The organism is Aquimarina sp. AU474, from assembly GCF_900312815.1.
In the GTDB taxonomy this organism is placed as follows: Bacteria; Bacteroidota; Bacteroidia; order Flavobacteriales; family Flavobacteriaceae; genus Aquimarina.
Window position 1 is genome coordinate 1,614,803 of the sequence record NZ_OMPE01000009.1, and the last position, 115,343, is coordinate 1,730,145.

Below are 115,343 nucleotides of genomic sequence, written 5' to 3' on the forward strand. Positions count from 1 at the left end.
ACTATTTCAAAACAATTACTTGATGCCAATAGAAATTAAAGAATTACATATTAAAATTAATGTTGATGAAGGCGGTAAAGGCCAGCAATCTGTGGCAACTTTTGGTAAAGAACAAAAATCTGCTTTAATAGCATCTTGTGTAGAACAAGTAATGGAAATTCTAGAAATGCGTAAAGAACGTTAAAGATTCAAAAATGAGTGAAGGTAAATTACAGAAACTAGTAATACGGTGTTTTAAAGATGAACGATTTCAAGATGAATTAGTAGATCTAAAATATACTGCATTATTAAACCCTGAAACATATTCGTTTTCTTTTAAAGCTGATTATCAGGAAGAGCAAGCACAAGGAACGAGCTCTGATGATCCTAAGTTTGTAAGATCTCTGCCCGAAGACCTGAGTTTGGATTTTCTTTTTGATCGTACAGGGGTAATTGTACATTATGGAGATGATCCATTGTCTAGCGGGGGAGATATGGTGTATAAGGATCAAGGTAACGGAATTATAGATGATGTAGATGCTTTTAAGAAAGCAGTCTATGATTACAATGGCGATAAACATAAACCTAATTATCTTATTGTTACTTGGGGAGCGCTTTCTTTTAGGTGTTTTCTTACCTCTATGGATGTGGAGTATAAACTCTTTAAACCAGATGGCACACCACTTAGAGCTAATATAAAAGCCACTTTTAAACGGTTTATCGAAGCTGAAGAAAGGGTTGCACAAGAAAACAATCAATCCCCTGACCTTACTCATTATCGTAGAGTAAAGGCCGGAGATACGCTTCCTTTGATGACCTATCGTATATATGGAGATCCCAAATATTATCTCGAAGTAGCACGGGTAAATAATATTAGCAATTTTAGAAAACTGAAGGAAGGACAAGAGCTTTTTTTTCCTCCATTACAAAAACAATCCTAGATGAATAATAGTGGTGTTATACAAACTTCGCAGAGTTCGGATCTGGTTACGTTCAAAATTCTCATTGCCGGACAGGAATTGTCTAAGAAATATCAGGTAAAAAGTATTTCGGTAGATAAAGAAATAAATAGAATATCTACGGCGAGATTGATTATAGTTGATGGAGATGCATCAACAAGAGATTTTAAACTTAGTAATGAGGATCTATTAATCCCTGGTCAAGAAATCGAAATCACTGCAGGATATCACTCTGATGAAGCTACTATTTTTAAAGGTGTTGTTATTAAACATAACCTTAGGATTAGGCCAAAAAGTAATCAATTAACAATAGAGTGTAAAGATGAAGCTGTAAAACTTACTATAGGAAGGAAAAGTAAATATTTTTATGATAGTACCGATAGCGACATTTTTGAAGAGATTATTGGAGATTATGGATTAGGTAATGATGTTGAAGCTACAACATATACGCATGCAGAATTAGTACAATATAATGCATCAGATTGGGATTTTATAGTGTCTAGAGCGCAAGCAAATGGTAAAATATGTTTTGTAGATGACGGCACGATTAATATTAAAGAACCTGATCTTGGACAGGAAGAGATAGAAACCGTTGTTTTTGGAGGAAATCTTTTGGATTTTGATGCCGAAATTGATGCTAGACATCAAATTAACAAAGTATCCTCTTATTCATGGAATTATGCTGATCAAGAATTATTAGAGATAGAAGCTAATGATCCTTCGGTTTCTCTAAATGGTAATTTGTCTTCGGGAGATTTGGCCGAAACGATTGGGTTAGAAAACTTAGAACTTCGACATGGAGGTGCCGTTACCGATTCTGAATTGCAAAATTGGGCAGATGCCAAATGGTTGTTTCAGCAGTTGGCTAAAATACGTGGTAGAGTAAAATTTCAAGGCATCCCAGACGTAAAACCAAATACAATATTAAACTTAGAAGGAGTTGGAGAACGGTTTAATGGTAAAGTTTATGTAAGTGGTGTGCGCCATAATATTACCGAGGGTAATTGGACTGTTGATGCCCAATTTGGATTAGATCCAGAGTGGTTTTCAGAAACATACGATATTGATATGATGCCTGCATCAGGGCTATTACCGGCTATTCATGGATTGCAAATAGGAATAGTATCCCAATTGCAAGATGACCCAGATGGCGAGGAACGTATTTTGGTGCAAATTCCAATTATTGATAATCAGGAACAAGGTATTTGGTGTAGAGTGGCATCCTTGGATGCTGGCGATAATCGAGGTGCTTTTTTTAGACCCGAAATAGAAGATGAGGTCATTGTAGGGTTTATAAATAAAGACCCAAATGATGCAGTAGTTTTAGGGATGTTGCATAGTAGTGCAAAACCAGCACCTATAACAGCAAGTGATGATAATCATGAAAAAGGCTTTGTAACTCGTAGCGAAATGAAAGTGCTTTTTGATGATGATAAAAAAACTATAAATATCACAACTCCAGCGGGTAAACGCATTGCTTTAGATGAAGATGAAGGAACTATAATCGTTGAGGATGAAAACTCAAATGTTATTACTATAGATAGTGCCGGAATTTTAATGGAAAGTGCTGGCGATATAGAAATTAAAGCTGCCGGAGATGTAAATATAGAAGGAACTAATGTTAACCTAACGGCTAGTGCAGCTTTTAAAGCCGAAGGCTCTTCTGGAGCAGAAGTCTCTTCGGGTGCTACAGCAGTATTAAAAGGATCATTAGTGCAAATAAACTAGGCGTAAGGCTATAGTTTAAAAAATATAAACAATAATAAAATAGATATAGTATGCCACCTGCAGCAAGAGTAAATGATATGCATGTATGCCCAATGGTAAATCCAGGTCCTGTGCCTCATGTAGGAGGTCCTATTTTACCAGCAGGAGAACCCACAGTATTGATTGGAGGTATGCCAGCAGCTCGAGTTGGAGATATGGCTACCTGTAGTGGTCCTCCAGATACCATAGCAGCTGGGTCAGCAACTGTATTAATTGGAGGGATGCCCGCTGCAAGAATGGGTGATTCTACTGCACATGGAGGGTCTATAGTGGCAGGTGAACCAACTGTAATGATAGGATAATATGGAAAATAAAAAATCATTTCTTGGAGTAGGATGGAGTTTCCCACCCGAATTCAATAAACAAGCCGCGGCTGTAAAGATGATTTCGGACGAAGAAGATATAAAAAGTAGCCTCGAAATATTGCTATCCACTCGTTTGGGCGAAAGAGTAATGGTTCCCCAATATGGTTGTAATCTAGATGAGTTACTTTTTGAAAACTTGAATAGAACTCTTGTAACTTATGTAATTGAGCTTATCAAGACGGCAATTTTGTATCACGAACCAAGAATAGATGTAGATCGTATTGATATTTCTGAAAGTGATGTATTACAAGGAGAGCTTTTTATCAAAGTAGAGTATACTGTTAGAGCCACGAATTCGAGAAATAATGTGGTTTTCCCATTTTATTTAGAAGAAGGAACTGATATTTAATTATTAAAACGCGACAATGTCAGAAAACTGTGATTATATAGATAGTATTCTAAGAAGAAACGGAAGAGATCAACAACAACGTTTCAATAAAATATTGAATCCCGATAGCCTTAAGCTTCATGATCTTGATATTGAAGATTGGATGCTTTTTGCTTATAATTTTGCCAAAAACGTTAACTATTTTGATAATAATAGCGATGATGTTCCCGTAGGGAATTGGCAAGACTTATTTCGTTATTTCAATTTTAATGAAGAAACCATTCCTCTAAGAGGAGAATCAGATTATGAGAAAATAAAAAATGAGATTACCCAAACTCTTGCAGAACAAGAAAAAGATAGTGGAGTAACTCCGCATTTTACCTTATTCATTTGTTTTTTAAGGTTGTTGTCTTTTTCGCAAACACGTTTTAATGGATTAACAAAGCGACATCTTGACTTCTATTATAAAGAAATATTAAAAGTCGAAAAGCTTCCAGCTCATCAAGATAAGGTTCATCTTCTTTTTGAAATTGCAAAAAAGAGCGCAAGTGAAAGAATAGAAGAAGGTACCGAGCTTGATGGTGGTAAAGATAAAAATGGAAGTAAGCGCGTTTTTAAAACATCAGAAGAATTAGTAGCTAATAAAACGAGTATTGCATTACTAAAAAATATATATAATCATCAAGAAGATGGTGTAAATGGGATTAAAAGAGAATTAAAAGCTGCAAATATGGCAAACTCTTTTGATGGAAATGGAGAAGATTTTCCCGAGGGTCAGGCAGATTGGTGGCCTTTTGGGTATCCCTCTTCTGTTGACCCATACCCACCACTTCCTAATGCTAAAACAGGTTTTAGTTTAACCTCTCCTTTATTAGAACTTAAAGAAGGAGAAAGAACTATTGATATTCTTATTAGTTATCAAGTGCCTGCAAATCCTGGACCTGATGATCCCCAGCCTATAATTCCATTTCCTGCACAAAGTTTTCCTTTTGAAACTTTACAAGACAATATTACCATCTTTTGTAGTGGAGAATCAGGATGGTTAGGTCCTTATGAACTTGAAAATAGTTCGGTACTGAATCCAGGTAGTATGTTACTTTCGTTTAAAATAGCCCGAGACGAACCTTCGGTGGTTAATTATAACAAAGAAATTCATCTTGAAGATTTTGATACCAAACATCCTGTTGTTCGTTTTTTGATAGATCAATCCTCAGAAGATGGGTATGATATTAATAGGAGATTAGCTATTAATACTCTTAATTCTATAAAAGTAGATGTTAATGTAACTGATATAGTTTCTCTCGAATTAGAGAACGATACGGGAGTGCTTAATGTCAAAAAACCGTTTTATCCTTTTACCACAGATCCTATAAAAAGATCTAATTTTATAATGAACTACCCAGAGGTTTTTAGAAAACCCTGGGAGACTATAGATATTGATATTATTTGGAGAGATACACCTGATTTTGATAATGGTTTTCAAGATCAATATGCCTATTATGATCGATCCGATGTGAATGATACTTATTTCAAGTTTACACCTGCTATACTTAATAGAGAAATTTGGAATGATAAGGTTAAAGATTCGTCTATCGAATTGTTTAACTCAATAGACACCGATACCAAAATTTATAAAACATCATTCACATATGATAATCCTGCAGTAAGTAGCAATCCTACTCGATTTGAATTAGGTAAAAATGGGCCACTTAGGTTTTCTCTTGATCAATCATTTTTGCAAGAGTTGTATCCAACCAAATACGCGTTAGCAATTTCTAAAGAGATCTTGGCAGATCCTCCTACAACACCTCCTGACCCACCAGTTGAACCTCAAATTCCTAAAGAACCCTATATACCTTTAATTGAAACAATCACTATGGGGTACAGTGCTTCAGATACTACCACTCTGAAATTGATTGATGGTGCGGATAATGAAACTCAGCAAAAAAAATATGAAAATAACCTTATTAAACTGTTTCATGAATCTCCATTTGGACAATATGAGGAACATGAATATCTAAAGAGTAAGGTATTAGAAAAAAATAATGAAAAGCTCGAAGATAATGGTAGTTTTCTAATTAATCATTTGGTGCCGCAGCATTGCAGAGGAGGATCATTATTTATAGGTCTTGAAAATGCTGAAATAGGCCAACAAGTATCACTCTTGATTCAAGTTTTAGAAGGAAGCGAAAATCCGTTGACCATTTCTTTTGAAGGTAAAGAACGTGTAGAATGGTCAATTTTGTGTGATAATCACTGGAAAGATCTACAAAATGATATCTTAAAAAATAGTACCGATAATTTGCTAACATCGGGAATTGTAAAATTTGGAATTCCTAAGCAAGTAACGGATCAAAATACAAGACTCCCAAGAGGATATGTTTGGCTACGAGCTAGGATTCATAAAAATTATGATGCTGTAAGTAAAGCAAAAACAATTCATACCCAAGCTGTTTTAGCAGAGTTTGAAGATAGGAATAATGAATTGTCTCATTTAGAAACCGGATTACCTAATGGTAGTATTAGTAAACTGATAACTAGAGTGCCTCAGATAAAAAGCATAACGCAACCTTATAATTCTTTTGATGGGCAACCTCAGGAATCTGATGATGCATATTACAGAAGGATCAGTGAGCGTCTTAGGCATAAAAATAGAGCAATTACGCTTTGGGATTATGAAAATTTGGTATTGCAAGAATTTCCAGAAATATATCAGGTAAAATGTCTTAATCACACTAACGTTTCTTCCTTTTTATCACCAGGAAATGTAACGTTGGTTGTAATTCCAGATACAATCAATAAAAACGTATTTGATATTTTTCAACCTAGGGTAAGTAGGGCGACTTTAAATAAAGTAAAAACCTTCGTGAATCGGTTAAATTCAATGCATGTAGAAACTGAAGTTATTAATCCTACTTACGAGGAGGTAGAGATTTCTTTGGCAGTAAAGTTTTATGATCAATATGACGAGAATTTCTATACCAAACAATTAAGTGAAGACATTACCCAATTTTTATCGCCCTGGGCTTTTGATACTTCGCGAAGTATAGATTTTGGGGTAACATTACATCGAAGTGTACTAATTGATTACCTCGAAAAACTGTTTTATGTAGATTACCTGCAGGATGTAGTCATGAAAAAAAATGATGAAAATTTCCTTACCAGCATCGAACCCTCAAACCCGGCCTCTATATTAGTTTCGGCAAGAGAACATATAGTGAGTACTGATATAGAAAAGTGTGGAAACCAAGAAGAAAAAGAAATAGACACATGTCAAGCATAGATACAAATATTACCATTCCAAAAAATGTTGCCTCTCAAGACGACCTGGATTTCTATTTCTTACGAAAAAAAGGAATAGAATATATTTCACAGTTAGGAGGTAGGTTATGGACAGATTATAACTCTCATGATCCTGGGATCACTATTCTAGAAATGTTGTCGTATGCAATATCAGATTTGGGAATGCGCATTAATATGCCCATTGAAAATTTGTTGGCAGCAGATGAAAATGATAAAGGAATAGAAACTCAATTTTTTAAGCCTGCGGATATTTTCCCATCAAAACCAGTAACAGCCTTAGATTATAGAAAGATATTTATTGATATTCCTGGGATTAAGAATTGTTGGTTAAGTAAGTTCGAGAAAATAATGTATCTAGATTGTAAAAAAGATAAACTTACTTATAACAAAGAAGATATTGATATTATTGGATCAGGAAGCATAGCAGAGTCCGATTTTATTAAAGAATTTAATCTAAAAGGTCTTAATAATATTACTTTAGAATATGATGAAGATTTTCTTAAGATAGGTACAGAAAAGCTTTCGAAACAAAAGAAAGCAGAGCGTATACAAAATAAAAAAGAAGAACTAATAGAACAGGTACGGGTTAAGTATCACCAAAATCGTAATCTATGTGAAGATCTCATCGATTTGGGAGAAGTCGAATTACACCCGATATCAATTTGTGCGAGTATAGAGGTAGAAAATGAAGCTGATGAAGAGTTAATACATGCCAAAGTTTTAATTGCAATAGAAAATTATTTTTCGCCCACAATTAATTTCTACTCCATCCAGGAAATGTTGGATAAAGGGTATACTACAGATCAGGTTTTTGAAGGACCTATACTTAATAGAGGGTTTATAGATACTGAAGAGCTAGAAAACGCCAATTTACGGGAAGAGGTACGCCTGTCTGATATTATAAAGTTAATTATGAATATCGAAGGGGTAAAGTTTGTCAAAGAAATTTCGGTTGGGAATTGCGATGATGATATAGCAGAATCAAATGATTGGTTAATTTGTATTGATAAAGGTAAAAAACCAGTGCTCTGCGATAAAAGTATTATCAATTATAATAAAGGTTTTTTACCTCTTAATTTGAATCAAAAACAGGTAGAAGAATATCTCGATGACTTAAAGCCTGAAGCTACATTAGTATTAGATCAAGAGTTGCCACTCCCAGAAGGTCAATATTTTGATAATGCTTCATATACTACCATCCAAAATGATTTCCCGGATACTTATGGTATAGGAATAGATGGACTATCGGCCAGAGCAACGACCAGCAGAAAATCACAAGCAAAACAATTAAAAGCATACCTATTATTCTTTGATAAGATATTGGCTAGTTATTTTCAACATTTGGGCAAAGTCAAAGAACTATTATCTGTTAGTGGTCAATCCGAAAACACCTATTTCACACAGGCAATTAAAGATGTAGCTGGATTCGAAGATTTGGTTAATAATTATAACACCAATAATGACGAAGAATTAACTAATGCATTATTTAAAGAAATAGATAACAATACTGTACGCCGAAATCAAATTCTTGATCATTTATTGAGTCGTTTTGCAGAACGTTTTGGAGAGTATACTTTTTTGATGAAAACGCTTTATGGAGATGCAACAGGAGAAGTTGTACTTCGAAATAAAGAGGCATTTTTAAAGGATTATAAAGTTATTAGTCGGGAGCGAGGTAACGCCTTTGATTATTATAAACAACCATTTAGCAATTTATGGAATACCAATAATGTTTCTGGAACGCAAAAAAGACTAGCTCGTTTATTAGGAATCAAAGATTATAATCGCAGAAATATATCTAACTCGTTTATAAACATCAAAACAGATGTAGATGAAAATGATTGTAAGGTTTTTAGATGGGAAATTTTAGATACCAAAGGAGAGCCAATTCTTAGGTCTACGGAGAATTATGGTTCCAAAACAGCCGCTATAAATGAGCTTCATTTTTCAGTTTTACAATTAATAGAGACAAGTAAATATGATCTCGAAGAAGCATTTACTAAAACGATTAAAGACGATACCGATGTTGATAATATCAAACTCAATAAATCAAGCCTTAAAGGGGTATACTCTTTTAGCGTAATTAATCCTGATTTTCCTGTTTCAAGTACCAAAAGAATAACGGCAATACATTCTCGGTTTTATGACACACAAGAAGAACTAAAAGATGGGATTTTTGAAACTTTAGCGTTTGTCGAAAATGATTTTACAGAAGAAGGTTTGTTTCTTGTCGAACATATTTTATTAAGACCAGATGTAAAACAGATTGATGTCGATGAGAAAAGTTTTATTCCGGTATGTGCAGATACCTGCGAAAACTGTGAACCTGTTGATCCTTATTCTTATAGAGTAAGTATTATTTTACCAGGATATACCTATCGATTTGCCGATACAGATTTTAGAAATTACATGGAAAATGTCATCAAACAAGAGATCCCTGCTCATGTAATAGCAAGAATATGTTGGGTAGGTCATAGAAGAGGAGAAGTCCCCGATGAGGAAAATGGACTTTTTAGATTTGAAAATGCATATAAAGAATTTTTGGAAGCAAAAACATCTAATACAGGAGAAGAAGAAATGACATATATAGACGAAGATACAGGAGAAGAAACATCAAAATTAGAACAGTTTGTAGATAAATTGTTTAGTCTGCAAACGCTATACCCAGCAGGCAGGTTAATAGATTGTGATAATGATGATGATATCGAAGGTCAGGTTATACTAGGTAAAACAACTCTAGGATCATTATAACTTATGAATACTCATAAAATAAGAAAGTAGATAATAACATGTTTTCACCAAAAACATCAAATACCGCAACCAAGGGCAATAACACGCCTTCTGTTTTTAAACCAAAAAATGGAAGCGATATGTTTATACAGCCTAAAGTAAAGGTGGGTCAACCTGGTGATAAATATGAAGTAGAAGCTGATCATGCTGCAGATCAAGTAGTCAATAAACAACAGAATACAACACAATCTAATATTACACCTACTCCGGTTGCTGTGCAAACTATGACCGAAGAGGATACTATACAGGAAAAGCCTATTGCAGAGCGTATTCAACCTTTAACAGGTTTGTCTGATGGCTCGTCTGTACAAAGAATGGAAGAAGAACCATTACAACTCCAGGAGGATGAAGATGTTCAATTGATGGCCGATGAGGAGGTACAAACCATGCCGGCAGAAGAAGACATCCAAATGATGGCAGAGGATGAAGAGGTGCAGGCGAGAGAAAATTCAGGAAATCCAAGTATAAATTCGACCGCAAATATTGGTAGTTCCCTTAGAAATTCTAGAGGACAGGGCTCTCCATTACCAAATGGGGTACGCACACAAATGGAGTCTGGGTTTGGAGCAGATTTTAGTGGAGTTAGAATTCATACGGGCAGTCAATCGGTTGGGATGAATCAAGCACTGGGTGCACAAGCTTTTACGAATGGGAATGATATTCATTTCAATCAAAATCGATTTAACCCTACCACCAATGAAGGGCAAACGCTGTTAGCTCATGAATTAACACATACAATTCAACAAGGAGCATCTGGACCTGCTACTCAAGAAAGTGCAGAAACTTCGGCTGGAGGAGCAACGTCATCGCAATCAACAGAATCAGAAACATCATCAGAAACTCCTGTTAATGAGGTCGCCGCAGAAGTTGTAGAAACCCCAATATTGGGAGAAGAAGTGATTATTGAAGGCCAAGGCCAAGGAGAGGTTAATGCCGAAGAAGTACAACCTACAACACCAAGAAGTCCAGAAGAAGATCCTAATTTCAAACAACTAGAGCAAAGAGTAGATAATACAGCTAGTGACCAGCAAGATCATGAGCCGGCTACAACTTCGGCAGGAAGTGCGCAAGCAGCAGCAGCTTCTCCATCAAACGAACGTCAAAGTGGAGCCCAAGCTGCGCAAGTAGATACAATGGAACAGCAAGAAGCTGGAGAATTTAGTGCTGAAGCGTTCAAAACACAGCTGATGCAACGTATCGAAAGTATGCAATTGCCTGCCAATGAAGAAGAAGCTGCGGATTTCGAAAATAATAATAATATAGACGAAGTTCGAGATGCCGCAACACAGGATGTGCAAAGTGAACAAGAAGCTGCCTCAGGTAATATATCGGCAACTACAGCTCAAGAACCAAATACTGAAGCCATACCAGAGCGTGAGGTGACACCATTACCAGAAGCACCTATTGGTAGTGCGCCAGGTAGTGTACGTGCACAAAGTGCAATGCCTCCAGCTAGAGGAGATAGTGAAGTGAGTCAACCTTTACATGATAACATGTCTGAGGTTGATCAGCAGATGACTGATAACGAAATTACCGATGAGCAATTAGCCAATTCTAATGAACCAGAGTTTATAGGGGCTTTAGACTCTACAAATCAGGCTAGAGAAAATACCGTTCAGGCACCTGGTGAGTTTAGAGCAGGAGAGCAAAGCGAATTGCAAAATGCACAAAGTACCGCTGCTGGTAATAGCCAGCAATCCCTAGAAGGGATGCATCAGGATCGTGCTGGAGTCTTAAATCAAGTCACTACAGAACAAACACAAACTGGTACTACTGATACTGCAGAACGAGAACGTATTGCCGGAGAAATAAATACAATTTACGAGAATACCAAAACCGATGTCGAAACTATTCTTAGCGATCTCGATACTCGAGTTAGCGATATTTTCACTGCAGGTGCAGAACGCGCAAAACAAGCATTTGAGAATCATGTAAAAAGAGAAATGGATGCTTATTTAGATGAGCGTTATGGTGGCTTTGGAGGTTTCTTAAACCGTGTTGGAGATGTGTTTACAGGGTTGCCAGATGAAGTAAATGAATTTTTTGTTCGAGGGAGAGAGATTTTTATAGAGCGAATGGACGCTGTAATTACTGATATTGCTAATGTAGTAGCTACAGAACTCACCGCTGCCAAAAATCGTATTACCCAAGGTAAACAAGAAGTACAAGATTATGTTACTTCACTCCCACAAAATTTACAAGAAATAGGCCAGGAAGCTGCAGAAGGAATTCAATCTCAATTTGATGAACTAGAGCAATCTGTAGATGACAAGCAAGATGAATTGATTGATAGCTTAGCAAATCAATATAATGAAAGCTTACAGACTGTAGATGCTAGAATTGAAGAAATGCAAGCTGCAAATCGAGGCTTGATAGATATGGCATTAGATGCTGTTGCTGGTGTAATCCAGACCATCATCAATATTAAAAATATGTTGATGGAACTTTTAAGTTCTGCCATTAGTGTTATAGGTACTATTATACAAGATCCAATAGGTTTCTTAGGGTTATTAATAGAGGGAGTAGGTCAAGGGCTTAATAATTTTGTGAGTAATATCCTTTCACATATGCAAGAGGGGCTTATTGCTTGGTTAACAGGGTCATTAGGCAGTGTAGGTATCACCATACCAGATAACCTATTTAGTTTATCGGGGATTTTTGATTTAGTAGCACAAATACTAGGAATCTCTTGGGATTTTGTGCGCAGTATAGCAGTTCGTGTATTAGGTGAACCAGTAGTACGAGTGGTAGAAACTGCGTTCGAGATCTTTACGATATTACGTACAGATGGTATTGCAGGACTTTGGGAGTATATCAAAGAGCAATTTAATAACCTGAAAGAAATGGTCATGGATGCTATCCGTGATATGATCATTACCAAAGTTGTCGAGGCAGGAATTAAATGGATATTAGGGTTGTTAAATCCGGCAGGAGCCTTTATCAAAGCAGCAATGCTTATTATTGATATTGTTAAGTTCTTTATACAACGAGGCAGTCAAATTATGGAAATGGTACGTGCCTTTATCGATGGAGTAAAAGCAGTAGCATCAGGTAATGTAAGTGCAATTGCCAGCGCTATAGAAATGGCTTTAAAGAAATCTATACCAGTATTGATTGGTTTCTTATCATCCTTGTTAGGGATTACCGGTATTACTCAAAAAGTACAAGAGATTATTCAAAAAATCCGAAAGAAAATCGAGGATGCTGTTGTTGGCTTGTTAAATCGTATTAAGAGTGCTGCCAAACGATTGTTTAGAAGATTAACTGGGCGTGGAGGTGAAGATGAAAGTAGTTCAGAAACAAGTGAGGGTGAAGGCGATGGTCAAATAGGAAAAAATGTTGCCTTTAATGATGGAACTGAAGGACATAGACTTTGGGTTCAAGATGATGGAGAAGCTGAACTTATGGTTGCTAGTGGAAACCCAAAACCAGTATCGGAAAAACTTACAGAATGGAAGAATAAAGTGGATACAGTTGCAGCTGAGAAAGGATGGACTCAGGCTAGGAAGACAGAAATCAATGGATGGATTACTCAGGCTGAAGGTATTAACAATCAAGCAAATCAACAAATTGATGTGTTTGAAAGAGAAGAACAAGCGAATTCATCTAATTCTGATACACAAGGAGAATCTGTAGCTCAGCAAAATGCTGATGATCAGATAGAAGGAAAACAAGATGAGTTAAAACCGTTATTAAAAAACTTGTTTAGTGCTTTTGGAGAAGAGAACTCACTAACTGTAGAAGTAGCAGAGAATGATAAGATTAAAGCTAAATATACAAGTGATAGAAAGTTTCACGCTATTGTTAAAAAAGTTGAAGATGCTCACGATAGTCCTGATGATAATAAAATTGAACATCAATTTAACTGGGAAAAATTAAAGCAACGTGATCAAACTAATTCATTTACTCAATTTAATACGAAATGGGAATCAGGAGAGATTGAACATGCTACTTCCACCACAGAACATAGCGATTATAAACCTCAAAATGTAGTTCCTTCAGTAGATGGTGATTTCTTCGTCTTGAAATATGATTATGGTCCGGAAGGGTTAGGGCGTGATGAATTGGTAGAAGTTGAAGTAAGAATGAAAATCGAAGATGTAGAAGAAAAAAAGGTAAATCATCAAGTTTTTGGAGGAGGACTAGCTATAAAACCTTCAGGTAGTAGAGGTAGAACAGATAGTGCAGGTAGACTTTTACGTGATGGGGCCAATCCAGATAATGTTTCCTTAAATTCGGCTCATATTATTGCCGATTGGTTTAATGGTAGTGGTTATAGGCAAGGTTTAAATTTGATTTTGACAAGTGAGCACTATAATAAAAAAATAATGGGAGATGAAGAGAAGGCAATCACAAGAGAGTTAAGGGAAGTCCAGAGGAATTCGGGAGATCTTTTGGTAACTTTTGATCTCCGTGTTACTGCTATCTATCAAGCTACAGGTGATGATAAAGTAGTAGAGACTTTGGGAGCTCTTAGATCAGACCTAACACCAGAACAATTACGAGCCGTGCATTTAGATTTGCAAGGAGATCAAGATCCAAGAAGGTGTGAAAGTGTGACCTATGTTGTTGAAAAGGTTAAAATTGGAGGAGTGGTAGATGAGTCAATTTTTATCGAACCAAGAGAAATAGGAGAGGACAAACATTTATAATAATTTATATGAAAAATATAATTAATCTTTTAGAAGATTTTTTTGAGAGAGAGGTAAATGCTTTAATGGCTCGGCGAAAAGCCGATATGGCAAATTATAATGAAAAATTAAAGTTAATGAACGAGTTAACTATTGAATTGTTAAAGAATTCATTTGGTATGATACCTGCCAAGAAACTTTACGATGAAAGTTTTTATGAACGAGCTCAAAAGGCTCCACCTGTTCTGAAGCGACATTTGTTTCGAATCGATGAATATAAAACATCTAAAGGAGACATTGTATATACGTGTATGGCTTCGGGTTCAAATCCCAAAATAGCTAGTTTATTTAGTTTATTCATTGTTGGTTATATTGATAATGAGCCGAAAATATTTACAAAATTCACTCTTTCTGATAATGGTATGGGAGGAGATATGAAATGGTTTTCTGGAGGAGGTGATGAAAGGTTTGAACATAAAGTAGATGATGAGTTTGTTTTAAATGAGACTGCTTTAGGTGAAAAAACAGAAACATTGCGATTACAAGAACCAGTAGAAACTGATATAGATGGCTTAAAAGAATACAATAAAGATTAATCTCTGTTTTATAATCCAAAAGAGGGTAACAACAAGACATACAATAACAAAACACATAAGGTTATGACAACGACATTAGAGGCAATAACCACCAATTTTAGAAGGTTTACTCAAAATCAGGTCCTTACCGAGGGGCATCTTAATCAAATCGTTGATTACTTTGATGATCAAATACGATTATCCAGAACCTGTCTTAGTGGGGTTGGGATCGTATGTGGTTTTGAGGTAAGCTGCGATGAGACCACCAAAGAAATTACCATCACCCAAGGAGTTGGAGTAACAACCGATGGAGATCTAATGCATCTTTTTGAATCTGATGCTGAAGGAGCTTTAACAATAGATTTAGAATCTATTACTTATGGTGGATATCAAGGTTATGATAATACCCAAGGCAATTATAGACCTTTCTTTTATAGAGGTAGTTCTCAAATTACTTTAAGAGAACTTACAGTTCAATCTAGAGGAGATGGAATAAGACCCCTTAGTAGTTTATCTACCCTTAAAGATATGGTGGTGCTATTGTATCGCGAAACGTATATTGAAGAGGCAGATCTTTGTACTACTCTGGGTTGTGATAATCAGGGAGAGAGTAGGGTTGTTAATCACAGAGTATTGTTAGTTAGCAAAACAGATGCAAGATATATTATTAGCCAAGATCAAACGATACAAAAAACTAATTACGGTAAGCTATATTATGATCTTCCCGAGGTTACCATGAATAAAGTTGTAGGTACACCAGATATTTTTGACACCTATATTGATTTAAAACAGAGCTTTTATGAAGTAATAAAAACGACCAGCACATTACAAGATTTACGAGAAGGATACAGTAAACTTTTAACAGCTTTAGAAGCGCAAGAATTATTGGCTGTAGTAAATGGAAAATTTGCAGAGCTATTCAATTTTGGAGAAGTTAATATTCCTGACGATTTTCAATACCTATATGACTTATTAAAGGATCTTGTAGGTACTTATAATGAAATCAAAGAGTTATTGCTTACCATAGAAGTATCAGATTGCTGCGCAGGGTATGAAGATTTTCCTAAACATTTGATGTTAGGCGAAGTCGAAAAGGCAGGAGAATGTTATGAGTGTAGACATGGTTTTTATAAATCTCCAATACTAGCAGATCTTGTATCCACCACCTGTGATAGTTGTGCTCCCAAAGAGTTAGATTATGATATTAGCGTTGATGATGATCCTGTTTGTGATGATAGCGTAGGCAACACAGATGGTAATCATATTGTTTTTGTTATAGATGAGTCTGGTTCTTTTAGATCGCAAATAGATTTTGTGAAAGATTCCTTAAATGGTTATCTGGATTCGGTATCCGCTACCAACACAAATATTTCGATTATTGGGATGTCTACTAATGTTGATAATACCAGAAGTGATCACGTGATTTATAAGCGTGCGAATGATCCGGTACACAGAAATTGGATTGATAGTATTTATGGAACTGCTGCTTCTCAAGGAAATGGAGGATCTGATTTTTGGGGAAGTGGTTATCAAGTAGTTTTAGAGTCAATCTTGAATACCGATATTCCTGATCCTACAATTGTTATTGTTCTTGGTGATGAAGGACCTGGGCCTTATAATGCCGCGGGACATAGTGTGACTATCGATAGAGCGGGAGCAATAAAAAGAGATACCAAGTTGTTTTTATATATTGTTGATTCCAACAGAGATACTGTATTATCCGGTATAGCTTCAGATGCGGTTTCGGCAGATTCGGTTGCCAGTATTGATGGAGAAACGGATCTGGATACTTCAGATTATTTTGTCACTGCAGATTTTAGAGATTTAGAGATAAAAATTAAAAATCTAAATGAATCATTAATCAATTCGAATATTCTTTGTCCCGAAACTACTGCAGATGAGGTAGTGGTAGGAGCATCTAATACAGAACTTACTATTTGTTATAGTGCAGGTAAAAGTGAACAACGACTTTTTACTTTGATTAGAAGAGCAGTGCAACAATTAGCGAATTATAACCCAGATTATGGCTTTATTAAAGTTACGCCATCTATGAGTTTGGGAGCTTTAAGTAAAAAGGCAATTCCGTTTTATTACAACGTAGGTGAAAAATTGATAGAATATTGGGATTTTGATAAGACTATACTTGGAAGACATAGAACCAATTTGAGTTATCACGATGGCCTGTTAGCGATAAAAAAACCTTTAGAATTTTGTATTGATAGTGATTTTTATAGAGTAGAAGGTCATTTGGGAAGAGATTATAAAGAGGTAGTAGGTAGAATTAACACCATCAAAAAATCAAATAGTTTAGGTTTTAATGTAGTAGCATTACCTATTGATAATGATGATGTAATAGGTGAGGATTATAAATCTTTTTATTTAAATCGCAATTTTGGGTTAGAGCACAAGGCAGGAGTGCCTCCTGGGGGGACCTTAGTCCTGTTTTACCTACAAAATAGACAATCCGATGGAGGAAGTGTTTTTGTGGGAGAAGGAGATTTTGATGGTGTTAGAGAAGTACCTTCAAAAAGACGCGCAGCTGCTGCTAGTGCTAAATCTTTTGAGATAGATCCCAGAGTAGCTAATCCTGTAGTAGCAGATTTTTGTTTACCATACCTCTGCTGTGATGAAAACGAAATAGAAGTGAGTCTTCCTGACGAAATTATTTGTTTTGACGAAAAGACACCTCCGGTTCCTTTTGATGTAGTGCCTAGAACAGCTGTGGTTAGAGCAGATGTTCCTGATGGATTAGATGGTGGAGTGATACAAAATTCTGATGGCACATATTCATTTGATGCAAGAAGAGTGAGTCCACAATTACATGGGATAAGTATTCGATTTATTGTAAACAATCAGAATTCTAATTTTGGAGTTAAGGTATATCCAAAACCAGAATTATCGATAACACATTCTGTGAAATATAGTAATAATAAAACTATGGCTACAGTAACATATACGGTTGTAGGAAGCGATATCGGTACCATTACAGATTTTAGATGGGATTTTGGAGATGGTTCTCCTATTGCTAGTACAAGACCAAATAGTTTTGGGCAAGTCATCAAAGTGTATAATCTACCTGTAAATGATGATAATATGGTTTCTCCGATGCTTACTATAACGAGAGATTTTTGCTCGACAAATGTGCCTATTAGTGATATAATTTTTGATGATGTACCTTATTACTATGGATATACAAGCGCAAGAAGATTTAATGGTGATGATGATGATATTTTATCAATGTCAATAGGAGATTTATTATAGAAATTTGGAAAAAATCAAACTAATATATAGCCTTAATACGTATCCAATTACTCATAATAGATGGAATATGGGTAATAAATTAAAGGATACCATTTATATGACAGCTGCTAGCATTTTATATAGCTGCCAGTGGTATGAAGAGGTCGAATTATATGTGGATGACATAGGGTATGCCTATTTAGAAACATTGCCCTGTAAAGTTACCTTAGTTGATTTTGATCAAAACTCAGAATTATGGATGAAACCAAAATTATCGGTTATCGAAAATCAGAATACACCTTTTATTCATATAGATAACGATGTTTTTTTAAAGAAATCAATTGCTATGGAGTTTGATAAGGTTTTAGTCGAACGCAAAGATATAGCCTACCATAATTATAAAGATTTAATAACTTTTTTTGATCAGTATTGCAATGGTATGATGTTTTGGAATCCAAAATTAAGGTATGCTTGGTCTTGCGGAGTCATTGGATTTAAAGATTTAGAATTAAGAGATGATTTTGTGAATGGTTATAAAGTGCTTGAAGATGTTTTTGAAAAAAATAAAAATGATTATGAGTGTTTTAAAAACAGTTGTAATGGAAAAGGGTGGTATTTAGAACCAGGTTTACTTTTAGAACAGTATAATCTCACTAGTCTTCTTTCAAAAAAAGATATAATTCCAGCAGTTTTAATTCCTGGAGAATCACATCAAAAACAATCATCCTATGCAAATGAGATTGGGTACACTCATCTTTTTGGAGCTTCAAAGTATCACCCCAAAAACATAAATAAAATAGAAGAATTGTTAAATGAAAAGTTTAATGCTCACTATAAAATAATTAAAGAAAAAGTAAACTTAAACCAAACCGTGATGGTATAGATTTTAAAACAAAGTATAAAATTATATAAACAAGTAAGACAGTATCACTAATATGAATAAAATTGTGTACAGTTTCTGGACTGCACCTTTAAAAAAAAGGTGGAGAGAATATAGAGAAGGTTTGGATCTAGAAGAAATAATACAATCTTCTATCAACTGCTTGTATTTATCTGCGTTGTATTCAAAAAAATGGGGCTTCGAAGTAGAAATTGTAACCGATTTAGATAGTGTAAAACATTTTGAAGAATTAGATGTAGATAACTTGTCTACAGAGCTTACTTTTTTGAGTTATGAAGGGAGTTCTTGGATACAAGGTAAAATGTTTGCGATCTCCAAACAAACAAAACCTTTCGTGCATATTGATTGGGATGTAATGCTAAGGAAAGAGACTGTAGTCGATATTATTAAATCATGTAAAGCAGATTTAATCGTACAAAGTTTGGATGATATTTCGTTTGATCAAAAAGGAACTATTGGTAATGAAATACTATGGGAACATATAGAAAATTTTAAGTGGATTGCAGATAATAGCCCTTTTTATATTGAAGAATTAAATAGAACACACTATAAGGTATATAATACAGCAATTATTGGATTTAATAATTTGATATTGAGAGATGCATATATCAATGATTTTTTAAAGTGCTTGCAAATTAATCGCGGTACTAACAAAAAAAGGTTTTTTGATATTGATGTGTCTAGAATGATAGATCAATACCTAATGTATTGTGTTGCAAAATCTCACAAAGCAAAGGTGCAGGTATTACTACCCAAAGAGCAAAATATACAAGAAGAGGCAAAAAAGATGGGGTATACTCACCTCACTTTTTTGAGTAAATACACCAAACCCGTTCAACAACAAATTGTTCGCAATATCCATAAAGAATTTCCTAAGTACAGTCATTTAGTTGTTCCAAAATTATTAACAGAAAACAAAATTAAGATTAGTTTATGCACAGTAGTGATGAATAGATTTGATCATTTGATTACTACTTTAAAACATAACCTAGAAATTGTAAGGAATTTTGAAGGTGCCGTAGATATCAATATCATCGATTACAACTCTACAGATGGATTAGAAGATTTCTTATTTGGTCAGGATTGGTTTATCGAAGCGATCCAAGATGGATTAATTATATATTATAAAAATTATACTGCAGAGTATTATCATCGTTCTCTTCCCAAAAATGTAGTCCACTATTTAGCATTAGGAGAGTATCTAATTAATATAGATGCAGATAATTTTGTGAGCGGTAGTTATCTAAACTATTGCCTTTCATTAATAAAACGCGAAAAGGATTTTTTCTTGCGTCCTTCGATTTTATGTACAGGAGGATCTTTTGGTCGTATTATGGTCAATAGAGAAGATTTTAAAAAAATTGGGGGCTATAATCTTAAGATAGAGAACTATGGATATGAAGATACAGAGTTTACATTGAGGCTACGTAAAATGGGTCTAAAACAATTAAAAGCTCCAGGACATTTATGTAGTGATGTGATAGAACACGATGATGCATTAAGGACGGTTAATGAAAAAAAACGCATAGATACAAATTCAGAAGATTATTCACATGATGAATCTGATCACCAAAACAAGAAAATTAATTTTGAGCTATATCCTAATAAGAATAAAGTAATCAATATCGAATTGTTTAAACTAAATCATAATAAAAAGAAAATAAAAATTCATGACGCCGGTACAATTGCTTTGGACTAAACCATTTGATCATAACAATGACAAATTTGAATCATGCATCTATATGTTTTTAAGTGCACTGATGATCAAAAAAGTCTATGGTGAGGTTCATATTATGACAGATTATTACGGAAAAGAGTTGATTCGTCAATTAGAGCTGCCGTATGATGTAATATATTCAGAATTAGGACAAATGGATGAGGTAACCACTTTTGTAGATGCAAAAATATTAGGATACAAGATGCTAGCTGATTTATTACCAAATTATCTATATCTCGATTACGATATTTTTATTACCAAACCAATCAAAGAAAGGGATATTATCGTGCAATGCGACGAAGGTTTAAACTCTCATCCCTATTGTCTATATCATTATTTTAAGGATAAAGGAGTGAAGTTTTACTATGAGTACGCCGATGAAGATTTAAGGTTTTTAAATATGGGATTATTTAGGTGCACCGATAGAAATATAATTTATGATTATTATGATGCATATTTCTCTACCATATATCAAAATCAACATTTAGACTTTGATGAATATACAATGGCACAACTCACTATGTTTTTAGAACAAACCTATGTTCTAAAAACAGTTCAAAAACACAATAAGACAGATCAGATATACGAATATTACCCCAGAACCAAATCTACCTATAATGATTATATGTACACCAATAGTGATCATAGATTGGATAAGATCATCAAAAAGTATGTAGGGAATACGTCAAGTCTTGATCATGGTTTTTATGTAGCTCCTTCTGATATTAATAATATCGATAAAACAGGATACACTCATTTGATGCATTACAAAAGAATGAAAGAAATATCACTTGATGTTATGGAATATGCTTTTAAAAATTACCCAAAGGAGTTTGCTAATTTAATGACAAATATGAAATATATCTGCTAGATGAGTAGTGCTAAAAAACATATAATAAATAAGATGTATCTCGAGGTTAATACAAACTCTAGAGATAAAGCTTATGAGATTAAAGATAATCTCGATGTGTTTTTGAAAGAAAAAGTGTTTCCGAAATTAGAAAGTCATTTTGAAGCTTTAGAGAAAGAATATCAATTTGAAATTATTCGGATTGAAAAACTTGATCTCGACCTCAAGTTTGATCATCAATTTTCTAATGTAGAATTACAAGATGAGATTATTAAAAGTATTGATCAGGAGGTTCGTAAAAAAATCAAGCAACAAGCAACAAGCGATAAAGGATCAGATGTTTTTTTGAGTTCGGAGAAAAGTAAATTGAGAACATTTTTGTATTTCCTAAAAAAAGGAACTGCGCCTTGGTGGGATACTAAAACTACTAATTTTTTGCATGAGATAGATCAAATCGAAGAAATTATTAATGTTTCTGGATTCGAAAATGCCATTATTGAGAATTTGAAAAATCATGTAAGCAAACAACGATTGATCAAACAATTTCCAGATCAAGTAGTTAGATCAGTACTAATGCGAATGTATACATCTGCGACGTACAAGATTAATTCAGAGATATTATTTGGGGATGAATTGATTACATATTTAGAAAATGGAAGTGTTCAAAATCGCGAAAGGATATGGAGTGCGATAGTACAATATATTTATACTAAAAATGACTTGGAGTTTTATCAAATCTTAAAAAATATCCAATTAGAACATACAGAAGAATTAAAAAATAAAAAAGAATCGATAAGCAAAGAAGACACATGGCTTTCAAAAACGATTGATATAATTGGTTTAGAGTTAAATGTTTTAGAAGAATTTAATTTGGAAGAAAGAAGTTCAGACACCGATATTTCTCAAATTAAATTAATAGAAAATGATATAGATCAAACACCTGATCAGGAAAACATACATAAGGAACAAGTACAAGAGTTAGAAGCCGATTTTTTAACCAAAAATCTTAAAGAAAATAGCCAAGACGATCAAAATATAAAAACCCAAACAGATAATGCTGATCATGACGAAATTGATGACCTAGTAGAGGAATCTTATTATATTTCAAATGCCGGATTAATCCTATTACACCCCTATTTAAAGTATTTTTTCGAACATTGTAATTTACTCGATGATAAGAGTAAAAACATAAAGAATCAGGAATTAGCAACACATTTGCTTCATTATGTTGCAACTCAGGGGCACCAACAACCAGAGCATCTCATGATTTTTGAAAAGTTCTTATGTAATATTCCAATACATAAACCAATAGCTAGAGATGTTACGTTACTAGAAGAGTATAAGAATCATGCAGAAAATCTTTTAGAAGCAACACTTCAAAATTGGGGAGCATTAAAAAATGCTTCTCCCGATCTATTGCGTAATGAATTTATTCAACGTCCGGGAAAGCTAATCTTAAAAGGAGATAACCCAAAGATTATTATTGAAAGAAAAACGCAAGATATTCTATTAGATAGATTACCATGGAATATCAGCGTTATAAAATTACCATGGAAAGATAAACTGATTTTTGCGGATTGGTAAGTTTATTCATTAAGAACATAGAGATAAAAAAATATAATAAAATATACACAAATCATGATCACCAAACTAGCAAAAATATCGCCAGGTTTTAGAAGGTTTTCAAAGAGTCAATTCTTAACAGAAAGCCATCTTAATCAAATTGTTGATCATTTTGATGATCAAATACGCTTATCAAGAATCAATTTGAGTGGTGTAGGAATTGTATGTGGTTTTGATATAAAATCAACAGCAAGAACAATTACTATTACTCAAGGACTAGGGATTACTACCGACGGAGATTTATTGCATCTATATCGAGATAGAGGAGAGAATAAAATTATTGATTTTCCAGAGATTACATATACTCATTTTCGAGTTTATGATAATGAAAAGGCTAATTATACACCGTTTTTTTATCAGGGAGATGATCAAATTGAGTTATATGAATTGCTTCCTAGAAGAGAAGACAGTGAAACTTTTCCGCTTACTCAATTATCTGCTGGTGATGGTCCAGATTTACAGGATATGGTAGTGTTAATCTATCTAGAACATTTTGAGCGCAATATTAATAGATGTAGTAGTCTAAGTTGTGATGGAGAAGGTATAGATGTTGTTGCCAATTTCAAAATTTTAGTCACTACCAAAGCTAATGCTGCGGTCATTAATAGTCATGATAAAACTATAAGTAGGCCAAACTTTAAAACGATATACTATCAATTACCAGAGGTGTTTTTACCCAAAGTAATTCCAGGAACAGATGATTTCAAAACATTATTTACACTATGGGAACGTCTTAGTGCTCCTTTTGGGAATAAAAAAATAATAGAAGATGTAAAAGAAGGCTTTGTAAAAATACTAGATACAGTAAAAGCTCCAGAGCTTAAGCTAAGGTTTGAAAACAGAATCAATGAGCTTTTTGATTTTGATACTGATAATGCACTTCAAGATATACAATATCGGTACGATTTATTAAAAGATGTTGTAGATACTTATAATGAGATTAAAAGAGTATTACTTCAGTTATCATCTACAGTTTGTACTGCTAATCTCGGGGATTTCCCTAAACATTTAATGTTAGGAGAAGTGTTTAAAGAAAAAGCATGTTATGATTGTAGGCATAGTTTTTATAAATCTTTGGCACATACTTCTAAAAGTGGAGATCGCTGTAATAATTGTAATAATGATGATAGTGCTACAGAGCTTAGCGTATGCTATGATATTCATAACCTCGAACAAAAGATGTATAGTCTTTTGTTGCGGGTAATTGCACAACTTGAAAACTATAATTTTGAATATAAATTAATTAAGATTACCCCATCACTTATTCGTGGAACTTTAGGTAATAAAGCTATACCGTTTTATAATAAAGTAGATAAAACATTATTAAAACTTTGGAATTTTGATAAATCCGTGAGACATCGAGAAGGGACAAATATAAGTTATCATACTAATCTATTAGATAACAAAATTCCGTTAGACTTATGCATTGATAAAAATTTTTATCGAATTGAAGGACACCAAGGAAAAAATTATAAAGCTGTTATTGAAAAACTTAAAGAGATAAAGAGTAAAAAGGCTTTAAGTTTTAATATTGTGGCCTTGGGAGTTACGAGTCGAGAAATTATTACAGGAGAAAATTATACTTCGTATTATCTAAATAGAAGACAAGGAATTGAACATAAAGCTGGAGTATCACCAAGAGGAACTTTTATTTTGGTTTTTCTAGAAGACGCTCCTAGAATAATTGGGGAAGGTGAGTCTTTTAGAAGAGAGGTTAGGGTATCTGAATTTGCAGAAGGTGTTTTTCAGCCGGTGATAGCAGATTTTATGGTGCCTTATTTATGTTGTGACGAAAGTGTTTTAACGTTAGAATTACCTATGGATACTTTATGTTTTGGAAGAGATACAGAACCTATTCCGTTTAAAACTAATCCTAGGGATGGATTTGTTACAGCCGATATCCCTGCTGGATTAAGCGGTGGTGTAGTACGGGATGATAATGGGGATTCTTTTTTCGATCCCAATCAGGTGAGCCCAGAATTAATAGGTGCTCCAATAAAGTTCGAAGTAAATAATCAAGATTCTGAAGTTACCATAACGATTCATAGAAAACCAGAACCAATAATTACAACTTCGGTAGTATATGATAATCCTTTTAAAACAGAAGTAACAGTTACTTATACGGTATCTGGACCACATATTGATGAAATTACAAGATACGAATGGGATTTTGGTGACGGTACAATTATTGAAATGGAGCCAGATGCTGCTGGGGTAATAGTTAGGCAATATGATAATCTTCCTGAAACTGCACCTAATACCATCAACCCTGTACTTAGAGTAAACACCGATTTTTGTGAGAATACGATTATTATAGACCCAATTACTTTTGAAGATCCGATAGTCATTGAGTTAGAGTTGGATAGAAATGAAATTTGTGTAAATCCAGAAGATTGTGATATTCCTGTTCATATAGCACTGCTCATTGATGAATCAGGGTCGATAAGTGGTAATGAAATTACTGAAATAAAAAATGGTCTTACGGTATTTGTAAATGATCAAGAAAATTCAGGAAACCTGATCACACTTTGTAATATGAATGTTAATGACAATCTTTTACCTACTAGAATTATTCCTGAGACTGCTATTACACCAACAACCAAATCGCAATTCACCAATTGGATTAGTGAATATAAAACAGATAATAGTACTCTTATAAGTGCAGATTACTGGTCAAGTGCTATAGGGTATCTTACCAATGATATTTCATCTCCAAATCCACTTACAGTAGATTTGGATATAGTGATTATTATAACCGATGGGTTGCAAACTCAAAACTTTACTCAACTTAAGGATAGGGTAGCCAGATTAAGCAATCAAACTCATATTTTTTATTATGCACTTAGTGATGGTTCCTATGCAAGTTCCTCTTCCAGTAGAGATTTAGCAGTAGCGTTACCGGATCTATTGGGTAGGCCGCCGGTTTTAAGTAATCCCGATTTTTCAGATATAGACACTGCCGATTATTCTTCTTTTACAAACTTTGGTCAATTGGGTCAGTTTTTGAGTAATCTTAAGACAGTTTTAGACAATGCTATAGGCTGTGTCGAAAAAATTAATGCCATAACATTACAACCACCAGGAGGACAAATCACCACTTTAGGTACTGCTTCTTTTAATGGTTTACAAATTCAGGGCACGGTGATTACTATAAACCCGCAAGAGTTCGATGCTTATGGTCAGGTTATTACATTTGCGGTAGATGGATTTGATACAGGAACCACTTTAGTTGTGGGTAGGGCACCAGAGTTTGCCATAACCGTAGACCCTGATAAGATCGAATATAATGATGATAAGACAAAAGCTATAGTAACTTTTGATGTTACAGGAGAATACATCCCAGAACCTTTTGCGTTAAAATGGGACTTTGGTGATGGTAGTCCAGTTTTTGAAGGCACCGAATTAATACAAAAACATGAATATACAGATATAGCAGCTCTGGGTGATAGAATTGCTATTGTAAATTTAACGGTCGAAGATCCAGCGTGTGGACCGGTGACCGAAACGGCCAGGGTTGTTTTTGAAGAGATTGAAGAAGAAGTATCTTTAACCATTGCGCCAAGAGTTTGTTTGGATGATAGTGGAGAAATGGATGGGGATCTCCCTGTTCCTTTTGTAGTGACTCCGGCTGGAGGAAAAGTTGCAGCGGTAAGAAGAGCTAATGGGATGCGAATAGGTACTAACCAATTAACATTATCTTCTGGTTTTACTAGATTTGACGAACCGATTGAGTTTACAGTTAATGATAAGCCAGTTCCGGATACACTCACTGTTGTTAAAAAACCAATCTTTTCGGCTAGATTTAACCGATTTGCAGAAGAGGGCATGATCATTACTGAGGGACCAATCATTGATGGTCCCCAACCCAATGCTTTCCCAATAATATTTTCGTTTTTTGCAGAAAACTTAAGTAGTATAGATGATAAAGATTATAAATTTATATGGGATTTTGGAGATGGAAGCTCTTTTGAAGCTAGAGAAGTAGCACATCGCTATAGAGTAAAGAATGTAAGAATCAAAGTTACAGTAACATTAACCATAGAGGGTGGTTTATGCGATATAGAACCAATGATTATAGAAATAGATCAAGTATTTTTGGGTTAGAAATGATTTTGCAATAAACAAAGTTTTAATATATGAAAACGATACGTTATAGATCTCGTGGTGAAGATGTTCATCATTTAGAACAAATTCTGGCTAAACTAGGATATACTGTATTTGTATCAAATTTCTTCGGAAAAGATACTCATAAAGCGGTTAAAGATTTTCAACTTAAAAATAATTTGATTGTTGATGGTATTGTTGGATTAAAAACATGGTCGGTGCTTATTGAAGCCGAAAAGAATCTTGTTGCTTTTAATGATAAATTTCTTTCAGAAAAAGATGTAAAGGACTTCGCCAATAAGTTTGGATTAGAGTTAGCTATGGTTAAAGCTGTTAATGAAATAGAAAGCAGCGGAAAAGGGTTTTTGTTACACGGAAGACCAAGAATTCTATTTGAAGGTCATATTTTCTGGAAACAGTTAGAGAAACGAGGTATAAAACCATCACAATTTGTTTCGGGAAAAACCAAAGACATATTGTATAAAAAATGGACCAAGACTCATTATAAAGGAGGGTCGGGAGAATATGATCGTTTAGAGAAAGCTGCAGGAATATCAGATAAACCAGAGTTTCACGAAGCAGCGTTTAGTTCTGCTTCTTGGGGGTCATTTCAGATTATGGGATTTCATTACGAACATCTAGGATATGCATCGATAGATCATTTTGTTTCAGAAATGTATGAGCATGAAAGAGAACACCTTAAAGCTTTCGGGAAGTTTATTTCAAAAACTTCTTTTAAAGGTAAAAAGCTAATTGATTGGATTAAAGAAAAAAATTGGGCAAAGTTTGCCGAAGGATATAATGGCCCCGGATATAAAAAGAATAAATACGATATCAAATTGAAAAATGCATATGTCAAATATAGCAATGACTGATGAAGCACATAAAACAGAAATAGAAGTACTATTTCAATATTTAGAAGCATATATAAAATACCGTCTTAGTATAGAGCTAAGAAAAGATATATTAGAATTACCTAAGTTGTATTTACCATCGAATAAATCTCCCTTGGCACAATTTATTGTCACAAATAAATTATCTGAGGTTGAGGTTATATTGGTTTTACTTGCTCTTGCTCCTCATATTAATCCTTCATTATTACAGCAGATAGTTTCATCTTATTTTCCTGGAGGGAATGAGTTTGTTGCCTTTGGAGGAATAAAGGGAAAATTTCACAGAGGAATTATTCCAACAGGAGAAACCGCATTATATATTTTGGCAGGAAGCAATCTTGATGAAAGAACTGTGCTTATGGATTATATCCATTCGGGATCAGGATTGTTTAAAGAACGAATACTGTATATAGATAATGTACCTAGTGGAGAACCCAAAATGAGTGGTAAATTATTTATTGATGAGGAGTTTTCTTCGTTTTTAACAACTGGTAGAATATTAAAACCAACACTTAGTCAAAATTTCCCAGCAAGTCTTATTAGTACAGATCTCGAGTGGGATGATCTCGTTCTTCAAGAAAAAACACTTCAGCAAATTCAAGAAATTGAAGTATGGTTAAAACACAATCATATTTTAATGGATGAGTGGAAGATGAAAAGTAAAATAAAGCCAGGATATAGGGTCATGTTTTATGGTGCTCCAGGTACAGGAAAAACACTTACAGCTAGTTTGTTAGGTAAATATACAGGCAGAGATGTGTATCGGGTTGATTTATCTATGGTGATATCTAAATATATTGGAGAAACAGAGAAAAACCTTTCATCTTTATTTGATAAGGCAATTAATAAAGATTGGATTCTTTTTTTCGATGAAGCTGATGCTATATTTGGTAAAAGAACCAATGTAAGAGATGCACATGATAAATACGCAAATCAAGAAGTTTCATATTTATTACAACGTATTGAAGCTCATCCAGGATTGGTTATTCTAGCCTCTAATTTTAAAACGAATATTGATGCTGCATTTACCCGTAGGTTTCAATCGATTATCGAATTTAAACTACCGGGCGCTCCAGAACGATTAAAACTTTGGCAGAACATATTGCCAAAAAATGTTGATTTAGAGAGTGACATTTCTCTTGATGAGATATCTAGGAAATATGCTATTACAGGGGCAAACATCGTTAATATTACGCAATATGCTTGTTTAAAAACAATAGCTAGTAAAAATGAAAAGATTAAATTAAATTATCTCCTTGAAGGATTAAAAAAAGAATATACCAAGGAAGGTAAAACAATTACAATTAGTAAGTAGAAATTTACTTTTATATTTTTGCGGTTATGGTAGATAACTTCGAAAATGAGTTTTTTGGTATAGGTATTCAGAATGGTAAAACTCCAGAAAACTTAGGCGTACTATGGCGTTCTGCACAAAATATGGGAGCGAGTTTTATTTTTACTATTGGAAATCGCTATGCAAAACAAGCTAGTGATACCCATAATGCAGTAAAAGCAATGCCATATTTTCATTATGATACCTTTGAGGATTTTTATCGTCATTTACCAAAAGGAGCTATGCTTGTCGGTGTTGAACTTACGGAGGGTGCCGAGTATTTAGAAAGATTCAAACATCCCAAACGATGTGTGTATTTATTGGGGGCAGAAGATCATGGTTTATCTAATAAAGCAATCGAAAAATCGCAATTCTTAGTAAAGTTTAAGTCAGAGCTTAGTATTAATGTAGCTGTTGCAGGGAGTATTATTATGTATGATCGCGGGATTAACAAACCAAGATTTATTAGAGCTTCAAAATAGTATCAACCTCTTAAATATGTTGTTTTCTCAGAAAAAAGGAATACGGTAATTCGATTTTTGTCATTACTTTTATGACAACTACTAAAAAATTATGTTCGAAACTCTAGAAGGCCTTGTAGCTAAGTTTAGTTCTTGGGTATGGGATTGGCCATTACTGATACTTCTTATAGGAGGAGGATTATTCTTTTTGATCTATTCACGTTTTGCTCCTTTCTTTTATTTTAAACATGGTGTAGATGTCCTTAGAGGAAAGTATGATGATGAAAATGCTCCTGGTCAATTAAGTCATTTTCAAGCTTTATCATCTGCTATTGCAGCAACTGTTGGTATGGGTAATGTTAGTGGGGTTGCGGTAGCTATTGCCACTGGCGGTCCTGGTGCTGTGTTTTGGATGTGGATAAGTGCTATTATCGGCATGGCCACAAAGTTTTATACATGCTCGCTTGCTGTAATGTATAGATCCGAAGGAGAAGATAATACATCTGTTGGTGGGCCTATGTACGTAATCACAAATGGTTTGGGTAAGAAATGGAAACCGTTAGCCATTTTTTTTGCTTTAGCAGGTTTAGTAGGAACACTGCCTGCATTTACAGCAAATCAACTTACGCAAACACTTGTAGATGTAATGCGTTGGGAAGAGAGTGATAAAGTCTATATAGGTATCGCATTGGCAGTATTAGCATCCTTAGTGATATTAGGAGGAATTAAAAGAATTGGTTTGGTAGCCAGTAAATTGGTGCCATTTATGGTCGTTTTATATTTTATTACGGTAATTACGATTTTAATACTGCAAATAGATAAGGTGCCTTATATGTTTGGATTGATTTTTTCTGATGCTTTTTCTGGTAATGCTATTGCGGGAGGTGCTTTGGGATATCTTATTAAAACAGGAATAAAAAGAGGTGCTTTTTCTAATGAAGCAGGAGTAGGTACAGCACCAATGATGCATGGTACTGCAAAAACTAAAGAGCCTATTAGAGAAGGATTGGTCGCTATGATAGGTCCTGCAATAGATACATTATTAGTGTGTACATTAACAGCTTTGGCGATACTTTCGACAGGAGTATGGAAAGACACAGAAAGTAATGGGATTTCTCTTACACTGCAGGCATTTAATTCGGTTCTGCCTTATGGTTTGGGAGATATTATCGTAATTGTTATGGTATTGGTATTTGCATTATCTACGTTATTTTCATATTCTTACTACGGAACCACATGTCTTGGGTTTTTAACCAAGCCCAAATACGGTAAATATTATAATTATATTTATATCGCTTCTATAATTATTGCAGCTATTGTAAAAATAGATTTTGCAATTAATTTGATTGACAGTGCTTTTGCTTTGATGGCAATTCCTACGGTAATATCTGGATTATTACTAGCTCCAAAAGTAAATAAAAGGGCAAAGGAATATTTTAATCAATACAAAACATAATTCGAATGCCTATGCAGGACAAGTTGTTATTCTCGAATAATAAACTCACTCCTTCTATTTTCTTGATGCTCTTTTTCGGTACAAGGTACATCATCTTTACATTTGTTAATCAACCTTCGTTCGCCGTAGGCTTTACCTCTAATTCTACGCCAATAAATACCGCCTTCTTGTACAATGTATTTGATGGTAGTACGCATTCTTTTAACACTTAATCTTTTATTGTACCAATAACTAGATCTACTATCGGTATGGGAGCGAACCTCGATTTTGAGATCGGGATATTTGTTCATTGCAGAAATTATTTTTTGTAACTCTACTTCAGCATTAGGAGTGATTGTAGAATCATCTAGTCCAAAGTAAATAGGTTCCATTTGAAGGATTTTTGAAAGATCATCCCCAATATTTACCGCAACTTCAGTTAATAATAATTCACTTTGCTTTTCTGGAGTAATTGGAATAGATACATCATGAATAAATTCAAAAATATCATCGGTATTAAGAGTAATGTCTCTAGGGATGAATTTATCTTTAGATACCTTAATAGTATATTGTGTATCACATTCAATATCAAAGCTATATTGTCCTAAACTATTTGAAGATGTTTGTTCGAGTGTATTTCCGTCTACATCTACCAAAGAAATATTTGCTCCAGGTAAACTTTCATTAGTTTCTTTATTACTAATAATACCCTGCACATATTGTTTGCAAGATGTTATCAATTCTTCAGTTTGTCGAAAACTATAAATATCATCATTCCCTTTTCCTCCTTTTCTGTTACTTGCAAAGTATCCCGTTTTCGTATCTTCATTGAGCACAAAAGTAAAATCATCCTTAGAGCTATTAACGGGTTTGCCAACATTAAAAGCGCCAGAAAAACCTGTTTCAGAAGGTACCGCTACAAAAATGTCTAATCCCCCCAAACCAACATGGCCATCACTTGCAAAATATAATCTTCCACTATTACTTATGTAGGGAAAAGTCTCTCTTCCTTCGGTGTTTATTTTGGCTCCAAGGTTCTTTGGTTTGCCAAATTGGCCATTACCTAGTACATCTACCACAAAAAGATCTGATTGCCCAAATGATCCAGGCATATCGCTTGCAAAATAAAGTTTCTTCCCGTCCTCGCTTATTGAAGGGTGAGATACCGAGTAATTGTCGCTTGAAAAGGGTAACTCTTTAATATCTGTCCATTTTCCTTCTCTAAAACTTGCGCTGTACAATTTTAGCAGTACTACTCCTTTTTTGCTAGTACCTAATTTGTTATTTGTATAATTATTCCGCGAAAAGTAAACTGTTTTTCCATCTTTGCTAAAACTTGTTGAAGATTCATGAAACTTAGTGTTGATTTTTCCTTTTAGTTTTTCTGGCGGCTCTAGAGAGATTTGATCTTCTTGTATTGTTGAAGAAAAAAGATCCAAAAAAGGCATTCTTGTCCAACCATGAATCTTAGAACCTTTTGATTCTTTACTTCTTGATGAGGCAAAAACAATTTGATTATTATGATTAAAACTTGGAGCATACTCAGAATTTCTGGAATTAATACTCAAATTAAAAACATCATATTTACCTGATTGCATTTCTATAAAATCTAAGTAATTTCTTTTGTTTATAAAAGATGCAGCTCTTTTATCATTTCCGGTGATTTCATAAAATTGATCCATAATGTTGTCTGCCTCTTTATAGCGCTCAACACTTTTCAAACTCTGGGCATATCTAAATAAATATTCGGGATCTAAACTATCAGAGTAGGTATTCACTAATTTCTCATACCACTCTACAGATTCTTCCAATTCTCCAGTAAAATAAAAAGAGTCTGCCAGTTTTTCGAGCAGATTTTGCGATGTATATCCTTTTTGTGCCACATCCAGATAAATAGCTCTGGCATCTATATATGCAAATGCCTCAAAGCTCTTATTTGCTTTAGTTAAACGTTTGGTGTTGTCTTGCGCATAGAGCGCAGGAGATATAAGTAGTAAAATGCTCAATAGCACAATACTCTTTCTTATACAGCCTAATAAAGGAAAGAATAAGTAATTTTTCAAATTGTCCCAGTATTTCGTAATACAACTTGTTTTCATGGGGTTTTTGAAAACATACTGGAATTAAATTTATAAAAAAATAAAACAAAAATTTACATATTAGTAATTATTTGCTAACCATTTTTTGAATAAAACTGTTAACAAATCATAGATATTCAATAATCTTAGTCAAGAACTACTTTCTTCTTTAATATTAATCTACCTTTGCAAAAAATAGATAGTATGACTCATAAAGCAGGTTTTGTAAATATTATAGGTAACCCTAATGTTGGGAAATCTACATTAATGAATGCTTTTATCGGAGAAAAATTATCCATTATTACTTCTAAAGCTCAAACGACGAGACATAGAATTTTGGGAATTGTAAATGGAGATGATTTTCAAGTTATTTTATCAGACACTCCCGGAATCATAAAACCTGCCTACGAACTTCAGGAATCTATGATGGGTTTTGTTAAATCGGCTTTCGAGGATGCTGATGTACTTATTTACATGGTAGAAATAGGAGAGAAAGAATTAAAAGACGAAGCTTTTTTTAATAAAATTACTAGTGCCAAAATCCCAATTTTATTATTGATCAATAAAATAGATCAATCTAATCAAGAACAACTCGAAGAACAAGTTCAATTTTGGGCCAAAAAAGTACCTAATGCCGAGTTGTACCCTATTTCGGCTTTAGAAAATTTTAATATAAGAGAAGTTTTTGATCGTTTGGTTGAACTATTACCCACATCACCTCCTTTTTATCCAAAGGATCAATTAACCGATAAGCCAGAACGTTTTTTTGTGAATGAAGCTATTCGCGAAAAGATTTTATTATACTATAAGAAAGAAATACCTTATTCTGTAGAGGTAGAAACTGAGGAATTCATTGAGGATGAAAATATAATCAGAATTCGATCTGTTATAATGGTCGAACGAGATTCTCAAAAAGGAATTATAATTGGCCATAAGGGAGCTGCTCTAAAAAAAGTGGGAGTAGAATCGCGCAAAGAATTAGAAAAATTCTTTGGCAAGCAGATACATATAGAACTCTATGTAAAGATTAATAAAAATTGGCGTAGTAATGAACGTCAATTAAAACGTTTTGGTTATAATAAATAATTTCAAAACATTGGTTTGCAATGTTTTGAGTAATTAATTATAGGTTTTTTCTTACTCTTTAAGCCATAAAGATGCTTTTCGTGGATTAAATTAATCATATCGGCGTTTTTAATGTGTTTCTTTGCTGAAATTCAATGAGTAATACTTATTTTAGTTACCCAAAATAATTAAAATTGCCCCAAAAATATGACACAAAAACACTCCCTTACTTCTTTTTTTAAAGGATCATATCACTGTATTTAGTAGACTCAAAAGGTTTTTTTAAGCATTAATACTGCCTATAAATAACCTTAATGAGTACTTTATTACCTTCCAAGATATTTGAAAAACGTAGAACTAACTAACGAATTCATTTTTTGAATTTAATAAACACACAGCCCATGTCACAACTTACAACAACACTTAACGAATACGGCAAAAAAACACGATTTTATATGTGTTATAGTTGCTTAATGATTGTAATTATCACACTTTTTTCAGGATTTAATAGATTAAATGATCCTGAAAAAGAAAAACACACTCCAGACCCAGATACTAACTGTCAAAACGCGCTGCATTCTAGCTTAGGGTTTAATGCTTTTGTTAGAAACGAAACTCACCTAAAAGGAGGTGATACCGAGGGGCCAATAGCCATTGGCGGAAACCTAACAATGAAAGGTATTATAGCATTGGCAGCCCATACTGGCGGGGAGAATTATTTTAATGGAGATAGCGAACCTTCTTCATTAGTAGTAAATGGTGAAATTAATTACGAGTCAGGAGAAGGGATTCACCTTAATCACGGCTATGTAAAAGTTGGAAACTTAAATGGATCTAACGTTTATGATATTGATCGTAATAGTGCTTCGGTTAATACAAGAATAACATCAGGAAACTACGATGCTAAACCACGAATTCAGGTACAAAGAAAACAGAATGGAGGTACAGTAGGTCAAAGTAATCTTATCGATTTTGAAGCTGCATTCGAAATTTTTAAAGCAAAGGCAGGTGCTTGGAGTAAGTTACAGTCTAATGTAAGCATAAATGCAGAATATAAAATTACTCTTATTTCTGATCAAATAAATGTTTTGAATCTTACTGGTGATGAGCTATTGAATTTGCCATATATGACTTTTGAAAATGAGCCAGATGATAAAACGCCACTAGTTATTAATGTAGATGTTTCCTCAGATTTTGAATGGAATGTGTTTAATATGAATAATATTGGAGATCAACATGGTCGCTTTATTATTTGGAATTTCTACAACGCAAGCAATGTTGTGTTGACTGGGGGAGGAACTCTTGTGGGTACTTTATTTGCTCCAGAAGCCGATGTAGTTAAAAACTCGTCAGGGAATATTAATGGGCAAGTGATCGCCAACAATTATTATCATAATCAAGGAGAACTTCATCATCATCCCTTTGTGCCTTGCATAGATAATGAAAACCCTACTTGCTCATTGACAGTTGATGTTGGTGAAGATGTTGAAATTTGCGGAGATGGAGAGGTAACATTATCTGCTGTAATCTCTGGAGAATCAACTTGTACGGATTGTACAGAAACATATGAAATAGAAAACACATATCGATGTGGAAAAGATTTTAACTATGTATTATGGTTAAAAGATGACGGCAATAATGTTGTTAGAAGGTTTTCTAATGTAGATTTAAAATGGCAAGAATTTGATAATGGCACAGCAACTTTAACAGGTACTGTGGTAGACAACGATGACTCTCAAATTATTTTAGAGGTTGATGTAACCTATTCGGGAAAAACTGTAAATACTCCTTCAGGAAGCCCCAAAGATCATTTTTGCAATACTGAGGATTCAAGCGAATGGATATATTATACAGAAGTTACGGGTACCGTTTCTCAAACCGATGGCTCTTGGTCCTTTGATATCTCAAGAAGAGGGCCTGCTTTTCAATTAGGAAATGGAGCAAATGTTACAGAGGATGAAGTAGGGAAATATGGAGGATCTGGTTGGTTTGATACTACCGATAGCGAATTTAATAGAGGTGATTTTAACATCAATATTGGAGATTGTATTACAACTCAATCTAGTGAAGTAACATATTTATGGTCAACAGGAGAAACAACACCTACAATTAATGTAACAGAATCCGGAACATATACAGTTACTGTTGCTGATTGTGCTGATTGTGAAGATGCTGATACAGTGACAGTAACCTTTGCAGATGCACCAGTAGTTAATGCAGGAGACGATCAATTAGTGTGTTTAGGTGAATCGGCTATATTAACTGTAAGTGAAGGAGATTCTTACTTATGGTCAACAGGAGAAACTACTCAAACTATATCTGTAACTCCAGATGTGACTACAGATTATTCAGTAATTGTTTCAAAAGGAAATTGTGAAAACACGGATTCTGTAACAGTAAGTGTAGAAGAGTTGGTAGTAAATGCGGGAGACGACAAAGCAATTTGTTATGGAGAATCAGTTGAGTTAACTGCAAGCGATGGAGATTCGTATTTATGGTCGACAGGAGAAACAACACAATCTATTACGGTTGCTCCTGTAGCAACTGAAAATTATACAGTTACTGTATTAAAAGGTAGTTGTTCGGGATCAGATGATGTTGTGGTTTCCGTAACAAGGTTTAGAGCCTCTGCAGGAGAAGATGTAGAAATTTGTAATGATAATGGAAATCCTGATGCTTTTAGCTTCTCAAAATTATCAACTATTAAAGAGCCGGTAACTCTTACTGCTAGTGAAGGAGATTCATATCTATGGTCAACAGGAGAGACTACACAAAGTATTGTTGTGTCTCCTACGGAAACCACTTCTTATACCGTTACTATAACAGTTAATGGTTGTGAGGCATCCGCAGAAGTTGCGGTTATTGTAAAGGATTGTGATGGTGGTCCAACAACGGTTGCCGCAGTATATCCAACATTATTGAAACCTGATGGAGATTTATCAGTGAACCTTTCTTTAAAAAAGAGTCAATTCGTAAGAATATCAGTGCATAATCTATCGGGAGGTACAGTTGGTCCTATTATTACTAAAAATATGGTAGCAGGGGATGTTCAAATGAATATCGCCCTTAGCCAATTTTCTAAGTTATCTTCAGGAGTTTATATGATAAATATCAAGGGAGATAATGGATTGGATATGGTAAAAAGATTTGTTATCGACTAGTAGAAAAATCAAAATATACTATTATTTATAAAAGCCTGCTTTATTAAAAAAGCGGGCTTTTTTAGTTCCTCGAACCAAAAAATTAATATTGAAATCTTAATTCAGTTCGATTATTTAGCTTTTGGGTAACGTTAAAGAAATATGCGTTGTTAACTTTTGAAATTTTAATCACACAAAACGATTTCAACAATGAAAATTTTTAACAAAACTATTCTTTTTACTTCCGCTATTATGGGCGTATTTGCTTCATGTGACCTTGATGATTTTCAAGGCGGAGGCGGCTCTGAAAATCTAACATTCAATAAAATAGGAGGTTTTACAAACGGAACAGGTGACGAAGGGTTTGCCGAGATTTCTGCGTTTGATCCATTAACGGGTAAACTTTTTGTTGTTAACCCAAATGATAACGAACTTTCGGTTTGGGATATATCAAATCCTACTGCGCCAGTACGGGGGACAGCAATTTCTGTATCAGGAGTGCCTAATAGTGTTGCGATTCATAACGGAATTGTAGCGGTAGCACTTGAGAATTCAACTAATAAGCAGGCAGATGGTATGATTACAACATACAATTCGAATACACAACAATTGCTTTATGTATACGAAGCTGGCCCTTTACCAGATATGGTAACTTTTAGCCCTAATGGAAAATATATTGTTGCTGCAAATGAAGGAGAACCAAATGATGAGTATACAAACGATCCAGAAGGTTCTATTACTATTATAAAAACCAGCACAGGAGAAACATTTAAAGTTGGTTTTACCAATTTCACCGATGCTACCATAGGAACTAATCTTAGAGTTTTTGGTCCTGGAGCTACTTTTGCTCAAGATATTGAACCAGAATACATCGCAGTTTCTAAAAACTCTAAAAAAGCTTATGTAACCCTGCAAGAGAACAATGGTATTGCTGTTGTGGATTTAGAATCTAAAACGATAACCGATATAATAGGATTGGGAGTTAAGAATTACGACTTACCTAATAATCAAATTGACGCTAGTGATAAAGATGACCTGGCAGGAAACTTTCAAAACTGGCCTGTTTTAGGTTTTTATCACCCCGATGCTATTACCTATGCAAAGATTAAAGGTGCAGGATACTTAATTACTGCTAACGAGGGAGATGCGAGAGATTATGATGGGTATTCTGAAGAGGAAAGAGTAAAAGACTTAAACCTTGATCCAACTGTTTTTCCTAATGCAGATGTTTTACAAGAAGATGGAAATTTAGGAAGATTAAAAACTACTACAGCAAATGGAGATATTGATGGAGACGGAGATTATGATGAGATCTATACGTATGGCGGTAGATCATTCACTATTTGGTCTACTTTTGGTTCCCTTATTTATGATAGTGGGGATCAAATAGGTAAAACTGTTTTTGATCTTGATCCAGGAGCGTTTAATAATAATGAAGGTAGTGAAGCCGATAAAAGATCCGATGACAAAGGAGCAGAACCAGAAACTGTAGAAACGATAAAGATTGGTAATAGTACTTTACTATTTGTAGGGTTAGAAAGAACAGGAGGCCTTATGGTTTATGATATCTCTAATCCATCAAGTCCAAAGTTTTTAGAGTGGTTGAGAGATGCAAATGATCTTAGTCCAGAAGGATTAATTGCGATAAAAGCTGCAAGTAGTCCAACGGGAAATGCTTTGGTAATAGTTACTAATGAAGTTTCTAATACGGTAACTATTTATGAAGTAAAAAAGAATTAAAAATTTAAATTATTCTTGAGTAGAACTAATGAATAATCTACTAAATAACTTCCATAAAAACTTTGTTGTTTTACAGTAACCTAGTTAACTGAAATACTTGGTATATTTGAATCAAGTAATTATTTCACTGACTGACTATCAATTATTAAAAAGTTCCATGAGCCTGTAATATTGGCTGTGGAGCTTTTTATTTTTCACGGTATTTCAATCATTCTCAACATTTATAGTATTGCTTAAATAAAAAGTCTAATTTTGCACAAAATTTAGAAAAGATCTCGATGAGTAGTATAGTGGCAATTGTAGGGCGACCTAATGTAGGAAAATCAACTTTCTTTAATCGGTTGATTCAGAGAAGAGAAGCTATCGTAGATGCCGTTAGCGGGGTTACTCGTGATCGTCACTATGGTAAAAGTGATTGGAACGGAGTAGAATTTTCTTTGATCGATACAGGAGGATATGTGGTTGGAAGTGATGATGTTTTTGAAGCCGAAATAGATAAACAAGTAGAACTGGCTATAGATGAGGCTGATGCAATTATCTTTATGGTCGATGTAGAATCCGGAGTTACAGGAATGGATGAAGATGTGGCTAATTTACTTCGTAAGGTGGACAAACCTGTTTTTTTGACTATTAATAAGGTAGATAATGGTCAGAGAGCTGCGGATGCAGTAGAATTTTATAGTCTAGGCCTTGGGGAATATTATACCATTGCCAGTATTAATGGAAGTGGTACAGGAGAACTTTTGGATGCTTTAGTAGAAGCATTACCTGAGCAAGAAGAAAAAGAAGATGACGAATTACCGAGATTTGCTGTGGTTGGTAGACCTAATGCAGGTAAATCATCGTTTATCAATGCATTGATAGGAGAAGATCGTTATATCGTAACAGATATTGCAGGAACCACACGGGATGCTATTGATACTAAATATAATCGTTTTGGATTTGAGTTTAATTTAGTAGATACTGCCGGAATACGTAGAAAATCAAAAGTAAAGGAAGATTTAGAATTTTATTCGGTAATGCGATCTGTACGTGCTATCGAACATTGTGATGTATGTCTTTTAGTTCTAGATGCCACAAGAGGTTTTGATGGTCAGGTGCAAAATATTTTCTGGCTTGCAGAACGTAATCGTAAAGGAGTTGTAATCTTGGTAAACAAGTGGGATCTTGTAGAAAATAAAGAGAGTAATACACTCAAAGATTTCGAAAAATATATTCGTAAAGAGATAGAACCTTTTACAGATGTGCCTGTGGTATTTATTTCTGTGTTAACCAAACAGCGTATATTTAAAGCCATGGAAACTGCCGTTGAGGTGTATAAAAACAGATCCAAAAAGATTAAAACGAGTGAGCTTAATGAGGTGCTGTTGCCTATTATAGAAAATAGCCCGCCACCAGCATATAAGGGGAAGTACGTGAAAATAAAATACATTACACAATTGCCTACACCGCAGCCTCAATTTGCGTTTTTCTGTAATTTACCGCAATATATAAGAGACCCTTATAAGCGTTTTATAGAAAATCAATTGCGTAAAGAGTTTGATTTTCATGGGGTACCTATTTCAGTATATTTTAGGAAAAAATAATTTTATTCTTGAACTAGAAAAAAAATATTACGAATCATTGTTTAATTCTATACTTTTTTCCTTGTTTAAGGTTTTCATTGAGGTATCCGTCAAAATGAATTGGGATGGCGATGTCTCTTTCTTTTCTAACTACAAAATGAAGATGTGGGCCTCGTGTATAACCTGTGAGACCAGAAACTCCTATTTTATCACCCATAGCTACGATATCTCCTTCTTTTACAAAACTTCCTTTGTAATCTAAATGTACATATGAAGCTATTGTACCATCATTGTGTAAAATCAATATTCTATTCGCAGCCTTTATTAATTCTTTGCCTCCTTGTTTTGTGAACCAATCAATGACTTTGATTACTAATCCTCCTCTTGCTGCATATACTGGCTCTCCTACATTTAATTGGAAATCAATAGCATACATAGATGCTTTGCTGTGGTGAGAGACTTTTCCTTTGAAACCTTGACTTACTCTGTATTTTTTTCCTTCTTTAAAAGGTAATCTATAGGCAAAGTCAAGATCTGGATGAACAACCGATTTGTGACCAAAGTAATAAGCAACATTTAAACTATCCATGAGTTCTTTACGAAATAAGCTATCTGGCTTACTTCCTTTATACTGTATCAATATAATGCTATCTTGGGGTTTTACTATTAGAGAATTTAATTCAAGACCTGTTTCTCTATTGGATATGATGAATTCACTTACTGTCCTTAATTTGCTTTTGGCAATAAGCTGTAAACTATCATTTTCTTTTTTCCAGGTAAAGGCAAAATCATCTTTATATGTTACGGGTTCATCATTTTTTTTCTGACTATAAGAAAGCATTGAAAACGCTAGCAAAAGAGATGTGATATAATAATTTTTCAAAAGAAATAGTTTTAATATAGCCTTGAGTGTATAGTTCGCTTAGATAATATTACACAATTATTATGCCTTGTTGTATTAGTATAGAAATACAACATTATTGATAAAGGTGCTTTACCAACTACCACCAGCACCGCCACCGCCAAAGCCGCCGCCGCCAAATCCACCGCCAAAACCGCCGCTAGATCCACCACCAAAACTTCCGCCACCAAAACTTCCCCGTCCCATATTACTTAAGATAATAATATCTAATAGACTGTCTCCTCCAGATCTTCTTCCTTTTCCTCCTTTTCCATTATTGTCATGATTACTTTTTGAAAAAGCTTTTACGATAATAATAAAGAAAACGAGCAATAATACAAGTTGCGTGATAGGGATGCTTTTATCTTTTTTACGAGAACCTTCAAATGTGCCATCAAGTACTTCAAAGATAGCAGTTGTGCCCTTGTCTAGGCCACTATAAAAATTACCTTTTTTAAATTCTGGAGTAATAATTTGATCAATGATCGTCTTACTGGTAAAATCGGTTAATTTTTCTTCAACTCCATACCCAGTAGCAATCCAAATTTTCCTATCATTTTTTGCTACTAATACAAAAACACCATTATCTTCTTTTTCTTGACCAATTCCCCATTTGTGCGCCCACTCTGCAGCATATAAACCAATATTTTCACCTTGTAAAGAATTGATGGTTGCTACTACTATTTGTGTCGAAGTAGTGTCAGAATATTGTACTAGTTTTTGTTCGAGACGCTTGGATTGAGATACCGAAAGCATATGAGCTTCATCATAAACTGCAGTTTGCGATTTGGGTTTATTAGGGATCTCTCTTTGAGCGTAAACGGAATTAAAAGAAAGGCAGCAAATGCCTAGAATAAGTAAAGATGATGCTATAAATTGCTGTAATGATTTCATTTACCCTTTCGATATTTCATCCGGCAATTCATTAACATCATTATGATCCCACGGAAAGTAATTCTGTAATTGTTCTCCTGCCAAGAGAACACCATCAATTAAACCTTGTGTAAAATTACCATCTTTAAATTGTTTAAGAATAGTATTTCTAGTACTATCCCAGAAATTTTGAGAGACTACATCATGGATCCCTTGATCTCCATAAATGGCAAACTTATGATCCTCTACAGCTACATAAATTAATACCCCATTATGCTGAACGGTATTATCCATTTTGAGCAAATGAAAAACTTCTTTGGTTCTGTCTAGTATGTCTAGATCAGTATGCTTTTCGAGGTGTACTCGAATTTCTCCAGAGGTTGATTTTTCTGCACGTCGTATCGCGGCAACAATTTGCTGTTCTTGTTCTTGGGTAAGAAAATCTTCTACTTTAGACATTATTTAAAATCAAAATCTACATCTGGGGCTTTTTCGGTTCCTTCGTCTGCCTCGAATCTTGCCATTTCATCAAAACTTCCAAGGATGTTAAGAATTATGTTGTTAGGAAAAACTTTTAAATGCTTATTGTAAGTACCAACAGCCTCATTGTAACGATTACGCTCTACATTAATTCTATTTTCGGTACCTTCTAATTGTGTCTGTAAATTCAAAAAGTTTTGATTAGATTTTAAATCAGGATAACGCTCCACAGTAACTAATAATCTGGATAAGGCAGAAGTTAATCCACTTTGTGCTTGTTGGAATTGAGCCATTTGCCCAGGAGTAATGTTGCTAGGGTCAATGTTTATCGAAGTAGCCTTAGATCTTGCGTCAATAACTTCTTTCAAGGTAGTGCGTTCAAAATCTGCAGCACCTTGTACAGTTTTAACCAAATTACCGATAAGATCACTACGTCTTTGATATGCGCTTTCTACATTAGACCAAGCGGTTTTGGCATCTTCTTGAAGAACTATTGCTTGGTTGTATTTACCAGCGGATAGAGCGTATAAAATACCTACTATGACAATAAGTATCACAATTGGAATTAAAATCTTTTTCATATTCTATATATTTTCAAATGATCTTTATAGTTGTTCTTTGATTTTTAATAACTGCCCTTTGATAGACTCTAGTTTTCTAATAATATCAAAACTATCCAGAGCCTCTTGTTTTTGCTCTTTTAGATGAATTTTTGCTCCATCGAGTGTAAACCCTCTTTCTTTAACAAGATGATATATCAACTCAAGATTTTTGATATCTTCGGGAGTAAACTTTCTATTGCCTTTGGCATTTTTTTTTGGTTTTAGAATATCAAATTCCTTTTCCCAAAAACGAATTAAAGAAGCATTTACATCAAAAGCATCGGCGACCTCGCCAATACCATAGTACATTTTTTTTGGTAAGTCTACATACATAATTTATTGCTCTTTTTGTTGTGTAAAACTTCCGTCTTCATCAAAAATAAGCTGGCTTTCGGGAAAATCTTCTTCTGTTAATTTTTGTATTTCCTTAAGGGCTCTTTTCTTCTCGTCTATAAAGGGGTAAACTTCATCTATTTGTTTTGCCGAGTGTAGTTTTCCTTTAATAAAATTACCATCAAGATCAATCTCAATTTCGGCAATAGGAGCGTATCCTTTTATACCACTTAAATTAAATCTTGAATATGTGCAAAAATTACCTAAGCTATACGCTATAAACTTATTGTTATATACTTCGAAACCTCGGGATACATGTGGTCCATGTCCAATTACTATATCTGCACCAGCATCAATCACAGTATGTGCAAAAAGATAAACATTTCCTCGATCTTCTCCATAAAAACGTTCAGTTTTTCGAGTTACATGTGTATGTTTAAGACCCTCGGCACCGCCGTGAAAAGAAACAATCACAATATCCACTTTTTGTTTAAGTTCACTTACGATTTTTTTTGCATTGGTTAAGTTATGAATTTTTATGCAATCTTTATTAGGTGCAAAAGCACAAAATCCATAGGTAATTCCATCTTTTTCAAAAATAGTTGATGGTTGGGCAAATACACCGGCATATGCAATATTGTGTTTTTCTAGAGTCTTCGAAGTGTTTTTAATTCCTATTTCACCAAAATCTCCAATATGATTATTTGCGATACTCATCACATCAAATCCGGTCTCTTCAAGATATTTCCCAAAATATTCTGGTGACCTAAAAGAGTAACATTTTGATGGATCCGAGCATCTTTTTGCATTTTCGCCATCATCAGTAAGTGTGCCTTCTAGATTTCCGAAAAGAATATCTGCTTGTTGAAGAATACTATTTACATCATCAAAAGGACCTTTGCTGTCTGGAGGGAGGTAACTGTCATTAGGGAAATCGGTTCCCATCATAATATCACCTACGGCCATAACCTTGATTTTTTGAGGTTTAGCAAGTTTAAGTTGTGTGCTCTGGGTAATGACAAACATCGAATCTACTACTTCTTTAGGGAATTTTTGAGCTTGTATCGATATACTTAAACCAAAAATAAAAACAGTAAGAAGTATTTTGTGCATAGATATTTAGTCTAGAGTTTCATTGATAAGATTAGAAGCCTTAAGCATTTCATTAAACTCCTCTGAGGTCAAACTTCCATAATAAAAATTACGAGGATTAATGCGCTCGCCATCTTTAAAGATTTCATAATGTAAATGAGGTGCAACAGATCGACCTGTACTACCTACATAACCAATAACATCTCCACGTTTAACTTTTTGACCTTTTTTTACGTTGTATTTACTTAAATGTGCATACAGACTCACATAGTTAAAACCATGATCGATTCGGATATGTCTACCATACCCTGTAGAGTTTGCATCAGCGCGAGTCACTTCTCCATTTCCTGAAGCATAAATTGGTGTTCCCGTTGCAGCAGAAAAATCCATACCATAATGAAACTTTCTTGCCTTGGTAAAAGGATCACTTCTCCATCCATAACCAGATGCCATCCTTTTTAAGTTAGAATTTTCTATGGGTTGAATCGCTGGGATAGTGGCTAGTAATTCTTCTTTTTGCTCTGCTAATTCTGCAATCTCATCAAGAGATTTTGATTGCACAACAATTTGTTTGGTTAATTTGTCGATTCGTTCACTGCTTTCAATAATCATTTCAGAATTATTGAAACCTTCAAGGCTTTTATATCTATTTACACCTCCAAAACCGGCATTACGTAATTCTTCGGGAATAGATTTAGCACCAAAATACAGGCGATAAATGTTATCATCTCGTTCTGCAATTTCTTGCAAAATGGTTTCATCACGCTTCAATCTTTTATTCATTAGGTCGTATTGAAGCTGCATATTTTCGAGTTCTCTTCGGTATGCTTTTTCTTTAGGAGTCTCTAGTTGAGGTATATTTAGATAAATAAGTAGCAGGATAAAACCTGCTAGAAAAGCCCCGATAGTACCTAATGCGGCAATACCAAATTTACGTCCTTTCTTTTGCTCTATTTTGCGATAAGAAAGCGTGTCACTATCATAGTAATATTTAACCTTTGACATAATCTAAAATATGCTATTTTTGCAGGATATCAACCAAAAAAGTCTTGTTTTAAGACAAGACAACGCAACAAATATAATAAAATGTTGCAAAGTCCAGAAAAAACTGACAAATATCGAGGTAATAACTTTTGAATTTAAAAAGGTTAATTAGTTGTTTTTTAGGTATTTGTGTGTTTTTTGAATAAATTTTAGTAATACTATAGAATTCATGAAATCCCAAGAAGTTAGAAATCAGTTTTTAGAGTTTTTTAAATCCAAAAAGCATAGTATAGTAGCCTCAGCACCTATGGTTATTAAGGATGATCCCACATTAATGTTTACCAATGCGGGAATGAATCAATTTAAAGAATTCTTTTTGGGTAACGGTACACCAAAAAATAATCGCCTTTCTGATACTCAAAAATGTCTTCGTGTAAGTGGTAAGCATAATGACTTAGAAGAAGTGGGTATGGATACGTATCACCACACTATGTTCGAAATGCTGGGAAACTGGAGTTTTGGAGATTATTTTAAGAAAGAAGCTATTCATTGGGCATGGGAATTACTTACAGAGGTGTATGGGATCGATAAGAGTATGCTTTATGTTTCGGTTTTTGAAGGTGCAAAAGATGAAAATCTTGATATGGATAATGAAGCTTATGATCTTTGGAAAGCTATCGTTCCCGAAGATCGAATCATTATGGGTAATAAGAGTGATAATTTCTGGGAGATGGGGGATCAAGGACCTTGTGGCCCTTGCTCAGAGATTCATGTAGATATAAGATCCGAAGAAGAAAAAGCTAAAGTTCCTGGTAAAGATCTAGTTAATGCAGATCATCCTCAAGTGGTAGAGATCTGGAATCTGGTTTTTATGCAATATAATAGGAAAGCTAATGGATCTTTAGAAAAACTGCCGGCACAACATGTAGATACGGGTATGGGGTTTGAGCGTCTTTGTATGGTGCTGCAAGAAGTAAAATCTAACTATGATACAGATGTTTTTACTCCGCTTATTAGAGAAATAGAAACCATCACGAATTCGACATATGATAAAAATAGCTTACCTACCGATGATAACGGTAAGGTAAGTGTTGCTATTAGAGTAATTGCAGATCACGTTAGAGCGGTCGCTTTTTCGATTGCAGATGGTCAATTACCCAGTAATACTGGTGCTGGATATGTGATTAGAAGAATTTTAAGAAGAGCTATTAGATATGGATTTACTTTTTTAAATACAAAGGAGCCGTTTATTTATAAACTTGTAGAGATATTAAGTAAGCAGATGAGTGAGGCGTTTCCAGAACTTAAAGCTCAAAAAAATCTTATTTTAAATGTAATAAAAGAAGAAGAACATTCTTTTTTAAGAACATTAGATCAAGGATTAGTTTTATTGGATAATGTGATTAAAAATACTAAAAGCGAAACTGTTTCGGGAGAGAAAGCTTTTGAGTTGTATGATACATATGGCTTTCCGATAGATCTTACAGCTTTGATTTTGAATGAACAAGGGTTGCAATTGGATGAGAAAGGTTTTGAGGCAGAATTACAAAAGCAAAAGGAAAGATCAAGAGCAGCTTCGCAAATTTCTACAGGAGATTGGGAAATTTTACTAGATAACTCAACAGAAGAATTTATAGGATATGACCAATTATTCTCTGAAGTCAAAATAACACGTTTTAGAAAAGTAAATAGTAAAAAGGATGGAGAATTATATCAATTGGTATTTGATCAAACTCCTTTTTACCCAGAAGGAGGTGGGCAAGTCGGTGATAAAGGATATCTAGAAGCTAACAATGGCGACGTTGTTTATATTATTGATACCAAAAAAGAAAACAACCTGATTGTTCATTTCGCTAAGAGCTTACCTAAGAAAGTTGAAAGTAGTTTTAAAGCTGTTGTTGACGATAAACAAAGAGATAGAACTGCTTCTAATCATACAGCGACTCATTTATTACATCAAGCACTTCGTACTATTCTAGGAACTCATGTTGAGCAAAAAGGCTCTATGGTACATAGTGGAAATTTACGCTTCGATTTTTCTCATTTTTCTAAGGTAAGTACAGATGAATTAAAAGAAGTAGAAATATTTGTAAATGCAAGGATTAGAGAAAACCTTCCTCTCGAAGAGCAAAGAGGTATTTCTTATGACAAAGCGATAGCAGATGGAGCAATTGCATTATTTGGAGAAAAATATGGTGATGCAGTAAGGGCGATCCGTTTTGGAGAATCTATGGAGTTGTGTGGAGGTACTCACGTACAGAACACTAGAGATATTTGGCACTTTAAAATAACATCAGAAAGTGCTATTGCTGCAGGAATAAGACGTATAGAAGCTATAACAGGAGATGCTGCCAAAGAATATTTCACAACTCAATCCGAGTCGTATAATAAGGTTAAAGAAGTGCTTAAGAATACAAAAGATCCTGTTAAAGCAATTGTATCGTTACAGGATGAAAATACCAATCTTAAAAAGCAAATTGAAGTACTTCTTAAAGATAAGGCAAAGAATCTAAAAGGAGATCTTAAATCAGAATTCCAAGAAATAAATGGAGTTAATTTTTTAGCAAAAAAAGTGGATTTGGATGCAGCCGGAATTAAAGATTTATCGTTTGAATTGGGTGGCGAACTAAATAATATTGTAGCTCTATTTGGTTCTGAACAAAATGGAAAAGCATTGTTGTCTTGTTACGTTTCTAAGAATTTGGTAGCTGAAAAGGGGTTAAATGCAGGTCAGATGGTTCGTGATCTTGGTAAGTATATTCAAGGTGGAGGCGGTGGCCAACCGTTTTTTGCAACCGCTGGAGGTAAGAATCCCGGAGGTTTGGATGAGGCTCTAGAAAATGCCAAGCAATTTTTGAATTAATATAAATACTTTAGGCTCTTTCATACCGTTTAGTGAAGAGTTGAGTTGAATGCTTATGAATCTACAAACTAAAATATCATTGCTTCCGAAAGAACCTCGGATTGATTATCAATCAGAGGTAGTAATGCTGGGTTCTTGTTTTGCAGAAAATATAGGCGAAAAATTTGAATATTATAAGTTTAAAAATTTGATTAATCCATTTGGAATTCTGTTTCACCCCAAAGCTATCGAGACCTTTCTTTGGATGGCAGTACAGGATGAGAAGTACACAGAAGCCGATTTGTTTTTTAATAATGGACATTGGCATTGTTTTGATGCCCATTCTTCTTTGAGTGGTCCAAATAAGGATAAATTGATATCAGATTTAAATAGTGCATTACTTCATAGTAAAAAAAAGATAAGTACAGCTACTCACATATGTATTACACTGGGTACAGCATGGGTGTATAGGTTAAAGACTCTAGATTTAGTTGTAGCTAATTGTCATAAAGTGCCTCAGAAAGAGTTTGCAAAAGAGTTACTTTCTATTGAAGAAATTAGTCAATGTATTCATAATTGCATTCACTTAATTCGAAATTTAAATCCAACTACTCAAATAGTATTTACAGTATCTCCCGTACGACACGCTAAAGATGGTTTTGTGGCCAATACAAGAAGCAAGTCGCATTTAATTGCAGCAATACATAATGCAGTCGAGCAAGATAAAAACCTGTGTTACTTTCCGTCATACGAGATTGTGATGGATGAGCTTAGGGATTATAGGTTTTATAATGTAGATATGATTCATCCAAGTGAGCTGGCGATACAATATATTTGGGAGCGTTTTTCTGAAGTTTGGTTTTCAGAAAATACCATAAACACAATGAAAAAAGTGGAGGAAATCCAAAAAGGATTGGCGCATCGTCCGTTTCATCCCGAAAGTAAACAACACCTTTCTTTTTTACAGAATTTAGAACAGAAAAAACAAAAACTTCAACAAGAATATTCTTTTATTAAGTTTTAAAGTTTTTTTTGGTACTAATAACGATGTAATTATTTTGCAAAAATAGTAGACATCAATTGTAAACTTCCATATAGAATACCTACCGCAAAAGAATCTGCTCCATGGGGATTATCCCAAGATTGATGTTGTAAAGAATTGTATACTATTGGATCAAATAATGATTCGTGAGTAAAAGCAGTATTTGGGATTATTAAATATGAACGGATTTTAGAAGTGCCAAAAAAAGGATGTCCTGAGATATGGGATGCTCCCAAAAACAATCTATAATCACTAGTAAGCTTATTTACTCCTGATAATTGATAAGTTTTTGGAGTAGTGACAGGAATAGAATCAATGACAAGCGTAGTATGGTTTTTTACACTTAGCGATGGATTTTGTATGTTTTGAGCAAAAGCTTTTATACTTATAACAAGTAATCCAAAACAAATTAAAATATTTAAGTATCTCATAAGTAATAACTTTGTGTTTGAATTGCTTTTTATTTTGAAGTTTATATCATCAAAAAGTATTCCATAAAGATATGTTAAAAAACAGTTGATAAAATATCATTCTCCTTTATTAATAATTTCAATTCCGCTATCTATAAGGTGTTTAATATCGGGCTTCTCCGATTTTGTTTTATCTAGATGTTCTACAATTCGTTTTCCAAATTTTTCGTCTCTATCATATACAAGTTCGTAAATTTCAAGAGGTAGTAGCCAATCATTGGTATGATCTTTTGCGAGAATATCAAATACAGCTTCTAACGAAAATTTGGTGTTTTTTCCTTCTCTAATGTTTCTTACAGATTGATATAGAGAATGTAGCTCTGTTTGTTTTGGTGTAAAACTTCTTTTGCCGGTAGTTGTAGAGGATTTATGAGTTACTAGATCAAAGGAATAGTCGTCTGCAGGTCCCGAAAAGGCTGAGACAATTTCTTTTCCTACAGCAAGATCAAAGGTTCCCCATTCGGGCTTAAAAAGAAACTCGTCTTTATATTTGATAGTGCACTCACTAAACTGAATCAAAATAAGTTCTCCTTTAATATTTCTAATACCCGTAACGTTTGTGCCAGCAACAGTAATACCGCTTTCGAATTCAAATTCAATATACTCTCCGTCATAAAAATTATACGCTTTTAAATCTCTTGGAGACATGTTTTCTATAGCTAGGTTGATGCCTTTTAGTTTTCCTAAAGGAGATCTAAAACCATTAGGGTGTGCATCAACACCATGTCCTATTAGCTCTTTTTCTCTAAAAGAAAGAGCTGTAGGTCCAGAGGTTTCAAAGTAGATAACTTCGTTGTCTTCATTTTTAAGGATTCGAGAGAAGGTTCCAGAAACCTGTAAACCAGTACTTAATTCTATAGTTCCTAGATTTTCGGATTCAATAAGTTTCGATAACCCTCTATGTCCACCTTTTCGTAATGCCATAGTATCGGCAAATTCTTCAAGTACTTGACATAAGTATGCAAAATCTGGAGTGACGAATAGCTGAGGTTGTGGTTTAGTAATATCAAAATTTCGAAAAGCGGCCTCAGGAGAATATGATATTTTTTCTACTTGATCCGTCATGCACCATTCACTTTCCCCGATAGATGAGAGTAATCCTGCCCCATAAATTTTTGGGTCATTGACTTGGCCAATTAATCCATATTCTACGGTCCACCAATGTAAATTGCGAATTAGTGCCATCTCAGAGGGAATCTCTTTTTGTTCTTGTAATTCTTCCACTCTTTTTTCAGCTTTTTCTATATCTTCTGGATTGGAGTCATAGGCTTCTTTTAGAATAGAAAGAGTACGCACAGCTTCATATATTTCATAATCTCTCTTAGAAGAAATCGCTTTACACCCTATTTTGCCAAAACGTCTTAAATACTCGGCATAGTCTGGGTTTGCAATAATAGGAGCATGACCTGCCGCTTCATGAATAATGTCAGGAGCGGGGGTGTATTCTATATTTTCTAATTGTCTAATGTCTGAAGCAATGACAAGAATATTATATGCCTGAAATTCCATAAAAGCATTAGGAGGAATAAAGCCATCTACAGCAACAGCGGCCCAGCCAATTTCTTTTAATATTCTGTTCATACCATACATACTAGGTATTGAATCGACAGATATCCCTGTTTTTTTTAGACCTCGTAAATAAGAATCATGAGCAACTTTGCTTAGCGAGGTAATGTTTTTTCTCATAACATATCTCCATACAGCTTGATTTATAGGAGTGTACTCCTCATAATTCTGTGGTTTTATAAATTGCTTTAAATGAGGAGGTAATTTGTCAATTAACGGATTAGATGTTATGGATAATGACATATAAATAATTGATTAGCGTAAGTTTTTAAAGTTCGGGAAATTACAGTTTTGTGAGCAATATAGGTATTAATTAACTAAATTTGTGAAGATTTAAGTAGGGTGTTTGCTATGTTTAGTGTTATATTATAATAGGAAATAATAAACTATACTTTGATAAGTTACGTTAACTTGAAACAATCAAATTATTTAACAATGAAAAAACTAATTTTTTACGTCGTATTAATATGCAGTGTTAATTTGGTAAAAAGCCAAATTACTAATGAGGGAACACCATGGAGTTGGGAAATGAATGAGGTAAATAAAAATAAGATCACTCCGGTAGTGATGAAAAGTTTTGATTTGAACAAAATAAAAGCTGAAGATGCGGTAAATGATTTGAAAGGAGATGTGCCTTATAGATTTGGTTATGAGTTTGATGTAGATCTTGGGTTAGGAAATTCTGGGGCCTGGGATAAACTTCCTAACGGAGATAGAATCTGGAGGATTAATCTTTTGTCTAAAGGAGCAAGAACAATGAATTTTGTTTTTGATTTATTTCAAATTCCTAGAGGAGCAACAATATATTTGTACAATAATGATAAAACGGACCTATTAGGAGCGTATACGAATATTTGTAATAGACCCGATGAGATGTTAGGAACATGGTTGGTGCAGGGAGAAAATGTATGGATCGAATACTATGAGCCTTTAGCCGTAAAAGGGCAGGGTAAATTAAATTTAGGTAAGATAGTACATGGGTACCGTTCTGTAACTGATGCTGAAATTGAGCAAAAAGCGTTGGGTAGTTCTGGTGATTGTAATCAAGATGTTAACTGCCCGATAGGAGATGATTTTGAAGCTACAAAAGATAAACTAAAGCGTGCTGTTGGGTTTATTATTCTTAATGGTTTTGTTTGTACGGGTACCCTAATTAATAATACTAATAATGATAAAGCACCGTATTTTTTAACGGCTAATCATTGCGAATCAGGATCTACATCTACTTGGGCATTTCGCTTTAATTGGATAAGTCCAAATCCTTCCTGTGCTACAACAGCAAGTAGTCCTGATGCTGCGGTTAATCAAACTACTAGTGGTGCTACATTACTTGCAGCTAATAGTGAATCTGATATGAAATTATTAAACCTTGATGGAGGTTTGGATCCCTCATGGGATTTAGAATGGGCAGGTTGGGATAGAAGTGGCGAAGCTCCAGGTTTTGTTGTAGGTATTCATCATCCAGCAGGAGATATTATGAAAATTTGCCGGTATGATCAATCACCTACAAAAAGAGTGGTTGATTTTAATGGAAATCCTAGTACTGAGGTTTGGAATATTGCAGACTGGGATCTTGGGGTTACCGAAAAAGGGTCATCGGGATCTGCTCTTTTTGACCCAAATGGTAGGATTATAGGTAAACTTTCTGGTGGTGCCGCTGCGTGTGATGGTGTAAATGATAATGGTGCCTTAGATTTTTATGGACGTTTTGATGTTTCCTGGGATTTTGGAACAACAGATGCTACAAGGCTATCAAATTGGTTAGATCCAACAAATACGGGTAAAACCACTTTGGATATGTTATCGGTAGAAATGACCAATGGCGAGGTAACACCTCCTGCTACAGATGAAATCTTAGTGTCATTTAATCCCTCAATAGCAAAAGTTAATATTTTCAAAACTACCGAAAATGTTATAGAATATATGATTTACGATATTTCTGGAGCCTTAGTAGATACAGGTAGATTACTAACTCAAGAAGGAGAAATTGATATGGCAGATAAATCTTCGGGGATGTATTTTGTTTATATCAAGGATACATCAAATGGTCGTGCATTTACTAAAAAAGTAGTTATAAATCGAAGATTTTAGAGAGCTAATTCTCTAGTCGCTTTCCGGAAAATAATTCTTTTCCGTTGGTATTTTTTAGTACTAACAAGTCGTTTTCGATGATTTTTATACTAACCAAGGATAAAGTTTTAAAAAATTCTTGCTCTAAATCTGTTTTTGCTTGGCAATACATTTTTGAAGCCATAGGTATCCCAAAAGAAATTACATCTTTATCTTGTGTGTATTTGCAAGAAAAGGTGTTACACCCAGAATATCCCGAAATTCTACTGTTTTCTTTGTCAAAGACGATAAAAAGTTTTTCTGCTTGAACATTTTTTCCGTTTAATTGGTGTATTTCAAACTTGTCTTTTTTATTTGTTTGAATCTCTGCTGTCGTGCTAGCTGTAGTTTTGTTTTTGGTATTACAAGTATTAGTGTTAGAGAGGATAAACGAAAACAGAATTAGAGTTAAATATTTCATGGTATAAAATTCTTTTTATTTATAAAAGAGAGTGTTATAGTGGTACAAATTTATCGTAATCTATGTTTTTAATTGCAAAAAGGCTCATTATAAGAGATTAAAATTTATTTTTGGTAGGGAAAACTAAGTAAACCATCAATGAGAGCAGAAAGTAGAAAGGAAGAAATTATCAATGCAGCTTCTATTCTTTTTAAAGAAAAAGGATACAGTGCAGTTACGATGAGAGATTTGGCTAAAGCAATGGGCATTAAGGCTGCCAGCCTCTATAATCATATTCAATCTAAGCAAGAGATTTTGGCCACAATTATCATTGATCTAGCCGAAATGTTTACTAATGGTATGAATCAAATCGTAAATTCTGATGAAAATACGATACAAAAGCTAGAAAAAATCATAGACTTACATATTGATGTTACTTTGAGAAATGCAGATGGTTTGGCATCTCTAAATAATGATTGGATGCACCTTGAAGAAGAGAATCTTCAATATTTTGAAAAAATGCGTCAGGAATATGAAGAAAACTTCAGAGATATAGTAAAGAAAGGGGTAGCGAGAAATGAAATAAAATCATTCAATATAGAAATTATAGTGTTTTCAACGCTTTCTACCTTAAGAACACTTTATCTGTGGTATCCAAAGCAAAGAAATATAGAGGCAGAGATGTTGAAGCATGATATGGTATCAGTATTACTTAAAGGTATAGTCTAAAATAGATGTTTGCTGAGTTTTAAAATTAACAAATAATTATTTGTGTAAGAAACTAACAATTGTTAGTTTTGTTTAGCTATAACGTTATAGTTAAATAGAGTATATGACAGATTTTTATCCAATACGGGTTTCTGAGGTGCATAAGGAAACTAAGGATTGCACGTCCATCACTTTTGATATTCCCAAAGAATTACAAGAGACATTTCTTTATAAGCAAGGACAGCATCTTACTATTAAAGCATCTATAAATGGTGAGGATATTAGGCGTTCTTATTCGTTATGTTCAAGCCCTTTAGAAAACAAATGGCAAGTAGCAGTAAAACGAATAAATGGAGGAGTGTTTTCAAATTATGCAAACAATGTATTAAAGGCAGGAGATGTTTTAGAATTAATGCCACCTCTGGGTAGCTTTTTTGTTGAAACGAACCCTTCTGTCACTAAAAATTACGTTGTTTTTGCTGCAGGTAGCGGGATTACGCCTATACTTTCTATCATAAAAACACATTTAGCTTCTGAGCCTAATAGCACTTTCAAACTATTTTATTTGAATCGGAATGTTAAATCAATTATCTTTAAAGAAGAGATTGAAGCATTAAGAAACATGTATTTTGGTAGGTTAGAAATTTTTTATTTCCTAACTAAGGAACAACGCGATATTCCCCTGCTTAATGGAAGATTTACATCTGAAAAAATACAGGAACTTATAGCTAAAATTTTAAATGTTTCTACAATCGACGAATGTTTTGTTTGTGGGCCAGAAGAAATGATTTTTATAATTAGAGATGAATTGGTTAATGCGGGGCTCTCTAAAGAGAAGGTTCATTATGAGCTTTTCTTCTCAGGAGTTACTGAAGAAGATAAAAAGAAAGCAGCACAAGCGGTAGAACATAAATTTGAAGGAACCGAAGTTACTATTATTGATGGCGGAAAAGAATTTCATTTCGCTATGGATGATGATTATGACAATATTTTGGATGGAGCCTTGGCTGCAGGAGCAGATTTGCCTTTTGCATGTAAAGGAGGAGTGTGCAGTACCTGTAAATGTAAAGTAATTGAAGGTACTGTTGAAATGAAAATAAACTATGCATTAGAAGAAGATGAGGTAGCTAAAGGACTTGTTTTGTCCTGTCAAGCGGTGCCTACTACTGAAAAAGTAGTTGTTGATTTTGATGTATAAAACTCGATCGTAATGAGTGAAAAGGAAATTAAAAATTTAGAAGAGATCTTTGAGCAAAGAATTGCAAGAGATGAAAAAATTGAGCCAAAGGACTGGATGCCTGAGAAATATAGAAAAACGCATATCCGTCAAATCTCTCAACATGCACATTCCGAAATTGTAGGGATGTTACCAGAAGGTAACTGGATTACTCGAGCGCCTTCATTAAGGCGTAAAGTTGCTTTGTTGGCAAAAGTTCAAGATGAGGCAGGTCATGGTTTATATCTGTATAGTGCGTGTGAAACCTTGGGGATTTCTAGAGATGAATTATATGAGCAATTACATACCGGTAAAGCCAAGTATTCTAGTATTTTCAATTACCCAACAATAACATGGGCAGATATAGGTGCAATAGGATGGTTAGTAGATGGAGCGGCAATTATTAATCAAGTTCCATTGTGTAGTACATCATATGGCCCTTATGCTAGAGCAATGATTCGTGTATGTAAAGAAGAAAGTTTTCATCAACGTCAAGGTTATGAGATTATGATCAAGCTTGCGAAAGGTTCTCCAGAGCAAAAAGAAATGGCTCAAGATGCTTTAAATAGATGGTGGTGGCCTTCTTTAATGATGTTAGGTCCTACAGATGCAGAATCTGTGCATACCGAACAATCAATGAAATGGAAATTGAAACGCAAGACGAATGATGAGTTACGCCAGCAGTTTATAGATCAAACTGTTCCTCAGGCCGATTTAATCGGTCTGACAATGCCAGATCCAGATTTGAAATGGAATGAAGAAACAGGTCATTATGATTTTGGAGATATTGATTGGGATGAGTTTTGGCAGGTTGTAAAAGGTCATGGTCCTTGTAACGAAGAGCGATTATCTGCTAGAGTTAATGCTTGGGAAGAAGGAGAATGGGTTCGTGATGCGGCAATGGCATATGCAAAGAAACAAGAAGAAAAAAAGCTTAAAAAAGCAATTTAAAAAATAGAACAGATGAAAAACTGGCCACTTTGGGAAGTGTTTGTAAGGAGTAAAAACGGTTTAGAACATCGTCATTTTGGAAGCCTTCATGCTGCAGATGCAGAAATGGCTTTGGAAAATGCAAGAGATGTATATACACGAAGAAATGAAGGTGTTAGTATTTGGGTAGTTGAATCAAAAAATATTACTGCTTCTAATCCAGAGCATGGAGGAGAGCTTTTTGAACCTGCTCAAGATAAGGTGTATAGACATCCTACATTTTATGATTTACCTGATGAGGTAAAACATATGTAACGTGTGTATTGAAATATAAAGCTTAAGTAAAGCCAGATTTAATGATGAAAAACGAAAATTTAGTACACTATATCTACGGGATTGCAGACAATGCTTTGATTCTTGGTCAACGATTATCAGAATTGTGTGGGCACGGCCCAAGTTTAGAGACAGATATTGCGTTAACCAATATGGCTTTAGATTTATTAGGGCAAACCAGAAGTTATTATCAGTATGCAGCACAACTTTTGGGTGATGGAAAGACTGAAGATGATATAGCTTATTTAAGAATAGAAAGACAATATAAAAATGTATTGTTAGTAGAACAGCCTAATAAACATTTTGGGTATGTGATCACAAGACAATTTTTTTATGATGTTTTCCATTTATTGTTATTACAAGAGTTGCAAAATAGCAAAGACGAAACCTTGTCGGCAATTGCAAAAAAAGGAATTAAAGAAGTAAGTTATCATCAAAGATTCTCGTCTGATTGGATGAAAAGATTAGGAGATGGTACAGAAGAAAGTCGTAAAAAAACTCAGGAAGCAATAAATGATCTATGGAAATTTACAGATGAGTTATTTCATATGACCGAAGATGATAAACAAGTTTTTGAAGCCGAAATAGGAGTTGATGTTACCACCCTTAAACAACTATATAATCAAAGAGTAAAAGAAGTTCTTGAAGAAGCAACCTTAACAATTCCAGAGATTAAGTGGTTTCAAAAAGGAGGTAAACAAGGGATTCATAGTGAACATATGGGGTATTTGCTTTCTGATTTACAATATATGCAACGTACGTACCCTAATATGAAGTGGTAAGTTATGTGTATGAACGCTATTTCCTTTTTTAAGGAAATCTTTTTTTTAATATAATCTTAGTTAGGAGATGACGATAGAATTAGAAAATCATATTGATCCGATGCTTTTTCCAATTTTGGAAAAGGTACACGATCCTGAAATTCCGGTTTTGTCAATTATGGATATGGGAGTTGTACGTTTTGCGCAAATGATAAACTCTGTAGCTCAAATTAAAATTACTCCAACCTATAGTGGGTGTCCAGCCATGGATGTTATAGGAGAGGATATTGTTGAAGCTTTTGCCAAAGAAAATATAGAAGCCAAGGTCTCCTTAGTATTGTCACCAGCCTGGACCACAGATTGGATTACTCCAAGAGGTAGGGAATCGTTAGAGGAGTATGGAATAGCGGCGCCTTTAGAAGAAAATGCAGACAAAGAGGCATTGCTTAATAATAAAAGGATTGTAAAATGTACAAATTGCGGTTCTGTTAATACAAAATTAGTAAGTCAATTTGGTTCTACTGCCTGCAAGGCATTGTTTAAATGTGAAGATTGTTTAGAACCTTTTGATTATTTCAAGTGTCTTAAATGATAGTAAAGAAATAATGTTTAACTCAAAATTTAAATAGAAAATTAAATATGCCTTCAATCGAATTGTATGTCGAAAATGGAGTAGCGAGAATAACGCTCAATCGTCCTGAATCCTTTAATAGTTTTAATAGAGAAATGGCCCTTTTGTTACAAAAGACCCTGGATGAATGTAATACTAATGCCGAAATAAGATCTATTGTTATTACTGGTAAAGGAAAAGCCTTTTGTGCTGGTCAGGATCTTAAAGAAGTAACATCTCCCGAGTTAAACCCAGGTTTTAGAAAAATTCTAGAAGAGCATTACAATCCGATAATAGAGAGAATACGTTCTATAGAAAAACCAATAATAGCTGCGGTTAATGGTGTGGCTGCTGGAGCTGGAGCAAATATAGCTCTTGCATGTGATGTGGTCGTAGCTGTAGAAACTGCAAGCTTTATTCAGGCGTTTAGTAAAATAGGCTTAATTCCTGATAGTGCAGGAACCTTTTTCTTACCAAGATTAATTGGTTTTCAAAAAGCATCGGCATTAATGCTGCTAGGGGATAAAGTATCTGCCAAAGATGCAGAACAATTAGGAATGTTATACAAGGTATTTGCTGTAGATACTTTTAATGAAGAAGTATCGAAATTAGCATTAAAATTGGCTCAAATGCCTACCAAAGCGTTAGGGTTAACAAAAAGATTACTTAACCAATCTATGGTTAATAATCTCCAAGAGCAATTAAATTTAGAATCTGACTTACAGATAGAATCTGCAGAGAGTGAAGATTATGCCGAGGGAGTAAACGCATTTATAGAAAAAAGAAAACCTGTATTTAAAGGAAAATAAAAAATGGTTGTAGGAGTAATAGGATCTGGTACAATGGGAAGTGGTATCGCACAAGTAGCGGCTACTGCTGGTTGTTTAGTGAAAGTGTATGATACCAATGTAGAAGCATTAAATAGAAGTAAACAGGCATTAGAGAAAATTCTTTCCCGATTGGTTGAAAAAGGAAGAATAGATGAAACAGAGAAAAATCGCATTCAGAGAAATATATCTCACGTTAATTCTTTGAAAGATTTAAAAGATGCAAATCTTACTATTGAAGCGATCATTGAAGATATAAATATTAAAAAGAAAGTGTTTTCTGAGCTCGAGAGTTATGTTTCGGAAGATACTATAATTGCATCAAATACTTCTTCATTATCTATTGCTTCGATAGCTTCAGCATTGCAGAAACCACAACGATGTATCGGGATTCATTTTTTTAATCCGGCGCCATTAATGAAATTGGTAGAGGTAATTCCTGCAGTTCAAACTTCTAAAGAGGTTACCCAAAAAGTCATTAAGATTATTGAAGATTGGAAAAAAGTGGTTGCCCTTGCAAAGGATACTCCAGGTTTTATTGTGAATAGGGTTGCAAGGCCTTTTTATGGAGAATCTTTAAGAATATTAGAAGAAGGTTTGGCCGATGAAGCAACAATTGATTGGAGTTTGAAAACCTTGGGAGGGTTTAGAATGGGCCCTTTTGAATTAATGGATTTTATAGGTAATGATATTAACTATACGGTAACAGAAACTGTTTTTAAAGCTTTTTATTATGATCCAAGGTATAAGCCTGCTTTTACTCAAAAAAGATTATCTGAAGCAGGGTATTTAGGAAGAAAAACAGGAAAAGGATATTACGATTATAGTGATACAGCAATTAAACCTTCTCCCAAAGAGGATAAAGAAGTGGCGACATATGTTTTTGATAGAGTATTGGTTATGCTAATTAATGAAGCTGCCGATGCTTTGTTTTGGAACATTGCCTCAGCTTCGGATATTGATAATGCAATGACCAAAGGGGTTAATTACCCAAAAGGATTATTATCATGGGCAGATGAAAAAGGAATTGATTGGTGTGTAAATAAACTTGATGCCCTTTATGATGAATATCGAGAAGATCGCTATAGATGTAGTCCGTTATTACGAAAAATGGGAAGGGAGCATACGACTTTTTTTAATACAAAAGAGATAGTAGATAATTAATGATGGTTATGAAATCTGAAGATATTCCGCATAAAATGTTATCTCAAGACGCCTTTAGTCAATGGTTGGGGATAGAAATTCTTGAAGTTGAAAAAGGCAGATGTAAAGTAGGAATGACTGTGCGAAAAGAAATGCTCAATAGTATGGGTAAAGCACACGGAGGAATTTCGTATAGTTTGGCGGATACAGCCTTTGGTTTTTCGGCAAATACTCACGGAAAATATGCAGTGTCTATTGAGACCTCGATTAATCATATTGAGGCTTTAGAAGAAAATGATTACCTAACAGCAGAAGCTGTAACAGATATTGCCAAGACTAAGATTGGTTTTAATATTGTAGAGGTAAAAAGAAATAATGAAATAGTAGCCCTATTCAAAGGGGTGGTATATAGAACCGGTAAGGACTGGGAATAATAAAATTATTAAGAAAAGAATCTAATTCATACTACTGAATGAAAGAAGCATATATCATAGATGGAATTCGAACACCTATAGGAAATTATAAAGGCACATTATCAGCAGTAAGAACTGATGATCTAGGAGCGCTCGTTATTCGAAAATTAGTAGAAAAATATCCAAGTATTCCTAAAGAAGCATACGATGATGTGATTATGGGGTGTGCAAACCAAGCAGGAGAAGATAATCGCAATGTTGCCAGAATGTCTTTACTTCTTGCGGGCTTACCATTTACAGTTCCTGGTGAAACGGTTAACCGGTTATGTAGTTCGGGATTATCTGCAATTATTCATGCAAATCGTGCTATCAAAGCAGGTGATGGTGATTTATTTATTTCTGGTGGAGTTGAGAATATGACGCGTGGACCATACGTGATTGCCAAACCATCTTCGGCTTATGGTAACGATTCTAAAATGTATGATTCTAGTTTTGGATGGCGTTTTGTAAATCATAAAATGCATGAGTTATACGGTACTGATGGTATGGGTACAACCGCCGAGAACTTGGTAGAAAAATATAATATATCTCGAGAAGATCAGGATGCGTTTTCATATTGGAGTCAAATGAAAGCCACTAAAGCTCAAGAATCAGGAAGATTAGCAAAAGAGATTACTACTGTAGAGATTCCTCAAAGAAAAAAAGATCCTATCCAATTTTCGAATGATGAGTTTATAAAACCTGGTACTACCAAAGAAATACTTGGTAAACTAAGACCAGCTTTTAAGAAAGGTGGAAGCGTAACCGCAGGAAACGCATCAGGACTTAATGATGGTGCAGCGGCTACCATAATAGCTTCCGAAGATGCAGTTAAAAAATATAATTTAAAACCTCTGGCAAGAGTGGTTAGTTCTGCAGTAGTTGGTGTAGAGCCTAGAATAATGGGTATTGGCCCTGTTCAAGCTTCTAACAAGGCGCTAGAAAAGGCAGGCATCACTATGGATGATATTGATGTAATAGAGCTTAACGAGGCCTTTGCTTCTCAAGCATTAGCATGCATAAGAGAGTGGGGGTTAGCAGATAATGATCCAAGAATAAACCCTAATGGAGGATCGATCGCAATCGGACATCCATTAGGAGTAACGGGAGCCAGAATAGCATATTCTGCAGCTCTAGAATTACAAGAACAAAAGAAAAGATACGCGTTAATCACTATGTGTGTAGGTGTAGGTCAGGGATATGCATGTGTAATTGAAAACACAAACCTTTGATATTATGAAAAAACTAGAAAGTTATATAAACGGTAAATGGGTTTCGGGTTCTGGTGATGGAACTATAATGCATGATGCCGTTACTGGCGAAATTATCGGGGTATCATCGACAGAGGGTTTGGATGTGCCAGAAGTATTGCAGTATGGTAGAACCAAGGGGGGAGAAATACTTCGAAAAATGACCTTTCAGGAAAGAGGTAATATGCTTAAAAAATTGGCATTATTTCTTACCAAAAGAAAAGAAGAATTTTATGAGTTGAGTTATCGATCAGGTGCCACTCGTGTAGATAGTTGGATTGATATTGAAGGAGGCTTTGGAAACTTATTTGCTAACGCCTCGTTACGTAAATTATTTCCAAATCAACCTTATCACGTAGAAGGAGATCCAATAGATCTTTCTCGTGGAGGACGTTTTATGGCACACCATATTTTAGTACCTAAAAGAGGAGTCGCTGTACATATTAATGCATTTAACTTTCCTATTTGGGGGATGTTAGAAAAATGTGCTGTAAACTGGATGGCAGGAGTGCCTTCGGTAGTATTACCAGCGCCTCAAACTGCTTATTTAACAGAAGCTGTAGTACGAGTGATAATAGATTCAGGTATTTTACCAGAAGGATCATTACAGTTGCTAAGTGGGATGACCAAAAACATTTTAGATACTGTAGAATCTCAAGATGTAGTTACTTTTACAGGATCTGCACATACAGGTAGAATCCTTAAAGCGCATCCAAGATTAATAGAAGAATCTGTACCGTTTACGATGGAAGCAGATTCTCTTAATGCCTCGATATTAGGTGAGGATGCTGTACCAGGAACGATAGAGTTTGATTTGTTTATCAAAGAGGTGCGTAAAGAAATGACCGTCAAGTCAGGTCAAAAATGTACGGCTATTAGAAGAATAATTGTGCCATCTAATTTGGTAGAAGATGTACAGATTGCATTAGGTAAGCAGTTAGATAGAGTTACTATCGGTGATCCAAGGTTGAAAGAAGTGAGAATGGGAGCTTTGGCAAGCAAACAACAAGTAGAAAGTTTTAAAAATAATATTACTGCCATAGCCAAGACGGCTCAAATGGTATATGGTAATTTGGATAAAATTGAAACTGTTGGTGCAGATGCCGAAAAAGGAGCATTCGTATCTCCTATTTTATTGAGAGAAGACGAGCCATTTAAGAATACTAACGTTCATGAGATTGAGGCTTTTGGTCCAGTATCTACTATTATGCCTTACGATACCTTGGATGATGCGATTACCCTATCTCAAATGGGTAAAGGATCATTGGTATCTTCTATTTTTACCTATGATGATACTATTGCAAAAGAGTTTGTTGTAGAGGCGGCTTCGCATCATGGTCGTATATTAGTGGGTAATAGAGAAAATGCAAAGCAAAGTACAGGGCACGGTTCTCCATTACCTATGTTAACCCATGGAGGCCCAGGTCGTGCTGGAGGCGGAGAAGAAATGGGAGGCATGCGAGGTATCAAACATTATATGCAAAGGTGTGCCATACAAGGAACACCAACAACACTAACAGAGATCACCGGAATTTATCAGGCCAATTCTGCATATAAAGAGTCCGAAAATCATCCTTTTTCTTATCATTGGGAAGATATAGAACCTGGTATGTCTATTAAAACACATAAGCGAACGGTTACTGATACTGATATTATCAATTTTGCAAACCTTACTTGGGATCATTTTTATGCACATACAGATATTACGTCGTTAGACGGAAGTATTTTTGAAAAACGTACAGCTCATGGATATTTTATTTTGGCAGCGGCGGCAGGGTTGTTCGTCTATCCAAATAAAGGACCAGTGGCTGCAAATTATGGTCTAGAAGAATGTCGATTTTTACGCCCTATATACCATAATGATACTGTATATGTGAGATTAACTTGTAAGCAAAAAATTGATCGGGATCATCGTGGAAAAGAATTACCTAGCGGAATTGCAAAATGGTTTGTAGAGGTATTTGATCAAGATGATGAGCTTGCAGCTATAGCCACGATTTTGACGATGGTACAGAAAAAATCACCGTTTATACAAGTGGATAGATCAAATATTGAAGGATATTTATCAAAATTAAAGGAAGATGCGAAACCTAATTGGGGATTAATGACTGCACAACATATGGTCGAGCATATAGAAAAAACAATTAGAATAGGAGCGGGTCAGATTCAGAACTTTGAAATTGCTACTCCCGAAAAGTACTTAGAACGAGTACAAGAGATGATTTATAATCATAAACAAATGCCAAGGGGAGTGTATCATCCTTTAATGAAAGAAGGGCAATTAGAAGAGCTTGTTCATGAAGATTTAACATCTGCAAAAGCTAAATTAATAGAAGCTTTAGACGAATTTGAAGCATATTATAAAGAAAACCCAGATGCGATAACAAAAAATGCGGTATTTGGGGAGATGAATAAGTTTGAATGGGATTTATTAAATGTTAAACACCTGAATCATCATTTTGAACAATTTAACCTTTTAGATTAATTTAAAAATAGAAAACATGTAGCACTAAGTTTATGTAAGTGCTCATGATTACAAAATATAATGACTGCACCATACGTAAATATTGATATAGAAAACGGAATAGGGACGATAGAATTTTTTCATCCTGCTCATAATTCGTTACCGGGAGATATTCTTACAAAATTGGCCCAAACGATTACTGATGCTGGAAATAATAAAGATGTTAAAGTTATTGTTCTCAAAAGCGGAAAAGATAGGACTTTTTGTGCTGGAGCAAGTTTTAAAGAATTAATTAATATCAATGATGCCGATACAGGTAAGATATTCTTTTCTGGATTTGCTAATGTGATTAATGCTATGCGCAAATGCCCAAAGTTTGTGATCGGGCGTATACAAGGAAAGACTGTTGGTGGAGGAGTAGGATTGGCCGCAGCAACAGATTACTGCATGGCTACAAAGTACGCCTCAATTAAGTTAAGTGAACTTAATGTGGGTATAGGACCATTTGTAGTAGGACCTGCAATAGAACGTAAAATAGGACTATCTGCAATGACACAAATTGCAATCGATGCTAATTCTTTTTATGATGCAGAATGGGCTAGAAATAAAGGGTTGTTTACCAAAGTTTTTGATGATGTTGAAACTTTGGATAGAGAGGTGGATGCGTTCGCAGCACACCTATGTACTTATAATCCAGAAGCGATGAAAGAAATGAAAACGGTGTTTTGGGAAGGTACAGAACATTGGGATACATTACTGGGCGATAGAGCGGTAATTAGTGGAAGATTAGCATTAAGTGAATTTACAAAAGAAACCTTGAAACGATTTAAATGATTTATAGCTTTAAAGGATATATACCCGTAGTGCACGAAAGTAGTTTTGTACACCCTTTGGCAGCTGTTACTGGTAATGTGATTATTGGTAAAAATTGTTATATCGGTCCTGGAGCTGCAATTCGTGGAGATTGGGGTGAGATTATCCTTGAAGATGGAGTAAATGTACAAGAAAATTGTACTATACATATGTTTCCGGGTAAATCCATTGTCCTTAAAGAAAGTGCTCATGTTGGGCATGGCGCAATAATCCATGGTGCAAATTTAGGTCGCAATTGCTTAATAGGGATGAACACTGTGATTATGGATGATGCAGAGATTGGCGATGAATGTATTGTTGGTGCTATGTCTTTTGTAAAAGCAAATACTATTTTTGATAAACGTAGTTTAATTGTAGGTAACCCTGCCAAAGTAGTTAAAGAAGTTAGCGATGAAATGATATCCTGGAAAACAAAAGGAACAAAATTATATCAGCAATTACCAGCAGATTGTTTTGATTCTTTACACGAGGTAGAGCCTTTAAGAGAAATTCCAAAAGATAGACCTACTCAAGATGCGTTTTACAAAACACTAGAAGAATTTAAGAATACATAAAAACCATAATTCTTGATGCACATTAAATTTATTGAAGTGCAACTGAAAGAAAAGCTTTAAAATAAGAAACTAACGAACATTAGTTAACCAAAATGACGACAATAGAACTAAAGATGCCTAGAATGGGCGAGAGCATATCGGAAGCTACCATTTTGAACTGGTTAAAGAATGTAGGCGATACGGTAGAAGAAGATGAAACAATCCTAGAAGTTGCTACAGATAAAGTAGATTCTGAAGTACCTTCTCCATGTAATGGTGTAATTGCCAAAATACTGTGTCAACCCAATGAAGTTATTGAGGTAGGAAAGGTAATTGCTGTTATCCATGTAGATCAAAATTCGGCTGTAAAAAATGTCAAAGCGCAGGATAATGAACCAAAAACTACGACTCCTTCAAAATCGGTTGATAAGTCTAGTCTCGATTCTAATAGAGATGTGCAACGATTGGTATCTAATCCTGATGCCTTTTTGTCTCCATTAGTTATAAGTATTGCTCAAAAAGAAAACCTTACTATCGAAGAAGTGCAAAGTATTCCTGGAACAGGAACAGAAGGACGAATTCGAAAAAGTGATGTAATGAGATATTTGAAAAACAGACAATATCCTTTACCTAGTAGGCCACAAACTCCAGTGGCAAAATCTACGTATAACGCACCCCCGATATCGTATGTTGAAGGAAAAGATAGCATTGTAGAAATGGATCGTATGCGCAAAATGATTGCGGATCATATGGTCTATTCTAAGCATACTTCTCCTCATGTCACCAGTTATATTGAAGTTGATGTAACCAATATTGTGAATTGGAGAAACGAAGCAAAAAGCAAATTTCAAGATAAGTATGGAGAGAAATTAACCTTCACTCCCATTTTTGTTGAAGCTGTTGCGAAAGCAATTAAAGAATACCCTATGATCAATGTATCTGTTGATGGTAAGAAAATAGTGGTTCATGATGATATTAATGTAGGTATGGCGACTGCTTTACCAAGCGGAAACCTTATTGTTCCTGTGGTTCGAAATGCAGATCAAAAAGACCTTTTGGGATTAGCCGAGAACGTAAATCATTTGGCAAATAGTGCAAGAAATAATGCTTTAAAACCTGATGAAATAGGAGGAAGCACATTTACGATTTCTAATGTGGGAACTTTTGGAAGTTTGATGGGGACTCCAATTATTAATCAACCCGAGGTAGCAATCCTGGCGTTAGGAATTATAAAGAAACGACCAGAAGTTATTACAACTGATAATGGAGATGAAATAGCGATAAGAAGTATGATGTATTTATCACTGTCGTTTGACCACAGAGTAGTTGATGGATTTTTAGGAGGGTCTTTTTTGCGAAAAGTAGGAGATGAATTAGAAGCATTTGATATAGATAGAAAAATATAATACATGCGCAAGGGATAGAAGTGACATCCTTTTTTGTTTGTCAAACTGAGCTTGCCGAAGTATAAAACAAATAAAAAAGATATAACAAATAGCCCGACCCGAAAGGATGCGCACTAAACAATATAAAAATGGAATCACAGATCAAGATTACTAGAACATCAAATTCGGCCTTACAGCATATAGATTTTGAAAACATCCCATTAGGGAGAACTTTTACTGATCATATGTTTATTTGTGAATATGAGGATGGGAAATGGCAAAATCCTAGGATTGAACCTTTAGAACTTATCCCAACGCATCCCGCTGCAATGGCTTTACATTACGGTCAAGCTATTTTTGAAGGTATGAAAGCTACGGTTGGCACGAATAGCACCCCGTTATTATTTAGGCCAGAAGAGAATGCTAAGCGTTTTAATCATAGTGCAGCGAGAATGGGGATGCCATCTGTGCCCGAAGAACTTTTCGTAGAAGCGGTAAAACAAATTGTAGGAGTAGAACATAATTGGATTCCACCACAAGAGGGTAGTGCTTTATACTTAAGACCATTTATGTATGCAGACGAACCGTTTATAGGTATGCGTGCAGCGACAAGTTATAAGTTTATAGTGATATGCTCTCCTGCGGGACCATTTTTTACCAAAAAAATAAGGTTATATGCAGAAACCGAATATATAAGAGCGGCAGATGGTGGTACTGGCGAGGCAAAAGCAGCCGGGAATTATGCGGCTGCCATATTACCTACAGAAAAAGCTAAATCCAAAGGATATGATCAGGTATTATGGTTAGATGCTAATGAACATAAATATGTACAAGAAGTAGGTACAATGAATATCTTTTTTAAGGTTGAAGGTAAATTTATAACCCCCAGTACAGGCGGCTCTATTTTAAAAGGAATAACACGAGATAGTGTAATCACTCTTTTAAAGGACAAAGGTTTCGAAGTAGATGAACGCCCAATTACAATAGACGAGGTGATACAGTTTTCTAAAGATGGGAAATTAGAAGAAGCATTTGGAACGGGAACGGCGGTTGCTATTGCAATGGTAGAAGCCATTGGATATAAAGATGAGGTAGTAACATTACCAGGAAGTAATCCAGTAAGCCAAGATGTTAAAAATACATTGGATGAAATTAAGGCTCAGAAAAGAGATGATACTCATGGATGGATCATACCTGTAGACGTTGAAGAAAAAGTAGGATAGTAATTTTTTAGAGAATAGAAACACGAATTTGGAATAATAAACCATAGTCGTACACGCAAAAAATTGAAGGATATGTTAGCTGAAAAAACAATAGCGAAAGAAATATTACAAAAAGCTTTTTTGACACTTTGCAAAGCGAAGTCGATGACCGAGTTGTATGAAGAGAATTTCAAAACTGTTTCAAAATATGTACATGCTACATCTCGAGGGCATGAAGCTATCCAAATAGCTACAGCAATGCAATTATTACCGCAAGATTATGCCTTTCCGTATTATCGAGATGATGCAATGTTATTGGGTGTCGGGATGCGTCCTTATGATTTGATGCTACAATTACTGGCAAAAAAAAGTGATCCTTTTTCGGGAGGGAGAACATACTATTCGCACCCAAGTTTGCGTGATGATGATAAACCTAAAATACCACATCAGTCTTCAGCTACTGGTATGCAAGCAATACCATCTACTGGTGTAGCTTTGGGATTACAATACAAAGAATTGATAGGTATAGATGATAAAGTATTAAAAGAAAAACCTTTGGTTGTATGCTCTTTGGGAGATGCTTCGGTTACCGAAGGAGAAATTGCAGAGGCGTTTCAAATGGCAGCTTTAAAACAATTGCCAATTTTGTATTTAGTACAAGATAATGGATGGGATATTTCTGCTAATGAAGCAGAAACACGAGCACAAAACGCTTATGAATATGCTGCAGGATTTAATGGATTAGATGCTATTTCTATAGATGGAGCAAACTTTACTGAAAGCTATTTAGCAATACAGGAAGCAATACAAATTATTCGTAAAGAACGAAGACCAATATTGGTGCATGCCAAAGTACCATTATTAAATCACCATACTTCTGGCGTGCGTATGGAGTGGTATCGAGATGATTTGGAAGAAGCACGTTCTAGAGATCCTTATCCAGTATTAAGAAATCAATTACTAAATAATGGTTTCAAGGAAGAAGACATACTTGCTATTGAGACTGAAGCAAAGACTATTGTAAAAAAGGATCTGGAAGAAGCGATGAAAGCCGAAGATCCAAAGCCAGAGGATTTATTTACCCATGATTTTGCTCCTACACCTATTACTGAAGAAACTGGTGAACGATCTCCTTCAAACAAAGAAGAGGTAGTTATGGTAGATTGTGCGTTATTTGCGGTTGAGGAGTTAATGAAGCAACATAAAGAATGCTTGCTGTACGGTCAGGATGTTGGAGGAAGACTAGGTGGTGTGTTTAGAGAAGCTGCTACCTTAGCTCAAAAATTTGGAGATGAACGAGTATTTAATACACCTATTCAAGAAGCTTTTATTGTTGGATCTACAGTAGGGATGTCTGCTGTAGGCTTAAAACCTATCGTCGAGGTACAGTTTGCCGATTATATATGGCCAGGATTAAATCAATTATTTACAGAAGTAAGTAGATCATGTTATCTTTCTAATGGAAAATGGCCTGTCTCTATGATTCTTAGAGTTCCTATTGGTGCCTACGGTAGTGGTGGTCCTTATCACTCATCTTCTGTAGAATCTGTAGTAACCAATATACGAGGGATTAAAATAGCATATCCTAGTAATGGGGCCGATCTTAAGGGGTTAATGAAAGCTGCATATCATGACCCAAATCCGGTAGTAATTTTAGAACACAAAGGGTTGTATTGGTCAAAGGTAAAAGGAACTGATGCGGCTAGAACTATAGAACCTTCAGAGGATTATATTTTACCTTTTGGTAAGGCAAATATTGTACAAAGAATCTGGCCAGAAGATGAAAAAGAAACATTAACCATAGTAACTTATGGGATGGGCGTGCATTGGGCATTGAATGCTACAAAAGATAGTAAAGATGTTGTAGAAATAATCGATTTACGCACATTATATCCTTTGGATGAAGAGACGATTTTTGAATCGGTAAAGAAGACAAAAAAGTGTTTAGTAGTTACTGAAGAGCCAACAAATAACTCTTTTGCAAGAGCTTTGGCAGGAAAAATTCAAGAAGAATGTTTCAAATATTTGGATGCGCCTGTAATGACAATTGGATCCGAGAATATGCCAGCGATCCCCTTAAACAGTACATTGGAGCAAACCATGATTCCGTCAACCGAAAAAGTAAAAATTAAAATAGATGAGTTGTTGAAGTATTAATTTTTCTTGAAAATCCCAAAGAGTTCATTTCCTTGTCTTTCGGGGATGGAATTATAACACTTTTCAAAAGTAATGACGCTAAAATGCTTATCTAAAAAAGACAAATAAATTGTTTTATCACCTCCAAACGGTCTCTTTTCCATGTCACCAGTAAGAGGAATATCAAACCATAAACCTACAAGTTTGCCATGTTTGCCAAGTAATTTTGACATTTGAGATACGTATGCGCTTCTATTTTCTTTTGTTGGAACAAAAGAACAGAAAAAAGTTTGCTCAATGATTAGATCATAATTTCCTTTTAGTGTGAAAAAATTATCATGCAATAATTGAGATTTGGGAAAATTTGGAACTCTTTTGGCAAATGCGTCCAATGGAGTTTTAGAAATATCTAATACAAAAACATTTTTGAAACCATTCAGAAATAAATACTCTGCTTCATAGGCATTGCCTGCTCCAGGAATTAAAATTTTGATACTCTTATCTGTTAACTGATCAAAATATTCTTTTAGTGGAGTAGATATATAACCAATATCCCAACCCATACGATTCTCGTTATAACGTTGAGTCCAATAGCTACTTTCCTGCGAGAGATTTACTTTCATTATTACGTTAGTGTTTAATGCAGAAATATAGTAATTATGTGATTGGTGAGTAGTTACTTTTTGATTAGTTTAATAAAAGCTTCTGCGTTTCCATTAAATATATCGTAGTCTACATCTCCCAGTGCACCTTTTATTTTTTTTTGATCAGTACGTTGCCAAATGATCCATCCCTTACTTCTCCATGTATATGGTACTTCGGGTGATTGTGCTTTAGTATAATCTGCGATCCAGAGTTTATATTTACTAAATTCGGGATGTTTTAAATATGTATTGGCAAAAATAGTATTTGTATAAACGATGGGACGAACACCTAATTTTTCTTCCACAATTTTTAACCACAATAAAGTATTGGTTTCGTACATCTCTTTGGTAACGGGTGTTTTTATTCCTAGTTCTTCAAGATCAATAACGGGTGGTAAATCTCCAGATTCTAGTTTGTTAACAGCTTCAATAAAGTTTTGTGCCTGTTTTTTAGGATTTTTTCCTGTTTCATAAAAATGGTAGGCTCCTCTATATAGGCATGCTTTTTTTGCCGAAGTATAATTCTGTGTATACATGGGGTCTTTAAACTCGGTGCCTTCTGAAGCTTTAATATATATAAAGTTAACTCCGTCGGATTTAATTTTTTCCCATTTAATATCTCCTTGAAAATGAGAAATGTCTAATCCTAATATACTAGGGTCAGTTTCAAGTTTTTTACTTTGAGAAGAACATAGAGGAGTAGATACTTCTACTTTTTTTTGTGAGTTATTTGGTTCTTTTTCTTCAATAGGAGTATCTTTTTTACAGGATATATTTAAAAAAAATGATATTAATAAAAAGGGTATAATATTTTTCATTGGTTATTAAATTTAGGTGTTAAGAGGTATTTATGTATTAGGTTGTATGGTTTTTTAGATCTCCTGCAAGTGATTTTAAATTGTCAAATTCAGAGGTGGCAATAGTACTGAATCCCGAAAAATGAAAGAACTTTTTGAGTAAGAAACTCAGTATGTAAAAATAAAATAATGGTAAAATTAAAAATAAAACAACGAGGTTGCTTATCATATTAAGAATAAGTTTCATGAGCTCTTTTTTACCATTTTTTAAGACGTCAAAAGTTTCAGAAACTCCTTGGCCAATATCAACACCTATATCTTCAACGGTATTTTTTACAGCATCTTCGGCTTTTGTAAAAATGCCAATACCCTTATGACCTTTTTCCTTTGCTTTTTTGAGCTGTTCTTCTTTTCGGATTTCTTGTTTAGATTTAATTTTTTCTCTTTTTTCTTTGTATTTGTTTTTAATCAAAGAGAGATGTTGGTGTATATTAGAGCCTAAATTCAATTCCATAGATTGAGATATATACTTAATACCATTAACGTATAATGAAAGCCCAGGGTTGATCAAAAGTATAATGATGAGTAGTTTTAGAGCGATTTGCTTATATTTTTTTAGAAATAAACCTGCCAGAAAAAAAACAGGTATTATTTTGATCAATAAGGATTTACTCATGTTTACTAAAATGGTTTGAACTCCTATTACAATATTAGCAAAGGTGAGATAGTTAATCGTTCGAGTAAAAATATCTTGAAGCTCTGATGTTACCCCGCCAATTAAAGGGATTTTGGATATATCTGTGCCAGAAACAATACTTTTTAATTCCATAGCTAAGCCAAGACTTAACATCATATCACTATTTACATCTGATAAAAAGTTAATCGCGGGGTTTACAAGAATATTTGTACACCCTAGTGTTATAAGAATAATCGATATAATGATAATCCAAACCTTATCTTTTTTGACTAGAGTAACTAATGTATGATTTGCGCTCATTTGATTTAGGTTAAAGAGTTGTTTATTACTTACTTTAAAGATATTATTTCGGCAATAAATATGTGTAATGGTATTTACCTAAATATGAGAAATAAGTAATAGTACTAGTAATACCCCAATACCTTTTTAACAGTGTTCTTATAGTGACGCCCGACAGGAATATGAATTCCTTTGATGTTAATTTCGCTTGGAGAAAATGAATCAATAAAATCTATCGCTATAATAAAGGATCGGTGCACACGTAGAAATTTTTTGGTAGGTAAAAGACCTTCAATTGAAGATATACTTTTAAGAGCTACTATTTCTCTATCACTTGTTTTGATTTTGATATAGTTTCTTAAGCTTTCGATGTAATGGATGTCTTTTAAAAAAATCTTTTGCATTGTTTTCTCGACTTTCAGATATAAAAAATAGTCTGAAGTATCCAATTTGGTTTTAGGAGATACTAACTTCTCTTCTTTGGTGTTGTTCGTTAGTTTAAATACTTTATTGATAGCTTTTAAGAATCTAGAAAACTCGATAGGTTTAAGTAAATAATCTACAGCTTCTAGATTAAAAGCATCTACAGCATATTCACTATATGCAGTAGTGAAAATTACTTTTGGTGTTGGTTGTAACTCTTTTAAAAATTCGATACCAGTTATTTCGGGCATTTGAATATCCAAAAAAATCAAATCTATAGGCCTTTTAGTAATAAGATTAAAAGCCTCTAGCGCATTAGAACAACTAGCGATTAATTCTAGATTATCAATTCTTGAAATGTAATTTTCGATAATATCTCTAGCCAAGGGTTCATCATCCACTATAATACAAGATATGTTAGATTTACCCTTCATTTTTACCCAAATTTAATTTCAAAACAACCTCATAAGACATTCCGTTATCTTCTGTACGTAATGAATGATTATTAGGATAAAGTAATTCTAAACGCTTTTTTACATTATCAAATCCAATGCCTCCTTCAAAATTTACGTTTTGATTTTTTTCAATTTGTTTAGCATTTTCTACTTGCATGATCAGGTTTTGATTTTTTACAATAATATTAATCACAATCCATGAATCTTTATTGGCGCTAGCACCATGTTTGAAAGCGTTTTCTACAAAAGGTATTAATAAGAAAGGAGATATACTATATTCTTTATCTATTTCGGTATTAAAGCTTATATCGGTATGACTATCAAATCTCAATGTTTCTAAATCAACAAAGTTTTTTAGATATTCTACTTCTTTAGATAATGGTACTTTAGTAACGTTAGCTTCATATAGCATATAGCGCATAAGACCTGACAATTTTAATACTGCAGCTTCGGCTAAATCAGATTTTTTTATGATTAAGGAATAAAGATTATTTAAAGTATTAAATAAAAAATGAGGATGTACCTGATTACGAAGTTGATTTAATTCGGCTTCCAACTTTTCTTTTTTAAGTGTAAGTGCCTTTTGTTGAGAATTGTAATAAAACCTAAAAAATATATAAGTAAGAGGTAGTATGGCTGCATTATTTACATCAAGAGCTGTTTTCATAATTTCATTGATAGAAAAAAAACCTGTACTACTCCATTCTGGAAGGTAATTAGGCTCTACGTAATATAACATTATTGGCCTTTGTATAATAATGGTAATGAGAACCAAAGTGAAGAAATAAAAAACAACAAACAAAGTGAATTTTCGAGTAACAAAAAACCTGGGGATTAAGAACCATAACGTGAAATATACTAATGCCATTTTGCCCGGAAGTGCAAAAAACTGAATAAGAAACGATCTTTCGTAATCGTCATCATACGTACCCCACGTAATACCAAAAAATACTAAGAGTCCTATCCAATAAAATATATGTTTTACGATTTTTTGAGAAAAGAAACTGTTGCTAGGTAATGTGTATATAATTTGTTCTGATTTCATAGAGCATACTAAAATCTGAAAAAATATTGGGAAATAACAAAATCAAGGATAGATGACCAGTAATCAGTTACAAACTACTTATTGGATTAACCTTAATCAATTTTGGGATGATTTTACAGAAAATAACATACAACTTGTTGTTCGTCCTCAAAATTAGATGTCTGTATAAAGAATTTGTTATCAGGGTTTATACAGTGTATCTATGAATAAAATCAGAAATATAAAATGGAAAAAAGAACAATATCCTTGGTAATTATTTGTGCTATTTTTTTAGGACTATTTGTAAACGCACAACAAAACAATAGTAACATAATCAAACATCTAGAACCCCCAATTTGGTGGGTTGGAATGAAAAACACCAAATTACAATTACTAATTCATGGGGATAAGATAAGTGATTTTAAAGTCGAAGTCTCATATTCAGGAGTCATTGTAGAGAGTGTAGATAAAGTAGAAAACCCAAATTACTTATTTGTAAACCTTGAAATTTCTAAAAATACAAAACCTGGGGTGTTCTCTATTTTTTTTGTAAATGGAAATGAAAAAATCGAATATGAGTATTCTTTAAAATCGAGACTTAAAAGAATAAACAAAGGACAAGGGATTGATGGCTCTGATGTTATCTACTTAATTACACCCGATCGATTTGCAAATGGAGATCCCTCTAATGACTCAACAGAAGATACCATTGAAAAGGTAAATCGAAAAGATGAAAACGGTAGACATGGAGGAGATTTAAAAGGGATTCTGGATAATTTTGAATATTTACAAGAATTTGGAATTACTACATTGTGGTTAAATCCAGTTTTAGAGAATGATCAACCAAAATATTCATATCACGGATATGGAATTTCTGATTTTTATAAAACCGATTCACGTTTTGGTAATAATGATGATTTTTTGACTTTGATCAATAAAAGTCACAATAACGGGATGAAAGTCGTTATGGATCAAGTGTTTAATCATTGTGGCTTAGGGCATTGGTGGATGAATGATTTACCATCAAAAGATTGGCTTAATCAATGGGAAACTTTTACGAGAACTAATTTTACTAATATCGCATCTTCTGATCCTCACGTTTCTGTAAGTGATTTCAATTTGTTAACCAAAGGATGGTTTGATTCTAATCTTCCGGACCTAAACTTAGAAAACAAATATTTAGAAACGTATATGATACAAAATTCAATATGGTGGGTTGAGTACGCAGGGTTAGATGGTATAAGAATGGATACTTATGCATATCCTAATCAAGGAGTAATGTCTAGATGGATGCAAGCTCTTAATAAAGAATATCCAGATTTTTTTATGGTGGCCGAGACTTGGGCAAAAAGAGCATCATATTTATCATATTGGAATAATGAAACACCAAATAGAAATGGATATATTTCTAATGTGAATAGTGTGAGTGATTACCCATTGTACTATTCGATCTTAAGAGCTTTTAAGAAAGATGGAGATGTATACGAGTTATATGAAACTTTGGCCGAGGATTTTGTCTACGGAAACCCAAATAACAATAAAGTTTTTAATGGGAATCACGATGTTGATCGATTATTAGCTCAATTAGATGGGGATGTGGATAAACTTAAATTGAGTATGGCTTTTGTACTTACCACAAGAGGGATTCCGCAAATTTATTATGGCGATGAGATTTTGATGAAAAACAAAAGACCAGATGGAAGAGTAAGAGAAGATTTTCCTGGAGGATGGAGAGATGATTCTCGCAATGCATTTACTCAAGAAGGAAGAACTATTGAAGAAAATGAAGTATTTAATTACGTTAAAAGAATTCTTAATTGGAGAAAAAACGCAAAATCTATTCATGAAGGAAAACTTACCCATTATAAGCCTGATGATAATGTATACGTTTATTTCAGGTATAACGAGAACCAAAACACTATGATCATCATTAATAACAGTGATAAGAATATTCAAACATTTGATCTCACTAGATTTAAAGGGTCATTAAAAGGGTATACTAAAGGAATAGATATTATAACAGGTAATGAAATTAGTAAGTTAGATAAGATTGTTTTACCAAAAAAGACGGCTTTGATTGTAGAGTTATCTATATAATAAATACAATTATGAAAAGAATTTTTAATATCGGAGGAGCGTCTTTTAATTCAATTATCCATTTAGATAAATTTCCTCTACCAATTCCGGTAACGATACACGATTGTGAGTTTAAAGAAACTGTAGGGAATACGGGAGCAGGTAAAGCAATAACACTTTCTAAACTTGGATTTGATGTTACTTTTCACGCTATGATAGGACAAGATATTTATGCAGAAAAGATCAAACTCTTTTTGGATCAACCCAACCTTAATTTTATTTATGATATTGACCCTAAAGGTACCGAAAGACATTTAAATCTAATGAATCAAAAAGGAGAACGAATATCTATTTTTATGAACTCTATATCTAATGATCCAGCGATTGATTATAACGTATTCGGTAACTATATGAAATCTTCAGATTATGTAGTTATTAATATCTCAAACTATTGCCGAAATGTATTACCCATATGTAAAGCAAAAGGAAAGTCTATATGGACTGATTTGCATGATTATGATGGAAAGAGTACATATCATCAAGATTTTATTGAAGCTGCGGATTATATTTTTTTGAGTTCGGATAATTTGAAAAATTATCAACCCTTTATGGAAAAAATGATGAATGTTGGAAAAAAATTAGTGGTTTGTACACATGGTAAAGAAGGGGCGAGTGCTTTAACTAAGAAAGGATGGATAGAAACCTCTGCGATTAGAGCGTATAAGATAAAGGATACTAATGGGGCAGGAGATGCTTTTTTTTCTGGTTTTTTATACGGTTTTTCTAAAAGCTATTCTCTTGAGAAATGCATGAAATATGGAACAATCGCAGGTGGATTATGCATACAATCAGAAAATATAGCTAACGATAGTCTATCCGGAAAAGTTATAGAGAACGAATATTTAAAGTATTACGCATAGCTATTTATCCAAAGTAACCCCCAAAAAGTAAATGGCACAAAATAAAAGCAATAACCGAAACAATTATACCGATAAGAAAGATATTAAAGGATTTACGAAGGAGTTTAAATTTTTTGTCAATCACTTTTCCTAAATGATACGTGTCTTTAGCAATGGTCTTGTAAAGTTCATCTCCTTGATTCATTAGATTGGTAAGGTTATTTACATAATCAGCTTCTTCCATTTCATGAAAATTACCATAAAACATAAGGTTATTGGTTTGCTTATCACCGTGTTTGAGCTCTGGACGGGTAGCAAAAACAGCATATGTGATGGACGCAAGGTTAGTCAATAAAATTAGTATTGCGGGATAAATTAGATGCGGGTCTTTATCTAGTTGATTCAAAACAGTCCCTAGAACTATTGAAAGAATTAAAGCATTGATTGAGATTAAAATATTCGATTTTCTATCGATCATCGAATTAAGGGTATATTGATTTTTTGAAAGTAATCGAAATAGTGTTTCTACACCTCGTTCTGGGCGTGGAGCAATTTTTGAAAGCTTCTTTTTTAAAGATTTTAATTCATCTTTATCAATCTTAAGTTCTTCCATTAATAATAGATCCTTAATTTTTTCCGATTTTTTATCACTCATAATATCAGAATGCTTTAAATTTTTGACAACGTTTCTAGTTGAGCTCTTACTTGCGAAGAAGATTGAACATAAACATTGTTTTGATTTTCATTGATGATCCTGGCCTTTACCGTATCGTCTAATTGAAGTTGGATCATTCCTCTAATCTTAGAATACACATCTTTATCCAAAATAGGAGTTATAACTTCGATTCTATGATCAAGATTTCTAGTCATCCAATCTGCAGAACCCATGTACATTTTTTCGTCCCCATTATTGCCAAAAATATATACTCTTCCATGCTCTAAGAAACGATCTACAATACTTGTAATATAAATATTTTCACTTTGCCCTGCAATACCCGGTACCAAACAACAAATCCCTCTAATGATTAATCTAATTTTTACTCCGGCATTATTTGCTTTATATAGTAAATCAATCATTTTAGTGTCCTGTAGGCTATTAAGTTTTAAAATGATATATGCCTTTTTACCCGAAATAGAATTTTCAATTTCTTGTTCTATTAATTTTTTGAAAGTACTTCTGGTTGTGAAAGGAGAAACTAATAATTTTTTAGTTTTAGGAATGATGATTTTGCGCTCTAACAATTGAAAAACTTGACTTAGTTCTGAAGTTATTTTTTTATTAGCAGTCATTAAGCCAAAATCAGTGTATATTTTGGCTGTTTTTTCATTAAAATTACCAGTACTAATATATCCATAAGTTTTGGGCTGATTGCTCTCGATACGTTCTATGAATAATATTTTGGAGTGCACTTTTATTCCGGGATAGCTATAGGTTACTTTTGCGCCATTATCTTCTAAGACTTTACCCCATTTAATATTGTTTTCTTCATCAAAGCGTGCCTTTGTTTCTATAAAAACAAATACTTCTTTTCCATTTTTGGTAGCTTCAAGTAGAGCATCTGCTAATCCGGATTGTTTGGCAATTCTGTATAGAGTAACTTTTATTTTCGTTACATTTTCATCAGTAGCGGCTTGTTGCGCCAAGCGTAAAGCATCGTCAAAAGATTCATAGGGGTAATAGAGCAACCTGTCCTTTTCTGAAATTGCATCGAAGATGTTTGAAAACCTTTTTAAATCAGTATCCCGAGATGGGATTAATTCTTCTTCATTTAATAATTTGTTAGTGGGGTTCGGGAAACTAAAAAAATCTTTAAAGTTATGATACCTGCCTCCATGTAGGATATCTGTATCATTAACATCCATCATTTCTTCAAGTAAGCTTAATAATTTTTCGGGTATGTTATGATCAACCAAAAGTCTGGTAACTTGCCCTGTATCTCGATTGCCAAGAGAATCTTTAATTTTGGTCAATAAATTTCCGGAGTATTCATTGTCAATATATAACTCTGCATCCCTAGAAATTTTTATAGAATAAAAAGAAGATATTTGTTTTTGGGAATAAAATTGTGTCAAATTATATTTTAAGATATCATCTACGAATGTGATATCGTAAGTATCGTTTTCATAAGGAAACGTAATAAATCGAGTTGTATCTGAAGGGATTTTTATTAAGATAAGCTCAGCGTTATGTAATAAGGCAGTTAAGTAAAGCTGCTCATTTTCTATAAAAACAGTTTCATCACCTTGTTCAATATTTATAGTAATAGACAACTTGTTTTTTAGGTGTTCTTGGTAGTAGTTTTTTGCAAACTCTTTCTGAGAATCAGAGAACTCCTCAGCACTGATTAATCGAATTCCTTCTTTTTTTAGATCGGGTAAAATATGATTGTTAAAAAGATGACCTAATTCTTCTTGTTGTTGATGTACTTGCTTTTTGATTTCCTTTAAAAGCTTATTGGGTTTGGTAATTAATTTTTTTCGTAATGGCTTATCCAGATTTTTAATTTTCCTGATATCCGATACACGTACTTTAAAAAACTCATCTAGATTTGATGAGAAAATGGCCAGAAATTTTATGCGTTCGTATAAAGGATTACTTTCATCTGCAACTTCTTGTAATACTCTATGATTAAAACGTAACCATGAGAGATCTCTATTGTAATACTTTTTTGAAATTAATGCCATTTTTTATGTTGTTTTTACCTCAATATTTTAATTAAGATAGATGATCAATGATATAGTAAATTTGTATAATGTATGGTGATCCCTTTTTGAATACAAAAATGGTAAATTAAGTTTTGATTATTTTTTTAACGATACAGACGTTTTACTAATTTTCCTATACTAAGACCTTGCACAATGATAGAAAATAACACCACTACATAGGTGATATACAAAATCACTTCTGAAGATGAAGTATCGGCAAGACTTAATGCCAGCGCTATGGAGATACCACCTCTTAATCCTCCCCATGTTAGTACAGCCACTGTTTTAATAGGTTTATCTTCTTTGTGTTTTAAAAGAGAATAAGGTATAAATACAGAGATGAATCTAGAAATAAGTACGATTAATATTGCCGATATTCCTAGAATAAGATGGTCTAAATCAAATTTTAAAAGATGTATTGCCAAGCCAATTAGTACAAATAAAATACCATTAAAAATATCATCCAAGACTTCCCACATCTCATTTAGTAATTTCCTGGTAGCTCCTTTATTTTCTTTAACATTAATCTTATTACCCATGATTATTCCGGCCACAACCATAGCTAAGGGTCCAGAAACATGTATCATTGATGCTAATGAGTATCCGCCCATAACGATTGCCAAACTTATCATAACCGCTAGTTGAGGGTTTTCTTTTACTGATTTTATAGATACATATCCTAAAAATCCTAATACAGTACCATAGAGAATACCTCCTACAGCTTCTTCTAGAAATAACTTCCCTATTTCGACACCTACAGAACCCTCGCCATGATGTTCTCCCATTCCGGTTAGAATCAAAATACCAGAAAACACCACGACCCCGATACCGTCATTAAATAGAGATTCTCCCTCGATTTTGATACCTAAACTCTTTGCAATATTTGCTTTTTTAAGAATAGCCATTACTGCAATAGGATCTGTAGGAGAAATTAGAGCACCAAAAAGAAGAGCATGAAGAAAAGGAAGATCAATATGAACAAGTTGTGCCACTGCAAAGGTTAATCCGCCAACTATAAATGTAGAGATAAGCACACCTAAAGTTGCAAATAAAATAATGGACCATTTTTCTTTGGCAAGATCCTCTATATTAACATGTAAAGCACCGGCAAAGAGAAGAAAGCTTAAAATACCATCAAGTAACAAGGTTTTGAAATCAGAATTAGTAACAATATCACAAAAAAATTGATAAAACTCAGGTACAATACTTTTACTTATGGTGATGATTAAGATAGTAGCCAAACTCATCAACATTAAACCTATGGTGTTAGGTAATTTTAACCATTTATAATTGATATAGCTGTAAAAAGCGGCTATTGCAAAGATAATACTGAAGGATTGTAACATAGTTTCTAAGATTTTACATTAATATATTTTCCAACAAAAACAGCAATGACTATGGCTAGATAAAACTGACCAATAATATTCATAACTAGTGTAACGGCTTGTGCTTGTTGAGTAAGAGGGGTTACATCTCCATAACCAACTGTAGTGATACTAATAAAGCTGAAATAGTAAAAAATATACCCAGAATAATCTCCTCTAAGATGGAAAGAATTTGGATCTATATAATGAATAGTTTCAAAAAGAATCCCACCAATTATACCTAGATAGATAAACCCTAAAATAGGGCCTAAAATAAATTGGAGATTAATCTTTTCTATTTTTCTTAGTTGTTGAATTAGTAGGAAACAGAAATAAGAAAACAAGATAAACGATGATAATAATCTAAAGATATTAATCATCGCCATATCGGGTTTAGAAAACTCAAGCCATATAAATAGTAAAGCTATAAACCCCAAACCATATGATCGCATTCGTGTCTTTGCACTAGAAGCAATTAAAGAACTAGCTAAGATGACGAGCGTGTAATTAATAACTACCACATGTGCAGGATACATTTCTGAAATACTAGCATGAATTGGTGTTAATAAAAAATTAAACACACTAATCAATGCGATTAGATATTTATAGGTATTTAATTTTTGAATTAGTTTCTTCTTCATGTTATAATTTCAAATTCATTTTAGTATATCTTTAAGAGTCGTTTTGTTTTAATTAAATATGATTAAACCTGGACACATCGTAAATATTTATTGGATCTACTATACCTTTTATTTTAACTCTAATTTGCCCGGCTATTTTAACCCAATCTTTAATAATATCGTAGGTAGATTTTGTTATTAAAATCTGCCCGGATAAGGTTAATGACTCTACTCTAGAGGCAATATTCACAGTGCCACCTACAACCCCATATTTCATTCTTTTTTTAGAACCAATATTGCCTGCAATCAAATTCCCACTATTGATTCCTATACCCATTCCAAGGTTTGGTAAATTTTGTATACTAAGTTGTTCGTTTACTAGCAAAAGACCTTCTTGCATTTCTCGAGCACATTCTACTGCTCGTTTGGCACAGTTTTCTATATAATTTGGGGCCCCAAAAATAACAAGAATTCCATCTCCCAAAATTTCATTAATATATCCGTCATGTTTATGTATAATCGAGATCATCTTCTCTAGATATACATTTAACACATCCACAATTACTTGCGGCTCGAATTTGTCTGATAATTCAGTAAAACCTCTTAAATCACTCATAAGGACAGTAGCGTAAATTTGTTCTCCACCTAATTGAGTCTTTTTATTTTTAACAATCGTATCATACAAGTTTTCACTCATGTATTGCCCAAAAAGTTGTTCATAAAACCTATTGTTTTCACTTAATTTTTTGTTTAATTTTTTTAGCTCTTTTTGAGAATCAAAAATTTCTTGCTGTACATCTTTAAGTTCAAATAATCTAATTCGTTCAATTAACAAACTACCTATAGATTTTAAAATCTCACGATCTTGTTTGTTAAATTTTCTGGGCTGCGTATCTGCCACACATAATGCTCCGATATTATTTCCTGAAGCACTAGATAGTGGAAACCCAGCATAAAATCTAATTTTGGGTTTACCGATGACCATGGGGTTGTCAAAAAATCGTTTGTCTTTTAAGGTATCTTCTACGACCAGGATTTTAGATTGTAAAATAGTATGCCCGCAAAAAGAAGAGCCCCTGTCAGAAGAGTCAAAATTAAGCCCACAAGATGCATGTATTCGCTGTTTTTTTGTTTCTATAGAAGAAATATATGCAATAGGAACATTGAGACATTTTGATAAAATCATTATGATCTTATCAAAATTTTCTTTTTTAATAGGGTCAAACAATTTTAAAGAAAGTAAATCAGCTATTCTTTTATCTTCATTTTTTGGAATAGTTGCTAATACCATTTTATATTTTTCTTTAATTGGTTCACAAGTTTTAGTACCTGTGTTAATAATTTATATAATATAATCTCTTCTTTTTAAGTCCTCTAGGAGCTTATTAGTAAAGATCATACTTATGAATCGGTCATTCGTTTACCCTATCAAAACATTAATATATTTTTGATGGTTGATTCAAATCTTTAATATTTTTAAGATCTATTCGTAATTGATACCAATCTTCTAATTGCACCACTTTACCTTTTAATAAAGAAGGTTTCCCAACATAGGGTAATATGTCTTTATGAATTGGTTTTCCTGCGTTATCGGTTATTAAATAGTATTCTGATATATTATTCCTATCGGTAGTTGCCAATACTGGAGGAATACCTCCAGAAATACATAAAACGGCACAACTTCTATGAATTTTTCCTTTTCCGGGTTTCATCACTCCAAAGTAACATTTGGGATCAATGATTTCTCCTTTTAATTCCATATCGCTAACCAATGTTTTTAATTGAGGTAATCGTTGAAGGTTTGTTTTTTCAACCAATGTTATTTTTTCATCATTGGTGATCTGTAGCAAAGTTTTTCCATTGTAATAAATAAGATTTCCCTCGATGCTTAACATGCTGCCTGATAACTCGGGTGTCTGACTTCTTATTTTTTTCAAAAATGGATTAGCACTATACTTACCAAATCCGATTAGGAGTATATTTTTAAAGGTGTTTTCGGCAGTTTTTACTTTTAACATGGGATAAGGCATTTCGTGATAAACTCCCATGATTTTACTATTGGTTGTGAGTTCGAAAGTGCTATTCTTAAAATTATTTTGTGTAATAGCAAAAGTGATGGCAATTAGTAGTAATGTAATCAAACCAATAAGTACAAACTTTTTTATAGTAGCTTTGGTTTTGAGAGAAACATCTTCGATATATCCGATATAAAAATCATCCTTTTTATTTTCCATAAGTCCTGTATTAAAAAGTAACTGGTTCTACTTCGGTTCCCTCGGCCAGAGCCTCGGGGAGTACGAATATTTGATTATCTATTTTTTTTAAACGATAAGTAGCTATTTTTTCGGTAAATGGCGGAGGGGATTGGCCATTGTGAGGCAAATATTGATAACCATGCCAAGGGCAGGTTACACATCCATCAACAACTTTTCCTTCACCAAGAGGTCCTCCTTGATGTTTGCAAACATTAGAAATAGCAGAGAGTTTATTATTGTATTTAAAAACTGCAATACGCTCTTTACTCACAACAAATATTTTGGCTCTATCATTTGGGATTTCTTGTAAATCACAAACATATTCCCAACCCTCTTCAATTATTGAGGTTTTCTTTTTATCTATTCTAGACTCTTTTATAGCGGTAATGATATGCAGTGTTGCAATAATAAAAAATCCAATAATCAATATTGAAATAGAGCTTATTGATGGTTGCTGCTGAAAAGCTCCTAGAAAGACATGTAACAGTATTAAAGCATATGCAATATATACCATCATATGTAAACGTTTCCATACTTTGGGAGAAAGGTTTTTTAACCAAAAGTCATGACTTGTTGCCGCCATTAAAAATAGAATGATTAATGCCAAAAAGCCTAATACTTGAAAAGGGAAGTTGGCAAGAGAATCATACTCCATATTAGATGTGAACAAAGCATAAATTGGGTTTACATTTCCTAATGAATGGAACTGAAAAATAGAAAACCCTCCGTGCACCAAGGCAGCGATAAACATACTTACTCCTAAATGTCTACGATTATATAGTAACGGTAAAAGCCTAGTATTGAGCCTTGTTAAAGGGCCAATTACTAAGATGATATGTAGTAGAGCAAGGGCTAGTGTGCCAAAACTTCGTATAACCAATGTTTCGATACTGGTTTGCGAATTCGTAAAAAAGGTAATTCCAATAAAGCTAATTAGATAAATAAACATACTAATGGCAATCCACTTATCATATTTCTTTTTGTTTTTATTCCAGAGTACTGGCTGATAATTTACTCCCATTATAATTTTATATTTATAATATCACTTTTCTTTATCTCATCGTAGATCGTAATACTTTCGGTTAGTTTATTAAGCTCAAACGTATATATTCCCTTTGTATCCAAAACGCCCAAAAGCGAACGTTTTTGTTGGTTAGAGCTTACTGCATAAACTATAGAGGAAGCACTTTTTAGGGGTTTCTTCAGGATAAGTTGTAATGTATTTGAAGAACCTTGTTCATCTATACTTATAGATAAATGCTCGTTATCAATAACTGCTCGTTTTCCTGATTCTTCAGATGTGAGCAATACATCACTATCCGTTAGTAGTGGTTGTTTAATACTTTGAATCGATAAAAAAATCAATACCGGAACAATAACTATTAGCATTATCCAAATAATTTTATGCATTTTTCTTAATCCTGAAGTCATACTTTATGTTCTTAATTTGTTAATTATTTTTAAAAGAAGTATTGGCCAAAGACCAATCGCTCCCGGTACTAATAATAATCTAACCGTCCACTTACTTTCAATAATCAATTCATCTAATTTAAAGGCACCTTTGAAAAAGAAATAAATACCAAAAAGTAATCCTATTCCAAAATATAATCCCAAAACAGAAAGTATTACATCAATTACAATTTCCATAGTTATATTAAATTTACATCGGTTATTATTTCTAATAATGCAGGACCATTATGATCTCTCAATTTTTCTAATGCAGGTAGTAAATCTTCTTGTTTAGTAATTTTTATTCCTAATGCCCCACAGTTTTCTGCATATTTTGCAAAACTCACATTGTGTAAAGAAGTTTTCCATACATCCAATTCGGCAGCTTTTTGCTCTTTAGAAATTTTCCCTAATTCCGAGTTATTAAGAAGTACATGTTTGATATTCATATTGTACTTCACTAAGGTCATCATTTCTCCTAAGTATTGTCCAAAACCACCATCTCCTGATACAGACCAGATAGGTCTTTCTTTTCCTTGGGCGGCCCATGCACCCATAGCAGCAGGCAAAGAGAAACCAATAGAACCTAGATATCCTGACATGAGGATAGATTGATTTTGAGGTTCAAAATAACGTCCAAACGAATAGGTGTTATTTCCTACATCGACTGCGATAACTGCATTTTCTGGAGTAACTTTATTCATGGCATCAAATACAGCTATAGAACTTATTCCTTTATCACTTTGATCTTTTAATCTATTTTCTTTTTCTTCTTTCCAGATTTTCCATCTTTCTTCAATTTCAGGCCTTCTGTCTACAGTATCAATTTTATCTTGCGTTGCATCTTCTATGATAGATAGGGTTTCTGAAATTTCACCCCAAAGGGCGGCATCGATTTTATGAAATTTACTCAAAGCGTTTGGATCATAGTCAACTTGAATGATTGGTTTTTTTGGTGTAATTCCTGTGTGGTTAGAAAATGATGCTCCAAATATTAATAATAAATCACTTTCATTCATAAACCAGGAAGCAATAGGAGTACCACTACGACCTAATACTCCGCAACCTAATTCATGGCTATCAGGTATAAGCCCTTTCCCTTTAAAAGTAGTAATTACAGGACATTTTAATTTATCTGCAAAAGCTATAATGGCTTTCATGTGAAACCTGGCTCCATGTCCAACTATAATGGCAGGTTTTTTTGATTTAGAAAGCATTGATACTGCTTTTGTTACCATTTGTTTAGGAGGCGAAATATTCATAGGTGTAATTCTACCCTCTGGAGTTTGTGCTTCTTCACCTTTAGGTTTAGGCATAAAAGCCACTTCGTCTGGAAAGGTGATATGTGAAACATTTCTATTAAGTAATGCACTTTTAATGGCAAGACTCATTAATTCGCTATGCTTAGAATTTTGTTGTACCGCATGATTAAAATCTGCAACCGTTTGAAATGCTTTTACCAAATCTACCTCTTGAAAAGCACCAGTCCCCATTACCTGCGTATTTACTTGCCCAGAAAAAGCCAATAAAGGAGATCTATCTACCTTGGCATCCCACATCCCAGTAAACATATTGGTAGATCCTGGTCCTGCGATCCCAAAACACGCAGCTGGTTTACCCATTAGTTTACCATAAGCAGAGGCTGCAAATGCGGCGGCACCTTCATGTCTAATACCAAAAAACTGTAATTTCCCTTGTTCTTCTAATCGCATCATTGCATCTGCTACACCCAAATTAGAATGACCAACCATCCCAAAAACAGTGTTGACTCCCCAATTACTCATAGTTTGCATCATTACATCAGAGATGGTTTCTTGATGAGTAGGCTCCTCGGGGATACCCACATAAATAGCACTATCTTCTTCTTTAACTTCAAAAGTGGTTACTCCGTCATCATATCCTCCTGGAGGCAATCCAGTACAGGGATGAAAATCCCAACCATGCCATGGACAACGTAACATTCCATTTTCTATGGATCCCTCGCCCAAAGGACCTCCCTGATGTGGACACCTATTATCCAGGGCAGAGAATTTACCTTCAAAATGTGTTAAGCAAATGCCTTGATGACCAGCAGTAACGGTTTGCACTCTCCCCTCTGGAAGTTTATCCTTATTGCTTAATACTTTGTACCAAACTGTTTCTTTTTTTGAAGTCATTTGTATTTTTTTATAGAGTTAGCACTTATTGTGAAATTGATCTTGTCTTATTTTTACAGCTCTGTAGGAATAAATAATTAGCGTAATTAGGCCTAATAAAGCACTAATAATACCAGCGATAGTGATGTAAATTCCCGAATCGAAATTGGCTTCAATGCTTTTTAATATCCCTGAAATCAATGCCGATATCACTAGACATGCGACAGCGACATAAAGAAAAACCATAGCATTGTTTAATAATCTTAATTGCTTTAATTTTTGTTTTATTAACTCTTCTTCCATGGCCGTTTCTGTTATTAATGTTTTAATCTCAGTACTAAGATTAACCAGAAGATTAGAAGTAGATAATATTAAAAGCCCAATACCAGGTATTATAGTTGCAGGAATATACCAGTTTTCCATAGTTGTTAGTTTATATATTCTGCGAGTGCTTCTTGAAAAAAAGTTACTCCAGTATCTTTATTTATTCCCGAAAGAGGTAATACAGCACCTTTAAATCCTTCGTTTGACCAATTCCCATGGGTTAATGTTTTAAACCCAGAAGTAGATACCGCATCATGACCCTGATATGCACTTATATAAAAATAGTAATCATCATGCATAGTATCAGGAATAGCCATCCCTAGCCCTACAGAGATTCCGGTTTCATCTTCTAAGGCAGCGAAAGCTCCCGTATCAAAATGATGAGGCCATATTCTGATTTCTGAATCTAATTGATTGTTAGTAAGAAAATCCTGAATCACCGATTGCGCGAGCGTTCTGAGTTCTATTAGTTTTTGTGATTTATTTGCATCTTCTAATTTGAAAACATAATCATCTGTTACCGTATATGGTAGGTCATAATGAAGATTATATTCAAAACTCTTTTCCATGTTCATTGCTTTGGATACTTTTTCCATCCATTTAAGAACATCTATATGCGTTTTTTGATCCAAATGAATACTAAGACGTGCATTATTATTGTTTAGCCAGTATAAGGCGAATTTATTATAGTCTAATGCAATGGTACATCCCGAACTGTTTAAAGGTCGAGTTTCTAAATACCCTTTTTGAGCATTAAACCTTAGGTTACTATGACTATCATCATCTTTTTTGTCTAAAAAACTTATCCCCGCGGCGGCCAAATATTGAGCTGCAATATGCATTTGAGTGGTCATGGATTTTATATTTATAAGTTAATACTGGTACGTAGACCTTTTTATTTTTTCTCTTTATGTTTGACCAAAGGAAATATAACTCCTATGGTTATAAATTCATCATTGAGTTTTCCCGAAACTCCTTTGAATTCGGCAAAGGCAAAAAACTTTTTTAAATTGTAATGTGCTCCAAATCCGTAATTTAATCCAAATTCATTTTCTTCTTCATTTTGATCATTTTGTTCGATTAAACGTTCTTTTTCTATTGTATAATTAATCCCTGTAAGTGGATAAAACCCCAATTTTTCTGAAACTTCAAAAATGTAATGAACGTTTACATTCAAATCAAGAATTGCTAATTCATTATCACTATCAATACTTTGATACGGAAAATAAGTAACCTCTGGCCCGAAACAGATTTGTTCATTTAGACCATAGTAAAATCGTCCGTTAATTCCGATCAATTCCTCTTCAAGTTCTAAGGAAGGAGCAAATCCTAGCATCCATCTTTCTTGTCCACTCATACTTATGGTTATCAAAAGCAAAAAAAGAGTTGTGTGAATCTTCATGTTTTATGATATTAGTTTCATATTATCGATGAGTTTTCAAATCGAAAAAAGGATTATTACCTACAGTAATTTTAATTTGGCAATAGAAAATTATATTGCCTTAAGCATCTACATAAAATTAAAATTACTGTAGATAAATCATTGATTATCTTTTGTGTTCAGGACTATCAAATCCAGCTCTACATCCAGCTTCCCATTCTGCGGGTTGATTACCATGCGCCGGAATTCCTCCATTATCTTTTAGCATCCGTGCCATATGCATACAATTCCATGCAAGAAAAGAAGTATTTCTATTGGTGAAATCATTTTCTGGCCCTCCTGATCCTTCATCTCTATATGATGGTCCTGGTCCTGCTTCTCCCATCCAACCAGCATCGGCTTGTGGAGGTACTGTATATCCAATATGTGATAGTGAGAAAAGAATATTCATAGCACAGTGTTTTACACCATCTTCATTTCCCGTAATTAATGTAGCTCCAACTTTACCATAATCTCTATATTGCCCTTTAGTATTAAACTGGTGCGTATATCCATACATACGTTCTAATACTCGATTACACACCGAAGATTTTTCTCCTAACCAAACCGAAGTACAAACGATTAAGATATCACAAGCATCCACTTCTTTTTGAAGCATTGGCCAATCATCTTTTTCCCATTCTGGCGTTAAGGACATATCCATTCCTAATCCTGCAGGAATTACGTAATCAACAGGGCGAATTACCTTTGTTGTAGCTCCATTAGCTTCAAAAACTTTTTGGGCTACTCCAATTAAAGCTTCGGTATGTGATAATACAGGAGTTCTATTTAGTGTGCAATTCAGAAAAAGGACTTTAAGATCATCATATTTCGCTGGTGGATTTTCGCAATGTTTTTCTGTAATTTCTTTTAATTGTTTTGACATTTTTAAAATATTTATATGTGAAACATTAGATTCGTATTTAATATATTTTCTTTATTTTTTTTTAAAAAGCAAATCCTAGAACAAAGACAATCCTGCCCCCATCTGAACTTGAGAAATACCCCAAATTTCCGGTAAAGGTATCTAAACCACTTACCCAGAAAGATGCCCCTAAACTGTTATTCCATTTATCAGAATTATCATTTTCTACCCATACTCGTCCGTAATCGAAACCTCCGGTGACCCCATATTTTAACGGTATAAAACTGGTTTTGAATTTGCCTATTTGATAGCGTAAATCTGTATTTTGATATGCTGAATATTTACCGATAAATCTTTCATTTCTATATCCTCTAAGACTATTTGTTCCTCCAATTTGTGCAGCGTGATAAAATTCGAAATTATCACCAAGAATAACTTCTCCTCCAATTTTTGTAGCAAACACGAGCCTACCATTTTTAGATAATTTATGATCAATGGCAAGATGAGGTTCGAGATATCCAAAGCGATTATCAGAATCTCCTCCATCTATATTTGTTTTATATCCAGCCGTAATCCCGAGGTCTAATCCTAAGGTAGGAAAAGCGAGATCATTCATGTTTTTGAAATTGTAGTTTACTTCTGCTCCTATATAGGTTTGTTGGTCAAAAAAAGTACTATTTGCAGGGGCTAGGTTGATAAATCGATCTTCGGTATTTTCTACCTCAAATGATTCAACTAAAGGTTTAAAATAAAAAGAACCTCCATCTCTACCTCGCCAAATTAATGACACGGCCGCATTCCATTTTTTAATACGAACTCTATTAAAATCAAGATCGACTTCATCCTTGTCGTATTCTGTTTCGTTTCCAAATCCGAAGAAGTTTTGCGCAAAATTTGGGCTAGTATATAAACCTTCGATACCAAAATTCCAATTATGAAATATATTAGAAAACTCTCCTTTGTAAGACACATCAAATCCAGAAGAACCTGTATAATAAGATGCGCCTATAGAATGTTTAGAAGTAAATGGATTTCTTTGTAATCCAAAATGCGTAAAATTATTTAAAACACCAACCCTTAACCCGTCATCTGGGTTAAAAGCTAATAGTGGAAGCACTTGGTATACCGAGTAGTCTCTTTTTTTATAGTCATAATTGTTAATCTCATAAGAGTCTACGAGCCATTTCCTTGATTTTTTGTTTACAATCGTATTATTCTTAGACTTGTAATCATATAGCTTAACTTTTCGTGTGTTTTTAAAATCATAGGTGTCATTTTTTCTACCACCAATAATCCTGATCATTATAGGGTGATCTCCTTCTCCTTGTACAGTAAAAGAGTCTTTACCATCAAGACCATATAACCATATTTCTTTGGTTTCTTCGGCAATAAAAGTTCGACTAAATATGCCTAAATCTTTTCTATTTACTTCAATAGAAGTTTTGCCTCCAGGAAGTCTGACGATATTAAATTTATCTTGTTTTTGAGTACCTGCGATTACTTCGAACTTGTTAATGTACAGATAATATTCTCTAGCAATTTTCAGAATATTCTGTCTTCTTCCTTTAAGTTTTGATTTAATTTCTTCTACAGTTTTTCCTTGAACTTCTTCGGGGAGTTCTTGGAAAGCTTGATCAATAACTTCGTCTGTTAGTTGAGTTTGTATGTGTTTTATTTGTTCTTGCCATTGGCTCCAGTCGGATTGATTAAGAAACGTAAGATCCAAGGGGTAGGGTTCAAAATTAAACCACTTAGTACTTGGCAAATCTTCATCGTAGGATTGCATCATTCTAATAAAAGGGACAGCACATCTCAAAAAAGAAATAATACTACCATCAAATACAGAAAAAGCTTGATCTCTATCTCTAGGAATAGGCTTGCAAATTTCTGTTCCGTCTTCTTTTTCGAAACGAGCCCATCTCCATTGATCTTCATGTCGATCCCAGTCACCAATAAGCATATCAAAAATTCTTGCCCTTATATATGAAGGTTCATCTACGATTGACTTACCTGTTTTATGAATTTCTTGTAAAACATCATCAGTGCTCAGGATATCTTTAGGTTTTCCAAAGCTTTCTAAATCATTGTGATTAGACTCTACACGTTCTTCAATTAAGTATAATTCATTACCATATTCATCATTGTATACACCCAAATCTTCTTGTTTAGGGATATAGTAGAGTTCTGGATTCGTATGAAACACACCTATTGCATCGGCTAGCGTTCCTACGGCAAATGGCGTATAAGGATGCGCGGTAGTATAAAAGTCTAAAAGAAAACGATCTGCAAAACTATCTTCTAAATCATCTTCGACATATCTGTCTTGAAAAGCAGTAGATTGCAAGAATTTTATTGCACTTTTCCGAAGTGCTCGCATAACATATTGCTTGCCGTTTTTATCTACTAAGCGCAGTGATTTTGATTGGTGACCACCACCTCTTCTTATAGGGGTTAATCCACCTTTTAAAGTATCTAGAAAGGCAATCGGCGCATTGACATTTTTACTGTAATACTCGCGATAATGATCTCCCCATAAACCTTTGTATAGTTTTCCTTTTGTAGTTTCCGCTTTAGAATATACAGATGCATTAAATGATGACCCATAACTGCTTTTTGGTGCAAATGTATACTCTGTTTTAGGGCTTTCTCTTTTAAATATTTCTGCGGAATGAATTTTTGAAGGGTTACTCTTGTTTACACTATAGTAGTTTGCCGTAACATTACCGTTTTTAAAAATATTAAGTTGAGCAAATCCATGTTCAGAAGAACCAAAATCGCCATTTTCGGAAGGTTTAACTTTTTTGGTGTTACCAACAGATCCACTTATAATTTGTGGGATACCATACTTAGAAATGTATTGTTGATTATTGGTTTGACCTGAAGCAAAAATTACGTTTTCTTTTTGCCTAGCTAATGTGATTAATTTATTACGCAGTGCTCGGTATTGTTTGTTCTGGAAATCTTGAATAGAAAGCCCTCCAGTTCTGGCAATAAGCCCCATTTTACTATTTGTAAACATAGGGTGATGAATTGCAACAATTGTTGTTTTATTTTGCGATTTTTTAAGAATACTTTCAAACTCAAGAAAGAACTGTGTTCTATTTTTGATGTAGCAATCATCATTAATATACGTGTTTTTGTTCCAGTCTTCTAGAAACCATTGAGAATCAACAGCAATTAAAACTACATTTTCTGAAATATCTTTTTTCTTGATAGGGCATCCATGATCCGGATAATACTTGGCTCTACTGTTTTCTTGAATGAATTTCTCCAAACCTTTTACATTTTTATACCCTTTGGCTCTCCATTCATTATAACCAGGAACGAATACAATCTCTCCATTAAAATCAGCGATAACATCTAATTGTTTTCCAACAGTAGTCTTTGCAGAATTTTCTTTGATACTAATGGGGTCTGCCATATTACCTACAATTAATAAAGTGGCGTTTTTCATTTCTGAAGATGATGATACAATACTCTGCAAAATATTCTGATCAATATCCTCACTAGTATTAGCTATAATGTAAAGAGAAGATTCTATATCTTGACTATATGAATTTGTGGCAATTACAAAGAAGCCAATAATCATGAATTTGGTTATAAAAGAGGTATTCATTGTGAATGAGTTTTAATATGATCTGTTACTTATATTTTTTCTAAGTAGGTATGCTTTTGAAATAATAAGGCTAGCAAAAAGTAATAGCGAAAAATAACACATGGGTATACCGCTATTTGTTTTTGGACACTCACCAGTGCCTATAAACTGCATTATTGAGGCGATTAATGCAATTATTCCTGCGAGTCCTGTAAAAAGGAAATATAAAACATTCCATTTTTTTAAAACATGCACAAACAGGGGTACTACAAAACAAATTAAGATGATCAAACAAAAAGGAATTATCCATAATTTGGGACATCCATTACCTGTTTGTATTTCTTCTATTACTAGACTTCCTGCGCCCATGATTCCTATAATACTTAATAGTATTATAATGATATTGAGAACCTTTCTCATTGTACTGGTGCCTTTGCAATAGAATCCCTAATTTTCTTTACTTCAATTTCTGCTTTGATGTCAATAATACGATTCGACTCTGGATGATCAATTTCGAATGTTTTTCCATTTACATAATCAACGGTTATTTTGTTGATCTCAGATTCTTTACCTAACCCAAAATGTAATATTGCTGTTTGATCACTGGCTAATCCTTCGCCTGTTACTAGCCAATCGGTTAACGTCTTTTTTCGGGTCTCGATGGTCACTTTAGCTCCTTGGGCTTCTGCATTGTCTTCTAGGTCAATTTGTACGAAGTTATTATTACCCCCTTGATTAATATATGCCAAAGATGGAGTGTCGATGTTTGTCCAAATCATATCCAGATATCCATCTTTATTAAAATCACTTACTAATGCAGTAATCCCAAAATTGGGATTTATAACTCCGCTTTCCTCCTCAGTAGGAACAAAGGTATGATCCTCTTTTTGTATTAATAAACGACTGGGTAATCGAAACAATTTATTAGGTGCAAGATCTACGTAGTTTTCTGCGACCATTAGATCCTGTAACCCGTCATTGTTCATATCTGCAAAGGTACATCCCCAAGAAAATTCATAATCTGCTATTTTTACCTCTTCTGCGACATCTTTAAATTTAAAACCTCCTTCATTTCTAAATAAAATCCATTTTTCATTAAATAATGATGCATTTTTAATATCCCCTTTGGCCAAGAATCGCGGTAAAGTACTTCCTGTATTTGAAAACATAAAATCAACTAAGCCGTCGTTATTATAATCGCCTACTGCAAGCCCCATAGGGTATGCAAATTTTTTGGTTAACGGATTTTCTTTCATGGTAAAGGTTAAATCTCCATTATTTTTGTAAGTACGAGCTTCACCAGTGTCATGAACTACTACTAAATCTAACCATGAATCATTATTTATATCTACCAAAACCCCCTGAAAAGTATTATGTATATAATCTAATCCGGCTTGTTTGGTAATACTTTTAAATGTGTTATCTCCATTGTTAAGAAGCAATTCGCTGGTAGAACCATATTCATAATCTTCAAAAATGGTTTGCCCTTCCATAAGTTCTTTTTTGAGATAGGTGGCCAAAAAAATATCTAAATCTCCATCTTTATCTATATCACCAACAGTAATACCGGCAGGATTTGATTTCTCATTCATAGGAGTATCAATTTTTTGTGCAGAAAAAACCCCGTTAGTATTATAATATAAATGAAGTCCATCTTCTCGACCAATTAATAAATCTGTAAACCCATTATTGTCAAAATCGGCCGAAATAATACCTACTGTAGTGGTTGAAGTTCCTTTCTGCGGTAATTTTGTTTCTGAAGAAATATTTACAAACTGATTATTGCGATATGCAAAAATGGCATCTTCTTGCGCCATTCCTCCTCCAAAGAAAACTTCATCTACATTATCATTATTAATATCGATTAATGCAGAAGGTGCAATTGGAAGAGATTTTTTACTATTATATTGATGGGTAAAATCTAATGGTACTGGTTTAAACGTAGGGATTTTTTCTTTTTTAATCGAGACTTCATATTTGTCTGATACAGAATCCCGCCAGAAAAACCCAATCACAAAGATTAGAAGTAAAAGAATAAGAAGCCCTAGGATTTTTAAGATCTTTTTAATCATGATTAGTGTTTATCTTTTATATAAGCGTTAAGTTGAAGCAATGATAAGGTAAAGAGTATAAAATGAGTTACGTTCATTAATATAGGTAGCATATGTTTTCCTATGGCCGGGAACGCTTGGCCAATAAGTACTAAGAGCAATAGGATGACAATAGGATTACAGATTGCCATCCATTTTTTATAATAGGTGCCTCCTTTTATAATAGCAATGGCAAATACGACAGAAAGAGCGGCAATAACTATGCGTAACACTTTGACTAAGATTTCCATATGACTGGTATAATGATCTAGGAGATTCTGATATGCAGCAGGGGGAATAGTATTTTTTAAATGTATGATATTACCTATTGAAGATCTAGAACCAATCCAGATTCCGCCTACGGCAAATGCAATAAAACCAATCCCTAAAACCATCCTAGCCAAAGTTTCGTTACCAGGACGTAACATTTGATATATATGAATATATCCTGCAAAGTACAAAGGAAGTCCGATTACCGCCAAAAAATGACCCGTAGTCAGATTGTTTTGAGATACAAATCTAAAAAACTCATAGTGTTCTGCATGACCTAGAATTTGATCCGAGTAATGTAAAAAGTACTCACCTAGTCCTACAAGAACCGAAGCTATAAGCCCCAGGTATCCAAGTATTTTGGTTGTTTTGGTTGTTGGTTTCATTAGCTAGATTTGGTTAGGTTTGACGAAAAACTTTAACAATCCTTTCAATAAAAAGAATAACACCATTACAATCGAGATGACCGTTGTTATCCAATCTATAAAGCCAAATAATAATATTTTGCATATGTAAAAAATGAATATTAGGGTTGTAATAACAATACCTAGAGCTAATTGTTGAGGCATAAGATCTTGATTAAAAAGATCAACTATTTTCACCCATATTTTTTTAAAAAATACGATCATCTTTTTTGAGCTATTGACATAGAAATATGTTGTGAGTCGTAATCAATTACGTCTTCTTTTCGAAGACAACTCATAACATTACTAACTGTTTGTCTAGATGTATTAGTAAGGTTAGATATGTCTTTATGAGATAAAAGATTTTTGGCAATGATTCTATTATTTTCTTGCTCGCCAAATTCCTGTATATAATCTTGTATAAATTCTGTGATACGCAATACACTATCTTTATATAATAAATCTCTGAGTCTACGTTCTAATTTTTTAATACGTAAGCCATATACTTTTAAAACACCATTTTTCAAGGATTTATGCTTTTCCATGATTTTCTCCATTCTATCGGCTTCGATATAACAGATAATACAATCTTCTAATGCGATAGCTAATTCTTGAGAAGCGGCAATAGTATCATAAAGAGATAATTCTCCAAAAATGTTCCCTTTTTTAACGATGTATTTTACATTGTCATTAACTGTATCTACAATTTTGATAGTTCCTTTTTTAAGAAAAAAGATACTTTTTTCGTCCTTTTTTATGAATTCAATTTTGCTCCCTTTATCAATGTTTTCCATTTCTAGAATTTCGCACATCCGCATCATAGTAATTCTGCCAAGTTTATTGAAAAGATTAAATCCTTCAAGGAACCAATATTTGGTATATGTATTCAAAAAAGAGAGGGTATTTGTTACTATTGTTAAAAATAGTGAATTTTAGTAACACCCTGGTTGTATTAATTTTACGAAACTTACTTCAGGCGACAAACGGAGATATTTATTGTGTTTTTGACGTAAGAATTAGATGTGAAAAAAGCCTCATTTTTGAGGCTTTTTATATGATTTTTATGTAGGTGTTTTTTATTTGTTACCCAGCATAAGCAATTCGTTACAAACAACTTCGGTAATATATCTTTTTTGCCCTTCGTTATCCTCGTAACTTCTAGAGGTGAGTTTACCCTCGATAGCGATCTCTTGACCTTTGTTGACATATTTTTCGATAATATCTGCAGTTTTGCCCCATGCAATGATATTGTGCCATTGAGTATCTGTGATTTTATCTCCAGCTTTGTTATAATAATAATCATTTGTTGCGATCGAGAATTTAGCCAATTTTTTACCAGATTCTAGGTTTACAATTTCAGGTTCTTGTCCTAAGTTTCCAATCAACTGTACTTTGTTTTTGAGCGTGTTCATAATATTTAATTTTTTAGCGTTAAACAATTGATACTATCGAGTTTTGATGTTTCGACAATGCAAACTTAGATGGCGTCGTTTCAGAGATTCGGTTAGGAAGTGTTTAATTTCGCTTGTAATCACTTGTATTCGTTTGTAATTGAATATATGTCTGATAAATAATGGTTTACGAGTTTTTACTTGCGAATTGTTTTTGCAAAAATTAAGAAATAAATATATTTATTTTAAATATTTCAGAGTGTTTAAGAGGTATCAAAACTTTTTTTTCAATTAAAATTTATGTTATGAGTAAACGGGGAGGGGTTTTTAATTTAGACAGATATTACCATTTGATGTAACATATTCAAGAAATTAAATACCAACAAAGGTAACATGCCAAAACAAAAATAATATGCGAGTTATATGGGTTTTATTAGTGGTTATCACCACATTTTTTTCTTGTACAAAGAATCCAGGCAAAGAATTTAAAGGAAAATGGGTAGATACTCAAAATGATAAAAATATCCTTATTATTTCAAGAGCAGGTGATAACTACAGGGTTGATGTAAAAATTGAAAACGAGAAATATCCTGCCATAATTGATCAAGAGTTTTTGAAAATGATGATCGAAAAAGATACATTAACGCTTATTATTAAGGATAATTTATTACTATTGGGTAACGATACTTATCGTAAATTAAAGAGTAAAAATTTTAATCCGGGAGCTGGTCAATATTAAAACGGAATATGAAATAGACGATAGCGATTATTTGATATGCTCACTATTCTACCTGTTTTTATGTGAAAAATTAAGTTTTTGAATAGTATTGCAAAGAAGATTGAGCGGTGCTTAACTGGTATATCCCTACGAATTAATTGATAAAATGAATTTTAAAAGTAAAATAATTGATTTTCAGAACACAGCAGAGAAAGACTTCGAGAAAAATAAAAACATAGTTACTACATTTAAATTTTTACTGGCATTGCTTCTTTTTTTTGGTTCAACAATTTTTGCGGCTTTTACATTACCTTTTAGATTTGTATTAAAGCAATTTGTTCAAAAGGATAAGAATTTTAAAATACATAAAGGGAATAATAGTAATATAGATCAACTTCTTAAAGAAGAATTAGTGCTTATTGATTTCTGGGCAGAGTGGTGTGGTCCTTGCGTAATGATGAATTCAATCATAAAGGATTTTGCCGAAACCTCGAAAGGGATAAAAGTAGTAAAGGTTAATGCCGATTTGAACATGGAGACCTTAAAGAAATTTAATGTTCGAGGATTGCCTCACTTTCTATTAGTAGAGAATGGAAAAGAGATTAAACGATTTGCTGGTGCCATGACATTACATGATTTAAATAAATTTTGTTTTGATGGAAAATAAGTATGGTATAGATAAAATTATGTAATAGTTTTTTTTTCGCGAACCTTTACCTAAATCAGTACCTAACAATAAAAGAAATAGCCGATCAAGCGCAAGTGTATAGACTTGTGCTTTTTTAATATATTTATATAGTCCCTAAAGGAATTTGATAAGAATCTTTTTTAATGTACTGATAATATCATCGATGTATAACAAATTTGAAAAAATAAAGGTAGAGATAACCAATACAGAAATAACATTTCCTAATGGATATTTTTTCAAACAAAGCCCTGTTCACAAAATTAAAAAAATTGATCAAGATCAAATATCAGAAATCAACCTAAACACTTATCCTCCCTCTCTGGTTTATAATCATAATGAAATCATTTTTTTAAGAGACGAATCCAAAGATGAAATAGAAATATTTGCCAAAAATAACTCCATTCTTGTTATCGACAGGTTTGATATTTGGGAACATATAAATAGACCGTTTTTAGATACAGAATTTGAAGAATACGAAAAATCCATGTCTATACAGCAGCTAGAAGAAAATGGAATTTCTAAATCAGAATTAAACCAGATTAGAATAAAAGCGGGAAAAACAATGTGTATTAATTTTATAGTGTGGGAATGGATATATTTAGGGTTGTTTGATTATCTAAGCTGGACCTGGTTATACAAGAGAAAATATTGGTGGGCCATGAAAATAGGATTACGTAATTATAAAAAAGAAAGCAATATTTTATAAATGATGGATATCTCGTTGATTTTGAACATTCTTATTGTCTATGGTACTTGTCAGGCATTTTTTATTGCATTTGTACTCCTAAAAACCAAAGATAAAACTCTATTTAAAAAGTTGTTTTCCTTATTTCTGGTTATTGAAGGGGTTACGCTTTTCGAGCGTTTATTAGTAGAGACAAACCTTATTGTTTCTGTTCCCCATGTGCTTGGTGTTAGCTACCCTATTAGTTTTATAAAACCTCCTTTGATTTTTTTTATGGCTTATGCATTGACTCAAAAAAAGTTTAGGTTGCATAAGAAGAGTTATCTCCATTTCATTCCTTTCGGGTTGATGTTTTTACTCAATTTGCCATTTTATTTTTTAGAGGCTAATAAAAAAATAGAAACTGTTCACGATTTTATGGATAAGATTCCTAGTTATCAAGATTTTGAGTTTTATTTTAGCCTTAGTTTTTTTGCATACATTGGAGCATATGTGATTGCCGGTATTGGCAAGTTGAAGCAGTTTAAAATTCAAGTGACTAATAATACTTTGGTGAATTGGTATTACCATGTTTTGATTCTATATTCTTCATTTTTAATATTACACTTCGTTTTTTACATACTTCAACCATTAGGGGAGTTTAAAACAATTCATGTTAATCAAATAAGTATGTTGATCATGACCTTTATCATTCAATCTATAGCTTATAAGTTGGTTAATAAATCATCTGTTTTTAATGCTAAAATTACTGATTTAGGTGATCTTGAAAAGCGTAAAAAAGATGAGAAATTGATTATTGATAAATTCGAGATAGATAAAATTCATGTAGATAATTTTCTTACTCTAGAAGATTTTTCAACATCTGTTTCTTTACCAACACCTTACGTTTCAGAAATAATTAATCAAAAATTTAATTGTTCATTTAAAAATTTGTTAGCTCAGTATAGGTTAAATGAAGCTAAACGAATTATGAAACAAAAGGTGAATTCAAAAATTAAATTGATAGAAATCGCCTACGACTCGGGCTTTAATAATAAAGTTTCGTTTTATAGGACTTTTAAATTGTATGAAGGTATTTCTCCTTCAGAGTTTTTTGAACGATTAAAAAATAAATAAAATAGCGTTCAAAAATAGGTTACAAAACACTTCTGTAACCAAAACTCAAATTTGTATTTTTAACTATGCCTTAAGTATTAAATTAAAAATAACATTATGAAGTACAAGGGTTCATTAAACATTCATCAATCGAGAGATAAATTAGTTGCTATTTTTATGGATGCGTCAAATTTGAAAGAGCATCAAGATGGTTTTGTAAAAAAAGAACTAGAACATGGTAATGTCGGAGAAAATGGGGCAATATCAAAAATGTATTATAAGCATGGTAAAAGAGATATGATTCTTACAGAAACCATACTTAATAATAACTTACCTCAATCTTTTGAAGCACATTACCATCATAAACATATGGATAATACCATGAAATATACGTTTATTAAAATTGACGAATATCAAACACGATATGATTACGAATGTGAATATATAAGGATAAATTGGGTGTTACCTAAGTTAATGGCATTAGTTTTTCCTGGTATGTATAGAAAACAAGTAGAAAAGTGGATGCAACAATTTAAAGTATTTGCCGAAAAACAATAAACCATGTGGGAAGAAAAATTAAAAATTTACGATCAACTTGTGGCAAAGTGTAATCGATTTGAAAGAAAAGGAAAAACAATGCCGTATACTTCTGCCAATGGGTATATGTTTTCACTTTTTAATAAAGCGGGAGAAATAGGGATTCGATTTTCTAAAGAAGTTCAAGAAAAATATATTAAAGAATTTGATTCAACACTTTACAAATCATACAATGCGGTAATGAAAGGATATGTATTGATACCAGAAAAGATGTTAGAGGATTTAGATAGGCTATCTCAGTATCTTGATGAGAGCTATGATTATGTAATGAGTCTCGAACCAAAGTAAAATTTAAACCCTTTCCAATTGAAAAATAACATCATATTACTTCATGGAGCACTAGGAAGTAAAAAGCAATTCGAAAAATTGCACGATATCTTAAAAGAAAAGTTCAATGTTTATTCATTTAATTTTTCAGGGCATGGAGGGCTCCCCATAGAAAGTGATTTTAATATTGACTTATTTACAGAAAATACTAAAACATTTATAGAAGAACATCAATTAGAACGTTCTATAATTTTTGGATATAGTATGGGAGGATATGTTGGTATTAATGTAGCTCGAAAATATCCTGACATTGTGAATAAAATAATAACCCTAGGTACAAAATTTGATTGGACACCAGAATTTTCTAAACAAGAAGTGAGTATGCTCGATCCGGATAAAATAGCAGAAAAAGTTCCAAAATTTGCTAAATATTTAGAGGTTTTACATTCTGATATGTATTGGAGAGATGTGGTACTTCAGACCGCAAAAATGATGAATGATTTGGGTAATTCGCCTACGTTAGAAGAAGAAGGGATACAACGAATACAACAACAGGTATTAGTAAGTGTAGGAGCCTTAGATAAAATGGTCACCAGAGAAGAGTCGCAAAAAATTAGTAATGCATTACCTAACGGTGAATTAGTAGTTATTGAAAATTGTCCACATCAAATAGAACGGGTAAATATGGAGGATTTGGCAAAAACAATAGAAAATTTTATAAAAAATTAAAAAAGGGGGGTAGGGTAATTCAAATCTCTCTCGTTCTACATGTATAACAAAATAATAATCTGTAATAACTTGAGAAGTTTGAGGGACAAAGCGAATTTCTTTAAACAGGTTTTATACCAAGATGGAAAGATAAAACTCTTTCCATCTTTTTGTTATTTATTTAGAAACGCGATGTTGTCATTCTGGTACTACCAGAGTCCTTACCCATATGAGTTTGTTTAAATGGATCCCAGACCCAATAGTAGTAGATGTTGGTTCTGGGGTGGCAATTAGATATATGTGATGGGATTAATTAAGAAATTCTTTCAGATTTTTTTGATCACTTATTTCTGTATGATTGTATTTTAATTTCCAGCCTAGAGAATTCGTAAGAATATATATTTTTTGAAGTTCACTTATCAGCCTATTTTCAGAATTAGAAACCAAGGTAGATTTTTTGACTTTTGTTTCTAGTTCGCTTGTCACCCTTTTCTGAATTCGATTAAGATCTTTGGGGACAAAAGAGTTGAAAATGTTTGAAACGAAACTATGGTACTTAATATCGGGATTTATATTGATTTCTGCTTCTGGTATTTTAGTGATAACCACTGTTTTATTATCCTTATTGATAATATAATCGATTTTACTTAAATCGTAAGAAACTTGAACTTTGGCATTAACTACAACAATTGCCGATTTTCTGGCTATTAGGGCATCCCAGTAGTATTTTTTAGCATCTTTATAGGTGATGACTTCCGAAAAATGACCTTCAGTGACTACTAGTTTACCCACATTCTGCATTTGAGTTAAAATCAAATCTGATGATTGTATTTCGGTTTTTCGCTGATTAGATTGATCTATAAAATATTTTATTCCAAAAACTAGTAGGGCAGCCATTAACGCACCAAGCAAAAAATTACGCATATATTTTAGTGTCAAGTTATGTATAAATGTACATAAAAAAATAGCCTTTCTACAAAAGAAAGGCTACTATGCTTAACATGAAATATTATTTAATAATTTACTTGTGGGGGATATTTTTCAAGAATAGCCGATACAATCTCATTCATTTTTTCTTGTTTCTTATCGACTTTTTTCGTCAAAGCAGATGTTCCCATTCCTTGCCAAATTAATTCCTTCTTAGAGGCATCAATAAGATCTATGTACAAAGTGCCTTCAGTAGTTCTGGATACAGTGTTATTATAGCCTGCTCCCCAAAACCATGGGTTCCATCCCCATCCATATCCAAAACCTCCATATCCAAAATTGTTTTGATATACGTTTACGTTTTCTTTAGTTTTAGTAAAAATACTAACTAATACATCTGGGTTTGCAGATTTAGTAAATCCTTTGGCGGCCATATCAGATTCAATAGCCCTTAAGATGCGTTTTTTGTCTAGGTCACTAATTTCAGCCTTGTCTATTCCTGGCTTGTAAAAAGCAAAGCTTTTATATGTATTAAAATTAGCCTTCTTATCATAATCCGAAGCAACGCGAACTGTAGTGCAAGAACTAAGAGTTATGATAAGGATTAATGATAAAAGTGAAAAAAATTTCATAATCCTGGATTTTTTATAGATTTAACAACAACATTTGTAAATAAATCTGTCACAATAATCATACCATGCAATGGGTTACAGATCTATTTTTTAGAATAACTATTGGTTTTTTTGTCATACCCATATGGGCAATGCCTACAACCACTTTCACAACAATACCCTCTTCTTAGGTGATATTGTTCTGTAAAACATCGATACCCTTCTGGGGTGATATAATAATCTCCTTCTTCTGGAGTTATTATTTTTTTAGGATTGTTCATATTATACAAAAATAAGTATCTTGCAGTTATATGCCCGTAATCGTTAACAAATATTTGATAGGCCGACATTTTGTTGGTATTGCTCTTTGGCCCTTTATTGTGGTAAAAGAACCTTTTTTAAAGCAAGATGAAGCTTTTATAAATCATGAACGAATACATCTAAGACAACAGGCAGAACTATTAGTGTTACCTTTTTATTTTCTTTATTTTGCAGAGTATATCATCAGGCTAATACAATATCGCAATTCTCAACAAGCGTATCGTAATATTTCTTTTGAACGAGAAGCTTACCTTAATGAAGATGATCTCAACTACCTGAAAACAAGAAAACCTTGGAGTTTTATTAAATATTGGTAAAAGTAAATTGACCTTATTTAACATTGTAAACTAATTGTGTGTTGTTTTTGCACTATATAAAATCACTTCGGCAGATTGATTGTAATCGGAGTTCCATTTAAAATAATTACCAGTTTTGAAATAATTCTCGTATTGATAACCATTTCCTACATAATCATATAACATGATGTAGTTGGTGTCAATATCTTTATTCACGCATACTAATTTATATAATAACTTACCACCTTCAATTTTTAAAGAAATTGTAAACTTCTCATTGTCTACTCGACCAATGGTCACTTTTTTATCTCCATCACTAGTCCATTCACCGCTATCAGGCTTTTGGTAGTACTCTATGACAAGATCACCATCATACCATTGCGCTTTTACAGTGGCGGGTGAATTCTTAAGACCCAACGCATCATTTTTAATACCGTGAATTTGGGCAACATACGTCTGTTTTCTTCCTTCGCAATACGTTACTTTTAATGTTGATTCTAGCACATGTGTACCTGTAGTCATTGACCAATTATCCGATGTGCTTTGATTGCCTTGCCAATACTCACGTAATTCTGTTCGGCAGTACTTCCCTCCATTCAAAGATGATTCTCCTGAAGTTGTGTATCCCGTAAAGTGCGTAAAAAACGTATAACTTCCATCTGCGTTTTTATAAAAATATTTTTTTTGATTTTCGGTAAGAACATTGTTTTCGATCGCTTCATAGTAGATAGAAGTAGCTTTACCATTACCTCTATTAATTGGGACAGATAGGTACCAGTTTTTCCATGTAATATTTTTTTGTTGTTCCTCTTCTTGTTCAGGTTCTTCTTCTACAGGTACTTCGCCGGAAGTTTCTTCAGGTGTGTTTTCCTCAGATGCACTACAGTTAGTAAGGATCAGCGATATAGATATTGCAAACAATGTATGTATTACTAGTCTATAAAAGGCCTTTCTATTTATCATGATCTTTTGAGTTACATAAATTGGTTGACCAAAAATAAGAAAAAATAAATTAAGTGTACTTTTGTATGCTTAACTATAGCATTTATTATGCAATTTTTTTCTTCGGAATCCATAAACTCTATTAATCAGTCAATCACTCATTCTATTTTGGATCATGCACAAGTGATGTTGGATATAAAACGTGAAGACCAGATTCATAAGCATGTTTCTGGGAATAAGTTTAGAAAATTAAAATACAATCTTGCCAAAGCTCGTGCATTAGGATATGATGCTATTGTCACATTTGGAGGAGCATATAGTAATCATATAGCCGCTACTGCTGCTGCAGGAAAAATAGTGGGATTAAAAACTATTGGTATTATACGAGGAGATGAATTAGAAAAAAATCTTGATAAAACATTATCTGAAAATGATACTTTACAATTTGCAAATACACAGCAGATGCAGTTGAAATTTGTGTCAAGAGAAATTTATAGAAATAAAACTACAGCGGCTTTTTTAGATTCTTTAAAAACTGAATTCGGATCATTTTATCTAATTCCTGAAGGAGGAACCAATGATTTGGCGATAAAAGGGTGTGAAGAAATATTATCGGCTCAAGATTCTGAATATGATATTGTTTGTTGCGCTGTAGGAACCGGAGGAACAATATCCGGAATTATCAATAGTTCTTTTTCACATCAAAAAATAATCGGTTTCCCTGCTCTAAAAGGGGATTTTCTTGTCAAGGAAATTAGTAGATTTACCTCTAAAACAAACTGGGAGTTGGTTCAGGATTATCATTTTGGGGGATATGGTAAAATAAATCATGAACTTATTGAGTTTATAAATATGTTTAAAGAGCAGCAACAAATAGCTCTGGATCCAGTCTATACAGCTAAGATGCTTTTTGGGATTTTTGATAGAATTCAAAAAGGTGTTTTTCCAAAAAATACTCGTATTTTAGCCGTGCATACTGGCGGGCTACAGGGTATAGCTGGGATGAACAAAAAATTAATGAAAAAGAAGCTACCCCCTATTACAATTTGATACTAAAAATGAAGAAATTTATTTCGTTGTTGTGTATGGTTGCGTTTTTGTTTTCGTGTGGAGGAAACAAAAAAGCAATAAGCACATCAAGAGCAAAGAAACCAACACCTCGACAAACTTCTGTGACCAAAGTAGAACGTACTACCACGGAGAGAACTATAAAAGAACCGGTTAAAAAACCTAGAACGGCACTTTCATATAAAGAACGCGTACAACAATATATATTCGAATTTTCGGCAATTGCCAAAGATGAAATGAGAACATATGGTATTCCTGCAAGTATTACTTTAGCGCAAGGGATTCTTGAATCAGGAGCGGGCTATGGTGAACTAACTAGTAAAGCAAAGAATCATTTTGGAATCAAGTGCCATGATTGGGAAGGGGCTCGAGTATATCATGATGATGACCGTTCACAAGAATGCTTCCGGAAATACGACCGTGCAAAAGAATCTTTTAGAGATCATTCATTATTCTTAAAAAACAGAAAGCGATACGCTCGATTATTTACATTTAATCAACGGGATTATAAATCCTGGGCTCGGGGGCTTAGAGAAGCAGGATATGCAACAGATAAAAAATATCCTGAGAAATTAATAAGTATTATTGAGCGCTATCAATTAGATGAGTTTGATAATGATGTTTTGGGTAGAAAAAAACAAAAAAAACCTAAGAAAAATAAAGAAATTACCGTTGTTACTAGTATTACAAGTAGTAACGGACATCTTGTGCAAAAAGGAGATACATTATACTCTATTTCTAGAAAATATAAGATATCGGTACAAGAACTTAAAACATATAATAATCTAGCAGATAATAATATCAAAGTCGGACAAGTATTAAAAGTTACTGTCTCTGATAATGATGAAGAAGATTTCAATTAAACATGATCTACCAAAGAAGTAGTGCCCTTTTTAAGGCAGCACAAAAAGTAATTCCTGGAGGGGTGAACTCACCAGTAAGAGCATTCAAAGCTGTGGGGGGAGACCCTATATTTGTTACACAAGCCAAAGGAGCGTATTTGTACGATGAGGATGGAAATGAACTGATTGATTATATTAACTCCTGGGGTCCTATGATTCTTGGGCATGCATATGAACCTGTGGTTAATGCAGTAGTCGAAAAAGCCAAAAAAGGAACTAGTTTTGGTATGCCCACAGAGATTGAAACACAAATCGCCGAATTGGCCGTTTCAATGGTGCCTAATATAGATAAAATACGATTTGTAAATTCAGGAACCGAAGCCTGCATGAGTGCAGTGAGATTGGCACGTGGTTTTACAGGCAAGGATAAAATTATCAAGTTTGCAGGATGTTATCACGGTCATAGTGATTCATTCTTGATACAGGCAGGCAGTGGTGCTGTTACTTTTGGAAGTCCAAATAGTCCAGGCGTTACAAAAGGTACCGCCCAGGATACATTATTGGCAAAATACAACGATTTGGCACATGTTGAGAGTATAATTACATCCAATAAGGAAGAAATAGCCTGTATTATTATAGAACCAGTAGCAGGTAATATGGGATGTATCCCCCCAGTTAAAGGGTTTCTAGAAGGACTTAGAGATTTGTGCGATGCTCATAATATTTTGCTAATCTTTGATGAGGTGATGACTGGCTTTAGATTAGCCAAAGGAGGTGCACAGGAACTGTTAGGGGTTAATGCTGATATAGTTACATTTGGTAAAGTAATTGGAGGAGGACTTCCTGTTGGCGCATTTGCTGCCAGAGAAGAGATTATGAATCACCTTGCTCCTTTGGGACCCATATACCAGGCGGGAACCCTAAGCGGTAATCCATTAGCAATGGCAGCTGGTTTAGCAATGCTTACAGAATTAAATAAAAACCCCAGAATATTTAAGAGCATTGCAGATAAAACTGAATATCTTCATAAAGGTGTTGCAGAAGTTCTTAATAAGCACAACGTTGTTTATACTATTAATAGATTAGGATCAATGATTTCGGTACATTTTGCTGAAGAAAATGTTGTGGATTTTGATACTGCAGCTCTTGGAAATAATGATACTTTTAAAAAGTTTTTTCATGGTCTTTTGGATAACGGAATCTATATAGCACCAAGTGCTTTCGAAACTTGGTTTATTACAGAAGCACTTACATATGATGATCTAGATAAAACTATTGCGGCTATAGATAAAGTGGCAGGTACACTTTAAAAAAAATAGATACGAATTGAGTTTGCTAATTGTTTTTAATACGCTACGTGAAGATACCACAATTTTTATATCATTATTATGAAATTGATAAAGGGCCATTTCTCAATATAACACAGAACGAATTTGAAAAAGCTCTAGAAATTCAAAACAATATTTCTGAAGGTTTTAATAGTAAAAGACCTGCAAACTATATTGAGTTAAGGTTTGATTTAGAGAAAAGATTAAAAAATGCCTTTGCTCGCAAAGGAGGAGAGCCTAATCGTAATGATCCTTTTTATTTTACTTTGGGAGAATGCGATTGGGTAAAATCTTTATATGCGAATCCAGGTGTCGTTAAAATCCCTATAGAGAACTTTAATCCCCAACACATTAGTTTTACATATCCTGATAGTATGGTTTCATTTCAGTTTCATGATGAACCAAAGTTAGAGATGTATCGTAAAAAATGTAATGGGCAAGTATTTATGTTTAGTGAAATAAATAGTTTAATTGATGAATTTGGGATGCCTTCTGAAGAAAAATGGCAATCTATAGAAAAAATGAAATATGATCGTTATATCGAAGTACAAGTATGGGATGATGAAGTAGTTAAAAAGTTTAAAAACAATGATTAATTTTTAAGTACAAAAAGTTATACCGTCATCCACTCGGTTAATTTTTTAATATCTCCATTGGGATATTTTATGTAATAGATCTGTTCTTCACCTTCATGAATATAAGGATATTTTTGTAAAAATTCTTCACCCCCATAATCATCATAATCTCCTCTTACTGGTAGCATCACAATATCATCTACCGGAATTTTGGTTTTTGCCAAACGCAATACCCAGTTACACCATTTGGAGTGTATTGCATCTTCGGTAGCCAAGAAAATAAATTTATTATTGTCTTTAATTTTTTGAGTAATGCTGGTGGTAATACTATCACCCTTATCATCCTCTTCTACATTTTCTAACCAATCTACATGGATCATGATCCTAAAATTATTTAGAAAATTTATAGCACTATCCAGTTCTTCAAGTTCATTAGGTTTATGAAATAAAAAAAGATTAACCTTTCGCTCTCTTGTTTCTTCTTTAAATAACTGTAAGCTTTCGGTAATACTTGTGTGATATATTCTTACCGAATTTCTAAACTGTAATAATCCAAATTTAGGTAATATACTCATTAGTGTGAAGAGATGATTTTTACAACTTTATAACGTAATAACAATAGTTTTTGTTGTTTTAAGCAGGATTAATTATTCCTTAGTATCAGTTGTTAAAGTTTCTTTTTTGTCTAATAATTCTTTCATATCTAGATATGCTGTTTCTGCTCCTGGTTCATTTTTGTTTAATAAATAAACTATTGAACGATAAAAACTTAATGCATTAGAATAATTTTCATAATCCAAAAGCATTTTGGTGTCGATTAGCTGTTGGGTGATGTTTTGTAATGTTTTTATATGAATATCTATTTGTTGGCAAGTTTCATGATCGCGATCAAACTCCTCTTTGTCTATAGATTGAGGAATCCATTCGGGATATTGTTCCATGTAATTCTTGGCCTTATTCACCATTAATTTATTCTTATTAGCGATATGGCCATATTGTTTACGTTGTTCGTTAGAAAGATCGTAAGTTTTGCCAGATAGAACTTCTTTAATTGTTTTAATGTGTTGAGTGAGTTGAGATAGTTCTTTATCAGAAAATACTGTGTTTATTAAGTTTTCTAAAGCCATCGATATGTATGATTTAAAGATTACATTAGTTTAGTGAGCAAACCTAAACCTTATCATAATACAATGCTATGGGATAATACCCCTTTTTGAATAGGGGAAATTTCTGAGAATAATTATAGATTGAAGTTTTGTATATGAGCTTATATAATTGAAAGCGTTTTCAAAACATAAATTGGTTATAATATTAAAGTCCCTACTTAAATAACTTAAGTAGGGACAATTTTAAATAAATTTCAATGTTTTTATTTCTTAGGCTCGAGAATAGAAGTTACTCGTTCTACAATATCTTGTAAATGATATCTTGTCATTTGATCACGGCTTCTTCCAATAGCATTTCTAGTATCTCTTCGTAGCGCGTTTAGTTCTGCTCGCACTACAGCTCTAATGTCACTTTGAGAAGCGTTTACATTAGTTCTTACTACAAAACGCCTTATGTTTTCCGGAACTTTAGGTTGCTCTTTGATCATTAAAAACTCCATTCTATCAACATAAGCTCTTTGTAAATTACGACGATATACATCTATAGCTTTACCACTTTGTAACTCTGACCATAACCCAGATCTTAATTGAGTCATCATGTTAAGCAAAGTATAAGCTTCGTTAGAATTTAAAGCTTCATTTTCGATTAATCTAGCCATTCTACCATGTTCTAATAATCTATTTAAAGTTCTAGATTGAAAATTGCGAATACGTTCGATACTACCGGCAAATTCTATCTTATCAAAGATGTTTTTGTCTAATAACCACTCTGGCGTAGCAAATAACTGTTCATGCAAAAACTGCATAGCACGTTTTTGATTTTCTTTACTTACATGAGTATAGACAGCTCCTTCCTGGTCATATGTTTTGTAATATTCATATACTCCCCCGATATTAGAGCTTACATGTCCCATATATCTATTAAACTGACCCAACACTTGCTGGTACATGGTTCCTAGATCATCATAGTTTTTACCATCTTCGGCAGTCCATTTAATTAAGTTAGGTACAATACGTTTTAAATTTTTAATACCATATGTACTAGCATTTACAGCATCATCACCCAAATCCTCGGTTTGAGAACTAGGATCGATTACCCCAAATTGTTGTTTTCCAAAACGGTACATTGGGTCATTTTGATGTTTAAGAATCCATTGATCTAATGTTTTCTTTTCTTCTTTGGCGCTCTTATCTAGTATAGGTCTATATCCCCATCTTATCGCATGCTTGTCATAAATACCAATATTTGGCATTAGGGCAACATCGCCATCTCCAGGTTGTGCTACATAATTAAAACGAGCATAATCCATTATTGAAGGTGCAGTACCATATTTCTTGGTGAATTCTGGATTTCTAAGAGATTCAACAGGATAAGCAACGCTACTACCCATATTGTGGGGTAAACCTAAAGTGTGACCTACTTCGTGAGCCGATACGAACCTGATCAAACGACCCATAACTTCATCTTTAAAGGCAACATTTTGAGCATTTGGATTGATGGCTGCTGTTTGTACAAAAAACCAATTTCTTAATAGCGTCATAACATTATGATACCAGTTGATATCACTTTCTAGAACTTCTCCAGATCTTGGGTCACTTACATGAGGGCCGTTTGCATTAGGTATTGGTGATGCCAAATAACGCACTACAGAGTAGCGTACATCTTCGGGGCTCCAATCGGGATCTTCTTCTTTGCTTGGAGGATCTTTGGCGATAATAGCATCTTTAAAACCGGCTTGTTCAAAGGCTACTTGCCAATCTTCGACACCTTTTTTGATATATTGTCTCCACTTTTTTGGAGTAGCTCTATCAATGTAGTATACGATTTGTTTTTTAGGAACCACCAATTCTCCTCTTTTAAACTTAGCTACGTCTTCAGGCTTCACTTCTAATCTCCAGCGATCCAAATATCTTACGGTTTTACTCTCTTGAGCTTCTAGACCATAATCTGTTTGTCCTCTTGCAAACCACCCTACACGTTGGTCAAAGTAACGACGTTTCATAGGAGTTTTAGGAAGTAATATCATAGAATTACTCATTTCTAATGAGATAGATCCTGTACTTGTGTTTGAAGGAGCTTCGGCAGCATTATAAGTTTTAACATGACGAGCTTCAATATTTAGAGGATAACTTCGTATAGTGTCGATATACGACCGACTATCATCTAATTTCGAAATCTTATATTGTTTGCGTCTATTATCCGGAAAGCCTAAAGCTTTCACATCTTTTTTAAATAAACTAGTGACATCAATTACCGTTGCGTTATTAGTCGTGCTAGTAGAATCTTTATGAAAAGCCTTGATAGGAAAAGCATATAGAACAGGTTCAAAATTAGAATTAACAACAGCTTCATGAATAGGTAATGAGTCTGAAGCAAAAACTTGATGTGAAACTACACGAAGTAATATTTGCCTATTTTTCTTTTGCCATCGTAGTACTTGAGTGTTTTGTTTTCCGCCACCAAACCCAATTCCGGCAGCAGTCTTGGCAATACGAGTTACCATCAACATTTCTCGATTTAATAAAGTATCAGGTATTTCATAGAAATATTTGTCGTTTACATGATGAATGTCGAACAAACCTTTATCCGTCTTCGCATTTTTGGTAATGACTTTGCTATAAGGCATAATAGTGTCCTTTTTACCTCCTTTTTTTTGAGGAGCTATAGCTGTCTTTTTTCCTTTTTTTCTTTTTTTGGATTGAAAAGCATAACAATCCGCTGTTGTAATGGTTATCATCAATAGAAATAACCAAAATGTATTTTTTAGCATATGAAGAGTTTTAAACGGCGGAAAGTACTAAAATTACATAAGCGCTTATGTGAAAGTAAGGTTAAAGAGTATTTTTTAACAAAATTATTAGTTTACCAGCTTTAGTGTTGTGGTATATAATTCTGTATTATATGCCTTAGATCTTATCCAAGCATAAAAACTTATTTCAAAAATATCTTCTTGTTCTCGTGTTGATGTGGTAAGTGAATTTGATATTTTGTTTCTAAAAATGTCAGTTGTAGCAACCTCAGGTTTAC

Annotated in this window: 101 protein-coding genes (2 of these 101 running past the window's edge); 57 read left to right on the forward strand and 44 right to left on the reverse strand. The window is 33.8% G+C overall.

Annotated elements, in window-relative coordinates; all coding sequences use genetic code 11:
• From DK508_RS20345 to DK508_RS20435, 20 genes are all read left to right on the forward strand, one after another.
• Positions 1-23, forward strand: partial view of a phage tail protein gene (locus DK508_RS20345; RefSeq protein WP_109302610.1) — the 3' end only. The gene continues 421 nt to the left of window position 1, outside the view; only the last 23 of its 444 coding nucleotides appear in the window; its start codon lies off the left edge, out of view; the stop codon is at positions 21-23.
• Positions 23-184 carry a DUF5908 family protein gene (locus DK508_RS21390; protein ID WP_200831891.1) on the forward strand — a complete coding sequence of 54 codons (162 nt, stop codon included), beginning with the start codon at positions 23-25 and terminating at the stop codon, positions 182-184. The genes DK508_RS20345 and DK508_RS21390 overlap by 1 nt, the downstream gene beginning before the upstream one ends.
• A gap of 10 nt (positions 185-194) precedes the next feature.
• Positions 195-920 (forward strand): LysM peptidoglycan-binding domain-containing protein, encoded by a 726-nt coding sequence (locus tag DK508_RS20350; protein ID WP_109302611.1) that lies wholly within the window; start codon positions 195-197, stop codon positions 918-920.
• The gene (vgrG, locus tag DK508_RS20355) at positions 921-2,666 is read left to right on the forward strand and encodes a type VI secretion system tip protein VgrG (RefSeq protein WP_109302612.1); all 1,746 of its coding nucleotides are present in this window, start codon (positions 921-923) and stop codon (positions 2,664-2,666) included.
• A gap of 50 nt (positions 2,667-2,716) precedes the next feature.
• Complete coding sequence (locus tag DK508_RS20360; RefSeq protein WP_109302613.1) at positions 2,717-3,007, forward strand: PAAR domain-containing protein; 291 nt, start codon at positions 2,717-2,719, stop codon at positions 3,005-3,007.
• Position 3,008: 1 nt separating this feature from the next.
• Positions 3,009-3,419 carry a GPW/gp25 family protein gene (locus DK508_RS20365; protein WP_109302614.1) on the forward strand — a complete coding sequence of 137 codons (411 nt, stop codon included), beginning with the start codon at positions 3,009-3,011 and terminating at the stop codon, positions 3,417-3,419.
• Positions 3,420-3,435: 16 nt separating this feature from the next.
• Positions 3,436-6,681: a baseplate J/gp47 family protein gene (locus DK508_RS20370; RefSeq protein ID WP_109302615.1), complete on the forward strand. Its 3,246-nt coding sequence runs from the start codon at positions 3,436-3,438 to the stop codon at positions 6,679-6,681.
• Positions 6,669-9,452 (forward strand): hypothetical protein, encoded by a 2,784-nt coding sequence (locus DK508_RS20375; protein ID WP_109302616.1) that lies wholly within the window; start codon positions 6,669-6,671, stop codon positions 9,450-9,452. Before DK508_RS20370 ends, DK508_RS20375 begins: the two co-directional genes overlap by 13 nt.
• Positions 9,453-9,490: 38 nt before the next feature.
• Positions 9,491-14,143, forward strand: coding sequence for a DUF4157 domain-containing protein (locus tag DK508_RS20380; protein ID WP_200831892.1), 4,653 nt, complete (start codon positions 9,491-9,493; stop codon positions 14,141-14,143).
• 8 nt (positions 14,144-14,151) lie between these two features.
• Positions 14,152-14,718, forward strand: a complete 567-nt coding sequence (locus DK508_RS20385) for a hypothetical protein (RefSeq protein WP_109302617.1) — start codon at positions 14,152-14,154, stop codon at positions 14,716-14,718.
• Between the two features lie 63 nt (positions 14,719-14,781).
• Positions 14,782-17,958, forward strand: coding sequence for a hypothetical protein (locus tag DK508_RS20390; protein WP_109302618.1), 3,177 nt, complete (start codon positions 14,782-14,784; stop codon positions 17,956-17,958).
• A 4-nt stretch (positions 17,959-17,962) separates the two neighbouring features.
• Complete coding sequence (locus DK508_RS20395) at positions 17,963-18,820, forward strand: DUF6734 family protein (RefSeq protein ID WP_109302619.1); 858 nt, start codon at positions 17,963-17,965, stop codon at positions 18,818-18,820.
• Between the two features lie 52 nt (positions 18,821-18,872).
• Positions 18,873-20,537, forward strand: a complete 1,665-nt coding sequence (locus tag DK508_RS20400) for a DUF6734 family protein (RefSeq protein WP_109302620.1) — start codon at positions 18,873-18,875, stop codon at positions 20,535-20,537.
• Complete coding sequence (locus DK508_RS20405) at positions 20,509-21,426, forward strand: DUF6734 family protein (RefSeq protein WP_160114814.1); 918 nt, start codon at positions 20,509-20,511, stop codon at positions 21,424-21,426. The genes DK508_RS20400 and DK508_RS20405 overlap by 29 nt, the downstream gene beginning before the upstream one ends.
• Positions 21,427-22,989, forward strand: coding sequence for a contractile injection system tape measure protein (locus DK508_RS20410; protein WP_109302622.1), 1,563 nt, complete (start codon positions 21,427-21,429; stop codon positions 22,987-22,989).
• Positions 22,990-23,043: 54 nt separating this feature from the next.
• On the forward strand, positions 23,044-27,132 hold the full coding sequence (locus tag DK508_RS20415; RefSeq protein ID WP_109302623.1) for a PKD domain-containing protein: 4,089 nt from the start codon (positions 23,044-23,046) through the stop codon (positions 27,130-27,132).
• Positions 27,133-27,164: 32 nt separating this feature from the next.
• On the forward strand, positions 27,165-28,007 hold the full coding sequence (locus DK508_RS20420; protein WP_109302624.1) for an N-acetylmuramidase family protein: 843 nt from the start codon (positions 27,165-27,167) through the stop codon (positions 28,005-28,007).
• Positions 27,985-29,340 (forward strand): ATP-binding protein, encoded by a 1,356-nt coding sequence (locus DK508_RS20425; protein WP_235016448.1) that lies wholly within the window; start codon positions 27,985-27,987, stop codon positions 29,338-29,340. The genes DK508_RS20420 and DK508_RS20425 overlap by 23 nt, the downstream gene beginning before the upstream one ends.
• 26 nt (positions 29,341-29,366) lie before the next feature.
• On the forward strand, positions 29,367-29,840 hold the full coding sequence (locus DK508_RS20430) for an RNA methyltransferase (RefSeq protein ID WP_109302626.1): 474 nt from the start codon (positions 29,367-29,369) through the stop codon (positions 29,838-29,840).
• 91 nt (positions 29,841-29,931) lie between these two features.
• Positions 29,932-31,275, forward strand: coding sequence for a sodium:alanine symporter family protein (locus DK508_RS20435; RefSeq protein WP_109302627.1), 1,344 nt, complete (start codon positions 29,932-29,934; stop codon positions 31,273-31,275).
• 26 nt (positions 31,276-31,301) lie between these two features.
• On the opposite strand, the gene DK508_RS20440 is transcribed toward DK508_RS20435, so the two are convergent.
• A complete protein-coding gene (locus DK508_RS20440; RefSeq protein ID WP_235016449.1) occupies positions 31,302-33,317 on the reverse strand; it encodes an OmpA family protein in 2,016 nt (671 codons plus the stop codon).
• Positions 33,318-33,536: 219 nt separating this feature from the next.
• Here DK508_RS20440 and era point away from each other — a divergent pair, with 219 nt between their 5' ends.
• The 4 genes from era (at position 33,537) to der (ending at position 40,863) form a co-directional block, all read left to right on the forward strand.
• Positions 33,537-34,418 carry a GTPase Era gene (era, locus tag DK508_RS20445; protein ID WP_109302629.1) on the forward strand — a complete coding sequence of 294 codons (882 nt, stop codon included), beginning with the start codon at positions 33,537-33,539 and terminating at the stop codon, positions 34,416-34,418.
• 380 nt (positions 34,419-34,798) lie between these two features.
• The gene (locus DK508_RS20450) at positions 34,799-37,558 is read left to right on the forward strand and encodes a collagen-binding domain-containing protein (RefSeq protein ID WP_109302630.1); all 2,760 of its coding nucleotides are present in this window, start codon (positions 34,799-34,801) and stop codon (positions 37,556-37,558) included.
• Between the two features lie 189 nt (positions 37,559-37,747).
• The gene (locus DK508_RS20455) at positions 37,748-39,277 is read left to right on the forward strand and encodes a choice-of-anchor I family protein (protein ID WP_109302631.1); all 1,530 of its coding nucleotides are present in this window, start codon (positions 37,748-37,750) and stop codon (positions 39,275-39,277) included.
• 278 nt (positions 39,278-39,555) lie between these two features.
• Entirely contained in the window at positions 39,556-40,863 is a 1,308-nt protein-coding gene (gene der / locus DK508_RS20460; protein ID WP_109302632.1) for a ribosome biogenesis GTPase Der, read from the forward strand.
• A 34-nt stretch (positions 40,864-40,897) separates the two neighbouring features.
• On the opposite strand, the gene DK508_RS20465 is transcribed toward der, so the two are convergent.
• The 7 genes from DK508_RS20465 to DK508_RS20495 all read right to left on the reverse strand — a co-directional run bounded on the left by DK508_RS20465 (position 40,898) and on the right by DK508_RS20495 (position 46,128).
• Positions 40,898-41,725: a M23 family metallopeptidase gene (locus DK508_RS20465; RefSeq protein WP_160114815.1), complete on the reverse strand. Its 828-nt coding sequence runs from the start codon at positions 41,723-41,725 to the stop codon at positions 40,898-40,900.
• 111 nt (positions 41,726-41,836) lie between these two features.
• A complete protein-coding gene (locus DK508_RS20470; protein ID WP_109302634.1) occupies positions 41,837-42,637 on the reverse strand; it encodes a YgcG family protein in 801 nt (266 codons plus the stop codon).
• Positions 42,638-43,075 carry a TPM domain-containing protein gene (locus DK508_RS20475; protein WP_109302635.1) on the reverse strand — a complete coding sequence of 146 codons (438 nt, stop codon included), beginning with the start codon at positions 43,073-43,075 and terminating at the stop codon, positions 42,638-42,640. It abuts the gene before it with no gap.
• Positions 43,075-43,677 (reverse strand): LemA family protein, encoded by a 603-nt coding sequence (locus DK508_RS20480; RefSeq protein ID WP_109302636.1) that lies wholly within the window; start codon positions 43,675-43,677, stop codon positions 43,075-43,077. Before DK508_RS20480 ends, DK508_RS20475 begins: the two co-directional genes overlap by 1 nt.
• Positions 43,678-43,701: 24 nt before the next feature.
• Positions 43,702-44,031 (reverse strand): MerR family transcriptional regulator, encoded by a 330-nt coding sequence (locus DK508_RS20485; protein ID WP_109302637.1) that lies wholly within the window; start codon positions 44,029-44,031, stop codon positions 43,702-43,704.
• A 3-nt stretch (positions 44,032-44,034) separates the two neighbouring features.
• The gene (locus DK508_RS20490; protein ID WP_109302638.1) at positions 44,035-45,144 is read right to left on the reverse strand and encodes a CapA family protein; all 1,110 of its coding nucleotides are present in this window, start codon (positions 45,142-45,144) and stop codon (positions 44,035-44,037) included.
• A 6-nt stretch (positions 45,145-45,150) separates the two neighbouring features.
• Positions 45,151-46,128 carry a M23 family metallopeptidase gene (locus DK508_RS20495; protein WP_109302639.1) on the reverse strand — a complete coding sequence of 326 codons (978 nt, stop codon included), beginning with the start codon at positions 46,126-46,128 and terminating at the stop codon, positions 45,151-45,153.
• 208 nt (positions 46,129-46,336) lie between these two features.
• Between DK508_RS20495 and alaS the strand changes: the two genes are divergently transcribed.
• Both alaS and DK508_RS20505 read left to right on the forward strand, forming a co-directional pair.
• Positions 46,337-48,970, forward strand: coding sequence for an alanine--tRNA ligase (alaS, locus tag DK508_RS20500; RefSeq protein WP_109302640.1), 2,634 nt, complete (start codon positions 46,337-46,339; stop codon positions 48,968-48,970).
• 55 nt (positions 48,971-49,025) lie between these two features.
• Positions 49,026-49,973, forward strand: coding sequence for a GSCFA domain-containing protein (locus tag DK508_RS20505; protein ID WP_109302775.1), 948 nt, complete (start codon positions 49,026-49,028; stop codon positions 49,971-49,973).
• 29 nt (positions 49,974-50,002) lie between these two features.
• On the opposite strand, the gene DK508_RS20510 is transcribed toward DK508_RS20505, so the two are convergent.
• Positions 50,003-50,422: a hypothetical protein gene (locus DK508_RS20510; protein WP_109302641.1), complete on the reverse strand. Its 420-nt coding sequence runs from the start codon at positions 50,420-50,422 to the stop codon at positions 50,003-50,005.
• A gap of 96 nt (positions 50,423-50,518) precedes the next feature.
• Entirely contained in the window at positions 50,519-52,270 is a 1,752-nt protein-coding gene (locus DK508_RS20515) for an aromatic amino acid hydroxylase (RefSeq protein WP_109302642.1), read from the reverse strand.
• A 192-nt stretch (positions 52,271-52,462) separates the two neighbouring features.
• Between DK508_RS20515 and DK508_RS20520 the strand changes: the two genes are divergently transcribed.
• Positions 52,463-54,118: a T9SS type A sorting domain-containing protein gene (locus tag DK508_RS20520; RefSeq protein ID WP_109302643.1), complete on the forward strand. Its 1,656-nt coding sequence runs from the start codon at positions 52,463-52,465 to the stop codon at positions 54,116-54,118.
• A 4-nt stretch (positions 54,119-54,122) separates the two neighbouring features.
• Here DK508_RS20520 and DK508_RS20525 read toward each other — a convergent pair whose 3' ends face one another.
• Positions 54,123-54,557 carry an META domain-containing protein gene (locus tag DK508_RS20525; RefSeq protein WP_109302644.1) on the reverse strand — a complete coding sequence of 145 codons (435 nt, stop codon included), beginning with the start codon at positions 54,555-54,557 and terminating at the stop codon, positions 54,123-54,125.
• Between the two features lie 138 nt (positions 54,558-54,695).
• Here DK508_RS20525 and DK508_RS20530 point away from each other — a divergent pair, with 138 nt between their 5' ends.
• From DK508_RS20530 to DK508_RS20605, 16 genes are all read left to right on the forward strand, one after another.
• Positions 54,696-55,265, forward strand: a complete 570-nt coding sequence (locus tag DK508_RS20530) for a TetR/AcrR family transcriptional regulator (RefSeq protein ID WP_109302645.1) — start codon at positions 54,696-54,698, stop codon at positions 55,263-55,265.
• A gap of 103 nt (positions 55,266-55,368) precedes the next feature.
• The gene (gene paaE / locus DK508_RS20535) at positions 55,369-56,442 is read left to right on the forward strand and encodes a 1,2-phenylacetyl-CoA epoxidase subunit PaaE (protein ID WP_109302646.1); all 1,074 of its coding nucleotides are present in this window, start codon (positions 55,369-55,371) and stop codon (positions 56,440-56,442) included.
• A 12-nt stretch (positions 56,443-56,454) separates the two neighbouring features.
• Positions 56,455-57,411 carry a 1,2-phenylacetyl-CoA epoxidase subunit PaaA gene (paaA, locus tag DK508_RS20540; RefSeq protein WP_109302647.1) on the forward strand — a complete coding sequence of 319 codons (957 nt, stop codon included), beginning with the start codon at positions 56,455-56,457 and terminating at the stop codon, positions 57,409-57,411.
• A gap of 12 nt (positions 57,412-57,423) precedes the next feature.
• Positions 57,424-57,705, forward strand: coding sequence for a 1,2-phenylacetyl-CoA epoxidase subunit PaaB (gene paaB, locus DK508_RS20545; protein ID WP_109302648.1), 282 nt, complete (start codon positions 57,424-57,426; stop codon positions 57,703-57,705).
• A gap of 44 nt (positions 57,706-57,749) precedes the next feature.
• Entirely contained in the window at positions 57,750-58,505 is a 756-nt protein-coding gene (gene paaC / locus DK508_RS20550) for a 1,2-phenylacetyl-CoA epoxidase subunit PaaC (RefSeq protein WP_109302649.1), read from the forward strand.
• Between the two features lie 67 nt (positions 58,506-58,572).
• Positions 58,573-59,076: a 1,2-phenylacetyl-CoA epoxidase subunit PaaD gene (gene paaD / locus DK508_RS20555; protein ID WP_109302650.1), complete on the forward strand. Its 504-nt coding sequence runs from the start codon at positions 58,573-58,575 to the stop codon at positions 59,074-59,076.
• Positions 59,077-59,123: 47 nt separating this feature from the next.
• A complete protein-coding gene (locus tag DK508_RS20560; RefSeq protein ID WP_109302651.1) occupies positions 59,124-59,903 on the forward strand; it encodes an enoyl-CoA hydratase-related protein in 780 nt (259 codons plus the stop codon).
• Positions 59,904-59,906: 3 nt separating this feature from the next.
• A complete protein-coding gene (locus tag DK508_RS20565) occupies positions 59,907-61,085 on the forward strand; it encodes a 3-hydroxyacyl-CoA dehydrogenase NAD-binding domain-containing protein (RefSeq protein ID WP_109302652.1) in 1,179 nt (392 codons plus the stop codon).
• A gap of 8 nt (positions 61,086-61,093) precedes the next feature.
• The gene (locus DK508_RS20570) at positions 61,094-61,498 is read left to right on the forward strand and encodes a PaaI family thioesterase (RefSeq protein WP_109302776.1); all 405 of its coding nucleotides are present in this window, start codon (positions 61,094-61,096) and stop codon (positions 61,496-61,498) included.
• A gap of 38 nt (positions 61,499-61,536) precedes the next feature.
• Positions 61,537-62,748, forward strand: a complete 1,212-nt coding sequence (locus tag DK508_RS20575; protein ID WP_109302653.1) for a 3-oxoadipyl-CoA thiolase — start codon at positions 61,537-61,539, stop codon at positions 62,746-62,748.
• 4 nt (positions 62,749-62,752) lie between these two features.
• Positions 62,753-65,251 carry a phenylacetic acid degradation bifunctional protein PaaZ gene (paaZ, locus tag DK508_RS20580; RefSeq protein ID WP_109302654.1) on the forward strand — a complete coding sequence of 833 codons (2,499 nt, stop codon included), beginning with the start codon at positions 62,753-62,755 and terminating at the stop codon, positions 65,249-65,251.
• A 60-nt stretch (positions 65,252-65,311) separates the two neighbouring features.
• Complete coding sequence (locus DK508_RS20585) at positions 65,312-66,064, forward strand: enoyl-CoA hydratase/isomerase family protein (RefSeq protein WP_109302655.1); 753 nt, start codon at positions 65,312-65,314, stop codon at positions 66,062-66,064.
• Complete coding sequence (locus DK508_RS20590; protein WP_109302656.1) at positions 66,061-66,657, forward strand: transferase hexapeptide repeat family protein; 597 nt, start codon at positions 66,061-66,063, stop codon at positions 66,655-66,657. The genes DK508_RS20585 and DK508_RS20590 overlap by 4 nt, the downstream gene beginning before the upstream one ends.
• Positions 66,658-66,779: 122 nt before the next feature.
• Complete coding sequence (locus tag DK508_RS20595) at positions 66,780-68,042, forward strand: dihydrolipoamide acetyltransferase family protein (protein WP_235016450.1); 1,263 nt, start codon at positions 66,780-66,782, stop codon at positions 68,040-68,042.
• A gap of 128 nt (positions 68,043-68,170) precedes the next feature.
• Positions 68,171-69,244 (forward strand): branched-chain amino acid aminotransferase, encoded by a 1,074-nt coding sequence (locus DK508_RS20600; RefSeq protein ID WP_109302658.1) that lies wholly within the window; start codon positions 68,171-68,173, stop codon positions 69,242-69,244.
• A gap of 72 nt (positions 69,245-69,316) precedes the next feature.
• Positions 69,317-71,380 carry a thiamine pyrophosphate-dependent enzyme gene (locus DK508_RS20605; protein WP_109302777.1) on the forward strand — a complete coding sequence of 688 codons (2,064 nt, stop codon included), beginning with the start codon at positions 69,317-69,319 and terminating at the stop codon, positions 71,378-71,380.
• Here the strand turns inward: DK508_RS20605 and DK508_RS20610 are convergent.
• The 5 genes from DK508_RS20610 to DK508_RS20625 all read right to left on the reverse strand — a co-directional run bounded on the left by DK508_RS20610 (position 71,377) and on the right by DK508_RS20625 (position 75,699).
• On the reverse strand, positions 71,377-71,982 hold the full coding sequence (locus DK508_RS20610; protein ID WP_109302659.1) for a class I SAM-dependent methyltransferase: 606 nt from the start codon (positions 71,980-71,982) through the stop codon (positions 71,377-71,379). The genes DK508_RS20605 and DK508_RS20610 overlap by 4 nt on opposite strands.
• Before the next feature lie 53 nt (positions 71,983-72,035).
• Positions 72,036-72,821 (reverse strand): glycoside hydrolase family 25 protein, encoded by a 786-nt coding sequence (locus tag DK508_RS20615; protein ID WP_109302660.1) that lies wholly within the window; start codon positions 72,819-72,821, stop codon positions 72,036-72,038.
• Positions 72,822-72,858: 37 nt separating this feature from the next.
• Positions 72,859-73,797: a hypothetical protein gene (locus tag DK508_RS21305; RefSeq protein WP_160114816.1), complete on the reverse strand. Its 939-nt coding sequence runs from the start codon at positions 73,795-73,797 to the stop codon at positions 72,859-72,861.
• 104 nt (positions 73,798-73,901) lie between these two features.
• A complete protein-coding gene (locus DK508_RS20620; protein WP_109302661.1) occupies positions 73,902-74,633 on the reverse strand; it encodes a LytTR family DNA-binding domain-containing protein in 732 nt (243 codons plus the stop codon).
• Entirely contained in the window at positions 74,623-75,699 is a 1,077-nt protein-coding gene (locus tag DK508_RS20625; protein WP_109302662.1) for a sensor histidine kinase, read from the reverse strand. The genes DK508_RS20620 and DK508_RS20625 overlap by 11 nt, the downstream gene beginning before the upstream one ends.
• A 225-nt stretch (positions 75,700-75,924) precedes the next feature.
• Between DK508_RS20625 and DK508_RS20630 the strand changes: the two genes are divergently transcribed.
• Entirely contained in the window at positions 75,925-77,775 is a 1,851-nt protein-coding gene (locus DK508_RS20630; RefSeq protein ID WP_109302663.1) for a glycoside hydrolase family 13 protein, read from the forward strand.
• 11 nt (positions 77,776-77,786) lie between these two features.
• Entirely contained in the window at positions 77,787-78,674 is an 888-nt protein-coding gene (locus DK508_RS20635; RefSeq protein WP_109302664.1) for a carbohydrate kinase family protein, read from the forward strand.
• A gap of 4 nt (positions 78,675-78,678) precedes the next feature.
• On the opposite strand, the gene DK508_RS20640 is transcribed toward DK508_RS20635, so the two are convergent.
• The 20 genes from DK508_RS20640 to DK508_RS20740 form a co-directional block, all read right to left on the reverse strand.
• The gene (locus DK508_RS20640) at positions 78,679-79,308 is read right to left on the reverse strand and encodes a Pycsar system effector family protein (RefSeq protein ID WP_109302665.1); all 630 of its coding nucleotides are present in this window, start codon (positions 79,306-79,308) and stop codon (positions 78,679-78,681) included.
• 14 nt (positions 79,309-79,322) lie between these two features.
• A complete protein-coding gene (gene ppk1, locus DK508_RS20645; protein WP_109302666.1) occupies positions 79,323-81,338 on the reverse strand; it encodes a polyphosphate kinase 1 in 2,016 nt (671 codons plus the stop codon).
• A 125-nt stretch (positions 81,339-81,463) separates the two neighbouring features.
• Positions 81,464-82,705: a sodium:proton antiporter gene (locus tag DK508_RS20650; RefSeq protein WP_109302667.1), complete on the reverse strand. Its 1,242-nt coding sequence runs from the start codon at positions 82,703-82,705 to the stop codon at positions 81,464-81,466.
• A gap of 5 nt (positions 82,706-82,710) precedes the next feature.
• A complete protein-coding gene (locus DK508_RS20655; protein ID WP_109302668.1) occupies positions 82,711-83,364 on the reverse strand; it encodes a potassium channel family protein in 654 nt (217 codons plus the stop codon).
• A gap of 52 nt (positions 83,365-83,416) precedes the next feature.
• The gene (locus DK508_RS20660; RefSeq protein WP_109302669.1) at positions 83,417-84,634 is read right to left on the reverse strand and encodes an adenylate/guanylate cyclase domain-containing protein; all 1,218 of its coding nucleotides are present in this window, start codon (positions 84,632-84,634) and stop codon (positions 83,417-83,419) included.
• 145 nt (positions 84,635-84,779) lie between these two features.
• Entirely contained in the window at positions 84,780-85,577 is a 798-nt protein-coding gene (locus DK508_RS20665) for a hypothetical protein (protein ID WP_109302670.1), read from the reverse strand.
• A 10-nt stretch (positions 85,578-85,587) separates the two neighbouring features.
• On the reverse strand, positions 85,588-86,619 hold the full coding sequence (locus DK508_RS20670) for a Rieske 2Fe-2S domain-containing protein (RefSeq protein ID WP_109302671.1): 1,032 nt from the start codon (positions 86,617-86,619) through the stop codon (positions 85,588-85,590).
• On the reverse strand, positions 86,619-87,029 hold the full coding sequence (locus DK508_RS20675; protein WP_109302672.1) for a hypothetical protein: 411 nt from the start codon (positions 87,027-87,029) through the stop codon (positions 86,619-86,621). The genes DK508_RS20670 and DK508_RS20675 overlap by 1 nt, the downstream gene beginning before the upstream one ends.
• Before the next feature lie 3 nt (positions 87,030-87,032).
• Positions 87,033-87,245, reverse strand: a complete 213-nt coding sequence (locus DK508_RS20680; protein WP_109302673.1) for a hypothetical protein — start codon at positions 87,243-87,245, stop codon at positions 87,033-87,035.
• A 2-nt stretch (positions 87,246-87,247) separates the two neighbouring features.
• Positions 87,248-89,203, reverse strand: coding sequence for a thiamine pyrophosphate-dependent enzyme (locus DK508_RS20685; protein ID WP_109302674.1), 1,956 nt, complete (start codon positions 89,201-89,203; stop codon positions 87,248-87,250).
• 18 nt (positions 89,204-89,221) lie between these two features.
• On the reverse strand, positions 89,222-89,605 hold the full coding sequence (locus DK508_RS20690) for a DUF2721 domain-containing protein (RefSeq protein WP_109302675.1): 384 nt from the start codon (positions 89,603-89,605) through the stop codon (positions 89,222-89,224).
• A 5-nt stretch (positions 89,606-89,610) separates the two neighbouring features.
• Complete coding sequence (locus tag DK508_RS20695) at positions 89,611-90,360, reverse strand: hypothetical protein (RefSeq protein WP_109302676.1); 750 nt, start codon at positions 90,358-90,360, stop codon at positions 89,611-89,613.
• 41 nt (positions 90,361-90,401) lie between these two features.
• Complete coding sequence (locus DK508_RS20700; RefSeq protein WP_160114818.1) at positions 90,402-90,908, reverse strand: outer membrane beta-barrel protein; 507 nt, start codon at positions 90,906-90,908, stop codon at positions 90,402-90,404.
• Between the two features lie 145 nt (positions 90,909-91,053).
• Entirely contained in the window at positions 91,054-91,812 is a 759-nt protein-coding gene (locus DK508_RS20705) for a flavodoxin family protein (RefSeq protein WP_109302678.1), read from the reverse strand.
• 61 nt (positions 91,813-91,873) lie between these two features.
• A complete protein-coding gene (locus DK508_RS20710) occupies positions 91,874-95,407 on the reverse strand; it encodes a metallophosphatase (protein ID WP_160114819.1) in 3,534 nt (1,177 codons plus the stop codon).
• A 12-nt stretch (positions 95,408-95,419) separates the two neighbouring features.
• Positions 95,420-95,806: a hypothetical protein gene (locus DK508_RS20715; protein WP_109302680.1), complete on the reverse strand. Its 387-nt coding sequence runs from the start codon at positions 95,804-95,806 to the stop codon at positions 95,420-95,422.
• Entirely contained in the window at positions 95,803-97,458 is a 1,656-nt protein-coding gene (locus tag DK508_RS20720) for a CRTAC1 family protein (protein ID WP_235016451.1), read from the reverse strand. The genes DK508_RS20715 and DK508_RS20720 overlap by 4 nt, the downstream gene beginning before the upstream one ends.
• A gap of 2 nt (positions 97,459-97,460) precedes the next feature.
• Complete coding sequence (locus tag DK508_RS20725) at positions 97,461-98,132, reverse strand: DUF6796 family protein (RefSeq protein ID WP_109302681.1); 672 nt, start codon at positions 98,130-98,132, stop codon at positions 97,461-97,463.
• 239 nt (positions 98,133-98,371) lie between these two features.
• Entirely contained in the window at positions 98,372-99,040 is a 669-nt protein-coding gene (locus DK508_RS20735; protein WP_200831893.1) for a Crp/Fnr family transcriptional regulator, read from the reverse strand.
• A 186-nt stretch (positions 99,041-99,226) separates the two neighbouring features.
• Positions 99,227-99,562, reverse strand: coding sequence for a single-stranded DNA-binding protein (locus DK508_RS20740; RefSeq protein WP_109302683.1), 336 nt, complete (start codon positions 99,560-99,562; stop codon positions 99,227-99,229).
• 391 nt (positions 99,563-99,953) lie between these two features.
• Between DK508_RS20740 and DK508_RS20745 the strand changes: the two genes are divergently transcribed.
• The 7 genes from DK508_RS20745 to DK508_RS20775 all read left to right on the forward strand — a co-directional run bounded on the left by DK508_RS20745 (position 99,954) and on the right by DK508_RS20775 (position 104,320).
• On the forward strand, positions 99,954-100,280 hold the full coding sequence (locus tag DK508_RS20745; RefSeq protein WP_160114820.1) for a hypothetical protein: 327 nt from the start codon (positions 99,954-99,956) through the stop codon (positions 100,278-100,280).
• Positions 100,281-100,425: 145 nt separating this feature from the next.
• The gene (locus DK508_RS20750; protein WP_109302685.1) at positions 100,426-100,926 is read left to right on the forward strand and encodes a co-chaperone YbbN; all 501 of its coding nucleotides are present in this window, start codon (positions 100,426-100,428) and stop codon (positions 100,924-100,926) included.
• A 184-nt stretch (positions 100,927-101,110) separates the two neighbouring features.
• Positions 101,111-101,653 (forward strand): hypothetical protein, encoded by a 543-nt coding sequence (locus tag DK508_RS20755; protein ID WP_109302686.1) that lies wholly within the window; start codon positions 101,111-101,113, stop codon positions 101,651-101,653.
• Complete coding sequence (locus DK508_RS20760; RefSeq protein ID WP_109302687.1) at positions 101,654-102,748, forward strand: AraC family transcriptional regulator; 1,095 nt, start codon at positions 101,654-101,656, stop codon at positions 102,746-102,748. It begins immediately after the preceding gene.
• Between the two features lie 96 nt (positions 102,749-102,844).
• Positions 102,845-103,285: an SRPBCC family protein gene (locus DK508_RS20765; RefSeq protein WP_109302688.1), complete on the forward strand. Its 441-nt coding sequence runs from the start codon at positions 102,845-102,847 to the stop codon at positions 103,283-103,285.
• 3 nt (positions 103,286-103,288) lie between these two features.
• A complete protein-coding gene (locus DK508_RS20770) occupies positions 103,289-103,612 on the forward strand; it encodes a hypothetical protein (protein WP_109302689.1) in 324 nt (107 codons plus the stop codon).
• Positions 103,613-103,630: 18 nt separating this feature from the next.
• Entirely contained in the window at positions 103,631-104,320 is a 690-nt protein-coding gene (locus DK508_RS20775) for an alpha/beta fold hydrolase (RefSeq protein WP_109302690.1), read from the forward strand.
• Between the two features lie 288 nt (positions 104,321-104,608).
• Here the strand turns inward: DK508_RS20775 and DK508_RS20780 are convergent, their stop codons facing one another.
• The 3 genes from DK508_RS20780 to DK508_RS21310 all read right to left on the reverse strand — a co-directional run bounded on the left by DK508_RS20780 (position 104,609) and on the right by DK508_RS21310 (position 106,118).
• Positions 104,609-105,223: a DUF4230 domain-containing protein gene (locus tag DK508_RS20780; RefSeq protein WP_109302691.1), complete on the reverse strand. Its 615-nt coding sequence runs from the start codon at positions 105,221-105,223 to the stop codon at positions 104,609-104,611.
• Positions 105,224-105,312: 89 nt separating this feature from the next.
• Positions 105,313-105,858, reverse strand: coding sequence for a DUF4136 domain-containing protein (locus DK508_RS20785; RefSeq protein ID WP_109302692.1), 546 nt, complete (start codon positions 105,856-105,858; stop codon positions 105,313-105,315).
• 83 nt (positions 105,859-105,941) lie between these two features.
• Entirely contained in the window at positions 105,942-106,118 is a 177-nt protein-coding gene (locus DK508_RS21310) for a DUF5522 domain-containing protein (protein ID WP_160114821.1), read from the reverse strand.
• 30 nt (positions 106,119-106,148) lie between these two features.
• Between DK508_RS21310 and DK508_RS20790 the strand changes: the two genes are divergently transcribed.
• The gene (locus DK508_RS20790) at positions 106,149-106,475 is read left to right on the forward strand and encodes a hypothetical protein (RefSeq protein WP_109302693.1); all 327 of its coding nucleotides are present in this window, start codon (positions 106,149-106,151) and stop codon (positions 106,473-106,475) included.
• A 30-nt stretch (positions 106,476-106,505) separates the two neighbouring features.
• On the opposite strand, the gene DK508_RS20795 is transcribed toward DK508_RS20790, so the two are convergent.
• Entirely contained in the window at positions 106,506-107,417 is a 912-nt protein-coding gene (locus tag DK508_RS20795) for a polysaccharide lyase family 7 protein (protein WP_109302694.1), read from the reverse strand.
• 87 nt (positions 107,418-107,504) lie between these two features.
• On the opposite strand from DK508_RS20795, the gene DK508_RS20800 reads away from it, so the two are divergent.
• From DK508_RS20800 to DK508_RS20815, 4 genes are read left to right on the forward strand one after another with little or no spacing between them, the layout of a single operon-like run.
• Positions 107,505-108,446 (forward strand): 1-aminocyclopropane-1-carboxylate deaminase/D-cysteine desulfhydrase, encoded by a 942-nt coding sequence (locus tag DK508_RS20800; protein WP_200831894.1) that lies wholly within the window; start codon positions 107,505-107,507, stop codon positions 108,444-108,446.
• Between the two features lie 8 nt (positions 108,447-108,454).
• Positions 108,455-109,327 carry a glucosaminidase domain-containing protein gene (locus DK508_RS20805; protein ID WP_109302695.1) on the forward strand — a complete coding sequence of 291 codons (873 nt, stop codon included), beginning with the start codon at positions 108,455-108,457 and terminating at the stop codon, positions 109,325-109,327.
• A gap of 2 nt (positions 109,328-109,329) precedes the next feature.
• Entirely contained in the window at positions 109,330-110,616 is a 1,287-nt protein-coding gene (hemL, locus tag DK508_RS20810; protein WP_109302696.1) for a glutamate-1-semialdehyde 2,1-aminomutase, read from the forward strand.
• Between the two features lie 47 nt (positions 110,617-110,663).
• Positions 110,664-111,230, forward strand: a complete 567-nt coding sequence (locus DK508_RS20815) for a hypothetical protein (protein ID WP_109302697.1) — start codon at positions 110,664-110,666, stop codon at positions 111,228-111,230.
• A gap of 17 nt (positions 111,231-111,247) precedes the next feature.
• On the opposite strand, the gene DK508_RS20820 is transcribed toward DK508_RS20815, so the two are convergent.
• The 4 genes from DK508_RS20820 to DK508_RS20835 all read right to left on the reverse strand — a co-directional run.
• Positions 111,248-111,784 carry a TIR domain-containing protein gene (locus DK508_RS20820; RefSeq protein WP_109302698.1) on the reverse strand — a complete coding sequence of 179 codons (537 nt, stop codon included), beginning with the start codon at positions 111,782-111,784 and terminating at the stop codon, positions 111,248-111,250.
• A gap of 72 nt (positions 111,785-111,856) precedes the next feature.
• A complete protein-coding gene (locus tag DK508_RS20825) occupies positions 111,857-112,336 on the reverse strand; it encodes a hypothetical protein (protein WP_109302699.1) in 480 nt (159 codons plus the stop codon).
• A 242-nt stretch (positions 112,337-112,578) separates the two neighbouring features.
• Complete coding sequence (locus DK508_RS20830) at positions 112,579-115,086, reverse strand: zinc-dependent metalloprotease (RefSeq protein WP_109302700.1); 2,508 nt, start codon at positions 115,084-115,086, stop codon at positions 112,579-112,581.
• A gap of 87 nt (positions 115,087-115,173) precedes the next feature.
• Positions 115,174-115,343, reverse strand: the 3' end of a protein-coding gene (locus DK508_RS20835; RefSeq protein WP_109302701.1) for a hypothetical protein. The gene runs 1,312 nt beyond the window's last position; the window shows 170 of its 1,482 coding nt (coding positions 1,313-1,482); the start codon falls outside the window, past its right edge; its stop codon occupies positions 115,174-115,176.

Coding starts and splice junctions, on each gene's coding strand:
- DK508_RS21390 (WP_200831891.1), top strand. CDS start 23: ATGCCAATAGAAATTAAAGAATTACATATTAAAATTAATGTTGATGAA.
- DK508_RS20350 (WP_109302611.1), top strand. CDS start 195: ATGAGTGAAGGTAAATTACAGAAACTAGTAATACGGTGTTTTAAAGAT.
- vgrG (WP_109302612.1), top strand. CDS start 921: ATGAATAATAGTGGTGTTATACAAACTTCGCAGAGTTCGGATCTGGTT.
- DK508_RS20360 (WP_109302613.1), top strand. CDS start 2,717: ATGCCACCTGCAGCAAGAGTAAATGATATGCATGTATGCCCAATGGTA.
- DK508_RS20365 (WP_109302614.1), top strand. CDS start 3,009: ATGGAAAATAAAAAATCATTTCTTGGAGTAGGATGGAGTTTCCCACCC.
- DK508_RS20370 (WP_109302615.1), top strand. CDS start 3,436: ATGTCAGAAAACTGTGATTATATAGATAGTATTCTAAGAAGAAACGGA.
- DK508_RS20375 (WP_109302616.1), top strand. CDS start 6,669: ATGTCAAGCATAGATACAAATATTACCATTCCAAAAAATGTTGCCTCT.
- DK508_RS20380 (WP_200831892.1), top strand. CDS start 9,491: ATGTTTTCACCAAAAACATCAAATACCGCAACCAAGGGCAATAACACG.
- DK508_RS20385 (WP_109302617.1), top strand. CDS start 14,152: ATGAAAAATATAATTAATCTTTTAGAAGATTTTTTTGAGAGAGAGGTA.
- DK508_RS20390 (WP_109302618.1), top strand. CDS start 14,782: ATGACAACGACATTAGAGGCAATAACCACCAATTTTAGAAGGTTTACT.
- DK508_RS20400 (WP_109302620.1), top strand. CDS start 18,873: ATGAATAAAATTGTGTACAGTTTCTGGACTGCACCTTTAAAAAAAAGG.
- DK508_RS20405 (WP_160114814.1), top strand. CDS start 20,509: ATGACGCCGGTACAATTGCTTTGGACTAAACCATTTGATCATAACAAT.
- DK508_RS20410 (WP_109302622.1), top strand. CDS start 21,427: ATGAGTAGTGCTAAAAAACATATAATAAATAAGATGTATCTCGAGGTT.
- DK508_RS20415 (WP_109302623.1), top strand. CDS start 23,044: ATGATCACCAAACTAGCAAAAATATCGCCAGGTTTTAGAAGGTTTTCA.
- DK508_RS20420 (WP_109302624.1), top strand. CDS start 27,165: ATGAAAACGATACGTTATAGATCTCGTGGTGAAGATGTTCATCATTTA.
- DK508_RS20425 (WP_235016448.1), top strand. CDS start 27,985: ATGTCAAATATAGCAATGACTGATGAAGCACATAAAACAGAAATAGAA.
- DK508_RS20430 (WP_109302626.1), top strand. CDS start 29,367: ATGGTAGATAACTTCGAAAATGAGTTTTTTGGTATAGGTATTCAGAAT.
- DK508_RS20435 (WP_109302627.1), top strand. CDS start 29,932: ATGTTCGAAACTCTAGAAGGCCTTGTAGCTAAGTTTAGTTCTTGGGTA.
- era (WP_109302629.1), top strand. CDS start 33,537: ATGACTCATAAAGCAGGTTTTGTAAATATTATAGGTAACCCTAATGTT.
- DK508_RS20450 (WP_109302630.1), top strand. CDS start 34,799: ATGTCACAACTTACAACAACACTTAACGAATACGGCAAAAAAACACGA.
- DK508_RS20455 (WP_109302631.1), top strand. CDS start 37,748: ATGAAAATTTTTAACAAAACTATTCTTTTTACTTCCGCTATTATGGGC.
- der (WP_109302632.1), top strand. CDS start 39,556: ATGAGTAGTATAGTGGCAATTGTAGGGCGACCTAATGTAGGAAAATCA.
- DK508_RS20470 (WP_109302634.1), bottom strand. CDS start 42,637: ATGAAATCATTACAGCAATTTATAGCATCATCTTTACTTATTCTAGGC.
- DK508_RS20475 (WP_109302635.1), bottom strand. CDS start 43,075: ATGTCTAAAGTAGAAGATTTTCTTACCCAAGAACAAGAACAGCAAATT.
- DK508_RS20480 (WP_109302636.1), bottom strand. CDS start 43,677: ATGAAAAAGATTTTAATTCCAATTGTGATACTTATTGTCATAGTAGGT.
- DK508_RS20485 (WP_109302637.1), bottom strand. CDS start 44,031: ATGTATGTAGACTTACCAAAAAAAATGTACTATGGTATTGGCGAGGTC.
- DK508_RS20490 (WP_109302638.1), bottom strand. CDS start 45,144: ATGCACAAAATACTTCTTACTGTTTTTATTTTTGGTTTAAGTATATCG.
- DK508_RS20495 (WP_109302639.1), bottom strand. CDS start 46,128: ATGTCAAAGGTTAAATATTACTATGATAGTGACACGCTTTCTTATCGC.
- alaS (WP_109302640.1), top strand. CDS start 46,337: ATGAAATCCCAAGAAGTTAGAAATCAGTTTTTAGAGTTTTTTAAATCC.
- DK508_RS20505 (WP_109302775.1), top strand. CDS start 49,026: ATGAATCTACAAACTAAAATATCATTGCTTCCGAAAGAACCTCGGATT.
- DK508_RS20510 (WP_109302641.1), bottom strand. CDS start 50,422: ATGAGATACTTAAATATTTTAATTTGTTTTGGATTACTTGTTATAAGT.
- DK508_RS20515 (WP_109302642.1), bottom strand. CDS start 52,270: ATGTCATTATCCATAACATCTAATCCGTTAATTGACAAATTACCTCCT.
- DK508_RS20520 (WP_109302643.1), top strand. CDS start 52,463: ATGAAAAAACTAATTTTTTACGTCGTATTAATATGCAGTGTTAATTTG.
- DK508_RS20525 (WP_109302644.1), bottom strand. CDS start 54,557: ATGAAATATTTAACTCTAATTCTGTTTTCGTTTATCCTCTCTAACACT.
- DK508_RS20530 (WP_109302645.1), top strand. CDS start 54,696: ATGAGAGCAGAAAGTAGAAAGGAAGAAATTATCAATGCAGCTTCTATT.
- paaE (WP_109302646.1), top strand. CDS start 55,369: ATGACAGATTTTTATCCAATACGGGTTTCTGAGGTGCATAAGGAAACT.
- paaA (WP_109302647.1), top strand. CDS start 56,455: ATGAGTGAAAAGGAAATTAAAAATTTAGAAGAGATCTTTGAGCAAAGA.
- paaB (WP_109302648.1), top strand. CDS start 57,424: ATGAAAAACTGGCCACTTTGGGAAGTGTTTGTAAGGAGTAAAAACGGT.
- paaC (WP_109302649.1), top strand. CDS start 57,750: ATGAAAAACGAAAATTTAGTACACTATATCTACGGGATTGCAGACAAT.
- paaD (WP_109302650.1), top strand. CDS start 58,573: ATGACGATAGAATTAGAAAATCATATTGATCCGATGCTTTTTCCAATT.
- DK508_RS20560 (WP_109302651.1), top strand. CDS start 59,124: ATGCCTTCAATCGAATTGTATGTCGAAAATGGAGTAGCGAGAATAACG.
- DK508_RS20565 (WP_109302652.1), top strand. CDS start 59,907: ATGGTTGTAGGAGTAATAGGATCTGGTACAATGGGAAGTGGTATCGCA.
- DK508_RS20570 (WP_109302776.1), top strand. CDS start 61,094: ATGAAATCTGAAGATATTCCGCATAAAATGTTATCTCAAGACGCCTTT.
- DK508_RS20575 (WP_109302653.1), top strand. CDS start 61,537: ATGAAAGAAGCATATATCATAGATGGAATTCGAACACCTATAGGAAAT.
- paaZ (WP_109302654.1), top strand. CDS start 62,753: ATGAAAAAACTAGAAAGTTATATAAACGGTAAATGGGTTTCGGGTTCT.
- DK508_RS20585 (WP_109302655.1), top strand. CDS start 65,312: ATGACTGCACCATACGTAAATATTGATATAGAAAACGGAATAGGGACG.
- DK508_RS20590 (WP_109302656.1), top strand. CDS start 66,061: ATGATTTATAGCTTTAAAGGATATATACCCGTAGTGCACGAAAGTAGT.
- DK508_RS20595 (WP_235016450.1), top strand. CDS start 66,780: ATGGGCGAGAGCATATCGGAAGCTACCATTTTGAACTGGTTAAAGAAT.
- DK508_RS20600 (WP_109302658.1), top strand. CDS start 68,171: ATGGAATCACAGATCAAGATTACTAGAACATCAAATTCGGCCTTACAG.
- DK508_RS20605 (WP_109302777.1), top strand. CDS start 69,317: ATGTTAGCTGAAAAAACAATAGCGAAAGAAATATTACAAAAAGCTTTT.
- DK508_RS20610 (WP_109302659.1), bottom strand. CDS start 71,982: ATGAAAGTAAATCTCTCGCAGGAAAGTAGCTATTGGACTCAACGTTAT.
- DK508_RS20615 (WP_109302660.1), bottom strand. CDS start 72,821: ATGAAAAATATTATACCCTTTTTATTAATATCATTTTTTTTAAATATA.
- DK508_RS21305 (WP_160114816.1), bottom strand. CDS start 73,797: ATGAGCGCAAATCATACATTAGTTACTCTAGTCAAAAAAGATAAGGTT.
- DK508_RS20620 (WP_109302661.1), bottom strand. CDS start 74,633: ATGAAGGGTAAATCTAACATATCTTGTATTATAGTGGATGATGAACCC.
- DK508_RS20625 (WP_109302662.1), bottom strand. CDS start 75,699: ATGAAATCAGAACAAATTATATACACATTACCTAGCAACAGTTTCTTT.
- DK508_RS20630 (WP_109302663.1), top strand. CDS start 75,925: ATGGAAAAAAGAACAATATCCTTGGTAATTATTTGTGCTATTTTTTTA.
- DK508_RS20635 (WP_109302664.1), top strand. CDS start 77,787: ATGAAAAGAATTTTTAATATCGGAGGAGCGTCTTTTAATTCAATTATC.
- DK508_RS20640 (WP_109302665.1), bottom strand. CDS start 79,308: ATGAGTGATAAAAAATCGGAAAAAATTAAGGATCTATTATTAATGGAA.
- ppk1 (WP_109302666.1), bottom strand. CDS start 81,338: ATGGCATTAATTTCAAAAAAGTATTACAATAGAGATCTCTCATGGTTA.
- DK508_RS20650 (WP_109302667.1), bottom strand. CDS start 82,705: ATGTTACAATCCTTCAGTATTATCTTTGCAATAGCCGCTTTTTACAGC.
- DK508_RS20655 (WP_109302668.1), bottom strand. CDS start 83,364: ATGAAGAAGAAACTAATTCAAAAATTAAATACCTATAAATATCTAATC.
- DK508_RS20660 (WP_109302669.1), bottom strand. CDS start 84,634: ATGGTATTAGCAACTATTCCAAAAAATGAAGATAAAAGAATAGCTGAT.
- DK508_RS20665 (WP_109302670.1), bottom strand. CDS start 85,577: ATGGAAAATAAAAAGGATGATTTTTATATCGGATATATCGAAGATGTT.
- DK508_RS20670 (WP_109302671.1), bottom strand. CDS start 86,619: ATGGGAGTAAATTATCAGCCAGTACTCTGGAATAAAAACAAAAAGAAA.
- DK508_RS20675 (WP_109302672.1), bottom strand. CDS start 87,029: ATGACTTCAGGATTAAGAAAAATGCATAAAATTATTTGGATAATGCTA.
- DK508_RS20680 (WP_109302673.1), bottom strand. CDS start 87,245: ATGGAAATTGTAATTGATGTAATACTTTCTGTTTTGGGATTATATTTT.
- DK508_RS20685 (WP_109302674.1), bottom strand. CDS start 89,203: ATGACTTCAAAAAAAGAAACAGTTTGGTACAAAGTATTAAGCAATAAG.
- DK508_RS20690 (WP_109302675.1), bottom strand. CDS start 89,605: ATGGAAAACTGGTATATTCCTGCAACTATAATACCTGGTATTGGGCTT.
- DK508_RS20695 (WP_109302676.1), bottom strand. CDS start 90,360: ATGACCACTCAAATGCATATTGCAGCTCAATATTTGGCCGCCGCGGGG.
- DK508_RS20700 (WP_160114818.1), bottom strand. CDS start 90,908: ATGAAGATTCACACAACTCTTTTTTTGCTTTTGATAACCATAAGTATG.
- DK508_RS20705 (WP_109302678.1), bottom strand. CDS start 91,812: ATGTCAAAACAATTAAAAGAAATTACAGAAAAACATTGCGAAAATCCA.
- DK508_RS20710 (WP_160114819.1), bottom strand. CDS start 95,407: ATGAATACCTCTTTTATAACCAAATTCATGATTATTGGCTTCTTTGTA.
- DK508_RS20715 (WP_109302680.1), bottom strand. CDS start 95,806: ATGAGAAAGGTTCTCAATATCATTATAATACTATTAAGTATTATAGGA.
- DK508_RS20720 (WP_235016451.1), bottom strand. CDS start 97,458: ATGATTAAAAAGATCTTAAAAATCCTAGGGCTTCTTATTCTTTTACTT.
- DK508_RS20725 (WP_109302681.1), bottom strand. CDS start 98,132: ATGAAACCAACAACCAAAACAACCAAAATACTTGGATACCTGGGGCTT.
- DK508_RS20740 (WP_109302683.1), bottom strand. CDS start 99,562: ATGAACACGCTCAAAAACAAAGTACAGTTGATTGGAAACTTAGGACAA.
- DK508_RS20745 (WP_160114820.1), top strand. CDS start 99,954: ATGCGAGTTATATGGGTTTTATTAGTGGTTATCACCACATTTTTTTCT.
- DK508_RS20750 (WP_109302685.1), top strand. CDS start 100,426: ATGAATTTTAAAAGTAAAATAATTGATTTTCAGAACACAGCAGAGAAA.
- DK508_RS20755 (WP_109302686.1), top strand. CDS start 101,111: ATGTATAACAAATTTGAAAAAATAAAGGTAGAGATAACCAATACAGAA.
- DK508_RS20760 (WP_109302687.1), top strand. CDS start 101,654: ATGATGGATATCTCGTTGATTTTGAACATTCTTATTGTCTATGGTACT.
- DK508_RS20765 (WP_109302688.1), top strand. CDS start 102,845: ATGAAGTACAAGGGTTCATTAAACATTCATCAATCGAGAGATAAATTA.
- DK508_RS20770 (WP_109302689.1), top strand. CDS start 103,289: ATGTGGGAAGAAAAATTAAAAATTTACGATCAACTTGTGGCAAAGTGT.
- DK508_RS20780 (WP_109302691.1), bottom strand. CDS start 105,223: ATGCGTAATTTTTTGCTTGGTGCGTTAATGGCTGCCCTACTAGTTTTT.
- DK508_RS20785 (WP_109302692.1), bottom strand. CDS start 105,858: ATGAAATTTTTTTCACTTTTATCATTAATCCTTATCATAACTCTTAGT.
- DK508_RS21310 (WP_160114821.1), bottom strand. CDS start 106,118: ATGAACAATCCTAAAAAAATAATAACTCCAGAAGAAGGAGATTATTAT.
- DK508_RS20790 (WP_109302693.1), top strand. CDS start 106,149: ATGCCCGTAATCGTTAACAAATATTTGATAGGCCGACATTTTGTTGGT.
- DK508_RS20795 (WP_109302694.1), bottom strand. CDS start 107,417: ATGATAAATAGAAAGGCCTTTTATAGACTAGTAATACATACATTGTTT.
- DK508_RS20800 (WP_200831894.1), top strand. CDS start 107,505: ATGCAATTTTTTTCTTCGGAATCCATAAACTCTATTAATCAGTCAATC.
- DK508_RS20805 (WP_109302695.1), top strand. CDS start 108,455: ATGAAGAAATTTATTTCGTTGTTGTGTATGGTTGCGTTTTTGTTTTCG.
- hemL (WP_109302696.1), top strand. CDS start 109,330: ATGATCTACCAAAGAAGTAGTGCCCTTTTTAAGGCAGCACAAAAAGTA.
- DK508_RS20820 (WP_109302698.1), bottom strand. CDS start 111,784: ATGAGTATATTACCTAAATTTGGATTATTACAGTTTAGAAATTCGGTA.
- DK508_RS20825 (WP_109302699.1), bottom strand. CDS start 112,336: ATGGCTTTAGAAAACTTAATAAACACAGTATTTTCTGATAAAGAACTA.
- DK508_RS20830 (WP_109302700.1), bottom strand. CDS start 115,086: ATGCTAAAAAATACATTTTGGTTATTTCTATTGATGATAACCATTACA.